At 69.7% G+C, this 115,343-nt stretch carries 99 protein-coding genes, 4 pseudogenes and 1 riboswitch (1 of these 104 only partly in view); of the genes and pseudogenes, 28 read left to right on the top strand and 75 right to left on the bottom strand.

Going from position 1 to position 115,343, the window contains the following annotated elements; all coding sequences use genetic code 11:
- Positions 1 to 958: the 3' portion of an SUKH-4 family immunity protein gene (locus V1460_RS09395; protein WP_338673285.1), read on the top strand. Its footprint begins 1,241 nt before the window's first position; only the last 958 of its 2,199 coding nucleotides appear in the window; the start codon falls outside the window, past its left edge; the stop codon is at positions 956 to 958.
- Positions 959 to 1,632: 674 nt separating this feature from the next.
- On the top strand, positions 1,633 to 1,833 hold the full coding sequence (locus V1460_RS09390; protein ID WP_338673284.1) for a hypothetical protein: 201 nt from the start codon (positions 1,633 to 1,635) through the stop codon (positions 1,831 to 1,833).
- Between the two features lie 340 nt (positions 1,834 to 2,173).
- Here the strand turns inward: V1460_RS09390 and V1460_RS09385 are convergent, their stop codons facing one another.
- The 12 genes from V1460_RS09385 to eccB all read right to left on the bottom strand — a co-directional run bounded on the left by V1460_RS09385 (position 2,174) and on the right by eccB (position 14,390).
- A complete protein-coding gene (locus tag V1460_RS09385; protein ID WP_338673283.1) occupies positions 2,174 to 2,809 on the bottom strand; it encodes a hypothetical protein in 636 nt (211 codons plus the stop codon).
- A 14-nt stretch (positions 2,810 to 2,823) separates the two neighbouring features.
- On the bottom strand, positions 2,824 to 3,513 hold the full coding sequence (locus V1460_RS09380) for a hypothetical protein (protein WP_338673282.1): 690 nt from the start codon (positions 3,511 to 3,513) through the stop codon (positions 2,824 to 2,826).
- Between the two features lie 363 nt (positions 3,514 to 3,876).
- Positions 3,877 to 5,265 (bottom strand): IS1380 family transposase, encoded by a 1,389-nt coding sequence (locus V1460_RS09375; protein WP_338673281.1) that lies wholly within the window; start codon positions 5,263 to 5,265, stop codon positions 3,877 to 3,879.
- A 59-nt stretch (positions 5,266 to 5,324) separates the two neighbouring features.
- On the bottom strand, positions 5,325 to 6,527 hold the full coding sequence (locus tag V1460_RS09370) for a putative T7SS-secreted protein (protein WP_338673280.1): 1,203 nt from the start codon (positions 6,525 to 6,527) through the stop codon (positions 5,325 to 5,327).
- The gene (locus V1460_RS09365; RefSeq protein WP_338673279.1) at positions 6,527 to 6,856 is read right to left on the bottom strand and encodes a hypothetical protein; all 330 of its coding nucleotides are present in this window, start codon (positions 6,854 to 6,856) and stop codon (positions 6,527 to 6,529) included. Before V1460_RS09365 ends, V1460_RS09370 begins: the two co-directional genes overlap by 1 nt.
- An 84-nt stretch (positions 6,857 to 6,940) precedes the next feature.
- A complete protein-coding gene (gene mycP, locus V1460_RS09360) occupies positions 6,941 to 8,176 on the bottom strand; it encodes a type VII secretion-associated serine protease mycosin (protein WP_338673278.1) in 1,236 nt (411 codons plus the stop codon).
- A 206-nt stretch (positions 8,177 to 8,382) separates the two neighbouring features.
- Entirely contained in the window at positions 8,383 to 9,843 is a 1,461-nt protein-coding gene (locus tag V1460_RS09355) for a hypothetical protein (protein WP_338673277.1), read from the bottom strand.
- Between the two features lie 38 nt (positions 9,844 to 9,881).
- Positions 9,882 to 10,232: a hypothetical protein gene (locus tag V1460_RS09350; RefSeq protein WP_338673276.1), complete on the bottom strand. Its 351-nt coding sequence runs from the start codon at positions 10,230 to 10,232 to the stop codon at positions 9,882 to 9,884.
- Between the two features lie 73 nt (positions 10,233 to 10,305).
- A complete protein-coding gene (gene mycP / locus V1460_RS09345; protein ID WP_338673275.1) occupies positions 10,306 to 11,451 on the bottom strand; it encodes a type VII secretion-associated serine protease mycosin in 1,146 nt (381 codons plus the stop codon).
- Positions 11,452 to 11,820: 369 nt separating this feature from the next.
- The gene (locus V1460_RS09340) at positions 11,821 to 12,111 is read right to left on the bottom strand and encodes a WXG100 family type VII secretion target (protein WP_338673274.1); all 291 of its coding nucleotides are present in this window, start codon (positions 12,109 to 12,111) and stop codon (positions 11,821 to 11,823) included.
- Between the two features lie 96 nt (positions 12,112 to 12,207).
- On the bottom strand, positions 12,208 to 12,519 hold the full coding sequence (locus V1460_RS09335) for a WXG100 family type VII secretion target (protein WP_338673273.1): 312 nt from the start codon (positions 12,517 to 12,519) through the stop codon (positions 12,208 to 12,210).
- A 275-nt stretch (positions 12,520 to 12,794) separates the two neighbouring features.
- The gene (eccB, locus tag V1460_RS09330) at positions 12,795 to 14,390 is read right to left on the bottom strand and encodes a type VII secretion protein EccB (RefSeq protein WP_338673272.1); all 1,596 of its coding nucleotides are present in this window, start codon (positions 14,388 to 14,390) and stop codon (positions 12,795 to 12,797) included.
- Positions 14,391 to 14,869: 479 nt separating this feature from the next.
- Here eccB and eccE point away from each other — a divergent pair, with 479 nt between their 5' ends.
- From eccE to V1460_RS09315, 3 genes are all read left to right on the top strand, one after another.
- Complete coding sequence (eccE, locus tag V1460_RS09325; protein WP_338673271.1) at positions 14,870 to 16,192, top strand: type VII secretion protein EccE; 1,323 nt, start codon at positions 14,870 to 14,872, stop codon at positions 16,190 to 16,192.
- Entirely contained in the window at positions 16,192 to 17,037 is an 846-nt protein-coding gene (locus tag V1460_RS09320; RefSeq protein ID WP_338673270.1) for a hypothetical protein, read from the top strand. Before eccE ends, V1460_RS09320 begins: the two co-directional genes overlap by 1 nt.
- Before the next feature lie 209 nt (positions 17,038 to 17,246).
- Entirely contained in the window at positions 17,247 to 20,282 is a 3,036-nt protein-coding gene (locus V1460_RS09315) for an SCO5717 family growth-regulating ATPase (protein ID WP_338673269.1), read from the top strand.
- A 75-nt stretch (positions 20,283 to 20,357) separates the two neighbouring features.
- On the opposite strand, the gene V1460_RS09310 is transcribed toward V1460_RS09315, so the two are convergent.
- From V1460_RS09310 to rimP, 8 genes are all read right to left on the bottom strand, one after another.
- Entirely contained in the window at positions 20,358 to 21,314 is a 957-nt protein-coding gene (locus tag V1460_RS09310; RefSeq protein ID WP_338673268.1) for a bifunctional riboflavin kinase/FAD synthetase, read from the bottom strand.
- A 160-nt stretch (positions 21,315 to 21,474) separates the two neighbouring features.
- Positions 21,475 to 22,377, bottom strand: coding sequence for a tRNA pseudouridine(55) synthase TruB (truB, locus tag V1460_RS09305; protein WP_338673267.1), 903 nt, complete (start codon positions 22,375 to 22,377; stop codon positions 21,475 to 21,477).
- Complete coding sequence (rbfA, locus tag V1460_RS09300; protein ID WP_338673266.1) at positions 22,374 to 22,814, bottom strand: 30S ribosome-binding factor RbfA; 441 nt, start codon at positions 22,812 to 22,814, stop codon at positions 22,374 to 22,376. The genes truB and rbfA overlap by 4 nt, the downstream gene beginning before the upstream one ends.
- A 27-nt stretch (positions 22,815 to 22,841) precedes the next feature.
- Entirely contained in the window at positions 22,842 to 23,135 is a 294-nt protein-coding gene (locus V1460_RS09295) for a DUF503 domain-containing protein (protein WP_338673265.1), read from the bottom strand.
- A 164-nt stretch (positions 23,136 to 23,299) separates the two neighbouring features.
- Complete coding sequence (gene infB / locus V1460_RS09290) at positions 23,300 to 26,410, bottom strand: translation initiation factor IF-2 (RefSeq protein WP_338673264.1); 3,111 nt, start codon at positions 26,408 to 26,410, stop codon at positions 23,300 to 23,302.
- 155 nt (positions 26,411 to 26,565) lie between these two features.
- Positions 26,566 to 26,856, bottom strand: coding sequence for a YlxR family protein (locus V1460_RS09285; RefSeq protein WP_338673263.1), 291 nt, complete (start codon positions 26,854 to 26,856; stop codon positions 26,566 to 26,568).
- Between the two features lie 200 nt (positions 26,857 to 27,056).
- Positions 27,057 to 28,073, bottom strand: a complete 1,017-nt coding sequence (gene nusA, locus V1460_RS09280; protein ID WP_338673262.1) for a transcription termination factor NusA — start codon at positions 28,071 to 28,073, stop codon at positions 27,057 to 27,059.
- Positions 28,074 to 28,075: 2 nt separating this feature from the next.
- Entirely contained in the window at positions 28,076 to 28,612 is a 537-nt protein-coding gene (gene rimP / locus V1460_RS09275) for a ribosome maturation factor RimP (protein ID WP_338673261.1), read from the bottom strand.
- A 175-nt stretch (positions 28,613 to 28,787) separates the two neighbouring features.
- On the opposite strand from rimP, the gene V1460_RS09270 reads away from it, so the two are divergent.
- The 3 genes from V1460_RS09270 to V1460_RS09260 are packed head-to-tail and all read left to right on the top strand — an operon-like array spanning position 28,788 to position 30,681.
- Entirely contained in the window at positions 28,788 to 29,360 is a 573-nt protein-coding gene (locus V1460_RS09270; RefSeq protein WP_338673260.1) for a hypothetical protein, read from the top strand.
- Positions 29,360 to 29,788: a ferritin-like domain-containing protein gene (locus tag V1460_RS09265; RefSeq protein ID WP_338673259.1), complete on the top strand. Its 429-nt coding sequence runs from the start codon at positions 29,360 to 29,362 to the stop codon at positions 29,786 to 29,788. Before V1460_RS09270 ends, V1460_RS09265 begins: the two co-directional genes overlap by 1 nt.
- A gap of 17 nt (positions 29,789 to 29,805) precedes the next feature.
- Entirely contained in the window at positions 29,806 to 30,681 is an 876-nt protein-coding gene (locus V1460_RS09260; RefSeq protein WP_338673258.1) for an aminoglycoside phosphotransferase family protein, read from the top strand.
- Between the two features lie 138 nt (positions 30,682 to 30,819).
- Here the strand turns inward: V1460_RS09260 and V1460_RS09255 are convergent, their stop codons facing one another.
- From V1460_RS09255 to V1460_RS09205, 11 genes are all read right to left on the bottom strand, one after another.
- Entirely contained in the window at positions 30,820 to 32,517 is a 1,698-nt protein-coding gene (locus V1460_RS09255) for a proline--tRNA ligase (RefSeq protein ID WP_338673257.1), read from the bottom strand.
- Positions 32,518 to 32,606: 89 nt separating this feature from the next.
- Positions 32,607 to 33,149 carry a GNAT family N-acetyltransferase gene (locus V1460_RS09250; protein ID WP_338673256.1) on the bottom strand — a complete coding sequence of 181 codons (543 nt, stop codon included), beginning with the start codon at positions 33,147 to 33,149 and terminating at the stop codon, positions 32,607 to 32,609.
- 70 nt (positions 33,150 to 33,219) lie between these two features.
- On the bottom strand, positions 33,220 to 34,068 hold the full coding sequence (locus tag V1460_RS09245; RefSeq protein WP_338673255.1) for a GNAT family N-acetyltransferase: 849 nt from the start codon (positions 34,066 to 34,068) through the stop codon (positions 33,220 to 33,222).
- 270 nt (positions 34,069 to 34,338) lie between these two features.
- Positions 34,339 to 35,493 (bottom strand): flavodoxin-dependent (E)-4-hydroxy-3-methylbut-2-enyl-diphosphate synthase, encoded by a 1,155-nt coding sequence (ispG, locus tag V1460_RS09240; RefSeq protein ID WP_338673254.1) that lies wholly within the window; start codon positions 35,491 to 35,493, stop codon positions 34,339 to 34,341.
- Positions 35,494 to 35,724: 231 nt separating this feature from the next.
- A complete protein-coding gene (locus tag V1460_RS09235) occupies positions 35,725 to 37,026 on the bottom strand; it encodes a site-2 protease family protein (protein WP_338673253.1) in 1,302 nt (433 codons plus the stop codon).
- A complete protein-coding gene (gene dxr / locus V1460_RS09230) occupies positions 37,023 to 38,333 on the bottom strand; it encodes a 1-deoxy-D-xylulose-5-phosphate reductoisomerase (protein WP_338673252.1) in 1,311 nt (436 codons plus the stop codon). The genes V1460_RS09235 and dxr overlap by 4 nt, the downstream gene beginning before the upstream one ends.
- A 206-nt stretch (positions 38,334 to 38,539) precedes the next feature.
- The gene (locus tag V1460_RS09225) at positions 38,540 to 40,486 is read right to left on the bottom strand and encodes an acyl-CoA dehydrogenase family protein (protein ID WP_338673251.1); all 1,947 of its coding nucleotides are present in this window, start codon (positions 40,484 to 40,486) and stop codon (positions 38,540 to 38,542) included.
- Between the two features lie 319 nt (positions 40,487 to 40,805).
- Positions 40,806 to 42,251: an aldehyde dehydrogenase family protein gene (locus V1460_RS09220; RefSeq protein WP_338673250.1), complete on the bottom strand. Its 1,446-nt coding sequence runs from the start codon at positions 42,249 to 42,251 to the stop codon at positions 40,806 to 40,808.
- 195 nt (positions 42,252 to 42,446) lie between these two features.
- The gene (locus V1460_RS09215; RefSeq protein WP_338677983.1) at positions 42,447 to 43,349 is read right to left on the bottom strand and encodes an EamA family transporter; all 903 of its coding nucleotides are present in this window, start codon (positions 43,347 to 43,349) and stop codon (positions 42,447 to 42,449) included.
- Positions 43,350 to 43,541: 192 nt separating this feature from the next.
- Positions 43,542 to 45,122 carry a PucR family transcriptional regulator ligand-binding domain-containing protein gene (locus V1460_RS09210; protein WP_338673249.1) on the bottom strand — a complete coding sequence of 527 codons (1,581 nt, stop codon included), beginning with the start codon at positions 45,120 to 45,122 and terminating at the stop codon, positions 43,542 to 43,544.
- 172 nt (positions 45,123 to 45,294) lie between these two features.
- On the bottom strand, positions 45,295 to 47,439 hold the full coding sequence (locus V1460_RS09205) for an ATP-binding protein (RefSeq protein WP_338673247.1): 2,145 nt from the start codon (positions 47,437 to 47,439) through the stop codon (positions 45,295 to 45,297).
- 369 nt (positions 47,440 to 47,808) lie between these two features.
- Here V1460_RS09205 and gabT point away from each other — a divergent pair, with 369 nt between their 5' ends.
- Both gabT and V1460_RS09195 read left to right on the top strand, forming a co-directional pair.
- A complete protein-coding gene (gabT, locus tag V1460_RS09200) occupies positions 47,809 to 49,143 on the top strand; it encodes a 4-aminobutyrate--2-oxoglutarate transaminase (protein ID WP_338673246.1) in 1,335 nt (444 codons plus the stop codon).
- A 363-nt stretch (positions 49,144 to 49,506) separates the two neighbouring features.
- On the top strand, positions 49,507 to 50,127 hold the full coding sequence (locus V1460_RS09195) for a phosphatase PAP2 family protein (protein WP_338673244.1): 621 nt from the start codon (positions 49,507 to 49,509) through the stop codon (positions 50,125 to 50,127).
- Here the strand turns inward: V1460_RS09195 and V1460_RS09190 are convergent.
- The 6 genes from V1460_RS09190 to V1460_RS09165 form a co-directional block, all read right to left on the bottom strand.
- Entirely contained in the window at positions 50,124 to 51,539 is a 1,416-nt protein-coding gene (locus V1460_RS09190; protein ID WP_338673243.1) for an FAD-dependent oxidoreductase, read from the bottom strand. The genes V1460_RS09195 and V1460_RS09190 overlap by 4 nt on opposite strands.
- A gap of 63 nt (positions 51,540 to 51,602) precedes the next feature.
- The gene (locus V1460_RS09185) at positions 51,603 to 52,409 is read right to left on the bottom strand and encodes an ABC transporter permease (RefSeq protein WP_338673241.1); all 807 of its coding nucleotides are present in this window, start codon (positions 52,407 to 52,409) and stop codon (positions 51,603 to 51,605) included.
- Positions 52,409 to 53,350 carry an ABC transporter permease gene (locus V1460_RS09180; RefSeq protein ID WP_338673239.1) on the bottom strand — a complete coding sequence of 314 codons (942 nt, stop codon included), beginning with the start codon at positions 53,348 to 53,350 and terminating at the stop codon, positions 52,409 to 52,411. The genes V1460_RS09185 and V1460_RS09180 overlap by 1 nt, the downstream gene beginning before the upstream one ends.
- The gene (locus V1460_RS09175; RefSeq protein WP_338673238.1) at positions 53,347 to 54,498 is read right to left on the bottom strand and encodes an ABC transporter ATP-binding protein; all 1,152 of its coding nucleotides are present in this window, start codon (positions 54,496 to 54,498) and stop codon (positions 53,347 to 53,349) included. Before V1460_RS09175 ends, V1460_RS09180 begins: the two co-directional genes overlap by 4 nt.
- Positions 54,499 to 54,564: 66 nt before the next feature.
- Positions 54,565 to 55,815 (bottom strand): spermidine/putrescine ABC transporter substrate-binding protein, encoded by a 1,251-nt coding sequence (locus tag V1460_RS09170; protein WP_338673237.1) that lies wholly within the window; start codon positions 55,813 to 55,815, stop codon positions 54,565 to 54,567.
- 157 nt (positions 55,816 to 55,972) lie between these two features.
- Entirely contained in the window at positions 55,973 to 57,487 is a 1,515-nt protein-coding gene (locus tag V1460_RS09165) for a gamma-aminobutyraldehyde dehydrogenase (protein WP_338673235.1), read from the bottom strand.
- Between the two features lie 174 nt (positions 57,488 to 57,661).
- On the opposite strand from V1460_RS09165, the gene V1460_RS09160 reads away from it, so the two are divergent.
- On the top strand, positions 57,662 to 58,258 hold the full coding sequence (locus V1460_RS09160) for an NADAR family protein (RefSeq protein WP_338673234.1): 597 nt from the start codon (positions 57,662 to 57,664) through the stop codon (positions 58,256 to 58,258).
- A 113-nt stretch (positions 58,259 to 58,371) separates the two neighbouring features.
- On the opposite strand, the gene V1460_RS09155 is transcribed toward V1460_RS09160, so the two are convergent.
- Complete coding sequence (locus V1460_RS09155) at positions 58,372 to 59,154, bottom strand: DUF4190 domain-containing protein (RefSeq protein WP_338673233.1); 783 nt, start codon at positions 59,152 to 59,154, stop codon at positions 58,372 to 58,374.
- Between the two features lie 113 nt (positions 59,155 to 59,267).
- Between V1460_RS09155 and V1460_RS09150 the strand changes: the two genes are divergently transcribed.
- The 5 genes and pseudogenes from V1460_RS09150 to V1460_RS09130 all read left to right on the top strand — a co-directional run bounded on the left by V1460_RS09150 (position 59,268) and on the right by V1460_RS09130 (position 64,213).
- Complete coding sequence (locus V1460_RS09150) at positions 59,268 to 60,293, top strand: adenosine deaminase (protein ID WP_338673232.1); 1,026 nt, start codon at positions 59,268 to 59,270, stop codon at positions 60,291 to 60,293.
- Positions 60,294 to 60,303: 10 nt separating this feature from the next.
- A pseudogene (locus tag V1460_RS09145) lies at positions 60,304 to 60,991 on the top strand (glycerophosphodiester phosphodiesterase).
- 94 nt (positions 60,992 to 61,085) lie between these two features.
- Positions 61,086 to 62,213, top strand: a complete 1,128-nt coding sequence (locus V1460_RS09140) for a sensor histidine kinase (protein WP_407077599.1) — start codon at positions 61,086 to 61,088, stop codon at positions 62,211 to 62,213.
- Positions 62,210 to 62,923 (top strand): response regulator transcription factor, encoded by a 714-nt coding sequence (locus V1460_RS09135; protein WP_338673230.1) that lies wholly within the window; start codon positions 62,210 to 62,212, stop codon positions 62,921 to 62,923. The genes V1460_RS09140 and V1460_RS09135 overlap by 4 nt, the downstream gene beginning before the upstream one ends.
- 96 nt (positions 62,924 to 63,019) lie before the next feature.
- Positions 63,020 to 64,213: a serine hydrolase domain-containing protein gene (locus tag V1460_RS09130; protein WP_338673229.1), complete on the top strand. Its 1,194-nt coding sequence runs from the start codon at positions 63,020 to 63,022 to the stop codon at positions 64,211 to 64,213.
- Between the two features lie 60 nt (positions 64,214 to 64,273).
- Here V1460_RS09130 and V1460_RS09125 read toward each other — a convergent pair.
- Positions 64,274 to 64,540 (bottom strand): annotated as a pseudogene (locus tag V1460_RS09125) (hypothetical protein); the annotation flags it as partial.
- 205 nt (positions 64,541 to 64,745) lie between these two features.
- On the opposite strand from V1460_RS09125, the gene V1460_RS09120 reads away from it, so the two are divergent.
- Positions 64,746 to 65,108: a DUF1304 domain-containing protein gene (locus tag V1460_RS09120; RefSeq protein ID WP_338673227.1), complete on the top strand. Its 363-nt coding sequence runs from the start codon at positions 64,746 to 64,748 to the stop codon at positions 65,106 to 65,108.
- Positions 65,105 to 65,662, top strand: coding sequence for a TetR/AcrR family transcriptional regulator (locus V1460_RS09115; RefSeq protein WP_338673226.1), 558 nt, complete (start codon positions 65,105 to 65,107; stop codon positions 65,660 to 65,662). Before V1460_RS09120 ends, V1460_RS09115 begins: the two co-directional genes overlap by 4 nt.
- A gap of 141 nt (positions 65,663 to 65,803) precedes the next feature.
- Here the strand turns inward: V1460_RS09115 and V1460_RS09110 are convergent, their stop codons facing one another.
- Complete coding sequence (locus V1460_RS09110) at positions 65,804 to 67,243, bottom strand: gamma-aminobutyraldehyde dehydrogenase (protein ID WP_338673225.1); 1,440 nt, start codon at positions 67,241 to 67,243, stop codon at positions 65,804 to 65,806.
- A gap of 218 nt (positions 67,244 to 67,461) precedes the next feature.
- Between V1460_RS09110 and V1460_RS09105 the strand changes: the two genes are divergently transcribed.
- The 6 genes from V1460_RS09105 (at position 67,462) to V1460_RS09080 (ending at position 73,582) form a co-directional block, all read left to right on the top strand.
- On the top strand, positions 67,462 to 67,953 hold the full coding sequence (locus V1460_RS09105; RefSeq protein WP_338673224.1) for an Lrp/AsnC family transcriptional regulator: 492 nt from the start codon (positions 67,462 to 67,464) through the stop codon (positions 67,951 to 67,953).
- A complete protein-coding gene (locus tag V1460_RS09100; RefSeq protein ID WP_407077426.1) occupies positions 67,938 to 69,326 on the top strand; it encodes an aspartate aminotransferase family protein in 1,389 nt (462 codons plus the stop codon). Before V1460_RS09105 ends, V1460_RS09100 begins: the two co-directional genes overlap by 16 nt.
- 181 nt (positions 69,327 to 69,507) lie before the next feature.
- Positions 69,508 to 70,248: an ATP-binding cassette domain-containing protein gene (locus tag V1460_RS09095; protein ID WP_338673221.1), complete on the top strand. Its 741-nt coding sequence runs from the start codon at positions 69,508 to 69,510 to the stop codon at positions 70,246 to 70,248.
- On the top strand, positions 70,230 to 71,384 hold the full coding sequence (locus V1460_RS09090) for a hypothetical protein (protein WP_338673220.1): 1,155 nt from the start codon (positions 70,230 to 70,232) through the stop codon (positions 71,382 to 71,384). The genes V1460_RS09095 and V1460_RS09090 overlap by 19 nt, the downstream gene beginning before the upstream one ends.
- 43 nt (positions 71,385 to 71,427) lie before the next feature.
- On the top strand, positions 71,428 to 72,573 hold the full coding sequence (locus V1460_RS09085) for an LOG family protein (RefSeq protein ID WP_338673219.1): 1,146 nt from the start codon (positions 71,428 to 71,430) through the stop codon (positions 72,571 to 72,573).
- 94 nt (positions 72,574 to 72,667) lie between these two features.
- On the top strand, positions 72,668 to 73,582 hold the full coding sequence (locus V1460_RS09080) for a hypothetical protein (RefSeq protein WP_338673218.1): 915 nt from the start codon (positions 72,668 to 72,670) through the stop codon (positions 73,580 to 73,582).
- 24 nt (positions 73,583 to 73,606) lie between these two features.
- On the opposite strand, the gene V1460_RS09075 is transcribed toward V1460_RS09080, so the two are convergent.
- The 4 genes from V1460_RS09075 to rlmN form a co-directional block, all read right to left on the bottom strand.
- Complete coding sequence (locus V1460_RS09075; protein WP_338673217.1) at positions 73,607 to 74,644, bottom strand: ABC transporter ATP-binding protein; 1,038 nt, start codon at positions 74,642 to 74,644, stop codon at positions 73,607 to 73,609.
- Positions 74,644 to 76,260 (bottom strand): iron ABC transporter permease, encoded by a 1,617-nt coding sequence (locus tag V1460_RS09070; protein WP_338673215.1) that lies wholly within the window; start codon positions 76,258 to 76,260, stop codon positions 74,644 to 74,646. The genes V1460_RS09075 and V1460_RS09070 overlap by 1 nt, the downstream gene beginning before the upstream one ends.
- A 92-nt stretch (positions 76,261 to 76,352) precedes the next feature.
- Positions 76,353 to 77,441, bottom strand: a complete 1,089-nt coding sequence (locus tag V1460_RS09065; protein WP_338673214.1) for a thiamine ABC transporter substrate-binding protein — start codon at positions 77,439 to 77,441, stop codon at positions 76,353 to 76,355.
- Between the two features lie 87 nt (positions 77,442 to 77,528).
- Positions 77,529 to 77,639: riboswitch (TPP riboswitch) on the bottom strand.
- 67 nt (positions 77,640 to 77,706) lie between these two features.
- Positions 77,707 to 78,813 (bottom strand): 23S rRNA (adenine(2503)-C(2))-methyltransferase RlmN, encoded by a 1,107-nt coding sequence (gene rlmN, locus V1460_RS09060; protein ID WP_338673213.1) that lies wholly within the window; start codon positions 78,811 to 78,813, stop codon positions 77,707 to 77,709.
- A 396-nt stretch (positions 78,814 to 79,209) separates the two neighbouring features.
- On the opposite strand from rlmN, the gene V1460_RS09055 reads away from it, so the two are divergent.
- Positions 79,210 to 80,019 carry a hypothetical protein gene (locus V1460_RS09055; protein WP_338673211.1) on the top strand — a complete coding sequence of 270 codons (810 nt, stop codon included), beginning with the start codon at positions 79,210 to 79,212 and terminating at the stop codon, positions 80,017 to 80,019.
- Positions 80,020 to 80,107: 88 nt separating this feature from the next.
- On the opposite strand, the gene V1460_RS09050 is transcribed toward V1460_RS09055, so the two are convergent.
- From V1460_RS09050 to V1460_RS36255, 6 genes are all read right to left on the bottom strand, one after another.
- Positions 80,108 to 81,235 carry a phosphatidate cytidylyltransferase gene (locus V1460_RS09050; RefSeq protein ID WP_338673210.1) on the bottom strand — a complete coding sequence of 376 codons (1,128 nt, stop codon included), beginning with the start codon at positions 81,233 to 81,235 and terminating at the stop codon, positions 80,108 to 80,110.
- Positions 81,235 to 81,792 (bottom strand): ribosome recycling factor, encoded by a 558-nt coding sequence (gene frr / locus V1460_RS09045; protein WP_338673209.1) that lies wholly within the window; start codon positions 81,790 to 81,792, stop codon positions 81,235 to 81,237. Before frr ends, V1460_RS09050 begins: the two co-directional genes overlap by 1 nt.
- Positions 81,793 to 82,003: 211 nt before the next feature.
- A complete protein-coding gene (gene pyrH, locus V1460_RS09040) occupies positions 82,004 to 82,783 on the bottom strand; it encodes a UMP kinase (RefSeq protein ID WP_338673207.1) in 780 nt (259 codons plus the stop codon).
- A gap of 162 nt (positions 82,784 to 82,945) precedes the next feature.
- On the bottom strand, positions 82,946 to 83,782 hold the full coding sequence (gene tsf / locus V1460_RS09035; RefSeq protein WP_338673206.1) for a translation elongation factor Ts: 837 nt from the start codon (positions 83,780 to 83,782) through the stop codon (positions 82,946 to 82,948).
- 102 nt (positions 83,783 to 83,884) lie between these two features.
- Positions 83,885 to 84,769, bottom strand: coding sequence for a 30S ribosomal protein S2 (gene rpsB / locus V1460_RS09030; protein WP_338673205.1), 885 nt, complete (start codon positions 84,767 to 84,769; stop codon positions 83,885 to 83,887).
- Positions 84,770 to 85,019: 250 nt separating this feature from the next.
- Positions 85,020 to 85,355 carry a hypothetical protein gene (locus V1460_RS36255; protein ID WP_407077425.1) on the bottom strand — a complete coding sequence of 112 codons (336 nt, stop codon included), beginning with the start codon at positions 85,353 to 85,355 and terminating at the stop codon, positions 85,020 to 85,022.
- On the opposite strand from V1460_RS36255, the pseudogene V1460_RS36250 reads away from it, so the two are divergent.
- Positions 85,270 to 85,464 (top strand): annotated as a pseudogene (locus tag V1460_RS36250) (hypothetical protein); the annotation flags it as partial. The gene V1460_RS36255 and the pseudogene V1460_RS36250 overlap by 86 nt on opposite strands.
- A 289-nt stretch (positions 85,465 to 85,753) precedes the next feature.
- Here the strand turns inward: V1460_RS36250 and V1460_RS09020 are convergent.
- From V1460_RS09020 to proS, 18 genes and pseudogenes are all read right to left on the bottom strand, one after another.
- Complete coding sequence (locus V1460_RS09020; RefSeq protein WP_338677980.1) at positions 85,754 to 86,314, bottom strand: helix-turn-helix domain-containing protein; 561 nt, start codon at positions 86,312 to 86,314, stop codon at positions 85,754 to 85,756.
- Positions 86,315 to 86,421: 107 nt separating this feature from the next.
- Positions 86,422 to 87,258 (bottom strand): RNA polymerase sigma factor WhiG, encoded by an 837-nt coding sequence (gene whiG / locus V1460_RS09015; protein ID WP_338673204.1) that lies wholly within the window; start codon positions 87,256 to 87,258, stop codon positions 86,422 to 86,424.
- 251 nt (positions 87,259 to 87,509) lie between these two features.
- A complete protein-coding gene (gene dprA, locus V1460_RS09010; protein ID WP_338673202.1) occupies positions 87,510 to 88,688 on the bottom strand; it encodes a DNA-processing protein DprA in 1,179 nt (392 codons plus the stop codon).
- Positions 88,685 to 90,319 (bottom strand): ATP-binding protein, encoded by a 1,635-nt coding sequence (locus V1460_RS09005; protein ID WP_338673201.1) that lies wholly within the window; start codon positions 90,317 to 90,319, stop codon positions 88,685 to 88,687. The genes dprA and V1460_RS09005 overlap by 4 nt, the downstream gene beginning before the upstream one ends.
- Positions 90,319 to 90,753, bottom strand: coding sequence for a YraN family protein (locus tag V1460_RS09000; protein WP_338673200.1), 435 nt, complete (start codon positions 90,751 to 90,753; stop codon positions 90,319 to 90,321). The genes V1460_RS09005 and V1460_RS09000 overlap by 1 nt, the downstream gene beginning before the upstream one ends.
- Positions 90,754 to 90,871: 118 nt before the next feature.
- Positions 90,872 to 91,180: a DUF2469 domain-containing protein gene (locus tag V1460_RS08995; protein WP_003993268.1), complete on the bottom strand. Its 309-nt coding sequence runs from the start codon at positions 91,178 to 91,180 to the stop codon at positions 90,872 to 90,874.
- Between the two features lie 73 nt (positions 91,181 to 91,253).
- Positions 91,254 to 92,006, bottom strand: coding sequence for a signal peptidase I (gene lepB / locus V1460_RS08990; protein WP_338673199.1), 753 nt, complete (start codon positions 92,004 to 92,006; stop codon positions 91,254 to 91,256).
- Between the two features lie 49 nt (positions 92,007 to 92,055).
- Positions 92,056 to 92,949, bottom strand: coding sequence for a signal peptidase I (lepB, locus tag V1460_RS08985; protein ID WP_338677979.1), 894 nt, complete (start codon positions 92,947 to 92,949; stop codon positions 92,056 to 92,058).
- A 407-nt stretch (positions 92,950 to 93,356) separates the two neighbouring features.
- Positions 93,357 to 94,121 (bottom strand): annotated as a pseudogene (gene lepB / locus V1460_RS08980) (signal peptidase I); the annotation flags it as partial.
- Complete coding sequence (gene lepB / locus V1460_RS08975; RefSeq protein ID WP_338673197.1) at positions 94,033 to 95,097, bottom strand: signal peptidase I; 1,065 nt, start codon at positions 95,095 to 95,097, stop codon at positions 94,033 to 94,035. The gene lepB (V1460_RS08975) and the pseudogene lepB (V1460_RS08980), both read right to left, overlap by 89 nt.
- Positions 95,090 to 95,881, bottom strand: a complete 792-nt coding sequence (lepB, locus tag V1460_RS08970) for a signal peptidase I (protein WP_338673196.1) — start codon at positions 95,879 to 95,881, stop codon at positions 95,090 to 95,092. The genes lepB (V1460_RS08975) and lepB (V1460_RS08970) overlap by 8 nt, the downstream gene beginning before the upstream one ends.
- A gap of 71 nt (positions 95,882 to 95,952) precedes the next feature.
- Complete coding sequence (gene rplS, locus V1460_RS08965; RefSeq protein ID WP_338673195.1) at positions 95,953 to 96,303, bottom strand: 50S ribosomal protein L19; 351 nt, start codon at positions 96,301 to 96,303, stop codon at positions 95,953 to 95,955.
- Positions 96,304 to 96,434: 131 nt separating this feature from the next.
- Positions 96,435 to 97,256 (bottom strand): tRNA (guanosine(37)-N1)-methyltransferase TrmD, encoded by an 822-nt coding sequence (gene trmD, locus V1460_RS08960; protein ID WP_338673193.1) that lies wholly within the window; start codon positions 97,254 to 97,256, stop codon positions 96,435 to 96,437.
- Entirely contained in the window at positions 97,256 to 97,852 is a 597-nt protein-coding gene (gene rimM / locus V1460_RS08955; protein WP_338673191.1) for a ribosome maturation factor RimM, read from the bottom strand. The genes trmD and rimM overlap by 1 nt, the downstream gene beginning before the upstream one ends.
- Positions 97,853 to 97,929: 77 nt before the next feature.
- A complete protein-coding gene (locus V1460_RS08950) occupies positions 97,930 to 98,169 on the bottom strand; it encodes an RNA-binding protein (RefSeq protein WP_014176063.1) in 240 nt (79 codons plus the stop codon).
- A gap of 2 nt (positions 98,170 to 98,171) precedes the next feature.
- Positions 98,172 to 98,612 (bottom strand): 30S ribosomal protein S16, encoded by a 441-nt coding sequence (gene rpsP, locus V1460_RS08945; RefSeq protein WP_338673189.1) that lies wholly within the window; start codon positions 98,610 to 98,612, stop codon positions 98,172 to 98,174.
- 219 nt (positions 98,613 to 98,831) lie between these two features.
- Positions 98,832 to 99,425: a hypothetical protein gene (locus tag V1460_RS08940; RefSeq protein WP_338673188.1), complete on the bottom strand. Its 594-nt coding sequence runs from the start codon at positions 99,423 to 99,425 to the stop codon at positions 98,832 to 98,834.
- A 215-nt stretch (positions 99,426 to 99,640) separates the two neighbouring features.
- Complete coding sequence (proS, locus tag V1460_RS08935; protein WP_338673187.1) at positions 99,641 to 101,056, bottom strand: proline--tRNA ligase; 1,416 nt, start codon at positions 101,054 to 101,056, stop codon at positions 99,641 to 99,643.
- Between the two features lie 213 nt (positions 101,057 to 101,269).
- On the opposite strand from proS, the gene V1460_RS08930 reads away from it, so the two are divergent.
- Positions 101,270 to 102,154: a class I SAM-dependent methyltransferase gene (locus tag V1460_RS08930; RefSeq protein WP_338673186.1), complete on the top strand. Its 885-nt coding sequence runs from the start codon at positions 101,270 to 101,272 to the stop codon at positions 102,152 to 102,154.
- 79 nt (positions 102,155 to 102,233) lie between these two features.
- Here V1460_RS08930 and ftsH read toward each other — a convergent pair whose 3' ends face one another.
- The 6 genes from ftsH to V1460_RS08900 form a co-directional block, all read right to left on the bottom strand.
- A complete protein-coding gene (gene ftsH / locus V1460_RS08925; RefSeq protein WP_338673185.1) occupies positions 102,234 to 104,144 on the bottom strand; it encodes an ATP-dependent zinc metalloprotease FtsH in 1,911 nt (636 codons plus the stop codon).
- 135 nt (positions 104,145 to 104,279) lie between these two features.
- Positions 104,280 to 105,830 carry a signal recognition particle protein gene (ffh, locus tag V1460_RS08920; protein ID WP_338673184.1) on the bottom strand — a complete coding sequence of 517 codons (1,551 nt, stop codon included), beginning with the start codon at positions 105,828 to 105,830 and terminating at the stop codon, positions 104,280 to 104,282.
- Positions 105,831 to 105,950: 120 nt separating this feature from the next.
- Positions 105,951 to 108,455 (bottom strand): [protein-PII] uridylyltransferase, encoded by a 2,505-nt coding sequence (locus V1460_RS08915; protein ID WP_338673183.1) that lies wholly within the window; start codon positions 108,453 to 108,455, stop codon positions 105,951 to 105,953.
- Between the two features lie 54 nt (positions 108,456 to 108,509).
- Complete coding sequence (locus V1460_RS08910) at positions 108,510 to 108,848, bottom strand: P-II family nitrogen regulator (protein ID WP_338673182.1); 339 nt, start codon at positions 108,846 to 108,848, stop codon at positions 108,510 to 108,512.
- Positions 108,845 to 110,212 carry an ammonium transporter gene (locus V1460_RS08905; RefSeq protein ID WP_338673181.1) on the bottom strand — a complete coding sequence of 456 codons (1,368 nt, stop codon included), beginning with the start codon at positions 110,210 to 110,212 and terminating at the stop codon, positions 108,845 to 108,847. The genes V1460_RS08910 and V1460_RS08905 overlap by 4 nt, the downstream gene beginning before the upstream one ends.
- Positions 110,213 to 110,652: 440 nt before the next feature.
- Complete coding sequence (locus tag V1460_RS08900; protein ID WP_338673180.1) at positions 110,653 to 112,137, bottom strand: hypothetical protein; 1,485 nt, start codon at positions 112,135 to 112,137, stop codon at positions 110,653 to 110,655.
- Positions 112,138 to 112,702: 565 nt separating this feature from the next.
- On the opposite strand from V1460_RS08900, the gene V1460_RS08895 reads away from it, so the two are divergent.
- Complete coding sequence (locus V1460_RS08895) at positions 112,703 to 113,401, top strand: bifunctional DNA primase/polymerase (protein ID WP_338673179.1); 699 nt, start codon at positions 112,703 to 112,705, stop codon at positions 113,399 to 113,401.
- 591 nt (positions 113,402 to 113,992) lie between these two features.
- On the opposite strand, the gene ftsY is transcribed toward V1460_RS08895, so the two are convergent.
- Complete coding sequence (gene ftsY, locus V1460_RS08890; RefSeq protein WP_338673178.1) at positions 113,993 to 115,213, bottom strand: signal recognition particle-docking protein FtsY; 1,221 nt, start codon at positions 115,211 to 115,213, stop codon at positions 113,993 to 113,995.
- Positions 115,214 to 115,343 lie beyond the last annotated feature (130 nt).

Below are 115,343 nucleotides of genomic sequence, written 5' to 3'. Positions count from 1 at the left end.
GCAGGGGCGTCCGGCTGTGGCGGCTTGTACGGCCGACCGCAGCGTGCTCATTTGGGACCTCGCGACCTCCGAGCTCGTGGCCGGCCCCTGGAGCGAGGAACAGTTCCCTCGCGACCAACTGCACCACCTGTCCTGGGACACTGAAATTCGAACGCACGACACACAGGACACCCCTCAGGCCTTCGGGCCGACGACACGCACCGAACTCAGCGCACATGGCCAGTGCGCCGAAGGCCCGGTCGAGGACGACGACTTCCTGTCGATCTCCCTTGATATGGGCACCGTCACCGTCGTCGCGGGGCTTGGCGGCGTATTCGCGGTCGAGTCGACCAAGCCAGGCGAGCCGGCTGTGATCACACACTTCTCTGACAACGCCTCACTGCTCGGCAACAACACTGCGGCTGGACCTGCACGGCCCTCTCGAGCGCAGCTTGAGCCTTCAGCGCTTTGCGCGTCGCTCCCGGATGTCCGCCTCCGTCGCACCGACACAGAGCGCATTCCAGCCGGTCTTACGGACCAAGTCGCCCGTCGCATCCTCGTCGATACAGGTCTCCCGGCTCTCGAAGCGAAGGGCATCAGGCTGCATCCGGAACGTCCTGAGTTTCTGTGTGAACGGCAATGGCCGAGCGACGTCGAGCAGGCACAGGAGTCCGGCCCCTTCTATGAGATCGGACTCTGGATGGGCGGTGAGGTCGTTGTCGACGGATCATCGGGACATGTGTTCCGCATCCCATCCGAGCCTGACGAGAGCGGCCTCGAAGGTGCCCTCGTCGCCGCTGACTTGGATCGCTTCCTGAAGATGCTCATCGAATGGCTCACAGGTCGCTTCATCCTTGAGGATCTGGACAACCGGGATGAGGCTTTTCTGCTGCGTCAGCATATCGAAGACGCCATCTGGCTGATCGATGACACGGGCTCCGCTGCTGGAGCCTGGCAGTACCCCTTGCACAATGAATGACCGACCCCGGCACCAAGCCGTTTCATGCCCTGAGTGCGGCGGCGCACCTCTGCAACACCCTTCAAGCAACGCCGAACAGGAGCGCACCGGCGAAATCAGGGCCACGAGACATGTGACGAGAAACCCTGAAAGACAACCGCGCCAAATCTGAATTGAGATACCCGGCCCTGCACCTGTGTCGCCTGAGCAGGCCCTGGCCGGGCTCGAAGGGTGGCAAGGCAGCGAGCATCGTGGAGTGGCGGAGCTTGGCCGGCGCGTCGAAGTCCGGGCGGCCCCGGACACTGCTTCGCCTGCATGAGACGGTCCCCGGCTCGACCTACGTTGACGCCACCGGGCTCACGTGCGATGTCGTTTTCACTCGTCACACCAACCACGATCATCACCTGCTGAAAGGGTGCCCTCATGCCAGAGGCTCTCGATGAGAATTGGGCACGCATCGAGGCCTGGCGAAGCCTGCCCGCCCGGAAACGGCAGGTCTTCACCGTGACCGGCGCCGCAGCCGTCGGCAAGACGGACTTCCTGGCCCGGGTGTACCGACGCGCTACTCATTCGGCGTGGATCGACTGTCGGGGCTTGACGGCGGACTCTGTGGCTTCGCATATGCGCGAAGCGTGCCGGTCCGGCTCCGCCCATGACGACCTCTGGCGAGCGGCAGCCTTCCCCAGTTCTTCGCCATGGTCCGGCTCTTCGACGAGTTCCGCAGAACGCACTATCCCTACAGCCCAGACCACAAGGACGCACGGGTCAGCCTCCAGGCATGGTGCTCCCTCATCGACCCTGCAGCCCACGGTGAGGTCTGGACGAACATCCTTGAAGGCTATGAGTTCGAAGACAGCACCTGGGACTTCGCGTCATACGGCCATGAGCATCTGTGACGGAACCCCGCCCGTGACGTCTGAGCGCGGGACGACAAGGCGACCAGGCCCCCGACCGGATCTCCTTCACCCGCTCACTGCGCGTCGTGCACCGCCAGGTCACCGACCTGGCGGCATTTTCCCCCGGCAGACTCACCCGCGCCATCAAAGCCACCCACACTGAACTCCTCGAACGCCCCCGGCCTCCCCGACGGCGCCAGGCCCACCCCCGTGCCATCAAACGGAAAGTCGCCGACTGGCCCCTCAAACGCGCCACCCCCCACCGCCATCAGACTCATTGGCGCCACCAAACCCAAACGGGCCAAACGCACACTAAAGCACTAAGTTACCGGTATTGAGGCTAAAGGCCATACACAGCGCCAAGACCGGGTTCCTTCTCCAACAGCCGAGTCAGGCCTGCCCGTTGTGCCAGTCTGCTTCGGACCGGATCGGCTTCACTTCGCTCGCGGGCGAACTCCTGCCAGTCCGCCGGCTGCATGAACAACATGTCATTGGTGCCGGGGAGGATCACGACACCGCCGAAGGGCAGATCACCGGCGACCCAGGCGCCACCGCCCTCTGCGCCTTTGGGCCAACGACGGACAGTTGACGCGTTGATCGCACGCATCAGTGGCGCACCGTGCTGTCCACGAGTGGATACCCGAATGGTGAACACCGTGCCGAGCAACTGCCACTGCTCACTCTTCTTGGCCACTCGTGTGCGGTATTCGAGCGGATAGGTGCGCAGCACCTTCTCGCACGCGGCGATGCGTCGGCCGTGCCTGGTCCGAATGAGCAGGAACAGCAGTACGTAGACCCCGGGGAGGATGGGAAGCATCGTGAACAGGGAATCGGGGACTCCCGCGACATGCAACAGGAACGGCACCGCGAGCCAGCCGAGGCCGAGAGCAATGCGCCCGACGACATGCCTTGCCCATGTTCTCCTGTTGTGCTCAAGCACCTGATCGATGTCGGGTGCCTCGGTTGAGCCTGCCATGCTGTTCGCCGTCCTCACCCAAAGTCGTTACGTATCGTGGCGGCCGCAGTGCCGGGCTCGGGTAGCTCGTGTCCCCCTGCCGCAGGAAGCGAGGGATCGGTGAACGCCACCGTGTGAGCGACGCCGAGCAGGATGTCCCGGTAGTCATCTGCGAGCTCGACAGCGGCCGTCACCATTTGGATCATGATGATGTCGCTGGTTCCTGAGCCCGTGACAGCGACAGTACCTTGCCACACCCGCCCCTCCAGGGGAGTGTCGCTGCCCTCTGCAGACCTGCCGGGTGCCGTGGTGACGACCTTCTTCTCCGCGAGGAAGCCTGTGCCGCACGGCAGCTCCAAGGGACGCATTCCCTCGTCGGCACTGTCCGCGGCCGTGCCTGCGAGACTGGCGATCACCAGCTTGGCGTTGCCTCCGGACGCTGGGACCGTCGAGACGGTGAGCACGGAGAACGCGATCCCACCGGCGTCGTCCGGGTGAGAACCGATCAGACAGGCCTGGACACGACGCGCGTTGAGCGAGATGACGACGCCGGCGTAGAAGCGCAGGACTTCCTCTGCGCGGAGCCGCATCTCCTCCGGCAAGCTCAGCACCTGCCGAACCAACGCCTCGATCCGCTCTACCGGGGGGTCGAGATCCATCTGCAGATAGCCGTGCGGAATCGCGTACCAGAACGCCGGCTCCCTTTCGCCCACGGGTTCTGTCATGAGCTCGGTCACTCGCTGATCCACCGTTCCCGGTCAGTTGCCGTGTTCGTCACACGAGACCCACCAGTCCCGCGAGGCCGTAGAACCCGGCTCCGGCTTTGGTGAGCTCAGCGGCGTTGTGGCCGCTGCCCTCCTCCGGTATCACGCCCTCTGCCTCGAGAGAGGACAGAGTGTTGGCCGCGACGTTGAGGCCGTTGGCACTGAGCCTGGATCCACAGGGCCGTATTCGATGAGTGCGGCTCTGTGATTTTCGGAGCGGATTCGGGGGCGTTCCTGCTGGCGGGCAGGAGTGGTCGCCGGGTGGCCGTCCCGGTGGCGGGGTCTCCGAGGTCCTTGGTCGTGGGCGGGCAGGCGTCCGGGTGGTCAGGTTCGCAGGCGGTGGCCGACGGCCGTCCACAGGTCGCTGAAGGCCTCTCGCCAGGGCCAGTGCTGCGGCAGGTGCCAGGTCAGGGTGCGTGCTCCGGCTGCCAATCGGGCTGGAACCGCGATGAGTTGGCGGCGGATGGTGCCGGTGCGGGCCCGGGCGTGGAAGGCCGAGGCGAGCGCGCCCAGCGCCCGGGTGAGGTTGTGGGCGAGGGCTGCCAGGGTCAGCCAGGCCGCGTTCGCGGTGAACTTCCCCGAGGGCAGGTGCCCCAGGGCCGAGTCCTCAAGATCGGCGAAGACCTGCTCGACGATCGCGTGGCGGCGGTGATCGGCTTCTGCCTCGACCAGCGGCAGCACCTGGTCGGTGAACACCGCATGGAACCGCCAGACAGTGAACAACTCACCCTGACCGTCCAGGACGTGGGCGTCGTTCAGGCGCTTGACCCGGCGGACCAGCAGCCGGGCGGTGGCGTGGTAGCGCTTGGCCTTGCCGGTGAACGCGGTGTACTCGACCTCGGCGACCTCCGCGTCCGAGATCCACCGCTGCTCGTCCTTGTCCCAGATCGCCTTCGGGTACTTGATCGCCGTCCAGGCGTCCTCGGGAACGGTGGCGATCAGCTCCCGGATCTTCTTGCGCTGCGCGACGGCGAAGGAGAACCGCGCGCCTGCGCGGCGGCAGGCGGCGACGACCTTGTGGGAGAAGAACGCCGAGTCGCCGCGGACCACGATCGTGCCGGTGGCGCCCATCGCCCGCACCGCCTTGATCGCCTCGGCGATCAGCGAGGCCGCGCCCTTGGCGGAGCCGGCCGAGCCCTTGCGCAGGCGGGTGGCCACGATTACCGGCGCGGCCAGCGGAGTGGAGGCGGTGACGATCTGGAAGTGCAGGCCCCTCACCTTGGTGTAGCCGTGCTCGGCGCCCTGCTTGGCCGCCCCGTAGACCTGCTTGACCTTGGAGTCGATGTCCAGGTGCACCACCTGGTCGCCGCCGGGCAGCAGATTGCAGTGTCCGGCGAGGTTGCAGGTGAACGCCCGTGCCGCCGACTCCAGTTGACGCACGTGACCCCAGGAGAACGCCCGCAGAAACGTGCCCAGCGTCGACGGGGCGCGAACTCCGTCGAATGCCCTGGCCACCGCCCCGTGCCGCAGCACATCCGTGTCGTCGATGCTGTCCGCTCCGGCGAGCATCCCCGCCACCAGCGACATCACCTTCGCGCCGACCGCTGCCCCGGCCCCGTTCGCAACACCCTTGAGCCGCACCTTCGTGACAGCCAGGTCCGGCAGGCCGCACCGCTCGGCCAGTCGGACCGCCGGAGCCAGCCCACCGTACGCGAGGAGATTCGGGTCATCGAACGCCGCGAAGGTCGCTGCGACGGTATGGGAAGATTTCACTTACGACGTGCCTTGTCTTGCTGCGGGCTGGAAGCGTAGAGAACTCCCATCCTCGCAGGTCACAGGGCACGTCTTCTTCGTTGGGCTGGCACCGCGCAGGCACCGCTCGGTGGATCCAGGCTGAGGTTTCCCAGCAACTTGGCCGACCCGGTGGCACTTTCCGCCGCAGCTGCCCAAGCGTCGTCGGCTCCGGCCTTGGCGCTGGTCTTGAAGACATGGCCGAACTCGCGCGCGAACTCGGTTGCCTTTTCGGTGTTCTTCACCGCCACGCCCATGCCGTCCGCCATGCGGAGACCGTCTGTGATCTCCCGGCCTGCCATCCCTAGTGCCTTTCCACCAGGAACCATGCCGAGCACGTCACAACCGAAGGAGGCGTAGGCGGAGAAGGTATCCCCGTTCCAGCCGAATTTGTCCCCCCAAGGCAGGAAGGCATCCCGGAATTCGGGATCGGCGAAGTTCTTGGCCATCGAAGCTGCGCTCGCGACCAGGGCGATCCCGGCGAACAGCGGCGCGAGCGGTGTGGGGAACAGAGCGAGCAGGCCGGCGATGGCGCCGATGGTCCCGGCATGTTCCAGCAGGAACTCGCCGGTCGCCTTGATGCCCTCCCAGATGGCGTCGACGGCCTTGCTCAGCCAGCCGGGCTCCTTCGGTGCCAGTTTCTCCGTGGCGTCATCGAGGGACTTGGCGACCGTCTCGGCGTTGTCCGCGTGAGTGGTCTCCAGCTCCTGGGCCTTGGTGATGATGTTGTCGTACTCACCGTTGGCCTTGTTCAGCGCGATGGTCGCCTCGTTGAGGCTACGCTCGGCCGCCCTGAGCCGCGCAGTCGCGGCGTCGGCCTCTTCCTGCGTGGAGAACTGCCGACCGGCAAGGCCCAGATCGGGGTGCTGCTCGGCCTGGGCGTGGCGATCCTTGGCCGACGAGATCGCGGCCTTCTTCTCGGCCGCGACATCGTCGTACTTCTGCGCCAGGTCCCGGTGGGCCGTCAGATACCCGTCCCAGCTGCCCAGCTGGGCCGCTGCCTTCTCCAAGGACCGAGCGGCGTTCTTGATGTACGTTGGCAGCTCGCCGTCGATGGCGTCCCTGAACGCCGTCGCGGCCTCGCCTTCCCAGTAGCTGCTTTCACCGATCAGCTTGTCGAGCTGAGTGTGGCAAGTGCGCAGTGCTGTAGCAGCGGAACTGACCTTCTGCTTGAGGGCAATGACTTCGCCGGGTATCCCGGGCACTGGGTTCCAGCCAAGATTGGGGTAGGGGTTGGCTGCCATTACTTCGCACCTCCGCCACCACCGGAGGTGGACTGCTTCGCCATGTCCGCGAATGCCTTCTCCAGGGCTTCCTCGACCTCTTCGTAGCCCTTCTTGTTGGACTTCACGCCCTCGCTGACACCCTCGATCATCTTCTGTGTCTGCTCGGATCCGTACTTCCAACGCCCCTGGAAGCCGTCACACGCCTCGTCAAGACGCTTGGTCCCGATCTGGTCAGCACGGACGTGTGCGAGAGCAGCTCGCGCCTCGTTCAGATCGCTGACACACCCCTCAAGGGTTCTGAGGAATTGCGCCAACTGATCTGTATCCGTCTTGAAGTACTCCCCCATGAAGCATTGCTCCTTGACCGATGTATCGAGACGAGGACGAGCTCGTGGTATGAACGCGGACGCTGTATCAGGCGCGCGAACGCCTTACTGCCCTTGGTACGGGGGCTGCTGACTGTAGGGGTTGGGGTGCTGCGGTGACTGTCCGGGCGACGTCGGGTACCCCTGGTTGGGGACGGCGTTGGGGTAGGGCTGATAGCCCGTCGGGGGCTGGGGCGGGTAGCCCGCTCCGTGAGGAGGGTTACCGCCGCCGTCACCGGGGCCGCCGCTACCGCCGTTGCGGCGGCTGCGGATGACCGCGAACACGATCGCGCCGACGACCACAGCGGCTGCGATGCCGCCCAGGACGAGGAGGCTGCCGGAAGACTTCTTCTTTTTCTTGGCCTGGATCGAGTCATCCGTGTCCGCGGCTGCGCCGCCGGGGTTCAAGGCGGAGGAGGACATCTGGCCCAGCGGGTTCGTCTTCGGGCCCGCGGGGATGTCCATCGTCAGCGCCGAGTAGGGGCGGACGATTCCGTAGCCGTACTCCTCGTCGGGCGCCTTCAGATCCTTGTGATGAGCGAAAGTAGCCGACTTGATCAGGCGGTTGATTACCTGACCTGCCGTGAGGTCGGGGAACTTGGAGCGCACCAGGGCTGCGGCGGCGGAGACGAAAGCTGTGGCATCCGATGTTCCGCTTGACAAGCTGTAATTTTCCGGGAGTGTCGGATCCGCGCCGAGAACTTCAACACCAGGCCCCATCAAGACAAGGCCTTTTCCAGAATTTGATTCATCCCAGCGATTGGCCTTTTCATCAATGGCGCCAACCGAAACAACGCCAGGTAGTGCTGCTGGCTCAGCGACTGCATCAAACCCGTCGTTACCTGCCCCCGCCACGACAACAACATCGTGAGCTTGCGCATACGCGATCGCCGCACGGCCGTCGCTCAGGGTCTTGCCACCGTCGTTGCCAAAGGAGAGATTGATGACCTTGGCTCCCTGATCCACCGCGTATCGAACCGCCGCAGCCCAGGTCTCATCACTATTCCTGTCCTTCTCCGTTCGGAGGGTACGCAATGGAAGGATTTTCGCCTTAGGTGCGAGACCTACCATGCCGGACGCATTTCCAGCGCCGTGGCCGTGTCCAGCGATCAGGCTGGCCATAATCGTCCCGTGCCCAAATTGGTCCTGTTGAGCGTCACCTCCGCCAGTGAAGTCCTTGCCCTCAAGAACCTGACCAGTCAGGTCGGGGTGACCGGCATCGACTCCGGAGTCGACAACCGCAACAGTCACGCCCTGCCCTTGCGATTCAGCCCAAACGTCCTTTACTGCGAAGGCGTTCAAGACCCACTGTTGGTCTCTGACGTAGTCCGCCGATGCGGTTGGGGCGGCGGTGAGGAGCAACGCTCCTGTCAGTACCACGACTCCCGCCGTGGCCCGGACTCGACTGAAATTCACTGCTTGCTCCTCACTCAACCATGACTGGTTTTTACCAGCCTGCACACGGGGGCGAGCCGCAGACGTTCATTGTGCGGCTCGCCCCCGTGTGCCTACTCGATGGTCCGCGGCACGTTCCGGTTGCGGTCTTCTTCCGAGATCCAGGTCTCTTCGTCCTCGACCAGGTAGTCGGGACGCTCGCCCCGACTGTTCTCGTCGCCAGGCCGCCGACCGTTGCGACCGCCCATGCCTCCGCCCATGCCACCAGCCATGGCTCCACGCTGAGTGCCGCCACGGCTGCCGTGCAGGCCTGCGCCACCACCGGCGCCCTTGCCGGAGACTCCCTTGGCCGCGCCGACGACACCGCCACGAGCCTTGGCGAGGGCTCCACGGCCGCCAGCGGCGGCACCGCCGCGGCCGGCCCCACCGGCTCCAGCGCCGCCACCCATACCGCCAATGCCAGCTCGGCCCCCGGAGCCGCGACCTGCCGTGCCGCCTCCCGTCAGTCCTCCACGGCCACCTGTCCCGGTGCCGCCCCGTCCGGCTGTGCCGCCACGGCCAAGACCGGGTCCTCCACCGGTTGTCAGGATGCCCGGACCTTGGGTGCCACCGAGGCCAAGACCGCCACCACCGCCACCACCGCCAATGTTGGGGTTCGTGACGGGACCACGCCCCGTCAGACCAGGATTGATGCTGTCCACGTTGGTCCTGGCCGACGGCGGTAGCGTCGGGCCTCCTGTGATGCCCGGGGTTCCGGACACCCCGGGAGCCGGTTTGACACTAGCGGTCGGGCCTGCGCTCCACGGCTTGGGAGTCGCACCGGATGCTCCTGGCCGCGAAGCCCCTCCTGTGCCGCCGGGCACGACAGGCGGCGGGTACTCCACGTCACGGTTGGGATCCTTGATGTGACCCTTGTCGCCTACAACGGGAGGGTTTTGCTGCAGGTTCTTCGTGACCCGCATGTACTGGGCGGCGAGGTTCTCCATGACGGCAACACCGTTGAGCTGAGCTTCCCGGCTTGCCCCGATCTTGCCTTCGTTGATTTTCGCCACTTCGTCGGCGGTCAACTTACGGTCCTTGAGATCACTGGCTACGGCTTCACCGTTGTCCCAGCTCCAGTCGCTGAGAGCGTCACCGACCTTGGCCCAACCACTCGGCTCTTCGATATTGTCCAGCTGAGCCTTGAACCTGCGTAGCTGCGAACCGGCGTCAGCCATCTGTGAGCTGTTGAGGTCGGCGTGCCAGGCGGTGTTCCTGATGCTTTGTGAGATTTTTCGAGCCTCCTGCTCGAAGCTTCTGGCCGCGTCCCCTTCCCAGTGCCCCAGGGCATCGCTGACCGCCTTGTCGAGCAGGCCGGCGATACCTCCTGCTTCGCCGCCGGCAAGAAGCTCTTCGACCTTACCCCAGTGGCGCCCGACCTCCTCGATCGCTCCGGGATTGGTGAGCTCAAGCATCTGCTTGAGCTCTTTGAGGGGGTAGTTTATGAACTGAGTCTTAGTCTGAGGTCGATCTGGATCCGCGACACAGATATCGTTCTCGATCTTGGGCTGGGGCAGGTCTTTGTCACCGGCCATTTTGAACTCCTCCCGCTAGTAGGTGATTCTCGAACGTTCTACTTTCCGAACGAGCCGTTCGAGTCCCCCGTACCGCCACCCATCTGGGTTTTGTTCGCGTACTCCTGCTCCGTGTACTTGTCCTTCACCTTGGAGGTGCTCGTGCTGAACTTTTCGATCAGGCCGTGAAGCCCCTCGATCACCTTCTCAAGATCGGCCTTCGCAGTCTTGTGGGCGGCTTGCAGATCTCCTGCCTCCAGGAACAAGCACGAGTTCCCGAAAGCGTCCATCGGGATCTCCGTGTTGTACTTCGACGTCTGCCCGGCCTTGTCCATGTCGTCGAGCAGGGTCCAGAGCTTCCGGATGACCTCATCCAGCGCGCTCAGATCGACCCGCATCCCGTTACTCATACCCCGTTGTCCTCTCGCCTGTCTTTCACGTCACCGGTATCCGCCCGGTGCCCGGGTCGTCACCCGGACCCGGTTACCCGGACCGTCCGGCTCGGCTTGTCCTCTTGTTGCGCCAGTCCCTCACGGCGACCCCGCTGCCCGCGGCCACGAGGGCGAGCGCGATTCCCATCCCCAACACGTAGACGGCCACCCGGCGTTCCCGCTCCGCCTCGCTCTCACCCATCGTCACCGCGACGGGGACGACTCCGCCAGACCCTGCCCTCATGGGCGGATCCGGGGTCGGGGAGGCTTTCGGTGCGGTGTCGTCCGTCAGGGCGGCGACCGGGTCGACCACGCCCCACCCGATGTAGGGGTTCGGGCCGCGTCCTGGGCGCTGGGCCGTCTCCTGGATGCGGGTCGCGATCTGCGACGCCGACCAGGTCCGGTGCCTCTCCTTCATCAGCGCCGCGACGCCCGCGACGTACGGGGCCGCGAAGCTCGTGCCGTCGGCCGTGCACTGGCCGCCCTTGGGGACCGTGGACACCATGCCCACGCCTGGCGCCGCGACATCGACGAAGTCACCCGCCTGCGAGAAGAAGGCACGTTCGTCGTTGCGGTCTGAGGCGGCCACCGCCAGAACGCCCGGATAGGCCGCGGGATACGTATCCGCCGGCTTGCCGTCCGCTCCGTCGTTGCCGGCCGCGGCCACGATGAGGGTCCCTGCCTTCACCGCGTCCGCTACCGCCGCGCGCAGTGTCGCGTCGTCCTGGTTGTCCGCGGTGTCCGAGGAGATGTTGATGATCCGAATGCCCTTGGCGACGGCGTCCCGGATCGCCTTGGACATGGTGCCCGCGTCGCCCTGCTTCTCCGCACCGCCCGTGTAGCGGTAGGAGACGATCTTCGCGTCGGGAGCGATACCCACGAATCCCGTGCCCTTGACGGGACGGGCCGCGATGATTCCCGCGACCCGGGTGCCATGGCCCTCCAGGTCCTGGGTTCCGGAGCCGCCCACGTAGGTCTCGCCACCGGCCACCGCACCGCTCAGCTGGAGGTTGGCCTTGTCGACGCCGGTGTCGATCACGGCGACGGTGACGCCCTTGCCCGTGGCTCGCTCCCACAGCTGGTCCAGGAGGACGCGCTGCAGGGACCACGGTGTGGACTTGATGAGGTCACCTCCGAACACGCACTCGGAGCTGTTCGACAGACCGAAGTCCGGGCCGCCGGAACCGCTCCCGTTCACACCGGAGGTGTCTGCGGCAGCCGGATGGGTAGGCGCGTTTGTGCTGGGCGGCGCCGAGGCGAGACAGGCCCCGGTCACGGCGAGCACGCCGACGAATCGCCGCAGCACGTGAGTCCCGCCGCTGCGGCTACGCGAGCGAGCCGTACGGCCCTGCACGTTCAAGCCCCTCATGTTCCGGCCCCCAGAGCTTCCGTGCTTCCTTCGAAGCTCAGTCATGTTTGTGTCACCGGCATGGCGACGGATGTGAATGTTCTCCGGAGTTTCCGCGTTCCGCGTATGGAAGGTCCGGAAGCGGAGGTCGGCCCAGCGGACGCCGTGGCGCCCGCTGGGCCGATTCCCTCATGTCACACCCTCGGGTCGCCGTCAGGCTCAGCCCCAGGTCGAGGCGTTGCTCTTCTCAGTGGCCTGGTAGCTCTCGGCCGCGCTCTGCAGCGCCGTGGCGATCTTCAGCAGGGTGGCGTGCAGGTCCGCGGCGGTCTGGTCCCACTCGCGCTGCTTGCGCTGGTAACCCTCCTGCGCCTCACCCTCCCAGGTGTTGGCGACGCGCTTGACGGCAGCCTCGAGGTCATCCAGCTGCTGCTTGATGCGACCGGCGGTCGACTTCACGTCGGTGGACGCGTTGGTGATGGTTGCGTAATTGACGAGGATTGACATCGTCATTCCCTTTCAGGAAGAAATCGAAGGAAGTCTGTGGAGATCAGGAGGACCTGAAGCGCTTCGGGTGGAACCGAAGGGCTTCGGCCCGAATCGGCTCGATCAGCCGAAGTCGGACATGATCTTGCTGATCTCGGAGTTCTGCTGCTCTTCCGATGCGGAGTAGTTGCTCCGCGTGGAGTCCACGGCTTCCTTGATGTCGTTGAGGATGTCGCTCATCCTCTTCGCGTCCGCGTTCCAGCGGTCCTGGAGCTGACGGTAGGACTGGGCGGCCTGGCCCTGCCATCCGCCGGCGATCTGGTCGATCACTCCGTTGAGCCGGCGGATCTCGCCCTGCAGCTGACCGTTCGCCGTGTTGATGTCACCCGAGAGCTTGGTGAGTTCGTCCTCTGTTACCCGGAACTGGCCGGCCATGATGAACCTTCCCCCATGTTGTCGTTGATCCGGGAAACCCGTTCAGGCGCCCGGAGAAGCCTCGCGCTCTTGAGCGCTTCGAACACTCTATCGTCAGCCTGTCACGCCGCTTACAGACTCAGCGAATTGCTTACACGGCTCGCACACTTGAGCAATCATCCTGTGACTTACCCCCTGGTTCGTCGATCAAGTAGGCGTCGGTGCGGCCCAGTTGGGAACAGATGGCATCAGGACCTGCAGGGCCGACCCCGAACTTCCTGTTCACCTGCTCTCCGTCACTGACCCTGCGGCTGCGCAGCGCTCCCGGTGTCCAGGGTCGGCCCCTTGGAGATGAACGCGGCCCAGGACTGCGGAACGATCACGGGGGTGGTGAGGTCCTCGTACCCCAGCCGCGTACGCGCCTTGTCGGTCTCGTTCGCCTCGCCCGTCGGCGCGTCACCGGCCCGGGAAGGGGAGTTCACCGTCTTGTCCGCCTCGCTGTCGTTGTTCGACGGCAGCGAGTACCGCAGACCCGTGTCGGTGAGGAGGTAGAACCCGCCGCCGCCTTCCGCCGTACCGCTGACCTCCTGGAAGAGGAGGCCCGAGCCCGATGAGACGAACGCGCTCTGTGAGTCGGCGACGGCACTCCTGGGGTAGCTCTTCCCTGCCCAGGAGGCGAGCCGCGGCTTGCGGTCCGACCCGATGGTGCCCTTGTAGACACTGCACGAGGTCATGCGGTCCCCACCGGTTGCCGCCGCACCCGCGTTGGCCTGGCTGGGGACGATCTGGGGCCATCCCTTGTCCGCGTAGAAGGCCTCAGCCTGGCCGTTGTTGGCAGCGATGATCTGCTGCCCGTTGACCGGGACGGGAGCGATCGGGCGGGCGGAGCCATAGGCCTGCTGAGCGGCGGGCGACCGCATCAGCAGTGCGGCCACGAAGCTGGTGACGTCGGCGACCTTGTCCTCGAGTACGACGTAGTACTGGGTACCCTGCGCGTCCTCGGCCTCGAGTACCCGGCCCACCGTGCTCGCTTCCTCGGGGAGCCCCTTGACGGAGGTCGGCCGGCCGTTGGACGGGACCTTCGGGAAGAGGATCGCCTCACCCGGGTTGAGTGTGAGCAGCCATTCCTTGCTCACCGGCTGCGGCTCGGCCCTGCTGCCGATGACGGCGGAGCGGAGCTGCGCCATGGTGGTCTTGTCGAGGCGCGACACGTCACCGAGCTGGAAGAGGCCACCGGCGCCGTCGACCAGGAACTCCTGCCCGGTCGTGCGGTCCTCGACGTACAGGACCTCGCCGGCGCCGACCTTGCCCGTCCCGTCGAGGGACTTGGCGTCGGCGTCGTTGAGGACGAACACGGCGCGGTCGATGGCGTCGACCGACCCCGGCGCCGGGCGCTCGCACACCGCCCAGCTCTTCGGTTTCTGCGCGTCGTCCTTGGACGGCAGCCGGTCCGGGGCGTAGGGGATGCCGATCGTGGCGCCGTGCCGGATCCCGCTCTTGTCGATCTCCTTGCCCGGCACCTCGATGACCTTGCCCTTGCCCTTGTCGAGAAGCAGCTTCGCGGAGGCGTAGTTGAGGACCGGATGGAGGACCTTCTCCACCTCGCCGTCCTTCGGGTCCGGGTCGAGGACCACGTACCGGGTCGTGGAGTCGCTGTCGACGATGACGTACTCGCCCGGGGTGTCCCAGCCCTTGGGCGCTGCGGGCTTGATCACACCCCATGCGATGAAACCGATCACCAGCACCACACCCAGCGCGAGGCTGGGCATCACCGTGCGGATGGGGCGCGGCGCGCCTTCCTCCGAGCCCCCCGGTGACGGCGCCAAGAACGCCGCGACGGTGCGCTTTCGAGCGAACGTGTAGGCGGCGAGCTCGTCCTGACGCTTTGCCATGATCCCCGTTTCTCCCGTTTGTGCTGCTCGATCGTGAAATGTGATGGCCGATCGTGCGCGAAAGCCCAGCTCCGCCCGGCAGAAGGCAGTCGCGCCGGAACCTGGGTCCGGCCAAACCGCGCGAACCGCTTCAAGTCACTGGAGTCACTCGGCTCCGGAGTACTTGACATGCACCTTCATGCCGTGCGGGGACCTACTATGCCTTGCATCCCGGAGCGACGAGTCATCAGGTGGGTGGGCAGCCCAGCATCTTCACAGAGCTTCACCACTGCGCTCCCCCAAGCGGGAGACAGCCGTGACAGGGTGACCACCGGGGGTTTGGGTGTCCCGTGTGTCGCCCCGGGTTCCGCAGCGGGTACCGTGAGCCACTCGCATGGATGTTGTGGGCCGACGGTGCCCCTGGCCCGTCGCAGGGATTCCCGGACGGATGATCCCGCCCGACGAACGGCCACTACTTCGCGAAAGGGATGTCCCGGGGGATGACCAGCGCTACGAGCACCCGGCGCGGACGCCGCGCACAGCAGCAACAGGGAGGGCCGGGAGGCACGGGCACACCGGTGGTTCCGGACGCCCCCGTCGCCGCGTCGCCGCGTACGCTGCCCCGTCCTGGCGGTCTGGGCCCGGTGCGGCTGCAGCAGCTCGTTCTGGTGGAGGTCGCGGCGGCCGTCATGGTGGCCTCCTGGGCCGTCGGTGCGCCATGGCTGATGGCACCCGCGGGTGCCATCGCGGCACTGCTGCTGCTTCTCGCGGCACTGCGCCGAGGCAGTCGCCCGCTGCCGGAGTGGTACGAGACGACGCGTGCTCTGGTCCGGCGCCGGCGCGACGCCAAACTGCCCGTGCCGCCCGGGACGGACCCACTGCTCGCCCCGGTCGTCGAGTGCGACCCCGCTCTGCGGACGTATTCCTTCGTGTCCCGTGACGACCGTTCCGTCGGCATGATCGGGGACGGGACCTTCCTCACCGCGGTGCTCTTCGTCCAGCCCGGTGACCAGCCGTTGCGTCCCGGTATCGGCAAGCGGCAGCTTCCCCTGCGGCTGCTACAGGACGCCCTGGAGGTCGACGGCATTCGGCTCGCCTCCGTACAGGTGGTACAGCACACGCAGCCGGCGCCCGCTCCGCATCTGCCGCAGCAGTCGCTCGCCGCGCGGTCATACGGGCCCTTGCAGGCCCAGGCCGGTTCTCCCGCGCTCCGGCTCACCTGGGTGGCCCTCAAGCTCGATCCGGAGCTTTGCCCCGAGGCTGTGCAGGCGCGCGGGGACGGCGTCCCCGGTGCGCAGCGTGCGCTGCTGCGGGTGGCGGACCAGCTGGCGAGTCGGCTGGCGGGGGCCGGATTCAGCGCAACCATCCTGGACGAGACCGAGCTGGTTCAGGCCCTGGCGACGTCGAGCTGCCTCAATCCGCGTGCCAACGCTCAGCACGGCCAGGACGGCCGCGCCCCCCAGCGCCGCACGGTCGAGGCGGTACGGACCTGGCGGGTCGACGACCGATGGCACACGACGTACTGGGTGTCCCGCTGGCCGCAGTTGGGCGATGGCGGTGCGGCGCTGCCCGAGTTGGTCACACGGTTCACCTCGCTGCCCGTGCTCGCCACGACGTTCAGTACGACCCTGAGCAAAGCCGGCAACCGGGGTGTCGCCCTCACCGGGCACATACGTGTCACCGCACGTGGCGACGATGAAATAGGCCAGATGGGACGGGAGTTGGAGCGGGCAGCCGGCGCCGCGAAAGTCGGTCTGGTCCGTCTCGACCGGGAGCAGGTCCCGGGGGCCCTCGCCACTCTGCCGCTCGGAGGTACCTACTGATGTCGCACCCTGTCCCCACTCTGCCTCCGGAACAGCAGGGCCGGGCCGCGTCCGGACGAACGCCCGCGCACGTGGCCTCGCCGACCGACACGGGTGTGCTCCCCGTCATCGGGCAATCCCCGGAACCGCAGCAGCAGCGACGCGTCTTCAGCCCGGGTTTCGGACTGCGCGGCCCCCGCCGGAACCACCATGTCGTCACCGTCGACGAGCTCGCCGCGATCAGCATGCCGATCGGCGACGACGGTGTGATCATCGGCACCGACTCGGAATCACAACCGGCCGTGCTCGGCCTGTCCCGCCCGACCGCCTTCGAGGTCGTGCTGGTGGGCGGCCTGTGGCTCGCCCAGGTACTGGTGTTGCGGGCGGCCGCGACCGGAGCCCGCGTGGGAGTCGAGACCGGCCGTCCGCAGGCCTGGCAGCAGCTGGCCCAGGCGGCCGGCGGCGGCCAGCAGTGCGTGACGGTGTATCCGGTGGGGCGGGTGCCCGCGCAGGGCCCATCCGTGTCGAGTCCGGTCGTACTCATCCGGGACTGCGGGATCCGCCCGCCGCGAGGGCGGATGACCTCCGTGCCATGGCAGTCGGTGGTGACGGTGTTGCCCTTCGCCAGCGAGCACGCGCCGCGCTGGCTGGCCCAGGCCCACCTGGTCGGGATTCAGCGCATTTCGCCCTACGAGACCGAGGTCGTCCGTGACACCCTGGGCATCCCGGAGGAGCATCTCGGGTACTTGCCGACCCTGCACGACAGTGCGGCCCTCTGGTGCACACGAAAGCATCACAAATTCGTCATGACCGAACCCACTGAGGCGGAAAGCGGCCTGCTCGGCGCACCGCGCCGGATGGACTGACGCATCGTCACCCGCGTGACCCGGTCGCGGACCTTACGCGACCCTGAAAGGCTTGCCGGTCCGCTCTCACGGGGACTTGTCCGTCCCGTCGGGAGAGTGATTAGGCTGCTGTGGTGCGGTGACGATCGCAGTCGCGGGGACTCGCCACTCGGTCCGCCCGGCCGCGACGACGAAGAGCTCATTAGCAGTGGCTGACCAGGAGGCAAGCAGTGAACAGGGATCGGTCCGGGTACAACGGCGGCCCTTCCTCAGAGGGCGACGATCACGAGGCGGACCTCACCGGAGAGTTCGAGATCGTCTACACGCCTCCCGCCTGGTACGCCCAGAGCACCCAGGGCGGTTCCACGCCCGGTACGGAGCAGAACGCCGGGCAGTCTGGGCCACCGCAGGCCGGCCCGCCGGTCGGCCCGCCGGTCGGCCCGCCGACCGGTCCCGCGGCGCAGGGACCGCCGGGGCAGGCTCCCCCGCCGGGGCGGCAGCCGGCCCAGCCCGCGCCGCCGATTCCCAGCCAGAGCACATCCGGTGCGAACCAGCAGAGCCCTGCCACAGGTGACCACGGGCCTCCGCAACAGCAGTCCGTGCCCGACGCCGCGCCCTCCGCCGGCTCGGGTGCGCCGGGCGGATTCGGCTTCCCGCAGCAGCAGGGGGGACCGGGCGGATACGGCTTCCCGCGGCAGCCCGCACCGGCAATGACGCCCGCGCCGCCGACCCCGCCCTCGGCCCCGGACGCGACCGGCGGATACGGCTTCCCGCCGCAGCAGGCTTCGCCTTCGGCACCGGATGCCCCTGGCCACCCGCAGCAGCCCGCCCAACCCGCGCCCCCGGCGTCCGCACCGGCTGCGCCCGGCGGACACGGGTTCCCGCCGCAGCAGCCCGCGCCTGCCACAGCACCCGCGGCTCCGACACCGGCTCCAGGCCCCGGCTTTCCCGTGCTGCGCCCCGTCGCCACGGACGCCCAGCACGACTCCTCGGGGGAGCCCGCTCCCGTACAGCCTGTCCCCGTACGCCAGGAGACGGACCGGCCGCAGGCGGAGCAGCCGGAGACTGATCAGCCGGAGGCCGAACTCAACCATGCCGCAGCGGATGCCGAAGCGGCGCTGCTGTTCGGCGGCGGGGACGACGGCACAGAGCCGGAGGAAGCGCGGAACCCCCAGGCGGAGCCCGGTGATGCCGCCGCAGTCGTGACCGGAGCGGAGGGCGACGAGTCGGCTGACACGGCCTCATCGGGCACGGCTTCGACCGAACAGCCGCTTTCTGCTTCCGCGCCCGCGGCTGCGCACGCAGACCCGGCTCCCGGGCCCCTCGCCCAACCGCCTTTGGCCCAGGGGCTGCAGGAGCCGGCTCCGCCGGCCGCACCGGCCGTGGTGACGCCCCCGCACAACGAGGGGCTCCCCCCACTGCCACCGGGGTACGCCCCTGCGGCTCCCGCGCAGCGAACAGCGCAGCCCTACCAGCAGGGTGTGCAGGGCGGATACGGCTCGCCTCAGACCCCGGCCCCGGCCCCAGCCCCAGCCCCAGCCCCAGCCCCAGCCCCAGCCCAGGCTCAGGACACGCCCTCAGCTCCGGCACCGGTGCCGGTCCCACCCCAGGCCGATGTGACGGGACAGCCGCAGCAGCAGCCGCCCGTGCAGGGGGCGTTCGGTCCTGCCCAACCGCTTCCTGGGTACCCCGCCCAGGGACAACCTGCCCCCGCCGACCCGCGGCAGGGCCACCAGAGCGGACAGTTCGCCGCGCACCAATCGCCCGGCGCTGGATACGGCTACCCCCAGCAGCCGGTGCAGCCGACCCAGCCGCACCCGGGTTACGGTCACCCGCACCCCCAGGCCCAACCCCAGGCACAGCCTGGATACGGCTATCCGCCCGAGGCCGCCGGGCACGGCCACGCCCAGCCCGCACAGCACCATCAGGCACCGATCCAGCCTCAGACCGCGGCCCAGCCGCAGCAACCGATCCAGCCCCAGCCCCAGCAGCCCAATGCCTACGGCAACCAGGGCTGGACTGCCCCGCCCGGCCCGCAGCCGAGCGGACCCGGTGTCCACCAGCAGCAGGCCGCTCCCGGTACCCCGCTCGGCTACAACGCAGCCGTGGAGCTCTCCTCCGACCGGCTCCTGCGCGGCCAACCCAAGGCCCGCAAGAACAACCCCGGTCCGTCGCGCTTCAAGTTCGGTGCGAAAAAGGAAGAGGCCGAGCGGCAGCGGCTGCTCGGGCTGATTCGAACGCCGGTGATGTCGTGCTACCGGATCGCGGTCATCAGCCTCAAGGGCGGAGTCGGCAAGACCACGACGACCATCGCGCTCGGTGCCACGCTCGCCTCCGAGCGCCAGGACAAGATCCTTGCGATCGACGCCAACCCGGACGCCGGCACCCTCGGTCGACGGGTTCGCCGCGAGACGGGCGCCACCATTCGTGATCTGGTGCAGGCGATCCCGCAGCTGAACAGCTACATGGACATCCGGCGCTTCACCTCGCAGGCGCCATCGGGGCTCGAGATCATCGCCAACGACGTGGACCCGGCGGTCTCCACCACGTTCAATGACCAGGACTACCGCGCCGCGCTCGACGTGCTGGGCAGGCAGTACCCGATCATCCTCACCGACTCGGGCACAGGTCTGCTCTACAGCGCGATGCGCGGAGTCCTCGATCTCGCCGACCAGTTGATCATCATCTCCACCCCGTCGGTGGACGGTGCGAGCAGCGCCTCGACCACTCTCGACTGGCTGTCGGCGAACGGCTTCGCGGATCTCGTCCAGCGTTCGGTCACCGTGATCTCCGGTGTCCGCGAGACGGGCAAGACGATCAAGGTGCAGGACATCGTCGCGCACTTCGAGACCCGCTGCCGCGGGGTCATCGTCGTTCCCTTCGACGAGCACCTCGCAGCGGGTGCGGAAGTCGACCTCGACATGATGCGTCCCAAGACGCGCGAGGCCTACTTCCACCTCGCCGCCCTCATCGCCGAGGACCTCACGCGTACGCAGCAGGGCTTCGGAAACCCGAACACGCAGTACCAGCAGCCTCAGCAGGGTTACGCAGCCCCGCAGCAGGCGGCGCCCCAGCAGCCCTACGCCCAGCCCGGCGGTGTGCCCCAGGCGGGCCAGGGCTGGCAGCAGCCAGGGCCGGGGCAAGGGCAGCAGCCTGGCTATCAGCAGCCGGGACCCGGCCAGGGCTGGCAGCAGCAGACGCCACCGCCGTCCCAGGACCCGCGGCAGTCGGGCCAGGTACCGCCCCCCGGCTGGATGCAGCAGTAGCGGCCTCCGGATCATGCCGATGGGCCGGCACCTTCACGGTGTCGGCCCATCGGCAGTTCTGTCGGTACAGCCGGTTCAGGCGAGGCCTTCCGCTGCCGCGATCAGCTCGCGGCAGCGCTTCACGTCCACGGCCATCTGCTCCAGCAGGGCTTCCAGCGAGGCGAACTTCTCCTGGCCCCGCACATACGCGAGGAAGTCCACCGCCACGTGCAACCCGTACAGATCGAGGCCGAGGCGGTCGATCGCGTATGCCTCGACCGTGCGCTCGGTACCGTCGAACTGCGGGTTCGTGCCCACGGAGATTGCGGCCGGCATACGCTCCGCGTCCGCCGTGAGCCAGCCCGCGTACACCCCGTCCGCGGGGATCGCGGTGTGCGGGAGGGTCTCGACGTTCGCCGTCGGGAAGCCGAGCTCCCGGCCGCGCTGGGCACCGCGGACGACGATACCCTCGACGCGGTGCGGGCGGCCCAGGATCTCGGCCGCGCCCTCGACGTCGCCTTCGCCGACCAGGCGCCGGGTGAGGGTGGAGGAGAAGGGTTCTCCGCCGCCCGCCGTTCCGCTGACGAACAGGTCGACCACCTCGACCTCGTAGTCGTAGGTGAGTCCCAGTTCGGCCAGGTAGGCGACGTTCCCGGCCGCCTTGTGGCCGAAGCGGAAGTTCGGGCCCTCGATCACGGTGCGTGCGTGCAGCTTGTCGACCAGGACCTTCACGATGAAGTCGGCGGGCGACAGCTTCGAGAACTCGGCGGTGAAGGGGAGGATCAGCACCGCGTCGACCCCGAACTCCGCCATCAGCTCCGCGCGCCGGTGGTGCGGGGCGAGCAGCGGCGGGTGGCTGCCGGGGCGGACGACCTCGCTCGGGTGCGGGTCGAAGGTCACGACGACGGATCGTGCGCCGAGCTCACGGGCGCGCTCCACGGTGCGCCCGACGATCAACTGGTGCCCGCGGTGCACTCCGTCGTAGGAGCCGATGGTGACGACGCTGCGCCCCCAGTCCTGGGGGATGTCCTCCAAGCCACGCCAGCGCTGCACTGTGACCGCTCCTCGCCCGAACCCGTGTACGTCATTCCTGCGTACGTGATGACTGATTGCGCAGCTCTAAGACTGCCATGCCGGTGGTCCTGGGCCGGCATCGGCACCTGGCCGACGCCTTGCGGGACGGGAGGCCCGTCCCGCAAGGGGCGACAGGGCGTCAGGCGAATACCGCGAGGCTCTTCGCCTTGCCCCGCTGCTGCTCGACGAGCGCCAGGAACCGGCCTTCGGGCCCGAAGACCGCAACCGGGCCTGCCGTGTCGTAGTCCGGCATGTCCAGCCGTACTCCGTTGACCAGCAACCGGGCCCGCTTCTCGTCGACATCCCAGCGAGGGAAAGCCGCGGCCGCCGCCTCGCTGATCGGCATGACCGTCAGCTCCTCCTGGAGCTGGTCGAGCGTCTTCGCCGAGTCCAGCTTGTACGGGCCGACGCGAGTGCGGCGCAGAGCCGTGAGGTGCCCGCCCACACCGAGCCCGGCGCCCAGGTCGCGGGCGAGGGCGCGGATGTACGTACCGGATGAGCAGACCACGGAGACCACCAGGTCGAGCACCGGGGTCCCGTCGTCGGCGACGGCCTCGCGCACGTCGTACACGGTGAACTGGGAGACGGTCACCGGCCGGGCCGGGATGTCGAACTCCTCGCCGCCGCGCACCCGGGCGTAGGACCGCTTGCCGTCGATCTTGATGGCGCTGACCTTGGACGGGACCTGCATGATGTCGCCGCTCAGTTCGGCGACACCGGCGTCGATACCTTCCCCGGTCACCTTGGATGCGTCCATGGACGCGGTGATCTCGCCCTCGGCGTCATCCGTGACGGTGGTCTGACCCAGCCGGATGGTGCCGAGGTACTCCTTCTCGGTGAGTGCGAGGTGCCCGAGGAGCTTGGTGGCCTTCTCGACCCCGAGCACGAGCACTCCGGTGGCCATCGGGTCCAAGGTGCCCGCGTGTCCCACACGGCGGGTGCGGGCGATGCCGCGCATCTTGGCGACCACGTCGTGCGAAGTGAAACCCGACGGCTTGTCGACGATGACAAGCCCGTCGGGCGTTGTGCTGTGCCGGCTCATTCGGAGGCTTCGTCCTCGTCCTCCGGCTTGCGGTACGGGTCCGCCTCGCCTGCGTAGTTCTTGCCGGTGGAGGCCTCGCGGACCTCGGCGTCACTGGCCCGCGCCCGGTCGAGCAGATCGTCGATCGTGCGCGCGTTGTCGGGAAGGGCGTCCGGGACGAAGGTCAGGCTCGGCGTGTAGCGGACCCCGGTCTGCCTGCCGACCTCCGAGCGGAGGATGCCCTTGGCGGACTCCAGCGCCGCGGCGGACGCGGCACGCTCCTCGTCGTCCCCGTAGACCGTGTAGAAGACCGTGGCCTCCCGCAGGTCGCCGGTGACCCGGGCGTCCGTGATCGTGACGAAGCCCAGCCGCGGATCCTTGATTCGCCGGTCCAGGGTCTCCGCGACCACGACCTGGATGCGATCGGCCAGCTTGCGGGCCCGCGCGTTGTCGGCCACCGGTCCTTCTCCTCTTCCTGCTTACGTTCAGTCATCGTCGCCGTGCAACCGCCGGTGTACCGACAGCAGCTCGACCTCGGGCCGGGCGGCGACCAACCGCTCGCACCGGTCCAGTACGTCTGTGATGTGCCCCGGGTCCCCGGAGACCACCGCGAGGCCGATCTGGGCCCTGCGGTGGAGGTCCTGCCCGCCCACCTCGGCCGCGCTCACCGCGTACTTGCGCTGGAGTTCGGCCACGATCGGGCGGACGACGGAGCGTTTCTCCTTCAGCGAGCGAACGTCGCCGAGGAGGAGATCGAAGGACAGCGTCCCCACGTACATGCATGTCCGGATGTCCCGCCGGTACGGGTTCGGGAAGTGCCCTGCCCGCTCATGGCAGGGACATCAAGAACCGTACACGCAACGGCCGGGGCCGATCGACGGGATTACGTCCCGCCGACCGGCCCCGAACCGGCTGCCGTACGTCAGCCGCGCTGTCAGCGCGATCAGCCGCGGGGCTTCTCGCGCATCTCGTACGTCGCGATGACGTCGTCGATCTTGATGTCGTTGAAGTTTCCGAGGTTGATACCACCCTCGAAGCCTTCGCGGATCTCGGTGACGTCGTCCTTGAAGCGACGCAGGCCCTCGATGTTGAGGTTCTCCGCGATGACCTTGCCGTCGCGGATGAGGCGCGCCTTGGTGTTCCGCTTGACCTCGCCGGAGCGGATGAGGACACCCGCGATGTTGCCCAGCTTGGACGAGCGGAAGACCTCGCGGATCTCCGCCGTACCGAGCTCGACCTCTTCGTACTCCGGCTTGAGCATGCCCTTGAGGGCCGCCTCGATCTCCTCGATCGCCTGGTAGATGACCGAGTAGTAGCGGACGTCCACACCCTCGCGCTCGGCCATCTGCGTGGCACGCCCGGCGGCGCGCACATTGAAGCCGATCACGATGGCGTCGGAGCCGGTCGCCAGGTCGATGTCCGACTCGGTGACCGCACCGACACCGCGGTGCAGCACGCGGATGTCGACCTCTTCGCCGACGTCCAGCTGGAGCAGCGAGGACTCGAGGGCCTCGACCGAACCGGACGCGTCGCCCTTGATGATGAGGTTGAGCTGCTGGACCTCGCCCGCCTTGAGTACCTTGTCGAGGTCCTCGAGGGACACCCGGCGGGTGCGCTTGGCGAACGCGGCGTTGCGCTCACGGGCGGCGCGCTTCTCGGCGATCTGGCGGGCCGTACGGTCCTCGTCGACGACCAGGAAGTTGTCGCCGGCGCCCGGGACGTTGGTGAGACCCAGGACCAGGACGGGGGTCGACGGACCCGCTTCCTCGACGTTGTTGCCCTTGTCGTCGAGCATCGCGCGGACACGGCCGTACGCGTCGCCGACGACCATGGTGTCGCCGATGCGCAGGGTGCCTCGCTGGACCAGGACGGTCGAAACGGCACCGCGGCCGCGGTCGAGGTGGGACTCGATCGCGATGCCCTGCGCGTCCTGGGACGGGTTTGCCCGCAGGTCCAGGGCGGCGTCCGCGGTGAGGACCACGGCCTCCAGCAGGCTGTCGATGTTCAGGCCCTGCTTGGCGGAGATGTCGACGAACATGGTGTCGCCGCCGTACTCCTCGGCCACCAGGCCGTACTCGGTCAGCTGACCGCGCACCTTCGTCGGGTCCGCGCCCTCGACGTCGATCTTGTTGACCGCGACGACGATCGGGACTTCCGCGGCCTTGGCGTGGTTGAGCGCCTCGACCGTCTGCGGCATGACACCGTCGTTGGCCGCGACCACCAGGATCGCGATGTCGGTGGACTTGGCACCACGGGCACGCATGGCGGTGAACGCCTCGTGACCCGGGGTGTCGATGAAGGTGATCCGACGCTCTTCGGCGTTGACCTCGGTGGAGACCTGGTACGCACCGATGTGCTGGGTGATACCGCCGGCCTCGCCCGCGACGACGTTGGTCTTGCGGATCGCGTCGAGCAGCCTGGTCTTACCGTGGTCGACGTGACCCATGACGGTCACCACCGGCGGACGCGCGACCAGGAACTCCTCGCCGCCCTCGTCCTCACCGAACTCGATGTCGAAGGACTCGAGCAGCTCGCGGTCCTCCTCCTCCGGGCTGACGATCTGAACCGTGTAGTTCATCTCGCCGGCGAGGATCTGCAGGGTCGCGTCGGAGACGGACTGCGTGGCCGTGACCATCTCGCCGAGGTTCATCATCACGGCGACGAGCGACGCCGGGTTGGCGTTGATCTTCTCCGCGAAGTCGGTGAGGGAGGCACCACGCGACAGACGGACGGTCTCGCCGTTGCCGCGAGGCAGCATCACGCCGCCGACCGACGGGGCCTGCATGGCCTCGTACTCCTGGCGCCGCTGCCGCTTCGACTTGCGTCCACGACGCGCCGGACCACCGGGACGACCGAAGGCGCCCTGCGTGCCACCACGGCCGCCGGGACCACCCGGACGTCCGCCGAAGCCGGGACGGCCACCGCCGCCACCGCCGCCGAAACCGCCACCGCCGCCACCACCGGGGCGCGGGCCGCCGAAGCCGCCGCCACCACCGGGACGACCGCCGCCGCCACCACCGCCGGGACGACCGGCGAAGCCGCCACCGCCACCGGGACGACCGGCACCGGCACCGGCGGGACGACCGCCGGGACCACCGGGACCACGGCCGCCGGGACCGGGACGCGGGCCGGCCGCGGGACGCTGCGGCATCATGCCGGGGTTCGGACGGTTACCACCAGGTCCCGCGGGGCGCGGTGCCTGGGGACGGGGCATACCGCCCGGAGTCGGACGGGGACCGCCGGGACCGGCCTGCGGACGCGGACCGCCCTGACCGGCTTGCGGGCGCGGACCGCCCTGACCGGGTGTCTGCGGACGCGGGCCGCCGGGGGCACCCGGGGCACCGGGACGCGGGGCGCCGCCCGGACGGGGCGCCTGGGGGCGTGCCATGCCGGTGGAGCCACCGGAGGTGAAGGGGTTGTTGCCCGGACGCGGGCCCGCGGGACGGGCACCGGGACGCGAGGCCTGGCGGTCGCCACCGGGACGCGGAGCGCCCGGACGCGCGGCGCCACCCTGAGCACCGCCCTGGCCCGGACGCGCGGCCGGACGCGGACCCGGAGCGGCACCGGGCCGGGGACCGGCTGCCGGAGCGGCCGGGGGCGCGGTGAACTCGGGTGCTGCCGGAGCGGCCGGAGCCGGCTTCGGGGCAGCCGCGGGCTTGGGGCCCGGAGTCGGACGCGGGCCCGGTGTCGGGGCGGCGGACGGCATCTTGGGTGCCTCGGCTGCGACCGGCCTGGGGGCCGGGGCGCCGGGCTTGGGGGCAGCGGGACGCGCCGTCTGCGCCGGAGTGGGCGCGGCGGCGTCGCCTGCACCCGCCTCGGGGGCGGGCTTCGCAGGGGTCGCCTTGCGCGGTGCTGCGGGCTTTCCGGCAGCGCGCTTGGCCGGGGATGCCCCGGAGCCCTGCTGGAAAGCATCAGTAAGTTTGCGTACAACCGGCGCCTCGATCGTCGAGGACGCCGAACGGACGAATTCACCGAGTTCTTGGAGCTTGGCCATGACGACCTTGCTCTCCACACCGAACTCCTTGGCGAGTTCGTATACCCGGACCTTAGCCACTTCGCTCCTTTTAGGTCCGGGTTACCGCCGGACCGTCGCTACTTCATGGGCGTACTCATCGCGTACTCATCGAGTGCTCATCGCAATCTCGACCTACTTCCAACTCGCGAGGTACCTGACCGCATGGGGATCCGTGCGGTACTGCTTCCTTCTTCTTACGGTGCTGCCTGCGCGTCCGTCCTCTCGACAACCTGGCGCACATCCGCGGTTTCGAGCGGTCCCTGGACCCTGAAGGCCCTCGGGAACGCCCTGCGGCGGACCGCCAGGTCAAGACAGACCGAGGCCGGGTGCAGGTACGCACCCCGGCCGGGCAGCGTACCGCGATGATCGGGGACACATACGCCCTCGATCGCCACGATACGCAGCAGCTCGCTCTTGGCCGCTCGCTCCCGGCACCCCACACACGTGCGCTCAGGGCATGCGCGGGCATGCGTCCGGCCAGACACGACTAAGTCTACCTCCCCGTACCGACCTCACCCCTTTGAGGTAAGAATCGAACAGTTGATGGCTCAAAACTCCCTGCGGCTGCCACACTCCGGCATCGACTGACGACTACGCACCGTGAGGCATTCCGCAACGCTCAAACCCTGGAACCGAGGGTGATCCGATCACCCGGATCGCCCCGGACTCAGCTCCCGTCCCGGACTCAGCTGCGGTCGCCGGGGCGACTCTGCTCGGGTGACGGCTGCTCAGTGTCCGGACGGATGTCGATACGCCACCCGGTGAGACGAGCCGCGAGGCGGGCGTTCTGGCCCTCCTTGCCGATCGCCAGCGACAGCTGGTAATCGGGCACCGTCACCCGTGCGGAGCGGGCGCCGAGGTCGACGATCTCGACCTTGGAGACCCTGGCCGGCGAGAGCGCGTTGGCCACCATCTCGGCGGGGTCGTCCGACCAGTCCACGATGTCGATCTTCTCTCCGAGAAGCTCGGCCATCACATTGCGCACCCGCCCGCCCATCGGGCCGATGCAGGCGCCCTTGGCGTTGAGCCCGCTGCGGGTGGAGCGTACGGCGATCTTGGTGCGGTGGCCTGCCTCGCGCGCGATGGCGGCGATCTCGACCGAACCGTCGGCGATCTCGGGCACCTCAAGGGCGAAGAGCTTCTTCACCAGGTTGGGGTGCGTCCTGGACAGGGTGACGGACGGACCGCGCACACCCTTGGCCACCCGTACGACGTACGTACGCAGGCGCAGCCCGTGGGTGTACTCCTCACCGGGCACCTGCTCCTGCACCGGCAGGATGGCTTCGAGCTTGTCGTCCAGCCGGACCAGGACGTTCTTCGGGTCCTTGCCCTGCTGCACCTGGCCGGCGACCACATCGCCCTCACGGCGGGCGTACTCGCCGAAGGTCACGTCGTTCTCCGCGTCCCGCAGCCGCTGCTGGATGACCTGACGCGCCGTCGACGCGGCGATCCGGCCGAAGTCGTGCGGAGTGTCGTCGAACTCGCGGGGCTCCTGACCCTCCTCGAGCTCGGACGGGTCCTCCTTCGCCCACACGGTCACATGCCCGTTCTCACGGTTGAGCACGACACGAGCGTGGCGGCGGCTGTCCGGTGTCCGGTGGTAGGCGATGAGGAGGGCCGACTCGATCGCCTCGACCAACAGGTCGAACGCGATCTCCTTCTCCTGTGCCAAGCCCCTCAGGAGCTTCACGTCGATGTCCACGGCTACGCCTCCTCCTCTTTCTGCACAGCGTCGCTGTCCTTGCTGTCCTTGCGGTTGAACTCGATCTCCACCCGGGCCTTGGCGATCTCGGCGAAGGCGATCCGGCGGGTGGTGGGCTTGCGGCCCTTCACACCCGGAACCTCCAGGTCGAGTCCCTCGTCGTCCACATCGAGGATCCGCGCGACCAGTTCACCCGCCGCACCGCCGCCCTCGGGGGCGGTCAGCTGGAACCGGGCGAGCCTGCCCTTGGCACGAACGAAGTGGCGGTGCTCCCTGAGCGGACGCTCGGCCCCCGGCGAGGTCACCTCGAGCTGGTACTCGCCCTCGCCCATCGCATCGGTCTCGTCGAGCTTGTCGGAGATCTCACGACTCAGCTCGGCGCAGGCGTCGAGGTCGACGCCGTTCTCGGAATCCACGACGACCCGAAGCACGCGGCGGCGGCCGGCCCGGGACAGTTCGATCTCTTCCAGATCCAGATCCGCGGCGCTGACCAGCGGTTCGAGCAGTCCGCGCAGCCTCTCGCTCTGGGTGGTGCTCATCCGGGTGACTCCTCGGCCGCGTGTGCTGTTGTGGGTTTCGTCGTGTGTCAGCACAAAGGGTATCCGGTCGGGAGGGGTGTTGCCGTCCACCCGCGACTGACCCGCAGGTACGCTCGCCTGCGGTGATCACATCAAGGACCCGGCAGGTGCGGGTCCGGGGCCCGAGGAGAGACGCGTGGAGCGCACGGCTACGACGCGCAGACAGGCGCTCATGGCCACGGGCGCGGCGACGGCCGCCGCGCTGACGGGATGCACGTCGGAGGCCGGAGGAGCGCGACCGCACACAGCACCCGACGGCGTCCCGGCCGAGACCGTGCTGCGCCGACGCAGTGCGGCGCGCAGCGGTGCGCTGCTCGGGCACTACGACACGGCGCTGACCGCCCATCCGGAACTCGCGGCGCGGCTGGCACCGCTGCGGGCCGCAGTGGCCCTGCATGCCGAGGCGCTGGCCCCGACGCCGCCCGCGGCCGGGCCTTCCGCTGCGGCTTCGGCTTCACCATCGGCTTCGTCTTCGGTATCGGCATCGCCGCGCACGACGGGTCGCGGCGCCCCGGCAACCGCACCGCCCGGGACCGCCGACGCCGATCCGGACACCACCCTGCGGGAGCTGGCCGCGGCCGAACGGAACACAGCGGACGTGCACACCGCCGCTCTCGCCGACGCACCTCCCGAATACGCGCGGCTGCTGGCCTCGGTAGCCGCAGCCGGAGCGGTACACGCCTATCTGCTGACCAATGGAGACCGCTGATGAGCGCCGCACTCGACGCGCTGCAGTCGGCGCTCGCCGCCGAGCATGCCGCCGTGTACGGCTACGGGGTCGTCGGAGGCCGGGTGGGCAAGTCCCGGCAGGCCGAGGCGACGGAGGCGTACTCGGCTCACCGGGCCCGCCGCGACGGCCTGGAGCGGGCCGTACGGGACCAGGGCGCGGAGCCCGTCGTCGCGGACGCCGCATACGTGCTGCCGTTCCCGGTGCCGGACGCGCCCGCGGCCGTACGCCTCGCCGCGGTGCTGGAGGACCGGATCGCGGGCGTCTACTCGGATCTGGTCAGGGCCGCCGAAGGCGCACTGCGTCGGGAGGCCGCGGGTGCGTTGCGCGAGGCGGCCGTACGGGCGGTCCGCTGGCGAGGCAGCGGCGTAGCCTTTCCGGGGCTCGCCGAGCGGGCGACGAGGCAGTGAAGGAGAACAGCACACGTATGGGTTTTGAACCGCCCCAGCGGCTGACGGGGGCGCTCGGCGACAGCGACTGGCTGCGAGAGCTGCCGAGGCTCCTTGAAGAGGCGGTCGCCCGCCACGGACTCGCCGTCGAGCGAGTGGCCGTGCCCGGCGGGCGGAGCGGCCTGGTGGTCCTTGTGCGCGGGCAGGGCGGGTCACCGGCGGCTCTGAAGCTGGTGCCTCCCACGGCCGGTCCCGCACACGAGCGTGCGGCGCTGGAGCACTGGAACGGATTCGGGGCCGTGCGGCTGCTGGCCGCGTCCGAAGGAGCGCTGCTGCTGGAGCGGCTGCACCCGGAGGTGTCGGTGCGTTCGCTCCCGGGGGCGAAGGCCCTGCTGGAAGCGGCGGGAACCGTGCGCAGGCTGTGGACCGCTCCCCCGGGCGCCCATTCCTTCGAGTCGGTGGCGGAGCGCACGGCCAGTCAGGCCGCTGCGCTGGCGGAGCGCACCGGTGCGGCGCCGCCCGAGCTGGTGGCCGCGGCCCTCGACGCGCGCGAGGAACTGGTCGCGAGCGCGCCCGCCGAAGTGCGGCTGCTGCACGGCAACTTCCGCCAGAGCAAGGTGCTCGGCGGTGACCGGTCGCCGTGGCTGGCGGTCGGCCCCGAACCGGTCGTCGGCGAGCCCGCGTACGACCTGGCCCGGTTGGTCCGCGACCGTGTGGAGGATCTGGTCGCCTCCACGTCGGGCGCTTCCGCGGCCCGCCGCCGTGTCAACCGACTGGCGGACTCCCTGGACGTGGACCCCGACCGGCTGCGCGGCTGGACGCTGTTCCGCGCGGTGGAGTCCGGTACGCGCGCGCTGGAGTCGGGCCGCGTGCGCGAGGCTGAGGTGTCCCTCGAATTCGCCGAGTGGCTCTGAAGCCCACTCGCGAGCCCCAGCGGCGTCCGCACCCGGCATCAACGGAGTGCGGACACCTCCACGGCACCGCTCGCCACGCGGACGGGACGCCCTCGAAGTGCGGCCACCCCGAGAGCCCCCGGACCGCGGGCGCTGCGCCTACGCGAGGACGCGCGCGATCGCCTCGTCCACCGTGAGTTCCTCACGCTCACCCGTGCGGCGGTCCTTCAGCTCCACGACGCCTTCCCCTGACCTGCGGCCCGCGACCAGGATGGTCGGTACGCCGATCAGCTCCGCGTCGGTGAACTTCACACCCGGGGACACTCCGGCACGGTCGTCCACCAGGACCCGGGCGCCGGCCGCGCCCAGCCGCTCCGCGATGTCGAGCGCCAGCTCGGTCTGGAGCGCCTTGCCCGCGGCGACGACATGCACGTCCGCCGGGGCGACCTCGCGCGGCCAGCACAGGCCCTGCTCGTCGGCGTGCTGCTCCGCCAGGGCCGCGACAGCGCGGGACACCCCGATGCCGTACGAGCCCATGGTCACGCGGACCGGCTTGCCGTTCTGCCCCAGCACGTCGAGCTGGAAGGCGTCGGTGTACTTGCGGCCCAGCTGGAAGATGTGCCCGATCTCGATCGCGCGGTCCAGCTTGAGGCCGGTGCCGCAACTCGGGCACGGGTCGCCGTCCTCGACCACGACGACGTCGAGGTAGTCGTCGACCTCGAAGTCGCGGCCGCATACGACGTTCCTGGCGTGCTTGTCGGCCTTGTTCGCGCCGGTGATCCACGCGGTGCCTGTGGCGATACGCGGGTCGGCGATGTAGCGGACCTTGTCGAGACCCTGGGGGCCGACATAGCCGCGCACCAGGTCGGGTCGGCCCTCGAAGTCCTCTGCCGTGACCAGCTCGACCACGGCGGGCGCCAGGTGGTCGGTGAGCTTGCCGAGGTCGACCTCGCGGTCGCCGGGCACACCGACGGCCACGATCTCGCCGTCCACCTTGACCAGGAGGTTCTTCAGGGTGGCGGAGGCCGGGACGCCGAGGTGCGCGGCGAGGCTCTCGATGGTCGGGGTGTCGGGGGTGTCGAGCTCCTCGACCGGGCCGTGCTCCGCGGCTTCCACCACCGGGACGTTGAAGGTGACGGCCTCCGTGTTGGCGGCGTAGTCGCACGAGGGGCAGTACACGAAGGTGTCCTCACCCGCGGGCGCCGGGGCGAGGAACTCCTCGGACGCCGAGCCGCCCATCGCGCCCGAGATGGCGGAGACGATGCGGTGCTCGAGACCGAGCCGCTGGAAGATCTTGATGTAGGCCTCGCGGTGCAGCCGGTAGGACTCGGCGAGGCCCTCGTCGGTGGTGTCGAAGGAGTACGAGTCCTTCATGTGGAACTCACGGCCGCGCAGGATGCCCGAACGAGGACGGGCCTCGTCGCGGAACTTCGTCTGGATCTGGTACAGGATGACCGGCAGGTCCTTGTACGAGGAGCACTGGTCTTTCACCAGTTGGGTGAAGATCTCCTCGTGCGTGGGGCCGAGCAGGTAGTCCGCGCCCTTGCGGTCCTGGAGGCGGAAGAGCTCGGCGCCGTACTCGTTCCAGCGTCCGGTCGCCTCGTAGGGCTCCTTGGGCAGCAGCGCGGGCAGCAGCACCTCCTGCGCGCCCATCGCGTCCATCTCCTCGCGAACCACGCGGGCGACGTTCTCCAGTACGCGCATGCCGAGCGGCAGCCAGCTCCAGATACCGGCGGCGTTGCGGCGGACGTAGCCCGCGCGGACGAGGAGTTTGTGGCTGAGGGTCTCCGCGTCGGCCGGGTCGTCGCGCAGTGTCTTGACCATCAGACGGGACATGCGCTGGACCTGGGCTGCCATGGGTTTTCTCCTGCGTACAAGAAAGGGTGATGTGCAGGAGGTTAGCCGGGTGGTCCCGGACGGCGGAAATCAGTTCCCTCGTGGGGGAATCACCTCGCGCGCCTGAGCGGTAGCGGTGCGCCCATCACGGCGTACGGCTTGGGTGCGCTGGGGAAGTGGACCTGGCGTGCCAGGTCCACGTAGCCCAGGGTCCGGTACAGCCTGCGGGCCGGGCTCTCGGTGTCGATCGCGGAGAGGATCGAGCGGGGCTGCTCGGCGGTGTCCGTGATGGTGGTGATCAGAGCGCGGCCGATACCCCGGCCCTGGTGGGCGGGGTGCACATGGAGCTCGGTGATCACGAACGAGTCGTCGAGCCACTGGTCGTGGCCGCCCCTGCGCAGATAGGGCTCGACAACGGTCGACCACCAGTGGGTGCGGTCGTTGGGCATGCCGTACACGAAGCCGACCAGCCGGCCTTCGGAGTTGGTGGCGCCGAAGGCCCGGGCGCCCGGGTAGAGCAGATGCCGCAGCACGATGTGGCGGCGGATGGCGACCTCGTCCTCACTGAGTCCGAAGGCGATGGCCTGCACGGCGAGCGCGTCGTCCACGCGGGCGGCGAGGTCGATGGGGCCGACCACGGCATCGTGTTCCATGCCGGGAACCCTACTTGTCCACGATCTACTCGGAACAGTTCCCGATCAGCACAGGACAGTTCAGAACGATTCAGAACAGAACGCTCATAAACGCGCCCACTTCACGGAAGCCGACGCGCCGATACGCGGCCCTTGCAGCGGTGTTGAAGTCGTTCACGTACAGGCTGACGATCGGGGCGACATCCTGGAGGGCGAAACGCAGGACGGCGGCCATACCGGTTTCGGACAGCCCGCGGCCACGGTATTCGGGGGCGACCCAGACGCCTTGGATCTGGCAGGCCTGGGGGGTGGCGGCACCGATCTCCGCCTTGAAGACGACCTTGCCCTCACCGTCGATCCGGGCGAAGGAGCGCCCCGTGCCGACGAGCTCGGCCACCCGCGCCTGGTAGAGCAGTCCGCCGTCGCCGGCGAGCGGGGACACCCCGACCTCCTCGGTGAACATGGCCACACAAGCGGGCATGATCACCTCCATCTCGTCCTTGCGGATTCGGCGGACGTACGGGTCGGGGGCGACGTCGTCCGGCATCGCCTCGGTGACCATCAGCGGCTGGTGGGAGCGCACCTCACGGGCCGGGCCCCAACTGGGTTCGAGCAGCCGCCAGAGTTCGGCGGTGGCCTCGGCCGGGCCGACGATGGAGGAACAGCGGCGCCCGGCCCTGCGGGCCCGGTCGGCGAAGGCACGCACGGCTTCAGGGGTGGCGCAGATGGGGACGAGATTGGCACCCGAGTAGCAGAGCGAGCGCAGCCGCCCGTCCTCGTACCAGCCCCACATCTCGCCGCCGAGGCGCCAGGGGTCGAGCCCGGCGATCTGCACGCGGGAGGTGACGAAGGCGTTGTGGACGGGCTCGCTCTCCAGTACGGCGAGCGCGGCGCCGAGATCGTCGGGGTCGAGCACCCGGGTGGTCATCTGCGTCAGCACGAGGGCCGCTCCAACACTCCTTCGGGGCAATGCTTGATTCCGCCCGCGTGGCCGCATGCCGGTTCGGGCACAGGTAACGGCCTGGTCAGCCGGTCTCCGCACTGTACCCGGAGTTGCTGTTCGGCACCGCACGGGCGAGGGCCCCCGGGCAGCGGCACGGGATACGGCAGGATCGGCACCGGTACCCGAAGGGTTCGGCACCGTATACGAAGGGACCGGGCCCCTTCCGGGGCCCGGTCCCTTCGCGCTGCGAGTCGCCGACGCGCGACGTCAGCCCACCGAGACCTCGGGCTCGCCGGAGGCGATGCCGTCCTTCTCCATCTGCTCCGCGATCTTCAGAGCCTCTTCGATGAGGGTCTCCACGATCTTCGACTCGGGGACGGTCTTGATGACTTCGCCCTTGACGAAGATCTGGCCCTTGCCGTTGCCCGACGCCACTCCGAGGTCGGCCTCGCGGGCCTCACCGGGGCCGTTGACGACACAGCCCATGACAGCGACGCGCAGCGGGACCTCCATGCCCTCCAGGCCGGCCGAGACCTGGTCGGCCAGCTTGTAGACATCCACCTGGGCACGGCCGCAGGACGGGCAGGAGACGATCTCGAGACGGCGCTGGCGCAGGTTCAGCGACTCCAGGATCTGGATGCCGACCTTGACCTCTTCTACCGGGGGCGCCGAGAGCGAGACCCGGATCGTGTCACCGATGCCCTCGCTGAGCAGCGCACCGAAGGCGACCGCGGACTTGATGGTGCCCTGGAAGGCGGGACCGGCTTCGGTCACGCCGAGGTGAAGCGGGTAGTCGCACTGGGCTGACAGCTGCCGGTAGGCGTTGACCATGACGACCGGGTCGTTGTGCTTGACCGAGATCTTGATGTCGCGGAAGTCGTGCTCCTCGAAGAGCGAGGCTTCCCAGAGTGCCGACTCCACGAGCGCCTCGGGCGTGGCCTTGCCGTACTTCTGGAGCAGCCGGCGGTCCAGCGAGCCCGCGTTCACCCCGATCCGGATCGGGGTGCCGGCGTCCTTGGCCGCCTTGGCGATCTCCCGGACCTTGTCGTCGAACTGCTTGATGTTGCCCGGGTTGACCCGGACCGCCGCGCAGCCGGCGTCGATGGCGGCGAAGACGTACTTCGGCTGGAAGTGGATGTCGGCGATCACGGGGATCTGCGACTTCTTGGCGATCGTCGCGAGCGCGTCGGCGTCGTCCTGGGTAGGACAGGCGACCCGGACGATCTGGCAGCCCGAGGCGGTCAGCTCGGCGATCTGCTGGAGCGTGGCACCGATGTCGGACGTCCGCGTGGTCGTCATCGACTGTACGGAGACAGGGGCGTCTCCACCGACGGCCACCGAACCGACCTGGATCTTGCGCGTGACCCTCCGGTCGGCAAGCTTGGTCGGAACGGACGGCATTCCGAGAGAAATCGCGGTCATCTGCTGTGCAACCCCAAGGTGTGGATCGAGGTCCCGAGTCGGTGTCAGCGGGCTCCGGCCTTTGAGGTTACGCCACGCCCCGGTGGCCGGGCACATCGCGCCACGTACGGCTTCGGAAGAGCGAGCGGCCGGGCATTCGGCATGCCCGGCCGCTCCGCACTCCTCGGACTCCTTCGTCCCGGATGCCCCGGCCCCTTCGAACCGTCGAACCGTGCCGGAGCGTTCCGGCGCCTAGGAGATCTTCACCGGGTTCACGATGTCGGCGACCAGCACCAGCAGGGTGAAACAGACGAAGATTCCCGCCACCACATAGGCGACCGGCATGAGTTTCGCTACGTCGAAGGGCCCAGGGTCCGGACGGCGGAAGAGCCAGGCGATGTTCCGCCGCACGGACTCCCACAGGGCGCCGGCGATGTGCCCACCGTCCAGCGGCAGCAGCGGGAGCATGTTGAACAGGAACAGCGACAGGTTGAAGCCCGCGAGCAGCATCAGGAACGTGGCGATGATGTTCGGCGTCGGCGCGTCGAGATTCAGCACCTCTCCGCTGATGCGGGCTGCGCCGACCACCCCGACCGGTGAGTCGTCCTTGCGCTCGCCGTCGCCGAAGGCCGCGGTCCACAGGTCGGGGACCTTGGTGGGCAGCGAGAGGATCGACTCGACGCCGTTCTCCATCATGTCGCCCATACGGTCGACGGACTGCCCGAAGGTCTGCGGCACGATCTCGCTCTGTGCGGCGAAGCCCAGATATCCGGCGCGGACGTACTCGTCGCGGACGACCTGTCCGTCGGCGTCCTTCTTGGCGACCAGGTTCTCGCGCAGGGTGGCGTGGAGGACCTTCTCCTGACCGTCGCGGTCCACGGTGATGGTGGCGGGGCCGACGGTGCTCCTGATGCGGTTGGACAGGTCGGCCCAGTCCTTCACCGGAGTGCCGTCGAAGGCCGTGATGCGGTCGCCCTTCAGCAGACCGGCCGCGGCACCCGGCGACTGCGGGTCGGTCTTCTCGCAGGTGTCGCGTTCCTCGCTCTGCGGGATGACGCACTGCTGGACCCCGGCGACCGTGGTGGTCTGGGTCTGGAAGCCGAACGACATCGAGACACCCAGGAAGATCGCCACCGCGAGCACCAGGTTCATGAACGGGCCCGCGAACATCACGATGACGCGCTTCCACGGCTTGCGGGTGTAGAAGAGCCGGTCTTCGTCACCCGGCTTCAGTTCCTCGAAGGCGGCCGTACGCGCATCCTCGATCATTCCGCGCCAGGGCGAAGTGGAGCGGGCCTCGATACGGCCGTCCTGGCCCGGCGGGAACATCCCGATCATGCGGATGTAGCCGCCGGCCGGGATGGCCTTGATGCCGTACTCCGTCTCGCCCTTGTGTCGCGACCAGATCGTGGGGCCGAAACCCACCATGTACTGGGGCACGCGGATGCCGAACAGCTTGGCGGTCGACAGATGGCCGAGCTCGTGCCAGGCGATGGAGAAGAGCAGCCCGACCGCGAACAGCGCTATCCCGAGGACCGTCAACAGAATCGTCATGCGCGAGCCTCCGCTGTCGCCTTCGCTGTCGTCGCCTTGGCCTTCTGCCCGGTGGGCAGGCCGACCGTCTGTCCGGCCCGGGCGGCCAGTTCCCGGGCCCGGGCGCGTGCCCAGGTCTCCGCTTCCAGGACGTCCGGCACCGTCAGCGAGGTTCCCCTGGCCGGGGTCCCGTGTTCGCCGACGATTGCCGTGACCGTATCCATGATTCCGTTGAACGGCAGCCGTCCCGCGAGAAACGCGTCCACACATTCCTCGTTCGCGGCATTGAACACCGCCGGGGCCGTACCGCCCAGTTCCCCCACCTGCCGGGCGAGCCCGACGGAGGGGAAGGCCTCGGTGTCCAGCGGGAAGAACTCCCAGCTGGAGGCCGTGGTCCAGTCGAAGGCGGGCGCCGCGTCGAGCACCCGCTCCGGCCAGCCGATGCCGATCGCGATCGGTCCGCGCATATCCGGAGGCGTGGCCTGGGCCAGCGTCGAGCCATCCGTGAATTCCACCATCGAGTGGACATACGACTGGGGATGCACGACCACCTCAATGCAGTCGAACGAAATGTCGTAGAGCAGGTGCGCCTCGATGACCTCAAGGCCCTTGTTGACGAGGGTCGCGCTGTTGACGGTGATCACCGGGCCCATGGCCCAGGTGGGGTGCGCGAGGGCGTCCCGCGGGGTGACATCCGCCAGCTCGGCCCTGGTACGCCCCCGGAAGGGGCCTCCGGACGCGGTGACGACCAGCTTGCGGACGTCGGCGCGGGTGCCGGCGGCCAGTGCCTGGAAGAGCGCGGCGTGCTCGGAGTCCACGGGGATGATCTGACCGGGCTTGGCCAGCGCCTTCACCAGGGGGCCACCGACGATCAGCGACTCCTTGTTGGCGAGGGCGAGGGTGCGGCCCGCTCCGAGTGCGGCGAGGGTGGGCGCGAGTCCGATGGAGCCGGTGATGCCGTTGAGCACGGTGTGGCAGTCGGACGCGGCCAGATCCGTGGCCGCCTCGGGTCCGGCGAGGATCTCGGGGAGCGGCTCGCCCGTCCCGTACCGCTCGCGCAGCGCCTCCCTGAGCGCGGGGACGGCTTCCTCGCGTGCGACAGCGACCGTACGCACCCTCAGCCGGTACGCCTGCTCCGCCAGCAGCTCGACCCGGCCGCCGGCTGCCGAGAGGGCCGTGGCACGGAACCGGTCGGGGTTGCGCAGGACCAGGTCGATGGCCTGGGTGCCGATGGAGCCGGTGGAGCCGAGTACGACGATGTCCCGCCGGCCTGCGGCCGGGTCGAAGACGATATGCGGGTCGGCGAGGGGGGATGGGCTGTCGGTCATGCCCCCCATTGTGGCCGCACCGGTAGCCGACCCGGACAGGGTGCCCCCCGATGGCCGGTGTCCCCCGGCTGCCGGGTGTCCCCCGTCGGTCTGGTGTCCGCCGTCATTCGGGTGTCGCCGGAAACGCGCCGCGCCCGTCCCGCGCTGCCGATCGAGTCGTGGACTCGGGCAGGACGCGGGACGGGGACGGCGCCGAACGTCAAGGATCAGCGGATTTGGCGGTGCACGTTCTCCCGCCTCGCGGGGCCGGGGCTGGCGTCGGCGATCCACGGTCCGTCGCCGCTCGGGTCGATGACGCCTTCCTCGAGCCAGGTGTAGCTGCCGGCGAGTACGCCGTTGACCATCTTCCGGTCGAGGTCGTCCGTGTTGGCCCACAGCCGACCGAAGAGCTCTTCGACCCTAAGACGGGACTGGCGGCAGAACGCGTCAGCGAGCTGGTACGCCTCACGGCCGTGCGAACCGGTAAGCCTCAGGTGCTCGGCGCGCACACAGGCGGCGCTCATGGCGAAGAGTTCGGCGCCGATGTCCACGACCCGCCCGAGGAAGCCCTGCTTGGTCTCCATGCGGCCCTGCCAGCGGGACATCCCGTAGAACGTGGAGCGAGCCAGCTTGCGTGCCGAGCGCTCCACGTACCGCAGATGAGCCGACAGGTCGGCATGGCCGGTCCGCTTGAACTCGGCGTACGAGCCCGGCAGCTGACCGGGACCGGCGACGAGCTTCGGCAGCCAGCGGGCGTAGAAGGCGGTCGCCTGGGCGCCGGCCTTCGCCTTGTCGCCGAGTGACTTGTCCGGGTCGATGATGTCCCCGGCCACCGAGAGGTGCGCGTCGACCGCCTCGCGGGCGATCAGCAGGTGCATGATCTCGGTCGAGCCCTCGAAGATCCGGTTGATCCGCATATCGCGCAGCATCTGCTCGGCCGGCACCGCCCGTTCGCCGCGCGCGGCCAGCGACTCCGCGGTCTCGAAGCCGCGTCCGCCGCGGATCTGGATCAGTTCGTCCGCCATCAGCCAGGACATCTCGGAGCCGTACAGCTTCGCGAGCGCGGCCTCGATGCGGATGTCGTTGCGGTCCTCGTCGGCCATCTGGGACGACAGGTCCACGATCGCCTCGAGGGCGAAGGTGGTGGCCGCCATGAACGAGATCTTCGCTCCGACGGCCTCGTGCTTGGCGACGGGCTTGCCCCACTGCTCGCGCACGGACGCCCATTCACGGGCGATCTTCAGACACCACTTGCCCGCCCCCACGCACATAGCGGGCAGTGACAGGCGCCCGGTGTTGAGGGTGGTCAGCGCGATCTTCAGCCCGGATCCCTCCGGACCGATGCGGTTCGCCGCGGGGACCCGGACCTGGTGGAAGCGGGTGACGCCGTTCTCGATACCGCGCAGCCCCATGAAGGCGTTGCGGTTCTCGACCGTGATGCCGGGTGAGGTCGCCTCGACCACGAAGGCGGTGATACCGCCCTTGTGGCCCTCGGACTGCGGCACCCGGGCCATCACGACGAGCAGGTCGGCGACTACACCGTTGGTGGTCCACAGTTTGACGCCGTCGAGTACGTAGTCGTCGCCGTCCGGCACGGCCATCGTGGCCAGGCGCGCCGGGTCGGAACCGACGTCGGGCTCCGTGAGCAGGAACGCGGAGATGTCGGTGCGGGCGCAGCGCGGCAGGAAGGAGTCCTTCTGCTCCTGGGTGCCGAAGAGTTTCAGCGGCTGCGGCACACCGATGGACTGGTGGGCGGAGAGCAGCGCGCCGACGGCCGGGCTGGCGGAGCCGATCAGGGCCAGCGCCTTGTTGTAGTAGACCTGGGTGAGCCCGAGACCGCCGTATTTCGGGTCGATCTTCATGCCCAGCGCGCCGAGCTCCTTGAGTCCGGCGACGACCTCGTCGGGGATCCGCGCCTCACGCTCGATCAGGGCGCCGTCGATCCGCGTCTCGCAGAAGTCCCGCAGTTTGGCGAGGAACTGCTCGCCGCGCTGGACTTCCTCGGGCGAGGGCATCGGGTGGGGATGGATGAGATCGAGCCGGAAGCGGCCCAGGAAGAGTTCCTTGGCGAAGCTGGGCTTGCGCCAACCCTGCTCCCGTGCGGCCTCGGCGACCTGCCGGGCTTCGCGTTCGGAGACCTTGGGTGCGGTTTTCGGTGTGGATGGGGCGGACATGAGGGACTCACCTCGCCGCTTCGTCGGGGGCGGCCGTGCGGAGCTACCACACGGAGCTACTCGTCCGTATCTACCCGATCCCGGACCACCTCACCAGTCTTGCGGGGCACCCGGGTGTATCGGATGCAATAGTGACCATCCGACCGTGAAACGGGGTACTCGCAGGTATACGGAGACGGCCGGAGCCCCCGCACATCGGGCTCCGGCCATCCGAGGCCTGGCCTGTTCCCAGGCCGGTCCCCCGAGGACCGGGCCCCGCCCGGGACCGGTCCTCGATTCCTCGCTCTGCAGTCCGCGGTCCGCGGTCCGCAGCGCCGTTCTACAGCGCCAGTCCGGTGAGGACGAGCACCCGCTCGTAGGTGTAGTCGTCCATCGCGTACTTGACGCCCTCGCGGCCGACGCCGGACTGCTTGACGCCGCCGTACGGCATCTGGTCGGCGCGGTAGGACGGGACGTCACCGATGATCACACCGCCGACCTCAAGGGCGCGGTGGGCGCGGAAGGCGGCCTGGAGGTCGCGGGTGAACACACCGGCCTGGAGACCGAACTTGGAGTTGTTGACCTCGGCGAAGGCCTCCACCTCGCCTTCGACCCGGTGCAGCGTGAGCACGGGACCGAACACCTCCTCGCAGGCAAGGGTCACATCCGCGGGCAGGTCGCCGAGCACCGTGGGGGCGTAGGCCACACCGTCGCGCGTGCCGCCGGTGAGCAGCTTGGCGCCGCCGGAGACGGCCTCGTCGACCCAGGACTCGACCCGCTTGGCCGCGTCCTCGCTGACGAGCGGGCCGACATCGGTGGCATCGTCGGACGGGTCGCCGGTGCCCTGCTGCTCGACGGCGGCGACGATCCTCGGGACGAGCCGGTCGTAGACCGACGCGTCGGCGATGACGCGCTGCACGGAGATGCAGGACTGGCCGCCCTGGTAGTTGGCGAACGTGGCGATACGGGTCGCCGCCCAGTCCAGGTCCTCATCGGACGACCAGTCGCCGAGTACGACGGCCGCGGCGTTGCCCCCGAGCTCCAGGGTGCAGTGCTTGTGGGGCACGGACTCCGCGATGGCGTAGCCGACCTTGTCCGAACCGGTGAACGAGATCACCGGCAGCCGCTCGTCCTGGACCAGGACGGGCATGGACTCGTTCGGCACCGGCAGGACGGACCAGGAGCCGGCGGGCAGCTCGGTCTCCGCCAGCAGCTCACCGATGATCAGGCCGGACATCGGGGTCGCGGGCGCCGGCTTGAGGATGATCGGAGCGCCGACGGCGATGGCGGGGGCGATCTTGTGCGCGCACAGGTTCAGCGGGAAGTTGAACGGCGCGATACCGAGGACGGCGCCCTTCGGGAAGCGGCGGGTGAGCCCGAGTCGGCCCTGGCCGCCCGCGTCGGTGTCGAGACGCTGGGCCTCGCCGCCGTTGAAGCGACGGGCCTCCTCGGCAGCGAAGCGGAAGACGGATACGGCGCGGCCGACCTCGCCGCGGGCCCACTTGACGGGCTTGCCGTTCTCGGCGGAGATCAGGTGGGCGATCTCCTCGGAGCGCTCGGCGAGCCGCTTCGAAACGTGGTCGAGGGCCGCGGCGCGTACATGGGCGGGGGTCGCCGAGAACTCGTCCACAACGGCGTGCGCGGCGGCGACGGCCTCCTCGACCTGGGCCGCGGTCGGCACGGAGACCGTGCCGACGACCCGTCCGTCCCAGGGGGACGTGACATCGAAGGTCGTCTCACCGGTGGCCTGGCGGCCGGCGAGCCAGAAGGCGTGGGTGGAAGTCATGTGTCCCGGCCCTTCGGAAGTAGTGCGGAAGCGGTTCTGGGCTGTGCAGGGTCCTTCACTTCCAACGATAGAGGGGCCATGCCACGGATGGCGTTTGTCCGGGGTGGAGTGGTCGGCGTGGCAGTCCTGCCGCTTTGGCACGTCGGCTGTGAGTGGTGACGGCGGCGGTGGCCGTGCCGGTGGTGGCGGGAGGGGTCAGCGGCGGCGCTCCGTGCTGACGATGAGACCGACACCCGCCACGACGACCGCGCCGCCGACCGCGATCGGCCAGGTGAGCGCCTCGTCGAGGATCAGCGCGCCGAGGAGTACGGCGACGACGGGGTTGACGTACGCGTAGGTGGCGACCAGCGACAGCGGAGCCGACTGGAGCAGCCAGGCGTACGCCGTGAAAGCGATCAGCGACCCGAACACCACCAGGTAGGCGAGCGCCGTCCAGGAGCGGGCGGACGCCTCGGTGAGCACGAAGCCGTGCTGCTCACCCCGGAGCAGACCGATCAGCAGGCAGCCGAAGCCCGCGGCCGTCATCTCGTAGGCACTCGCCGCGAAGGGGTTGGCGGGCATGGGGATGCGGGACGAGGAGAACGAGCCGACCGACCACATCAGGGTCCCCGCCACGACGGTCAGTACGCCCCAGAGGCGTACGTCGCCGCTCAGTCCGGGAAGGGTGAGCACCGCGAGCCCGGCGAGCCCTAGTGCGACACCGGCGTAGGCACCGGGGCCCGGCCGTTCGCCGGAGAGCCGACGCAGGACCACGACCCAGGCCGGGACGACGGCGACGAGGAGGGCGGCGAGCCCGGAGGGCACGGACGTCTCGGCGAGGACCACCAGGGAGTTGCCGCCGACCAGGAGCAGCAGACCGACCAGCACGGCGGAGCCGAGCTGGTGCGGAGTGGCTTTCAGGGCGGACGGCCCCTGCCGCCAGGCGATGAACGCGGCGAGTATGAGCCCCGCGGTGAGGAAGCGGGCGCCGGTGGACAGGAACGGCGGCATCGTCTCGACGACGACGCGTATGGCTAGGTACGTCGAACCCCAGACGACGTACACGATGGCGAGCGCGCCCCAGACCGCCCCGGATCCGCGACGGGGCGCGTCCTGGATCTGCGGGGTGGCGGCCGGTGCGGCGGGGGTGCTGGTGCGGAAAGCGCGTGATGTCACGAGGCAGGACGGTAGAGATCAGAACTCTCAGGCGCCAGAAATCTGCCCGGATTCGGGCAGGATCCCCGCAGAATCGAGCGCGGGGCGCCGTCGGGCCGCTCTGGGTGTTCCGCCGGACCGTATGAACCCACCGGCTTACGGTGCGGTGCGGGGTTCGGTGTGCGACGGCGTGTCCCCGGTGGCCTTGAGCGCCAGCCACAGCTCCATCCGGACGTCCGGGTCGTCCAGCGAGCGGCCGAGGATCTCCTCGACCCGGCGCATCCGGTAGCGCAGGGTGTGCCGATGTACACCCAGGTCAGCCGCTGCCGCATCCCATTGGCCGTGGCGGGAGAGCCAGGCCCGCAGAGAGGCCACGAGATCTCCGCGGCCGGTCGCGTCGTGCTCGTACAGTGCGCGCAGCATCCCGTCGGCGAATGCCCGCACGGCGTCGTCGGCGAGGAGCGGGAGGACGGATCCGGCGGCCAGCTCCTCGTGCTCCACGAGGGCGCGGCCACGGCGACGGGCGACCGAGAGCGCCTGTTCGGCCTGCTTGTACGCCCCCGCGGCCGCGATCGGTCCGGACGGCCCCGACAGGCCGATGACGACTCCGGACTCCTCGGCCTTCCGCTCGGCATAGGCCTCGCAGCCGCTGAGCACCTCTCCCCCGTCGGCGGCGAGCACGACGAGCCGGCCGTCGCCCTCGGGCACGGTGAGCACGGTCTCGCCTGACCGTGCCGCGGCGGACTCCACGGATTCGGCGAGCGCGGACAGAGCGGGCGCGTCGGCGGGGTCCGGTTCCCCCACCCGCTCGGCGATCAGCAGCCGGAACGGCGCGTCGAGCAGTGTTCCGTACAGGTCCCCCGCGACCGCGCGGGCGTGGTCGGGCTGCCCTGCGAGCATCAGCTGGAGCACCGCGGCGCCGAGGCGCTGCTCGGCGGCCTGGAGCGAACGCGAACGCTCGGTGGTCAGGGTGAGCAGGGCTACCGCGGAGTGCACCGCGTATCGCTCCGCTGTGCCCAGCGGGGCGCCGGTGCCCACGGCGAGTACGCCCCGCACCCGCCGCCCGGTACCCAGTGACTGGAGCTCCACCCGGTCGTCCGTTTCGCCGACCACCGCGCTCGCGGGCGCGGACCGCTCACTCAGCCGGGACACATCACCGGTGAGTCTCGCCGCGCGCCGGGTGGCCCACTCCGGTGCGGCGGCCACGACCGACCCCGAGGCGTCGTAGAGGGCGGCCCAGCCGTCGACATGGGCGGCCAGCCTGGTCAGCAGCGCGGCCGGGCCGTCCGCGAGCGCGGCACGGGTGAGCTCGCGCTGGACCTCGAAACCCGCGGTCACGGCGCGGTACTGGTCGGCGGCGATGGCGGCCGACACGGCCTTGCTGATCGCGAGGAACGGCGTGCGGCGGGGCACTTCGAGCAGCGGGAAGCCGGCCTCCCCGGCCGCGCGCAGCAGGGCCTCGGGGATGTCGTCGTAGTTGACGCCTACGGCGAACCCGAGCCCGACCACACCGGCGCCGTCCAGCCGCCGCACATAGCGCCGCATCGCCTCGTCGTCGGCCGCGTCCAGGGTCATCGCTGTGACGAGGAGCAGCTCGCCACCCTCCATGTAGGGCACGGGGTCGGCGAGCTCGCTGACGTGCGCCCATCGCACGGGCGTTTCGAGTCTGCCCTCCCCGGCGCGCACGGTCAGCTTCAGCGCGGAGTGCTGGACGAGCGAGGCAAGGGTGACCGGCATGGGACCGCGGGCTTTCGACGAAAGGAGTTTTTCGCCGTCCCGTATGAACGGCAAGCTCAATTCTGCCAGGGCGTATGAGTGGGTGGGACGCCGCCCGGGGATTCCGGCCTCCGAGTCATACGCGGAGATCGGCCTTACGCGGGGAGGCCGATCCCGTGCGCGGAGATCGACCTCATGTACGGAGATCGACCAGCACCGGCGGCGCATGCTCACCCCGTACCGAGGTGAGCGACAACACCGCGTGCCCGGCGGGCAGGGAGTGCGCGAGTTCGGATGCGGGCCAGCGCTGTCGCTCGACCTCGCGGACCGTGACGGCCTCGGCGGTGGCGCTCTTCCCGGTCACCATCCGCCGCATGAAGTGCAGCGCCTTGGTGAGCGGCTCGTCCGAGACGATCTGCCGGTTGGTGACGTCCCGGGTCTGCACCCATTCCGTGCCCCAGGCCTCGGCGAAACGCCCCCCGTCCCATGGCCCGAGCCCTGCGAAGGCCATCCGGCAGCCGACGGCGCCGAGCAGCGGGCCACGAAGCACATCGGGCACGTCCTCCAGCGTCCGTAGTGCGAGCACCACCCCGGCGTTGGCCGAACGCAGCCGCTGGACCGCCCGGACAGCGTCGGCCGTGAGCGTATGGGTGGCGTCGTCCATGACCAGGCAAGCGAAGAGGGAGCGGTCCGCGCGCCCCAGCGCTGCCTCGGTGAACTGGGCCAGGACCAGCCGGGCGATGATCCGGGACGCCTCCGAGTGTCCCCGCTCGGGCAGGTCGACGCGGACCCGCAGCGGGAGCTCGATGGCCCGCAGCGAGAACTGACGATCCGCCTCGCGGGTACGGAAGAACCGCGCGAAGGCGGGACGGTCGAGGAACGCGATGCGCTCGGCGAGCAGCACACCGATGTCGTCCGAGCGCTCCGACTGCCGCTCGCGTGCGTCCAGCTCCCGCAGTTGGGAGAACTCCCCGGCTGCTTCCAGGGTTTCGCGCAGGACGCGGACGGCCTCGGGCACCCCGCCGACGAGATCGCGCAGGTCGGATACGGCGGGGAAATGGCCGTGGACACTGCGGTAGGGCCCGATGAGCTGCGCGAGCGCGGTGGCTGCCCGTCGGCTGTCGGCGGTCAGATCCCCGACCAGGGCCTCAGCGAGCACTCGGGCGGCCTCGTCGGGATCGTCGGCGCCGCCATAGAGGTCGAGGTCGTGCGTGGAGTCGGGCCGCCCGGGCGCGATGACCAGGTCGAAGGCCTCGTCAGGGCCGAGCGGCGTGCCCTGCGCGGCGACGGCCACCACTGCGGCCCGGTTGGCGAGCGCCTGAAGGCACATCGCCTCGACCACGGGGCGGATCAGCCGGACGGTCTTCCCGGACCCCGAGGGTCCGACCGCGAGCAGCGAGGTGCCGAGGACGGCCGGTTCGAGGGCGACACCGGTGGTGCGCCGGGCGTAGGGGTTGCGGGGGTGGTCGGCGGCGGTGCCGATGCGCACCTGGTGTGCCAGCAGGTCGTGCCGCACGGTACGCACGGGCAGGTCCCGATCACCGGAAGGATGCGTGAAGGCGGCCGAGCCGCGTCGCAACGCGGACTCCGTGAAAGCCTCGAGGCGCGACGGGTCGGCCTGCACGGAATGCCAGGCTCGGCGGATCCGGGCGAAATCGATGTCGTTCATCCGCCCGTCTCTGACCTCCCCCGCGAGGCGGTCCGCGACCGCCGGCTGGCCCGCGCCGCGCAGTTCGAGCCAATCGCCGGGGTCGTCCTGCCTGGTGGTGACAGCACTGGATTCCAGACCGAGCCGACGTGGCGGGCGCGGTACGCCGAGCAGCGGAAGCAGCAAACGGCGGCCCAGCTCGGGCCAGTGCCCGAGGCGACCGAAGAAAACAATCATTCCGATGAGCAGCAGGATGTCGATCGCCCCGCCGATGATGCCCTTCACCACCGCATCATCGGACAGTTTGACCAAGGCCCCTGTCCAGTAGTGGGGGTCCAGCCAATACGGGATGTAGTAGTTGTCGTAGAGCGACCAGAGGAGCAGCGCGGACAGCAGTGAGATCAATGCGCCGGTGAGTAGCCTCGGAATCGGGATCGACTCCGGCTCCTGTTCCGGCCGTGGCCGGTGCCCCAGTCGCCACACCCCTGGCCCGGCCTGCGGGCGGGGTGTGCGCAGCCAGTCGCCGAGGGAGCCGCCGATCGCCGGGGCCGGAGCGTGGGCGGGAGCCGGGGGCACGGCCGGGGGCTCCGGCGGCACGTTCGGCATGGGCGGTGGCCCGGCCGGGCGCGGGACGGAGTGCGAGCCGCCCGTGCGTGTGCCGTGAGCGTCGTAGGTGCCGTCGGTGTCCATGAACCCTGCCCCCTGACCAGCCAGGACCTCGTCTGTGCCACCGTCAATCTAGTGGTAGGCGGCGGGTGGTTCACCGATCTGCGGCAGGATCCGTGCGTGCGCGGGCAGGCCGTGTGTGCGCTGCGGTGCGTTCTGGAGGCACTGCGGCACCAGCGTCCGCTCCGGCGCCTACGGCGCCCGTACGCCCCAGCCAGGGTCCGGCGGGACGGGCCCGTACCGCGCAGCGCGGCCCGCACCCGCCCGGTTTCTATGTCCGTGGCGGACAACGACACGCCCCCACCACTCCCGAACGGAGCATGCCGGACCCCCTGGACCGGCCCTAGCCTGCGAAGAAAGAAGCAGTGCGTCCGAAAGACACCAGGAGCCCCCATGACCGACATCCCGCAGGAGCGCCGCGTCGTCACCGCCATCCCCGGCCCGAAGTCGCAGGAGCTGCAGACCCGTCGCCTCGCCGCGGTCGCGGGTGGCGTGGGTTCCGTGCTGCCTGTGTTCACCAGCCGCGTCGGCGGCGGCATCATCGAGGACGTCGACGGCAACCGCCTGATCGACTTCGGCTCCGGTATCGCCGTGACCTCTGTGGGCGCCTCTGCCGAAGCCGTCGTACGCCGGGCCTCGGCCCAGCTCCAGGCCTTCACCCACACCTGCTTCATGGTCACTCCCTACGAGGGCTATGTGGAGGTCTGCGAGGCCCTCGCCGAACTCACCCCTGGCAACCACGCGAAGAAGTCCGCGCTGTTCAACTCGGGCGCCGAGGCCGTCGAGAACGCCGTCAAGATCGCCCGCGCGTACACCAAGCGCCAGGCGGTCGTGGTCTTCGACCACGGCTACCACGGCCGCACCAACCTCACGATGGCCCTGACGGCCAAGAACATGCCGTACAAGCACGGCTTCGGCCCGTTCGCGCCCGAGGTCCACCGCGTCCCGGTCGCCTACGGCTACCGCTGGCCGACCGGTCCGGAGAACTGCGGACCGGAGGCCGCCGCCCAGGCCATCGACCAGATCAACAAGCAGATCGGCGCCGAGAACGTCGCCGCGATCATCATCGAGCCGCTGCTCGGCGAGGGGGGCTTCATCGAGCCGGCCAAGGGTTTCCTCCCGGCGCTCGTGAAGTTCGCCAACGACAACGGGATCGTCTTCGTCGCCGACGAGATCCAGTCCGGCTTCTGCCGCACCGGCCAGTGGTTCGCCTGTGAGGACGAGGGCGTCGTTCCCGACCTGATCACCACAGCGAAGGGCATCGCCGGCGGTCTGCCACTGGCCGCCGTCACCGGCCGCGCCGAGATCATGGACGCCGCTCACGCGGGCGGCCTGGGCGGCACCTACGGCGGAAACCCGGTGGCCTGCGCTGGTGCGCTCGGAGCCATCGAGACCATGCGCGAGCAGGACCTCAACGGCAAGGCCAAGCGCATCGAGGAGCTCATGAAGGGCCGCCTCGCCGCCATGCAGGAGAAGTACGAGATCATCGGCGACATCCGCGGTCGCGGCGCGATGATCGCCATCGAGCTGGTGAAGGACCCGGCCACCAAGGAGCCCAACCCGGAGGCCGCGGGCGCGCTCGCCAAGGCCTGCCATGCCGAGGGCGTCGTGGTACTCACCTGCGGCACGTACGGCAACGTGCTCCGCTTCCTGCCGCCGCTGGTGATCGGCGAGGATCTGCTCAACGAGGGCCTGGACATCATCGAGGCGGCGTTCGCCGGGATCTGAGAACTCCACTTCGGGGTGACCGCGAGTAATCGCGTGCTCTCTGTGAAGAAGGTGTGGGGGGGCGATGGCGGGATGGCGTTCCGGCTGTCGGTCCCCCTCCCTGCTGCCGTACGGTCTGCGCAGATGAGAGAAACACCCCGCTCGCAGGGGACTGCGGGCGGTTCCAGGCCGGAGCCCCCCCAGCCCCGTTCTGGCCGTGCCCTCGCGCACACCACTGGAGCCAGCGGCTCCGGAACTCCTCACCGATCGGACAGCCGCCCGCCCCAGACCCCCCGGGGCGCGCGGTGCACCGGTCAGCACGACCGCCTCGGAGCCAACCCCCCTGTTCCGGGGCGGTCGGCTGTTTCTCCCGCGACACTCGGCGTGCTCCTGGCGGTCGCCGTCTGGGCGCTCACGACCTGGCAGGTCGCCGCCCACGGCTCCCTCCGCACCCTCGACGAGCGGGTCGAACGAGCGGTTGTGGGTACCGGCCCGGTCCGGCTCGCCGAGTTCCTCGCCGATCTCGGAAACATGACGGTCGCACTGCCGGTCCTGGCCGCGGCCGCGGCATGGTCCGCATGGCGCCGCCGACGGGCCGAGGCACTGGCCGCGGTGCTCGCGATGGCCCTCGTCCCTGCCCTGGTCGCTCCGCTCAAGGCGCTGATCGGCCGACCGGGGCCGCTCACCGAAGAAATCGGGTACTACCCCTCCGGCCATGCGGCTACCGCGATGGTGGCGTACGGCGCCGCGGCCCTGCTGCTGTCCGGAACCACGCGCAACAGGGCCATGGCCCTGACGTCGGGCGTCGTGGCGGCCTTCGTCACGCTCGGCGCAGGCGCCGGGCTTGTCCTGCGGGGATACCACTGGCCCCTGGACGTGCTCGGGAGCTGGTGCCTGGGGGCCATCCTGCTGATCGGCGCGAGGGCCACGGCACGGGCATGGACGGCACGCGCGGGCCGACGTCCCGGTCCGCGCGCCCATGAGCCCCCGGTGGACGGGCACTAACTGTCGAAGCCGAGCCCCAGCCGGTCCAGCGTCCGCAGCCACAGATTGCGCTTGCCGCCCCGCTCGTCCGCACGGGCCAGTGACCACTTGGTGAGGCCGATGCCCGCCCAGGCGACCGGTTCCGGCGGAAACGGCACGGGCTTGCGGCGGACCATTTCCAGTTCGACCCGCTCGGTACGCTCCCCGGCGAGCAGGTCGAGCATCACATCGGCGCCGAAGCGGGTCGCACCCACGCCGAGCCCGGTGTAACCGGTGGCGTACGCGACCTTCCCGCCGTGCGCCGTGCCGAAGAACGCCGAGAAGCGGGAGCAGGTGTCGATCGCGCCGCCCCACGCGTGGGTGAAGCGCAATCCCTCCAGCTGTGGGAAGCAGGTGAAGAACTGCCCGGCCAGTTTCAGATAGGTCTGCGGACGGTGGTCCCGGTCGGCGGTGACCCGGCCTCCGAAGGGATAGATGGCGTCGTAGCCGCCCCACAGGATGCGGTGGTCAGTGGTGATCCGGAAGTAGTGGAACTGGTTGGCGCTGTCGCCGAGGCCCTGGCGCCTCTTCCAGCCGATGGCGTCCAGTCGGGCGGCCGACAGCGGTTCGGTCATCAGGGCGTAGTCGTAGACCGGGACGATGTACGGGCGCAGGCGCCTGACCAGCGACGGGAAGACATTCGTACCCAGCGCCGCCTGCCGGGCGAAGACCCTGCCGTACGGGGTGCGGACGGCCACCTCCGTGCCGGACGAGGAGAGCTGGAGCGCACGGGTGTTCTCGTAGATGCGCACACCGAGGTCCTGGCAGGCCTGCTTGAGGCCCCAGGCGAGCTTCGCCGGGTGCAGCATGGCGACTCCGGTGCGGTCCCACAGCCCGCCGAGGAAGGTCGGCGAGTCGACCTCGGCGCGTACCGCGTCGCGGTCGAGCAGCTCCATTCCGCCTGCCAGACCCACGCTGTCCGCCTCCTCGTACAGCTGCCGGAGTTCCTCGACCTGGTGCGGTTCGGTGGCGACGTCGATCTCGCCGGTGCGCTCGAACTCGCAGTCGATGCCGTAGGTGGCGACCGCCTGCTCGATGGCGTCGAGGTTGCGCGCGCCCATGTCCTCCAGCCGCGCCATGTCGTCCGGCCAACGGGCGAGGCCGTTGCTGAGGCCGTGGGTGAGGGACGCGGCGCAGAAGCCGCCGTTGCGGCCCGAGGCGGCCCAGCCCACCTCGCGGCCCTCGATCAGTACGACGTCCCGACTCGGGTCGCGTTCCTTGGCGATGAGGGCCGTCCACAGTCCGCTGTAGCCGCCGCCGATGACGAGCAGATCGGTCCGCTCGTCGCGGGTGAGCGCCGGCAGGGCGGCCGGCTTGCCGGGGTCTTCCAGCCAGAAGGGGACGGGCTGGGCGTCGGAGAGCGATGAGGCAAAGGTCATGGCTGCTGGGGCCATGGTTTCCACTCCTTCGGAGCTCGCCCGGGGCCGGTCGGGGCCCCGGGCCTTGCGCTGCGTGTCCTACTTGGGCAGTGCGGTCTTCTTCCGCCGGTTGGTGATGACCTGGGCGGTGACCACGACGACGACGGCGATGGCGAACATGGCCGTACCGATGACGTTGATCTGGACGGGCGTACCGCGCTGGGCCGAGCCCCAGACGAACATGGGGAACGTGACGGTGTTGCCCGAGTTGAAGTTGGTGATGATGAAGTCGTCGAACGACAGCGCGAAGGACAGCATCGCGCCCGCGGCGATACCGGGCGCCGCGATCGGCAGGGTGACTCTGAGGAAGGTCTGGACGGGCCCCGCGTAGAGGTCCTTGGCGGCTTCTTCGAGCCTCGGGTCCATCGACAGCACGCGTGCCTTGACGGCCACCACCACGAAGCTGAGGCAGAACATGGTGTGCGCGATGAGGATGGTCGTCGGGCCGAGCTCCGCGCCCAGGTTGAGGAAGAGGGTCAGCAGCGAGGCGGCCATGACGACCTCGGGCATCGCCATCGGCAGGAAGATCAGCGAGTTGATCGCGCCGCGCGCCCGGAAGCGGTAGCGCACCAGTGCGAAGGCGATCATCGTGCCGAGTACGGTGGCGCCGATGGTGGCCCAGAGGGCGATCCAGAGCGACAGACTGAGCGAGTCGCACATGTCGGCGACACCGCACGGGTCCTTCCAGGCGTCGGTGGAGAACTCCTGCCAGGAGTAGTTGAAGCGCCCCGCCGGTTTGTTGAAGGAGAACACCATCACGATGATGTTCGGAATGATCAGGTAGGCCAGCGTCAGCAGGCCCACGAGCACGACGAGATTCCGCCGTATCCAGCGCACCAGACTCATCAGACCAGGTCCTCCGTCCCTGCCCGGCGGATGTAGACGGTCACCATGATCAGCACGACCGCCATGAGGATGAACGACAGCGCTGCCGCGGTCGGGTAGTCGAGCACCCGTAGGAACTGCGACTGGATGACGTTTCCGACCATCCGGGTGTCGGTGGAGCCGAGCAGTTCGGCGTTGACGTAGTCACCGCTGGCCGGGATGAAGGTCAGCAGCGTTCCGGAGACGACACCCGGCATCGACAGCGGGAAGGTCACCTTCCTGAAGACCGTCGACGGTCTTGCGTACAGATCTCCCGCGGCCTCATGGAGCCTGGGGTCGATCCGCTCGAGCGAGGTGTACAGCGGGAGGATCATGAACGGCAGGAAGTTGTACGTCAGACCCGTGACGACCGCGAGCGGGGTGGCCAGTACCCGGTTGCCCTCGGTCATCCCCAGCCAGCTGGTGACGTCCAGGAAGCCGATGGTGTTGAGCACGTCCACCACCGGGCCGCCGTCGGCGAGGATCGTCTTCCAGGCGAGCGTGCGGATCAGGAAGCTGGTGAAGAACGGGGCGATGACCAGCACCAGCAGCAGATTGCGCCAACGGCCCGCCCGGAACGCGATCAGATACGCCAGCGGATAGCCGAGCAGCAGGCACAGGAACGTGGCCGTGCCCGCGTAGAGCAGCGACTTCAGAAACTGCGGGTAGTAGTCGGTCAGCGCGTCCCAGTAGGTCTGGAAGTGCCAGGTGACCTTGAAGCCCTGCTCCAGTGAGCCGGTCTGCACCGAGGTCGACGCCTGGTAGACCAGCGGCAGGGCGAAGAAGACGATCAGCCACAGAATGCCCGGCAGCAGCAGCCAGTACGGCACCAGCGCCCGGCGCAGCGATGGCTTGCGGGTGACCGGGCCCGGCTCCAGCCCTGGCTCAGGCGGTGCCACGGCTGTCTCGGAGGCGGTCGTCATGCTGCCTCCTCCACGGTCTCGACACCAGCATCGATGTCCTGGGCCGCGTCCAGTCCGAAGGTGTGCTCCGGGTTCCAGTGCAGCACGACCTCCGCGCCGGGGGTGAGTCGTGCGTCCCGTTCCACGTTCTGCACGTACACCTCGAGCTCCGGGCAGACCGGGCTGTCGATGACGAACTGGGTGGAGACTCCGATGAAGCTGGAGTCCGCGATCTTTCCGGTGAAGCGGTTGCGGCCGTCGGGAATGCCGTCCATGTCGTCGGCGTGCACGAGCGAGATCTTCTCCGGCCGTACGCCGACGAGCAGCTTGCCGCCGGCGCGGGGCTGGGTGGCGGTGCGTGCGGCGGGCAGCCTCAGCTTGGCATCGGAGGCGCTGACCAGGATGTCGCCGCCGCTGATCTCGGCCACCTCGGCCTCGATGAGGTTGGAGGTGCCGAGGAAGTTGGCCACGAAGGTGGTCTGCGGGTTCTCGTAGAGCTCGGCGGGGGCGCCGAGCTGCTCGACCCGGCCGCCGTTCATCACCGCGACCGTGTCGGCCATGGTCATGGCCTCCTCCTGGTCGTGGGTGACATGGACGAAGGTGATGCCGACCTCGGTCTGGATGCGCTTGAGCTCAAGCTGCATCTGGCGGCGCAGCTTGAGGTCGAGCGCGCCGAGCGGCTCGTCGAGCAGCAGCACCTGCGGGTGGTTGATCAGGGCCCTGGCGACGGCGACACGCTGCTGCTGGCCGCCGGAGAGCTGGTGCGGCTTGTGCTTGGCCTTGTCGCCGAGCTGGACGAGTTCGAGCATCTCGTCGACCTGCTTCCGCACGGACTTGACGCCGCGGCGGCGCAGTCCGAAGGCGACGTTCTCGTGCACGCTCAGATGCGGGAAGAGGGCGTAGCTCTGGAAGACGGTGTTCACGGGGCGCTTGTACGGGGGCAGGTCCGTGACGTCCCGGTCGCCGAGGAAGACGGTGCCGGTGGTGGGGTCCTCCAGTCCGGCGATCATCCGCAGGGTGGTGGTCTTACCGCAGCCGGAGGCGCCGAGCAGGGCGAAGAAGGAGCCCTGGGGCACCGTGAGGTCGAGTGGGTGTACGGCGGTGAAGGAGCCGTAGGTCTTGCTGATCCCGGAGAGTCGGACGTCGCCGCCGGCGTTCTTGTCTGTCATGGGTCGCGGTCCCGGAGGTCTAGGGCGAGCAGGAGCAAGGGGGTGCGAACAGGGGCGCAGAATCGATTAGGCGCCGATGAGCTTGGCGAACTTCTCCTCGTAAGCCGTCTCTTCCTTGCTGCTCAGCGAGCGGAAGGAGTGAGACTTGGCCGCCATGGCCTTGTCCGGGAGGATCAGCGTGTTCTCGGCGAGTTCCGGGTCGATCTTGGCGAGCTCGGGGCCCACGCCCTCGACCGGGCACACGTAGTTGATGTAGGCGGCGAGCTGGGCCGCCACCGGGAGCTCGTAGTAGTAGTCGATGAGCTTCTCGGCGTTGGTCTTGTGCCGCGCCTTGGCCGGGACCAGCAGATTGTCGCTGGAGGTCATATAGCCGGCGTCGGGGATCACGAACTTGATGTCGGGGTTGTCGACCCGCAGTTGGACGAGGTCGCCGGCCCAGGCCAGACAGGCGGCGATGTCGCCCTTGTCGAGGTCCGATGTGTAGTCGTTGCCGGTGAAGCGGCGGATCTGCTTCTTGTCGACGGCCTGCTGCACCCGGGCGATCGCCGCGTCGTAGTCGTCGTCGGTGACCTTGGCGGGGTCCTTGCCCATGTCGAGCAGGGTCATGCCGATGGTGTCGCGCATCTCGGACAGGCAGGCAACCCTGCCCTTGAGTGCCGGGTCGTCGAACAGCTGCGACACGCTCTCGATCTTGCGGCCACCCGTCGCCTTGGCGTTGTAGGCGATGACGGTCGAGATACCGGTCCAAGGGTAGGAGTAGGCCCGCCCCGGATCCCAGTCGGGGCTGCGGAACTGCGGCGAGAGATGCGCGTAGGCGTTCGGGAGGTTGGAGGGGTCGAGCTTCTGCGCCCAGCCGAGCCGGATGAACCGCGCGGCGAGCCAGTCGGTGACGCAGATCAGATCCCGCCCGGTGTCCTGGCCGGCCGCGAGCTGGGGCCTGATCTTTCCGAAGAACTCGACGTTGTCGTTGATGTCCTCGGTGTACTTGACCTGGATCCCGGTGCGCCTGGAGAACGCGTTCAGGCTGGGGCGGCTCTTCTCGTCGTCGCTGATGTCGATGTACTGGGTCCAGTTGGAGAAGGCGATCTGCTTCTCCTGCTTCGAGTGGTCGTCGGACGCGGCGGGCGCGTCGCCCTCCCGCTTGGCCGGCGGGATCCCGCAGGCGCTCAGTGCGCCCACGCCGCCGACGGTGAGCGCGCCGACACCGGACGCACGCAGCAGGGAGCGGCGGGAGAGGGCGCCCCTGCCGCCGGCCATGCTGCGCCGTATCGCTGCCTGCTGGGTCGCCGAGAGCTGCTCGGGCTGGTACTGCTTCATGCGCTGTGCCCTTCCGGGGGAATCGTGTGCCCTATAGGGGGTGCTTTCGCCGCTGAAGCTGCGGCTGGGCCACGCGGCGGGAGCCGCTCGTCGATCACCGCTCTCCGATGGCGGATCGCGGATCACCGGTCACCGGTCACCGGTCACCGGTCACCGGTCACCGGTCACCGAAGATCGTGCGGTGCCAGTCCTTCCTGACCACTGCGGTGTTGTCGTACATCACATGCTTGACCTGCGTGTACTCCTCGAAGGAGTACACCGACATGTCCTTGCCGAAGCCGCTGGCCTTGTAGCCGCCGTGCGGCATCTCGCTGATGATCGGGATGTGGTCGTTGATCCAGACACAGCCCGCCTTGATCTCGCGGGTGGCCCGGCCCGTGCGGTACACGTCCCGACTCCAGGCGGACGCGGCCAGGCCGTACGGGGTGTCGTTGGCGAGCCTGATCCCCTCGTCGTCCGAGTCGTAGGGGAGGACGACCAGCACCGGGCCGAAGATCTCGGACTGGACGACCTCGCTGTCCTGGGCCGCCCCTGCGATCAGGGTCGGCAGGTAGTACGCGCCCCTCTCCAGGTCCCCGCCGGGCACCTGGCCGCCGGTGACGACGGTGGCGTACGCACGGGCCCTGTCCACGAACCCGGCGACACGGTCGCGCTGGACATGGGAGACCAGCGGCCCGAGGTCGGTGGCGGGGTCGAAGGGGTCGCCGAGCCGCACGGTCGCCATCAGGTCGGCGACTCCGGCGACGAAAGCGTCGTAGAGCGGCCGCTGCACATAGGCGCGGGTGGCGGCGGTGCAGTCCTGGCCGGTGTTGATCAGCGCGCCCGCGACGGCGCCGTGCACGGCGGCCTCCAGGTCGGCGTCGTCGAACACCACGAAGGGGGCCTTGCCGCCGAGCTCCAGGTGGAGCCGCTTGACGGTGGCCGTGGCGACCTCGGCGACCCGCTTGCCGACGGGCGTGGAGCCGGTGAACGAGGTCATGGCCACGTCGGGGTGCCCGACGAGGTGCTCTCCGGCTTCCCTTCCGCTGCCGCTGAGGACGTTGACCACACCGTCGGGGATACCTGCCTCGGTGGCGGCCTGGGCGAACATCAGCGAGGTGAGGGGGGTGATCTCGGCGGGCTTGAGCACGATGGTGTTGCCTGCGGCAATGGCCGGGAGGATCTTCCAGGCGGCCATCTGGAGCGGGTAGTTCCAGGGCGCGATGGACCCGACGACACCGATCGGCTCCCGGCGTACGTACGAGGTGTGGTCACCGCTGTACTCACCGGCGGACTGGCCCTGGAGGTGGCGCGCAGCCCCGGCGAAGAACGCCGTGTTGTCCACCGTGCCGGGCACGTCGAACTCGCGGCTCAGCTTGATCGGCTTTCCGCACTGCAGGGACTCGGCCTGGGCGAGATCCTCCGCCTGCTCGGTCAGCACGGAGGCGAAGCGGTGCAAGGCGTCGGAGCGCTCGCCCGGGGTGGCGCCCGCCCAGCCGGGGAACGCCTCGCGGGCGGCTGCGACGGCGTCGTCGACGTCCGCCGTGCCTGCCAGCTCGTATGCGAGGACCTGCTCTCCGGTGGCGGGATCGACGACGGCGTGGTGTCGTCCTGATGTGCCCGGACGCAGCCGGCCGCCGATGTACTGCGCCCCGTCCGCGAAGCGGTCCTGTGCCTGGAAGCGGTTGCCCATGACGCTCTCCGTTGTTCCAGCTCGATTTGAGTGCCGATCCTGACAGAGGGATAGCTCTCCAACAAGTGATTCCGTAGTTGCCTTTTGGTTACGCGACGGATTCGGTTGACCATGTGTCGCGTCCCAGCGTCGATCCCGTACGGAGTGTCAGTGGCGAATGCCACACTCGCGTGCATGGGGAGCACTGAGTTGACCACCGAGTCCCTGGTAAAGCGGATCAGGGGCGGTGAGCGCTTGAAGTTTCTTTACTTCTGGGGTCACACAGCACGCCGCGAAGGCGAGATCGGGCCCGCCTGCCTGAGCCAGTGGTGGCCGTCGCGGTTCACCGCGGATGGGGTCGAGTATGCGACCGCCGAGCACTGGATGATGGCCGAGAAGGCACGGATCTTCGGCGACGAGGAGGCGGAGCGGCAGGCCGTGGAAGCGCCTCATCCGGCGCTGGCGAAGAAGGCGGGCCGGCTGGTGCGCGGCTTCAGCGAGGAGATATGGGCCCGTGAGCGCTTCGCGATCGTGGTGGCGGGCAGCGTGCACAAGTTCTCGCAGGACCCGCGACTGCGCTCCTACCTGCTGTCCACCGGTGACCGGGTACTGGTGGAGGCGAGTCCCATGGACCGGATCTGGGGAATCGGGCTCGCCGCGGACGACGCGCGGGTCAGCGATCCGGCGCGCTGGCGCGGGCGGAATCTGCTGGGGTTCGCACTGATGGAGGCACGCGAGCGGCTGCGGGCCGCGGTGCCGTCGTCCGCTCCCGGTGGCGATGTGGGGGCGTGACCCGGAGAGCTGTCGACCGGCGACAGGAACGGGGCGAGGGCGGCACCGAGGCGGGCCTGGCGCCGAGGGCGGGCCACCGGGCGGTGCGGGTGCCCGCCCGGTGGCCCGTCCGGTCAGCGGCGGGGGTCGGACACGACCAGGGTCGTCGCCCAGGGGTCGTCGTCCACCCCGCTGTCGTACCTCTCCTCGTCCCATCCCTCGTGGTTCGCGAACAGCCACACCATGAACGCGAAGAAAGCGGCCCCCAGCACGATCCCGACGGAGCCGAGGATGATCCCCGCGAGGGCCTGCCCCTTGTTGGTCGCCTGGCCTCGCACGTAGCGCTTGCGCCCCAGGATGCCGAAGATCAGCGCCAGCACGCCCAGGACCAAGCCGGGGATGCCGTAGCAGAAGAAGCCGCAGACCGAGATGATCCCGAGCACCATCGCGGTGGTGCCGAAACCGTTCTGCGGCTGTGCCGTGACTCCCCAGGAGCCGGTGTGACCCGGATATCCGGGATGCCCGGAGGAAACCGGGTAGCCGGGGTATCCGTACGCGGAGGTCACGGGTCCTTGCGCCGCCGGGTAGCCGTACGCACCGGGAGCGGCCTGCGCCGGCCCGCCGGGGGCCACGGGTGGCGGCGGCACTGCACCGGTGCCTGCAGGGGGCGGGTCCGCCGGACCTGTGCCTGTCTCCGTGTCGGGCACCGAGGTCAGGGTCGGCTGGTCATGGACACCGCGTCCGGCCGGCGGGGTGTCCTGGACATCCGGAACGGTCGGACTCGCGGGCGCGGTGGACTTGCCGAGCTCCACCCCACCGGACTGCCCTCGTCCCCCTTGCGAGGCGCTGTGCTCGGGTGGCGCCCAGGGATCGCTCGGGGTGTGGCCGGCCGGCGGCCGGTCACTCTGCTCTTGCATGTGTCGTCCTCCCCCATCGTGAACTGGTCATGCTACGGGCGCCGCGCAAGGCCGCGGACAGCCCGCCTACGATGATCCCTGACCGGGACGGCCCAGCATCCACGGAGGACCCGATGACCGATCTGCACCCCTTCATCGCCGGGCTGCCCAAGGCGGAGCTGCATGTCCACCACGTGGGGTCGGCTTCCCCGCGCATCGTGTCCGAGCTGGCCGCCCGGCACCCGGACTCCAAGGTACCCACTGACCCGGCCGCGCTCGCCGAATACTTCACCTTCACGGACTTCGCGCACTTCATCGAGGTCTATCTGTCCGTCGTGGACCTGGTCCGCACCCCCGAGGACGTGCGCCTGCTGACCTTCGAGGTCGCCCGTGACATGGCCCGGCAGAACATCCGCTACGCGGAACTGACCATCACGCCCTTCAGCTCGACCCGCCGGGGCATCCCCGAGCAGGGCTTCATGGAGGCCATCGAGGACGCCCGCAAGGCAGCCGAGGCAGAGCTCGGAGTGGTGCTGCGGTGGTGCTTCGACATCCCGGGCGAGGCGGGGCTCGACGCGGCGGAGGAGACCGCCCGGCTCGCGGTCGATCTGCGCCCGGACGGGCTGGTCTCGTTCGGCCTCGGCGGCCCCGAGATCGGGGTGCCACGGCCCCAGTTCAAGCCGTACTTCGACCGTGCGATCGCCGCCGGGCTGCACTCCGTCCCGCACGCGGGTGAGACCACCGGCCCCGGCACCGTCTGGGACGCGCTGAACGACCTGGGCGCCGAGCGCATCGGCCACGGCACCAGTGCCACTCAGGACCACGAGCTGCTGGCCCACCTGGCCGAGCAGCGCATCGCGCTGGAGGTCTGCCCGACCTCCAACATCGCCACTCGCGCCGTCGCGACCCTCGATGAGCACCCCATCAAGGAGATGGTGGCAGCCGGTGTGCTGGTGACCGTCAACAGCGACGACCCACCGATGTTCGGCACCGATCTCAACAACGAGTACGCGGTCGCAGCCCGGCTGCTCGACCTGGACGAGCGCGGCATCGCAGCGCTCGCGAAGAACGCCGTCGAAGCGTCCTTCCTGGACAGCGCGGGCAAGGCCCGGATCGCTTCGGAGATCGACACCTACACCGAGCAGTGGCTGGTGAAGTGAGGCCGGCGCCATGCGCACCGTGACCCTGGTGGGCCACCGCGGGGACCCGTATCTGGCCCGAGAGAACACCCTGCCGTCGCTGGTCGCCGCCGTCGAGCAGGGCGCGGACGCCGTCGAGGTCGATGTACGGCTGACCCGAGACCGGGTGCCCGTGCTGCTGCACGACGACACCCTCAGGCGATTGTGGTGTCATGACCGCCCGCTCGCCCGGCTGTCGCACGCCGAGCTGACCGAGCTGACGCGGGGTGGCGTCCCCACACTGCATGAAGCGCTTGCCGTGGTCGGCGGCCATCGGCTGATGCTCGATCTTCCCGGTGCCGACGAGTCCGCCGTGCGCGCCATCGTGGGCGCGGTCCGCGATGGCGGCGCAGCTGATCGGGTCTACTACTGCGGGGGCCTCACCGCCATGGTCGCGGTCCGCGCCGCCGACCCGGACGCGGAGATCGCCCTGACCTGGACGACGCTGGCCCCGCCGCGCCCGGTGCTGCTGGACGTGGTCAGGCCCCGCTGGCTCAACTACAGCTTCGGTCTGGTGAGCCGGGAGCTCGCGGACCGCGTCCATGCGGACGGCTGCCTGCTCTCCGCGTGGACCGCGGACACCCGCCGCACGATGCGCCGACTCCATCACCACCAACCGAGTCGCAACGCTGGCCGCCGTGCTGCGCAACATGCGTGCCACGAAGCGCCAGGAGAGATAGGGCGGACGAGTTGGGCCCGCGGGGAGCCTGGGAGCGCTGGCGAAGACACTGGGGTGCGAACCCTCGGCGGGCGGACCTCGGCCTCGCCCTGCTGGTGCAGGCCGCACTGACCATGCCGTTCGTGGTGCCGCGCGCGCCCGAACTGCCGGACGCCACCTGGGCGGCGTATGCCCTGACGACCCTGACTGCGGTGCCGCTGGTGTGGCGGCGCAGCGCGCCCGTCGCCGTGTACTTCGCCGTGGTGGCCGCAGGGGCGCTCTACCGCTTCTCTGTCGACGGTCCGGGCCAGCCCCTGCCGTACCCGGGTCTGGTCGCCGTCTACACGGTGGCTGCCCTCTCTCCGCCACGGCAGCGGCTCGGCATCGCCGCCCTGACGTTCGTGCTCGTGTTCCCCTCGGTCGCCACCAACTCCGGCGCCGCCAAGGAACTGCTGTTCTCGCTGTTCGTCTTCGGCGCCGCGTACGTCTTCGGCCGGCTCACCGACACACGCCAGGCGTACGTCCGGGCCGTTGAGGACCGCGCCGCGCAGTCGGAGCGAGCCAACCGGATCGAGGCGGAGCAGGCGGCGGCGCGGGAGCGAGCCCGTATCGCCCGGGAGATGCACGACATCCTCTCGCATGCGGTGAGCCTGATGGTCGTCCAGGCGGAGGCGGGCCCACTGGCGGTCCGCACCGCTCCGGAACGTGCGGAGGCCATGTTCGACGGGATCTCGGAGACCGGCAGGGACGCCATGGCACAGCTGCGCCGGATGCTGGGCGTGCTGCGCGACGACGCCGCGCTCCAGGGTCGCTCCCCGCGCGAGCCGCAGCCGGGGCCCGCGGCGCTGCCGCTGCTGGTGGAACGGGTACGTGCCAGCGGCCTGGACGTCGTGTACGAGACGGCGGGTGAGCCGCGCCCGCTGCCGGGGGACACCGGCACGACGGCATACCGGGTGGTCCAGGAGGCCCTGACGAATGTGGTCAGGCACGCGGACGCCACGGTGGCCCTGGTGCGCCTCGGATATCGGCCGGACCTGCTGGAGATCACCGTCACCGATGACGGCCGGGGGCCGGAGCGGTCCGCGGACGACGTCCTCGGGCACGGGCTGATCGGGGTACGCGAGCGCGCCGCGGCGCACGGCGGCACCGCTCGCACCGGACCTCGCCCCGACGACCGGGGCTTCGAACTGGTCGTCACGCTCCCCATCCCGTCCGTAGGATCCGGGGCGGAGGTGGGGAGTTGACGATCCGTGTGGTGGTGGCCGATGACCAGGAGTTGGTGCGCAGCGGCCTCGTGATGATCCTGGAGGCCCAGCAGGACATCGAGGTCGTGGCCGAGGCCGAGGACGGGGTGGCAGCCGTGGACGCGGTACGCCGCCACTCCCCTGATGTGGCACTGCTCGACGTCCGGATGCCCGGTGCGGACGGGATCGAGGCCTGCCGCACCATCAGCGCCCTATCCACCTGCCGCACCGTGATGCTGACGACGTTCGACACCGACGAGTACGTCTTCGAGGCGCTGCAGGCGGGCGCCAGTGGCTTCCTGCTGAAGGACGTACGCCGCGACGACCTCGTGCACGCGGTGCGGGTCGCGGCACGGGGCGACTCGCTTCTCGCGCCTTCGGTGGCCCGCCGGTTGGTGGAGGAGTTCACCCAGCGCGCCGCACGTCCCCGGGCGGCGCTGGACTGCGGACGGCTGGACGCGCTGACGGCACGGGAACGGGAGACGCTGCTCCTGCTGGGGCACGGGCTGTCCAACGCGGAGATCGCGGCAAGACTCGTGGTCAGTGAGCACACCGTCAAGACGCATGTGGGCAACGTGCTGTCGAAGCTCGGCCTGCGGGACCGTGTCCAGGCGGTCATCTGCGCCTACGAGACGGGGTTGATCGCCGCAGGGCATCCCCCGCACGGGGGAGCAGGACTCGCTGCCTCCCCCGTACCGGCGAGGAACTGAGCGGACCGATACCGCTCTCGTCGGCGATCCGCGCCGACCGACCGGTCGACAGGATGGACGCGTACGGAACAGCCGTTCGCGTCCCAGGAGACGACCATGAACCCCCGAACCTTCGGTATCCGCGGCTTCCTCGCCGCCGCGCTCGTCCTCGGCGTCAGTGCCGGTCCGGGCATCTTCCCGGCCGTCGCGGACGCTCCGGCGACCGCCTGTCAGGACCGGGCCGGCGCCCCGGACGCGAAGGCCCTGCGCGAGGCGATCACCGGACTGCCCCATGCCCGTGCGACGGCAGCGCTGGTGCGGGTGGGCGGCGACGAGGGCAGTTGGCACGGGAGTTCCGGCGTTCGTGATCTGGACTCGGGTCGTCCGGCCGACCCTGACGCGCGCTTCCGCGCCGGCTCGGTGACAAAGGTCTTCACCGCGGCGGTGGTGCTCCAGCTGGCGGCCGAGGGGAAGGTCGGCCTGGACCGCCCCGTGCGCTCGTATCTGCCCGATCTGGTCCCCGCGGCGTACGGGCGGGTCACCGTGCGCCAATTGCTGAACCACACGCATGGCATCCCGAGCGCCGATGTGCCGGGAGGCACGGTCGAGGAGTGGTACGAGAACCGCTTCGCGGTGCATGACCCGCGGGCGATGGTGCGCTCCGCCACGGCCAAGACAAAGGAGTTCGAGCCGGGTACCGAGCAGCACTACCTCAACATCGGCTACACCGTCGCCGGACTGCTGGTCGAGCGGGTGACGGGCGAGCGGTACGCGGACGCCGTCGGGCGCCGCGTCCTGAAGCCGCTCGGCCTGCGCGGCACCTACTTCCCCGGCACCGACCCGCGCATCAGGGGCCCGCACAACCGCGGTTACCAGACGATGACGCTGGACGACGGCGTCGAAGGCCTGCTCGATGTGACGGTGTGGGGTGTGACGGATGCCTGGGCGGCGGGCGACCTGATCTCCACGACCGCTGATCTGGAGCGGTTCACCAAGGCCCTCTTCCAAGGCCGGATCGTTCGCGGACCACTACTGGAAGAGATGTTCACCCTCCCGGGTGAGAGGGTGCGCGACCATGTGTCAGGAGACCCTGCCGTGTACTCGGCCGGCCTGTCCGTGTCGAAGCAGGGCGGGCGTGAGATATGGGGCAAGACGGGTGCCCGCTGGGGCTACAGCACGGGGATCGGCGCCACCCGCGACCTGTGCCGCACGTTGGTGTACAACGTCAACTCCACGGACGCCAAGGGTCAGGGCACCAACTCTGTGGCAGCGGCCGTCATCGGCGCGGTGTTCAGCAGGCCCGGGCACTGACCTCGCGTACCTCCCCGGCGGAAGCCCGCCGGGGGACGGCGCTCCTTGCCGTAGCGGGAGCTACGCGGCAACGGGTACGCGCACGGGGACGCTCAGCGCCTCCAAGCGCTTGATCAGTCGCCGCACCAGCAGCAGCGGGAGCACCCCGAACAGCCCGAAGGACATGTCGATGACGGTCCACCAGAAGGGAATGCCCCGGATCGGTCCGCAGATCAGGGCCAGCGGGATGATCCCGGCGCACGCGATCATGCCGAACTCGATGACCCAGATGTTGCGCACCGGGTCGCGGTAGGGGCCGTAGAAGGCGACGGCGATGACCCACCGCGCCGGCTCCGGCGCCCCCGAGGGTGCGCAGCACGGACCGACGTGACACGAGTGGACTCTGAGGCTTCACCTGCACACGTCCAGCATGCCGAGCGGTCGGTGTGCGCGGCAGTCGACGCTGCGTCGAGCGGGAGACGTCCAACCCGACACCCGCCGATCATGGACAGCTGTCTATAATTCCTGGACACTTGTCCAGAAAGGGCCTCCAATGACTGCGCTCTCCTATGTTCTGACCGGCCTGGTCGCCGCGCTGCACGCCTACATCCTGGTGCTCGAGATGTTCCTCTGGGAGCGTGCCCCGGGCCGTCGGCTTTCGGGATTCGACGCTCCGACCGCCGAGTTGACCGCACGCCTCGCAGCCAACCAGGGCCTCTACAACGGGTTCCTGGCCGCCGGGCTGGTCTGGGGCCTGATAGCGGACGACCCGACCGGGTTCCAGGTGCGGGTGTTCTTCCTGAGCTGCGTACTGGTGGCCGGGCTGTACGGCGGCGCCACCGCGAACCGGCGCATCTACGCAGCCCAGGCCCTGCCGGGCGGGCTGGCGCTGGCAGCGGTACTGGTGGCCGGATGAGCGGTGACCCCCGCGCGGAGCGCACCCGCCGACGGCTGCGCCGCGCGCTGCTGGAGGAGTGCGGTGAGCGGCCGCTGGCAGAGCTCACCGTCGCAACCCTGGTCCGGCGCGCGAGCGTCGGCCGCGCCACGTTCTATCTGCACTACCCGGACCTGGAAGCACTCGCGGTGGACGCCTGCGCGGAGATCGTCCGCGAAGCCGTGGACGCCCTGCACGCGTGGCGTGGCGTGCCGAGCCCGGAAACACCGCCGGAGGCGCTCACGGCGTTCTTCACCGGCATCGAGCCCCATGCGGGCCTCTACCGGGTCCTGCTTCGGGAGGGTGGCGGGGGCCCGCTGGGCGAGTTGCTCCACCACGAACTACGGGAACGCAGCCGCAGCGAACGCGAGCTCGCCGGGGCGCCGTACGCCGATCTGGTCGCATCGGCGGTCGCGGCCACCTTCACCGGCCTGCTGGCCGACTGGCTCCACGCCCGGGTGGCGGCGTCGCCGCCTGAGATCGCCCGCTACGCCTGGCGACTGCTGTTCGCCCTCCACACGACCCGGCTGGGCTGAGGCCTCGCTCCCGGCACGAGGCCTGCGGCGATGGCGATGGCGATCGGCACCGAGCAGAGGCCCGGCCGTCCTTGACGACCGGGCCTCTGCAGGGGGCGGGGGAAGGCCCGAGAGCCCGCCCCGCACCACCCGGCGTGAGTGCTACGCGTCGAGGGACGTCATCACGTGCTTGATGCGCGTGTAGTCGTCGAACCCGTACGCCGACAGGTCCTTTCCGTACCCCGACTTCTTGAACCCGCCGTGCGGCATCTCCGCCACCAGGGGGATGTGCGTGTTGATCCACACGCAGCCGAAGTCCAGCACCTTGGACATCCGCATCGCCCGGGCGTGGTCCTTCGTCCAGACCGACGACGCGAGCGCGTACTCCACGCCGTTCGCGTACTCGACCGCCTGCTCCTCGTCGCGGAACGACTGGACGGTGATGACCGGCCCGAAGACCTCGTTCTGGACGATCTCGTCGTCCTGCTTCAGCCCGGAGACCACGGTCGGCGCGTAGAAGTAGCCCTTGTCCCCGACCCGGTTGCCGCCCGCCTCGACCTTGGCGTGCGCCGGGAGGCGGTCGATGAAGCCGGAGACCTGCTTCAGCTGGTTGGCGTTGTTGAGGGGGCCGTACAGCACGTCCTCGTCGTCCGGCATGCCGGTCTTCGTGTCCTTCGCCGCCTTCGCGAGCGCGGCCACGAACTCGTCGTGGATCGACTCGTGCACCAGCACGCGGGTGGCCGCCGTGCAGTCCTGGCCCGCGTTGAAGAAGCCGGCGACCGAGATGTCCTCGACGGCCTTGGCGATGTCGGTGTCCTCGAAGACCACGACCGGCGCCTTGCCGCCCAGCTCCAGGTGGACGCGCTTGACGTCCTTGGCCGCGGACTCGGCGACCTGCATACCGGCTCGTACCGACCCGGTGATGGACGCCATGGCCGGGGTCCGGTGCTCGACCATCATGCGGCCGGTGTCGCGGTCGCCGCACAGGACGTTGAAGACACCCTTGGGCACGATCGAGCCGATGATCTCGGCGATCAGCACGGTGGACGCCGGGGTGGTGTCCGAGGGCTTGAGGACGACCGTGTTGCCCGCGGCGAGCGCCGGGGCGAACTTCCAGACGGCCATCATCATCGGGTAGTTCCACGGCGCGACCTGCGCGCAGACGCCGACCGGCTCGCGACGCACGATGGAGGTCATGCCCTCCATGTACTCACCGGCCGAGCGGCCCTCCAGCATCCGCGCTGCGCCCGCGAAGAAGCGGATCTGGTCGATCATCGGCGGGATCTCTTCGGTGCGGGTGAGCTCCAGCGGCTTGCCGGTGTTCTCCGACTCTGCCGCGATCAGCTCCTCCGCGCGCTCCTCGAAGGCGTCCGCGATCTTCAGCAGGACTTTCTGGCGCTCCGCCGGAGTGCTGTCGCGCCAGGCCGGGAAGGCGGCGGCAGCGGCGGCCATGGCGGCGTCCACATCCGCCTGGCCGGACAGCGGCGAGGTCGCGTAGGCCTCACCCGTGGCCGGGTTGACCACCTCGATGGTCCGCCCGTCCGCGGCGTCCCGGAACTCTCCGTCGATGTAGTTGCGCAGACGACGCAGTTCGGTGGTCACAGCCACTCCTCCTGTCAGATGTCCAACGGGTGGGATGTCCACTGGGTGAGACACCCCAACTCACCCCAACCATACGTCCTTGAGGCTAGTCCGCCAGGCGACGTTTTCGACAGACCCAGACCCTCCGAGTTGCGAAATCAGTGACATTCAGAGCAGTGAACAACGAATTTCATCGCAGATGGGTTGCGGGATGCTCGACTCCAGTGCACAGTGTGCTCGTGGTCAGTCGAAGCGCAGAGTCCAAGACCGGTAGCAGTTCGTCTCCGACGATCGATGCCGTCTCCTTGGCGATCATCGAGCAATTGCAGGAGGACGGGCGCCGCCCGTACGCCGCGATAGGCAAGGCCGTCGGCCTCTCGGAGGCGGCCGTCCGGCAGCGTGTCCAGAAACTGCTCGACCAGGGCGTCATGCAGATCGTCGCCGTCACCGACCCACTCACCGTGGGACTGCGCCGCCAGGCGATGGTCGGGATCAACGTCGAGGGCGATCTGGATCCGGTGGCCGACGCGCTGACCGCCATGTCCGAAGTCGAGTACGTCGTCATGACGGCGGGCTCGTTCGACCTCATCGTGGAGATCGTCTGCGAGGACGACGACCACCTGCTTGAGGTGATCAACCGGCGCATCCGCACCCTGCCCGGTGTGCGCTCCACCCAGAGCTTCGTCTACCTCAAGCTGAAGAAGCAGACCTATATGTGGGGAACCCGATAGCCGTGAGCAAGGACCGCAGCGACCTCTCCCAGTCCGCCTACGACCACCTGTGGATGCACTTCACCCGCATGTCGTCGTACGAGACCGCACCCGTCCCCACCATCGTGCGCGGTGAGGGCACCTACATCTACGACGACAAGGGCAAGCGCTACATCGACGGCCTCGCGGGGCTCTTCGTGGTCCAGGCGGGCCACGGCCGCAAGGAGCTCGCCGAGGTCGCCGCGAAGCAGGCGCAGGAGCTGGCCTTCTTCCCCGTGTGGTCGTACGCCCACCCCAAGGCCGTCGAGCTGGCCGAGCGCCTCGCGAACGAGGCCCCCGGCGACCTGAACAAGGTCTTCTTCACCACCGGCGGCGGCGAGGCGGTCGAGACCGCCTGGAAGCTCGCCAAGCAGTACTTCAAGCTCGTCGGCAAGCCCACCAAGTACAAGGTCATCTCACGTGCGGTCGCCTACCACGGCACCCCGCAGGGCGCTCTTTCCATCACCGGGCTGCCCGGCCTGAAGGCTCCCTTCGAGCCGCTGGTGCCCGGCGCGCACAAGGTGCCCAACACCAACATCTACCGCGCCCCGCTGTACGGCGACGACCCGGAGGCCTTCGGCCGCTGGGCCGCCGACCAGATCGAGCAGCAGATCCTGTTCGAGGGCCCGGACACGGTCGCCGCGGTCTTCCTGGAGCCGGTGCAGAACGCGGGCGGCTGCTTCCCGCCCCCGCCCGGCTACTTCCGGCGGGTTCGCGAGATCTGCGACCAGTACGACGTGCTGCTGGTATCGGACGAGGTCATCTGCGCCTTCGGCCGACTGGGCAAGACATTCGCGTGTGACAAGTTCGGCTACGTACCGGACATGATCACCTGTGCCAAGGGCATGACCTCGGGCTACTCCCCGATCGGCGCCTGCATCGTCTCCGACCGGCTGGCCGAGCCGTTCTACAAGGGAGACAACACCTTCCTGCACGGCTACACCTTCGGCGGCCACCCGGTCTCCGCCGCCGTCGCGCTCGCCAACCTCGACCTGTTCGAGCGCGAGAAGCTGAACCAGCACGTGCTCGACCAGGAAGGTGCCTTCCTGAGCACGCTCCAGAAGCTGCACGATCTGCCGATCGTCGGCGACGTGCGCGGAAACGGCTTCTTCTACGGGATCGAGCTGGTGAAGGACAAGCACTCCAAGGAGTCCTTCAACGAGGAGGAGACGGAGCGCGTGCTCTACGGCTTCCTCTCCAAGGCGCTGTTCGACGCGGGTCTGTACTGCCGCGCCGACGACCGCGGCGATCCGGTCATCCAGCTCGCGCCGCCGCTGATCTCGGACCAGTCGACCTTCGACGAGATCGAGCAGGTGCTGCGGTCGGTGCTCACGGAGGCCTGGACCAAGCTTTAATCCCCGAAATCCCACTATTCGCGGCCCGGATGCGCCTGTTCGAGTGAGAACAGGGGCAACCGGGCCGCGTGCCGTCCGCCCACCCGGCTGCCAGTGCCTACGGTGCTGTGACGTATCGGCTTCGACGTCGTTCCCCCGGACGGGGGAACGGACCGACGTTTCTGAACCGAGGTGTACGCCAATGGTGGCTCCGCCGGACAACGATGTGCTCTGGGCGCGCTCCCTGCACCACTCCCTCGGCGGCTCGCCCGCGCTGCGCGGAGTCTCGCTCGGCGTGCGCGACTGCGAGATCCTCGCCGTGAGCGGCCCGCGCGGCAGCGGTAAGACCACTCTCCTGCGCTGTCTTTCGGGCCAGCTCGTCCCGAAAGAGGGCGAGGTCTGGTTCAACAGCACCCCCGTCCACACGATGAGCGCGCTCGCCCGTGAGCGGCTGCGCCGGGACCGCTTCAGCTGGCTCGGCGCGGAGCCCCAACTCGTCCCCGAGCTCAACGTCTGGGAGAACGCCGCCCTGCCTCTGATGCTGCGCGGCATCGCACACCGCAAGGCCAAGAGCGCCGCCCTGGACTGGCTGGAGCGCCTCGACCTCGCCCCGCTCGCCCGCAAGCGGCCCCGCTCGCTGCCGCACGCCCAGCGCCAGCGCGTCGCCCTGGCCCGTTCCCTGGTCGCCGGCCCGACGGTGCTGTTCGCCGACGAACCCACAGCCACCCTGCATCTCACCGACCGGGCCCAGGTGCTGCGTACGCTCACCACGGCCGCACGCTCGCACCGGATCACCCTGGTGCTCGCCACACACGACTCGGAAGTGGCGACGCTGGCCGACCGTATGGTGTCGCTGGTCGACGGCCGACGGGTCGCTCCCGCCGACGGCACCGGCAGCGGCACCGGCACGGAAGGCCGGGCGGCGTGCTCTCTCTCCGTCTAGCCCGAGGCGCCCACGCCCTGGTGCAACTGCGGCGGCTGCTGGTCGCCGCCGCCTCGGGCGGGGTGGGCTTCCTGCTGCTGTGCACCTTGGCGGACGCGGCTTCCCGAGCGGAACCGTCCCCGGAGCCGCTGGCGCGCCTGCTGTGGTGTCTGCTGCCGCTCGCGGCGACCGTTCAGTTCGCCGTGGCCGTGGCCCGCACGGACCCCACCACCCGGCCCAGACCCGGACTGTCCGCGGTCGGGCTCGGGCCCGTACGGCTCACCGTCATCGCGGCGGTGTCGACCGCGGTGTCGTGCACGCTCGGCAGCTCCCTGGCGCTGCTGCTGTTCCTGCATCTGCGCGGGGATCTGACGGGTCTTCCGTTCGACGGTGCGGCCGGGTCCCTGCTGTTCGCCGGGCAGCCCCTGCCCATGGGAGCCGCGCTCACCCTGCTCGCCCTGGTACCGGTCACCGCCTCGGCGGCGGCTGCTTTCGCGCTGCGCCCGCGCGGGGCGAAACGCGAGGAGAGCTTCGAACTCGAAGGCAGCGAGCCCCGTTCGGAGGCGATGCCCGCCGGACTGCCCTGGGGTATCGCACTCGCTGCCGCAGGGCTCACCCTGCGGTCCTACACGGGCCCCGTCGCGACCGTCGACGCGGGCTCCCACGCCCCGGCCGGAGTGCTGGCGGGCTGGGCGCTGACCGTGCTGGGGCTCGCCGTGGCAGGGCCGGGCATCGTCTATGTGTGCGGCATCGCGGTCCAGTCGCTGCGTCCCGGCGCGGTGCGGTTGCTCGCCGGGCGAGCCCTGATGGCGGACGCGGTCCGGATCGGCCGGCCGCTCGGGCTGCTCTGCGCGGTGTCATCCGCCGTCATCGCCGTGACCGTACTGGCCCGCGGCGCGGACTGGCCCCGGCCGTTCGGCGAGCTGACCGGGCTCGGCGCCACGCTCGTCCTGGCCTGCACGGTGGCGACGCTGCTCACATCGGCCCTGGAGGCCAGGCACGCCCGCGCGCTCGTCAGGTCCGGTCTGCGGGGCATCGGGGCCCGGCCGTCGACGCTGCGCGCCTCGGCGCTGCTGCGGATGCTGGTGCTGCTCGCGGTGTTCGCACCGCTCACCCTGGCGGTGGCACAGCTCGCGACGATGCCGCTGCGGCCCTGACCCCGGCCGGGGAGGCGTCCACTCGGCCCCCTATCGTGTCCGGATGGCGCAGGGACAGAAGCAGCAGCGGCACAGGCTGGGGTCGTCCTACGACGACGACCACGAGATAGAGACCATCGAGGAGTTCGACGAGGTGGCCGGGCGCGGCGGCCTCGCGGGGCGGCGCTACCAGTCCGTCGACCTGACCCAGCGCACCTTCGCACTGCTGTCCAGCGACACCGCCGGTGCCGTGTTCCTCGGCTGCGCCATGGAGCCGGACGCCTGCGCCAAGGTGCGCGGCGACGGAGCGCTGGTCTTCCCGCCGATCCTCGATCTGCCCTTCGACCCCTACCGGGGGCTGCTCTACACCCCCGACGAGCTGTTCGCCGGCCTCGCCGGAGAAGCCGGATACGAGGGCACCCCCGACGCACTCGCGTACGAGTGGTTCCAGCAGACCAAGGACGACCGCGACATCCATGCCTCGATGCTCCGGGCGATCCACGACGACGCCATGTCCGACGCGCTGGACGAGCTCATCGCCGATGTCCCGGTCGTGGGGGTGATGGGCGGGCACGCCATGCGCCGCGGTACGGACGCGTACGCGGGCGCCGCACGGCTCGGCCGCGCCCTGTCCCGCAGCGGTCTGATGATCGCCACCGGTGGCGGACCGGGCGCGATGGAGGGCGCCAACCTCGGCGGATACGCGGCCCCGTTCGCCGACGAGATGTTGGAGGAGTCCCTGGAACTGCTCGGCAAGGCACCTTCGTTCACTCCGTCCGTCTCGGACTGGGCGTCGGCTGCCTTCGAAGTACGCTCGCGCTGGCCGTGGGGCGGTGACTCGATCGGCATCCCAACCTGGTTCTACGGCCACGAGCCGCCGAACGCCTTCGCGGGCCACATCGCCAAGTTCTTCGCCAACGCCACCCGCGAGGACGGTCTGCTGGCCCGTTCCACCGCGGGCGTGGTGTTCCTGCCGGGCGCCGCGGGCACGCTCCAGGAGATCTTCGACAACGCGACCCCGAACTACTACGAGTCCCGCGGCGAGCCCACCCCCATGGTCCTGGTGGACCGCGCCCATTGGACTGAGCGGCTCCCCGCCTGGCCGCTGCTGCGCTCGCTGGCGGCCGGCCGTTCGATGGAGTCCCGTATCGCCCTCGTCGACTCGGTGGACGAGGTGCCGGAGGCCCTGGCCGCGATGCGGGCCGGATAGGCCCGGAAGCAACTTCCGACCCCTGGTTCACGTCTGGCAATCGGACCACGGGGCCGCACCGCCGACCCCGCCGATCAGGGTGAGGGGGCCTTCGGTGCTCATAGGGCTGCTGACCGCCGTGGCAGCGTCGATCTGCTACGGAACAGGGTCGGTGCTGCAAGCCGTGGGCTCCCGCAAGTCCGCCCGTCGGGAGGCCGCCGACGCCGGTGTCACCCAGCACGGTGGGCCGAGCCTGTCATCGACCGCGAAGGCCGCGATGACCTGGGAGTTCATCGTGGGCACCATTCTGGACTTCGTCGGCTTCGGACTGGGCGCGCTGGCGGCGCGGCTGCTCCCGCTGTTCCTGTCGCAGACGATCATCAGCGCCAATCTGGTGGTCACCGCGGTGCTCGGTATCCGACTGCTCGGGATCCGGCTGACACGCGCCGAGTGGACGTCGATCGCCGTGGTCTGCTCCGCCCTCATCCTGCTGGCCGCGGCGGCCGGGCCGGAGGGCAGCGGGCGCACCCCTATGGCCACCCACTGGTGGCTGCTGGCGATCTCGCTGCTGCTGATGGTCGGCGGCACCGTCGTGGTGCGGCTGCTCGGGGCCCGGGCCGCGATCCTCGCGGGCCTGCTGTCGGGACTGGGTTTCGGCGCGCTCGGGGTCGGCGTGCGGGTGCTCGACGGGATCGACCCGTTCGACCCGGACGCCCTCGTCTGCGACCCGGCGCTCTACACGATCCTGGTCGCGGGCACGGGCGGGATGTACCTGCACACGGTGGCCCTGCAGATCGGCTCGGTCAACGGGGCCACCGCCGCTCTGGTCGTCGGCGAGACCGTGCTGCCGGGCGCGATAGGCGTGCTCTGGCTGGGCGACTCGTCCCGTGCGGGATTCGGCTGGCCGGCGGTCGCAGGTTTCGTGCTGGCCGTGGCGGGAGCGGTGGCGGTGGCCTGGTTCGGGCGCTCGGAGTCCGATGCGCCCGCTCCCGCACCGCTCCCCGAACGGGAACCCGCCGGAGTGCGATGAGGACGTCGGATCCGGTGGACTGTCTCAGGGAGCGTCCGGATCGGGGACCGGAAGCAACACCACCTCGTCCGCCGCGAACACGACGCCGACCCGGGACCCGGGCTCCGGGGCGTCGCCGAGACGGCATTCGGCCTCCAGCTCGGGCCCGTTCTCCGGCCGCAGCCGTACGGCGACATGCGTACCCCGGAAGGTGCGGGAGAGCACCGCGCAGGGCAGGCCGTCCCCGGCAGCGACCAGGCTGACGCCCGCCGGGCGGACCAGCAGGCCGCAGGGGCCGTCAGGGGGGCCGCCCGGGACCGGGATGTCGCCCCAGGGGGTACTTGCCGCCCGGCCGCTGACCTCCGCGGGCACGATGTTGTCGAAGCCGAGGAAGCGGGCGACGAACGCGGATGCCGGGCGCTGCCACACCTCGCGCGGGGTGCCGCTCTGGGCGATGGCTCCGTCCCGCATGACGACGACCCGGTCGGCGAGCGCGAAAGCCTCGCCCTGGTCGTGCGTCACGGCGAGCACGGTGGTGCCCAGCCGCTGGAAGAGGCCGCGCAGTTCGGCCACGAGACGCTCCCTGAGCGTACGGTCGAGCTGGCCGAGGGGTTCGTCCAGCATCAGCAGCCTGGGACGTGGGGCGAGTGCCCGGGCGAGGGCGACGCGCTGCTGCTCACCACCGGACAGGGAGGCAACGGCCCGCCGCCCGGCGCCCGGGAGCCCGACGAGGTCGAGCAGCTCAGCCACCCGCCGCTGCTGCTCCGCACGGGGCATTCCGTGCATGCGCAGGCCGAAGGCGACGTTCCCCGCCACATCGCGCTGCGGGAACAGCTGATGGTCCTGGAACATCAGGCCCACCTCGCGCCGGTGCACTGGCACGTGCGTCTGGTCCGCTCCGCCGAGCAGCACCCGGCCGCCGGACAGCGGCTGGAGTCCGGCGACGGCGCGCAGCAGCGTGGACTTGCCACTGCCGCTCGGGCCGAGCACGCAGACGATCTCATGGTCGGCGACCGCGAATTCCACCGCATCGAGTACCGCACGCTGCCCGAACCGTACGGTCGCGGCCTCCAGCGTCAGCATCAGAACTCCCCTGCGGATCGGTCGGGCCGGATGCGTTCGAGCAGCAGCAGGGCCGCCGCGCAGACCAGCATGAGGATGGTGGACAGCGCCATCGCCTGCCCGTAGTTGAGCTCTCCCGGGCGGCCGAGCAACCGTGCCACAGCGACCGGAAGGGTGGGGTTGTCCGGGCGGGCGATGAACACGGTCGCCCCGAACTCACCGAGCGAGACGGCGAAGGCGAAGCCCGCGGCCACCAGCAGCGCCCGGCGGACCAGCGGCAGATCGACCTCCCGCCAGGCACGCAGCGGCGAGGCGCCGAGCACCGCCGCCGCCTCGCGCAGCCGCACGTCCACGGCGCGCAGCACCGGCAGCATGGTGCGCACCACGAACGGCACCCCGACCAGGGCCTGGGCGAGGGGCACCAGGATCCAGGTGGCGCGCAGATCGAGCGGAGGCTCGTCAAGGGTGATCAGGAAGCCGAAGCCCACGGTGACGGCGGAGACCCCGAGCGGCAGCATGAGCAGCGCGTCGAAGCCGCGGACCAGCCGCCCGGCCCTGCGGGTCAGGGCGGCGGCCGCCAGTCCGCCGATCAGCAGGGCGATGGCGGTTGCGGCGAGCGCGTACCGCAGGGAGCTCCAAACCGCCTCGATGGGGGGCACCAGGAAGGTGCCTCCGCTGGCCTCCGCCGACTTGAGCGCCTCGTAGAAGGCGAATCCGTGACCGCCGGGGCCGTCGAGGGATCGTTCGACCAATACGGCGAGCGGTGCCAGGATCAGCAGGCCGATGGTGGAGAGCACACCCGCGAACAGGGCCCACTGGCCCGCGCCGCGCGGCGGGTGCGCGGTCAGCGCCGGGTCGACCAGCTTCAAGGCCGACTCCCGGCGCCGTACGGTCCAGGCGTGTACGGCGAGGATGGCGCCGACTGCGGCGAACTGGATCAACGTCAGCACGGCGGCGGTGGGGAGGTCGAGCCGGTCGGCGGTCTGCCGGTAGATCTCCACCTCGACCGTCGAGTAGGCGGGGCCGCCCAGGATCTGGACGATGCCGAAGGAGGTGAAGGTGAACAGGAACACCATCAGCGCCGCCGCTGCCACCGCCGGGGTCAGCGCGGGCAGGGTCACGCTCCGCCAGGCGGCGAACCGCCCGGCGCCGAGCACCCGGGCTGCTTCCTCCTGGCGCGGGTCGAGCTGGGACCACAGTCCGCCGACCGTCCTTACGACGACGGCGTAGTTGAAGAAGACATGGGCGAGGAGGATCGCCCACACGGTCGTGTCGAGGCGTATGCCCCACAGCTCGTCGAGCAGCCCGCCACGGCCGAGCAGCGCCAGGAAGGCGGTGCCGACGACCACGGTCGGCAGTACGAACGGCACGGTGACGACCGCGCGCAGCAGTTGCTTTCCCGGGAAGGCGAAGCGGGCGAAGACATAGGCGGCGGGCAGCGCGAGCAGCAGGGTGAGTGCAGTGGAGGCCAGCGCCTGCCACAACGTGAACCAGAGGATGTCCAGAATGTCCGGCCTGCTCAGCACCTCGCCGATGTGGCCGAACCGCCAGGAACCGTCCGGTCTGAGCCCGCGTCCCACGATCCCGGCCACGGGGTAGGCGAAGAAGACGGCGAAGAACGCGACGGGCACGGCCATCAGGGCGAGCCGCGCCGCGTTCCCCCGGCGGCTCCGCTGGGTCCCGGGCGTTTCGGGGATCCCCGGGCGCCCTGGTGTCCGCGGGTGTTCGCCTACTTCAGGACGAGAGAGGACCACGACTGGATCCACTGGTCGCGGTTGTCGGCGATCTTCTTCGGCTCCATGGTCTCGGGCTTGTCGACTACCGCGCCGAAGCGCGTGAACAGCGGAGGCAGCTCGGCGTCGTCCACGACCGGGTTGACGAACATGTTGAGCGGCATGTCCTCCTGGAACTTCTTGCTGATCAGGAAGTCCAGCAGGGCCTTGCCGCCGGCCTCGTTCTTCGCACCCTTGAGCAGGCCAGCGGCTTCGATCTGGCGGAAGCAGGTACCTGTGGCGACTCCGGTCGGCGCCTCCTCGGGCTGTGGCTCGGAGTAGAGCACCTCGACCGGCGGGCTGGAGGCGTAGGAGACGACCAGCGGCCGGTCGCCCTTGGCCTTCCTGCCCCCGGCGGAACCGGAGAACTCCTGGTTGTAGGCGAGTTCCCAGCTGTCCACCACCTTGACGCCGTTGGCCTTGAGCTTGGCCCAGTAGTCCTTCCAGCCCTCGTCGCCGTACTTCGCGGCGGTACCGAGGAGGAAGCCGAGGCCCGGCGATGAGCGTTCGGCGTTCTCGACCACGAGGAGGTTCCTGTACGCGGGCCTCGCCAGGTCCTCGAAGCTCTGCGGCGGGGCCAGCTTCTTGTCGGTGAAGTACTTCTTGTCGTAGTTGACGCAGATGTCGCCGGTGTCGATCGGCGTGACCCGGTGCCCGTCCTTGTCCAGCCGACGGTCATCGGGGACGCGGTCCAGGCCCTTGGCCTCGTACGGGGTGAAGATTCCGTTGTCCAGGGCCCTGGAGAGCGTGGTGTTGTCGACGCCGTAGAACACATCGCCCTGGGGGGAGCCCTTCGTGAGGATCTCCTTGTTGAGGGCCGCGACGGCGTCACCGCTCTTGAGCACCTTGACCGTGTAACCCGTCTGCCGGGTGAACTCCTTCAGCACCGCCGGGGTGGCGGCGAAGGAATCATGGCTGACGAGCGTGACGGTCTTGGACCCGGTCCCGGAGTTGTTGTCCCCGGACTCCCCACCGCAGCCCGCGAGCGTGCCGGCGCCGAGGGTCGCGGCCAGCGCCGCGAACGTGATCTTCTTGGTGGTGCTCACTGAGCTTCCTCCTGGGGTGACCAGGAAGAGACGCGGCCCTGCCCGGCGGCGGATCCAAGGAGTCCGCTGCCGGGCAGGGTGCAACAGCTTGAGTCTCGTCCGAACTTCCTACCCGGAATGACCCGGGCGAGGTTCAGAGGGTCTGCGGTCCGGAAATCACCGCACTCTCAGCGCTGTGGCGCTCCCCTGTCGGAATATGTGAATGTTCGAGGCCAGAGTACATGGGCCTCCGGCGGCACCGCCGGAGGCCCACACCGCCGCAGGCTCAGCGCTCGGACGCGGCGAGCTGCCCGCAGGCCCCGTCGATCTCCTGACCCCGGGTGTCGCGCACGGTGACCGGCACCCCATGAGCGGCGATCGCCTCGACGAACGCCTTCTCGTCCTCGGGACGGGAGGCGGTCCACTTGGAACCCGGGGTGGGATTCAGCGGGATCAGGTTGACATGCACCCGCTTGCCCTTGAGCAGCCGTCCCAGCAGGTCTCCGCGCCACGCCTGGTCGTTGATGTCCCGGATGAGGGCGTACTCGATGGAGATCCGGCGGCCGGACTTCTCCGCGTACTCCCAGGCGGCGTCCAGCACCTCCCGCACCTTCCAGCGGGTGTTCACCGGCACGAGGGTGTCGCGCAGCTCGTCGTCGGGTGCGTGCAGTGACACGGCGAGCCGGCACTTGAAGCCCTCGTCGGCGAACCGCAGCATCGCCGGGACCAGACCGACGGTGGAGACGGTGATGCCGCGCTGCGAGAGCCCGAGGCCGTCCGGCTCGGGATCGGTCAGCCGGCGGATGGCTCCGACGACCCGGTTGTAGTTGGCGAGCGGCTCACCCATGCCCATGAAGACGATGTTGCTGAGCCGCGCGGGTCCGCCGGGGACCTCCCCGTCGCGCAGCGCCCGCATACCGTCCACGATCTGGTGCACGATCTCGGCGGTCGACAGGTTGCGGTCCAGGCCCGCCTGACCGGTCGCGCAGAACGGACAGTTCATCCCGCAGCCGGCCTGCGAGGAGATACACATGGTGACCCGGTCCGGGTAGCGCATCAGCACAGACTCGACCAGCGTGCCGTCGTGCAACCGCCACAGTGTCTTGCGGGTGGTGTCGTCGTCGCATGAGATATGCCGGACGACCGACATCAGATCGGGCAGCAGCTCTGCGGCGAGGCGCTCCCGGGACGCCACCGGGATGTCGGTCCACTGGACGGGGTCGTGCGCGTACCGCGCGAAGTAGTGCTGGGACAGCTGCTTCGCGCGAAACGGCTTCTCTCCGATCGCGGCCACCGCGTCCTTGCGCTCGGCGGGCGAGAGGTCGGCGAGGTGCCGCGGGGGCTTCTTGGCTCCGCGAGGCGCGACGAAAGTGAGTTCTCCGGGCTTAGGCATGGCCGTACCAGTGTCGCAGATCGAATTTCATGACCTGCGCCCGAAGCCTCGGACGAGCGTGACATCGGGCCTCGCGGGCCGCCGAATCGCCTTGGACAGCCACCGGACGGCCCGGCGATCAGGAGATCAGGAGATCAGGAGATCCTGACATCGGCCGGGTCGCCGCCTGGTCGTAGTCATCGCCTGCCACGCGCGAGAGTCCTGCGACGCCGCGGGCTCCATGCAGGAGTGGAGCCGGTCCCCACCGCCATGGAACCGGTCCCCACCGCTATGGAACCGGTCCCCACCGCCGTGGAACAGGGCGCCGCCTCCCGGCGACGATCCGCTATCGCGGGATCGCCCCTTCGGGGTCAGGCTGGAATTCCACACGTCGTCGTAGTCCCGAGGGGCGCGCCCATGGCAGCCGTGGCCGATTCCGCAGTGGGCAGGTGGCTCGCGGGCTTCCTGGAGCAGCCGGTCGTGGGGATGGCGCCGTGGATCCTCTTCGCCGTCCTCTCCGGCCCTGGGCGCTTCGAGATCGCGGTGCTGATCTCCCTCGGGATCTCGATCGTCTTCGTCGTGCTCGGCAGGCTGCTGCACCCGGGCACCTCGTTCAAGATCCTCGAAGTCGCGGACGTGGTCTTCTTCGCGGTGCTGGCGATCATCGGCGCGACCGCGAGCGAGGGCACGCACCAGTGGCTGGAGACGTACGCCGACGAGGTGGCCAATGTCGCCCTCGCGGTCATCGCCTTCGGCTCCATGGCGGCCCGGGTGCCCTTCACGGTGCAGTACGCACGCGAGCAGGTGGACCGCCAGTACTGGGACACCCCGGCCTTCATGCGGACCAATTACCTGATCACGGCAGTCTGGGGGCTCATATTCCTGACGGCCGCCGTGTCGGGCGGTGTCGGCGATCTCGTCATCCGCGAGCCGGACAACATCTGGACCTCGTGGATCGTCCCCATCCTGGCGATCATCATCGCGATCCGCTTCACCGAGTGGTACCCGGACCGCGTGCGTGCCAGGGCACGCGGCAGCGATGACCTACCGACGGCGAGCGGGTTCCTCTTCCCCTTGGTCGGACTGCTGATTCCGGTGGGCATCGTCGTCCTGATCGTGGAGGACACGATGTGGCTGGGCATCGCCTTGATCGTCATCGGCGTACTGGGAGCCCGGGTGCTCAAGCCCGACTCCGATGAGGAGGGCGCCAAGCGTCCCGTCGGCTGAACGTCGGACTGCGAGGTCAGGACAGATGACGAAGTGGGCCCACCCCGGCGATGCCGGGGTGGGCCCACTTCGTCGTATGACGTGTTCGTCAGCCTGCGCCGACGAACAGCACGAACAGCAGCCACGCGACCGGTGCGGTCGGCAGCAGCGAGTCAAGGCGGTCCATGATGCCTCCGTGCCCCGGCAGTAGCGTGCCCATGTCCTTGATGCCGAGGTCGCGCTTGATCATCGACTCGCCGAGGTCGCCCAGGGTGGCGCTCGCGGCGATCGCCAGACCCAGCAGCACTCCCTGCCACCAGGTGCCGCCGTCGATCAGCAGCGGCACGCAGAGCGCACCGGCGCCCATCCCGAAGGCCACGGCGCCGAACAGGCCCTCGCGGGTCTTCCCGGGGCTGATGCGGGGCGCCAGCTTGTGCTTGCCGAAACGCCAGCCGATCGCATATGCCCCGGTGTCACTGACCACGGTCAGCAGCAGGAAGGTGAACACCCGCTGGGGCCCGTCGCCGGCGGTGAGCATCATCGACACGAACGTGGCCAGGAACGGCACGTAGAACGTGGCGAAGAGCCCAGCCGTCACATCCTTGAGATAACCGTCCGGGGATTCGGTCATCCGCCAGACCAGCACGGCCAACGCGGTGAACGCCGTGGCCACCCACGCGCCCTCCGCGCCGCGCGCGTAGCCGGCCACGACCATCCAGGCACCGCCCACCGCGAGCGGCACCAGGGGCGCGTTGATCCCCTTGCGCTCCTTGAGGCGCGAGGTCAGCTCCCACAGACCGACGACCACGGCAGCCGCGATCACCGCCACGAAAACAGCCTTGACGATGAACAGCGACGCGATGATCACCGCGCCGAGCCCGACACCGACGCCTATGGCCGCCCGCAGATCCCGGCCGGCCCGCTTCTTCTGCGGCGGCTGTGAAGGCTGCGGCGGCTCGGAAGCCGCAGACGGCGGGGGGATGGGCATGGGCTCCTGCGGCATCTCTTCGCGGACCGGGGAGCCACTCCATCGAGCGGCCCCCCGGATGCGGTCGTCGCGGTCTTCTGCGTCTCTACCTGTTTCGGGAACGTCCGGCACGACAGGCATGGGCCGCGTCTGCCGGGCGTCATGCACATCGTAAGCGGGACCCGCCGAGGCGGCCCGCTGGTCGGGCGGCCCCCAGTAGTCGGGGCTGTAGCCCGCACTCGGCGGGGCTCCCCAGGAGGAGTCGTTCATCAGACCTCGAGCAGCTCGGATTCCTTGTGCTTGAGCAGCTCGTCCACCTGTGCCACGTACTTCGCGGTGGTGTCGTCCAGCTCCTTCTCGGCCCGGCGGCCCTCGTCCTCGCCGACCTCGCCGTCCTTGATCAGCTTGTCGATGGTTTCCTTGGCCTTGCGGCGCACGGAGCGGATCGAGATCCGGGAGTCCTCGGCCTTGCCCTTGGCGACCTTGATGTAGTCGCGGCGGCGCTCCTCGGTGAGCTCGGGGAACACCACCCGGATGATGTTGCCGTCGTTGCTGGGGTTGACGCCCAGGTCGGAGTCCCGGATCGCCTGCTCGATGTTGCGCAGCGCGCTCTTGTCGAACGGGGTCACCACGGCCATCCGCGGCTCGGGCACCGAGAACGAGGCCAGCTGGTTGATCGGCGTCAGCGCACCGTAGTAGTCGGCCACGATCTTGTTGAACATCGCCGGGTGCGCACGCCCGGTGCGGATCGCGGCGAAGTCCTCCTTGGCGACCACGACGGCCTTCTCCATCTTCTCCTCGGCTTCGAGGAGGGTCTCTTCGATCACCACTTGCTCCTGCGTGTCTTGAGTAGGCCCGGCGTGTACATGTGACGGTTCACTCTACGAATCCGCGTGACGACTGCGCTCACGAGTCCGGTTTTCGAGTGCGCGCGTTACGCGTACGAAGCCGGTGAAACCTGGCGTCGTGTTCCCCTGCGCGGTGTCCGACCGGCAGGGCTTCGTCCGTCCCGCCCCTCACGGGGGAGGACGGACCGGGTCAGCCCCGGGTGCCCTGGTCGCTCACCAGCGTGCCGATCTTCTCACCCCGGACGGCCCGCGCGATATTGCCCGCGGCGAGCAGTTCGAAGACGAGGATCGGCAGCGAGTTGTCGCGGCAGAGGGTGACGGCGGTGGCGTCGGCCACCTTCAGGTCGCGGGCGATCACCTCGCCGTACTCCAGCGCGTCGAACTTCACCGCGTCCGGGTTGGCCTTCGGGTCGGAGTCATAGACCCCGTCGACACCGTTCTTGCCCATGAGGAGCGCCTCGGCGTCGATCTCCAGGGCACGCTGGGCGGCGGTGGTGTCGGTGGAGAAGTACGGCATGCCCATACCGGCGCCGAAGATCACGACGCGGCCCTTCTCCAGGTGTCGCACGGCTCGGAGCGGGATGTACGGTTCCGCGACCTGGCCCATGGTGATGGCGGTCTGGACCCGGGAGTCGATGCCCTCCTTCTCCAGGAAGTCCTGGAGGGCGAGGCAGTTCATCACGGTGCCGAGCATGCCCATGTAGTCGGAGCGGGCCCGGTCCATACCGCGCTGCTGGAGCTCGGCTCCACGGAAGAAGTTGCCGCCGCCGATGACGACCGCGATCTGCGCTCCGTCACGGACGACCGCGGCGATCTCCCGCGCGATGGCGTGTACGACGTCGGGATCGACGCCCAGACCGGTGCCGCCCGAGAAGGCTTCACCGGACAGCTTCAGCATGAAGCGGCCGGCCTTCGTGCCGGTGTGGTCGCTCTTGTCGGCAGCCTGGTTGGCGTCCGCGCCCTTGTTCATGGAGATCTCCTCGTGCACATACGAAGAAGGCCACTGCCGGTGGGTCCTGGTGTCCCTGCGGCAATGGCCTCCTCGTCAGATCTGCGGTCGTCGTCCGGCGTCCAAGCGGCCTACGACTGCTGGGAAAACCCTATCGGGCTCCCGTGTAGCTCGCGTACCGGCTCAGATGCCGACCTTGATGCGCGAGAAGCGCTTCAGGGTGACACCGGCCTCGTCCAGGATCTGCTGGACGGACTTCTTGTTGTCGAGCGCGTACGGCTGACCCAGCAGGGTCGCGTCCTTGAAGAAGCCGTTGATACGACCCTCGACGATCTTCGGGAGGGCGGCCTCGGGCTTGCCCTCGGCGCGAGTGGTCTCCTCGGCGACACGGCGCTCGGTCTCGACGACCTCGGCCGGGACGTCCTCACGGGAGAGGTACTTCGGCGCGAAGGCGGCGATGTGCTGCGCGACGCCCTTGGCGATCTCGGCGTTCGGCTTGTCGAGCTCGACCAGCACACCGATCTGCGGGGGCAGGTCGGGCATGGTGCGGTGCATGTAAGCGGTGACGTAGGCACCGGAGTACTGGGCGAAGCGATCCAGGACGATCTTCTCGCCGAGGTTGGCGTTGGCCTCGTCCACGTACGCCTGGACGGTCTTGCCGGACTCGATCTCGGACGCGAGAAGCGCCTCGATGTCGGCGGGCTTGGTGGCGGCGACGTGGGCGGCCAGCGCGTTGGCGACGGCGAGGAACTTGTCGCCCTTGGCGACGAAGTCCGTCTCACACTTCAGCTCGACGATGACACCGGAGGCGTTGTCGTCGGCGATCAGGGAGACCACGGCGCCGTTCTCGGCGGAGCGGCCCTCACGCTTGGCGACGCCCTTCTGGCCCTTGATGCGCAGCGCCTCGACGGCCTTGTCGACGTTGCCGTCGGCCTCGTCCAGGGCCTTCTTGCAGTCCATCATGCCCGCGCCGGTGAGCTCGCGGAGCTTCTTTACGTCAGCGGCGGTGTAGTTCGCCATGTCTGTGAATCTCTCTGAAGTCGAAGAGTCGAACGATCTACGGGTCGACGGCGGGGGCTTCTCGGGCCCCCGCCGTCAACTTCCGAACCTGAGGCTGAGGTGTCAGGCCTGCTCGGCGTCCGCGGCCGGAGCCTCGGCAGCGGCCTCGGCCGGCTTCTCGGCCTCGGTGGCGACCTCGGCCTCGGCAGCCGGGGTCTCGTCGGCCTTCTTCTCGCCCTCGAGCAGGTCGCGCTCCCACTCGGCCAGCGGCTCGCCCGCGGCCTTGTCGCCCGGCTTCGAGTCACCGGCGGCAACGCCGGAGCGGGCGATGAGGCCCTCGGCGACGGCGTCGGCGATCACACGGGTGAGCAGGGTGACGGAGCGGATCGCGTCGTCGTTGCCCGGGATCTTGTAGTCGACCTCGTCGGGGTCGCAGTTGGTGTCGAGGATCGCGACGACCGGGATGTTGAGCTTGCGCGCCTCACCGACGGCAATGTGCTCCTTCTTGGTGTCGACGATCCAGACGGCGCTCGGCACCTTCTGCATCTCGCGGATACCACCAAGGGTCTTCTCCAGCTTGGCCTTCTCGCGGGAGAGGACCAGGAGCTCCTTCTTGGTGAGGCCGGAGGCGGCCACATCCTCGAAGTCGATCGCCTCAAGCTCCTTCAGACGCTGGAGGCGCTTGTAGACGGTGGAGAAGTTGGTGAGCATGCCGCCCAGCCAGCGCTGGTTGACGTACGGCATCCCGACGCGGGTCGCCTGCTCGGCGATGGCCTCCTGGGCCTGCTTCTTGGTGCCGACGAACATGATGGAACCGCCGTGGGCGACGGTCTCCTTGACGAACTCGTAGGCGCGGTCGATGTACGACAGCGACTGGAGCAGGTCGATGATGTAGATGCCGTTGCGCTCGGTGAAGATGAAGCGCTTCATCTTCGGGTTCCAGCGACGGGTCTGGTGACCGAAGTGGACGCCGCTCTCCAGCAGCTCCCGCATCGTGACGACGGCCATGGCCGTATCTCCTTGAGTTTCTCGGTTGTGTCCTGACGCCCCGGCGCGCCGTGCCGCGAGGACCGAGGGGCGCGACCACCGACCGAATGAAAGGGGTGGTGGCGGGGCGTGCGAAGTCGACCCGGTGGCCCGGATCGCCAGAAGAAGTGTACGGGACCCGCGCAGTGCCGGGTGACGGCACTGTCCACAACCGGGCGGTTGTCCACAGATCCCGGCCATGATCAGCGAGATCGGCGCGGGTCCGGCACCGTCAGGGCATGAGATGCGTAGCGCAGAACACGAGGGCCGCGCCGGTCGCCCGGGCGCTCGCCGCAGCGGTGTTCGGGTGGGCGGGCTGGGTGAGCACGGGGGCCGTGGCCTGGGCCGGGGAACCGGTCGGGACCTGGCCGGTTCGGCAGGCGGGACAGCAGCGGCCGGTGATCGTCCGGGGCTTCGAGCCGCCGGCCGGGCCGTACGGACCCGGGCATCGCGGGGTCGATCTGGCCGCACCACCCGGCGCGGTGGTGCGGGCGGTGGTGGCGGGACGGGTGTCGTTCGCGGGGCCGGTGGCGGCGCGCGGGGTGCTCTCGATCATCCTGCCGGGCACCGGGGTGCCTCCGCTGCGCACCACCTACGAACCGGTGCGCCCGCTGGTGGCCGCGGGCACCGAGGTGGTCGGGGGCGAGGTGGTGGCGGTCCGTGCGGCGGGGCCTTCGCATTGCGCGCAGGGGTGTCTGCACTGGGGGCTGCGACGCGGGGACGGGTATCTCGATCCGCTGTCCCTGCTGCCGCCGTCCGAGCTGCGGCGTGGTCCATCCCGGCTGCTTCCGGTGTTCGGGATGCCGCTGACCGGCGCGGGGAGCGGCGTCCGACCGAGCGCTGCCGTGCGTCCGGTGCCCGCCGGGGGCGGGGTGCCGCAGGCGGTCGCCCTTGCCCTGCCGGCGGTTCGGCCGCCCGGGGCCCCGCGCGGACCGGCCCGCCCGGAGGGGCGCGTGCCGTGGTCGGTCAGTGTCCGCGGACACCGCGCAGCGCCATGGACACGGCGGCTTCGGAGATCTCGGTCGGATCCTCGGCGGCACCGAGCTCGATGCGGCGGACCGCCGCGTCCACGATGCCCTGGAGCAGCATCGCGGCAAGGCGGGGCTGCTGATGGCCGAGTGCGTCAAGGGCCTGGACGATCATCGCGACCAGACCGCCGTGCGCGGCGCGGATCTTCTCGCGCGCCCCGTCGTCCAGCTCGCTCGCGGAGATGGCGACCACGGCCCTGTGACGCCGGTCTCCGACCAGAGTGAGTTGCCGCCGGACATAGGCCTCGACCTTTCCCTCGGGGGTCGCGGCCCGCTCCATGGCGGCTTCGACCTCGGCGGCCCAGACGGGGAAGTCGACGGCGCACAGTTCCTCGACCACTGCGGCCCGTGACCGGAAGTACTCGTAGACGGAGGACCTGGCGAGCCCGGTGCGTTCGGCGAGAGCGGGGAAGGTCAGCGCCTCCGTACCGCCTTCGGACAACAGGGATCGCGCGGCATCCAGCAGGGCGCCGCGCTGCATGGTCCGGTGCTCGGCCACGGAGGCCGCTCGAATCCTTGGCACCCGACCACTGTACGGGTGGCGTGGGCCCGACGGATACGGACGACCGAATCGGCCCGGCTGCCGTGAATGCGCGCGGGCACGCGTCAGCGGCCGACGTCCGCGAGCTTCGCCCGGAGCTGGAGCACCGACTTGGTGTGGATCTGGCTGACCCGGCTCTCGGTGACACCGAGGACGTTGCCGATCTCGGCGAGGGTGAGGCCCTCGTAGTAGTACAGCGTGACGACGGTCTTCTCACGGTCCGGGAGGGTGTTGATCGCGCGTGCGAGGAGCCGTCTCAGCTCCCGGTCCTCCGCGACCTCGACCGGGTTGTCGGCCGCCGTGTCCTCCAGGGTGTCCATCAGACTGAGCCGCTCACCGCCCTCGCCCCCGACATGCAGCAACTCCTCCAGGGCCACCACGTTGGCGAGGGACAACTGGCTGAAGACGGCATGCAGTTCCTCGAGCCCGATGCCCATCTCCTCGGCGACTTCACTCTCGGACGGCGTGCGCCGCAGCTGTGCCTCCAACGTGGCGTAGGCGCGCTCCACGGCTCGGGCCTTCTGCCGGACGGAGCGCGGGATCCAGTCCAGCGCCCGCAACTCGTCGATCATGGCACCCCGGATGCGGGTGATCGCGTATGTCTCGAACTTGATCGACCGCTCGATGTCGAACTTCTCGATGGCGTCGATGAGACCGAAGACGCCGGAGGAGACGAAGTCGGCCTGCTCCACGTTCGACGGCAGTCCGACGCTCACCCGTCCCGCGACGTACTTGACCAGGGGTGAGTAGTGCAGGATCAGCTGCTCCCGGAGCCGCCCGTCGCCGGTGGCCTTGTACGACCGCCACAACTCGTCGAGAGACGAGGGCGCGGGCGGGCGCACAGGGCCACGGGCGGCGGGCGGCACTGCCGCGCGGTCAGACCCGGAGGTGTGCTGGGGCATGCGTTGCCTTGAGCCGTTCTGCTGTGGGGTGTGAAGGGATCGTCGATAGGGGTCGGCTGACGGGGGGACCTGGAGCGTAGCGTGACTGTACGGTTGCGGTGCGCGAAGGGCGGCGGATCGCGCTGCGCGGGGTAGGGGGCATCGGGCAGGCCTTCGAACGGCGGCCCATCGCCGTCCGCATCGCTGTCCAGGGGAGCCTCGGGGGCGCGGCGCGGGCCGTCGGCATCACCCTTTCACCCGAATGCCCCAGGTCAAGCACCGCCTCGCCGGGAGTTCGACGGCTGCCGCCCGCCCTTCGTCAACTCCCAGCCGGAGCCCTGCCGTTCCACGAATCCGAGCGACTGGAGTTCGTACAGCCTGCCGAGGGCTTCATCCGGAGCGGTCCCGGACCTGAGGGCGATCTCCCGCCCGTCCAGGCGACCCTGTGCCGGGAAGACTTCCAGGATTCCGCTCGCCACGGGCCCCAGGAGGTCCCGCGCGAGCACCGGACCGCGTCGTACAGGCGCGAGCTCGCCGATGTCCCCGACCACCTCGACCACCTCGTCGGCGTCGGTCACCAGCACCGCGTCCGCCCGCAGAAGCTCATGCACTCCCGCGGAGAGCCCACTGGTCACCGGGCCCGGTACGCCCATGGTGCAGCGGCCGAGCCGCTCGGCGGCGCGGGCGGTGACCAGTGAGCCGCTGCGGAGTTCGGCCTCCACGACGACCGTGCCCCGGGTAAGGGCGGCGATCACCCGGTTCCGCAGCACGAACCTGCCGCGCGTGGGGTGGGCACCCGGGGGCAACTCCGCGACCACAAGACCCTGTTCGGCGATACGGCCGATCAGCCCCGTATGCGCCCGGGGATAGGCCACATCGACCCCGCAGGCGAGCACGGCAACGGTCGCTCCCCCGGACGCAAGAGCACCACGGTGTGCCGCACCGTCGACCCCATGGGCCGCTCCGGAGACAACGACCCAGCCGCGCTCGGCGAGCCCGGAGCCGAGGCTCCCCGCGACATGGGCGCCATAAGGGGTGCAGGCCCGCGCACCCACCACCGCGACCGAACGCAAGGCCCATATCCGCAGATCGGCGCCGCCCCTCAGCCACAGACCCACAGGCCTGCGGTCACCGAGGTCATCCAGCTGGGTGGGCCATTCCGGATCGCCGGGGCAGACGAAGCGGCCGCCGAGCACCGTCATCGCATCGAGATCCCGCTCGGGATGCGCGGCCCGGGCTCGGGTCCGGTACCCCTCGATCCGCCGCTTCCCCGGCCCGGCCGGCGGGGCATCGAGGCGCTCACCGGCGCGCAGCCGCTCCATCAGCTCCACCGGGCCGTGTTCCCGCAGCCACCGCCCGGAGTGTTCATCACCCGGTTCGACGACCCTGGTCAACGCGGCACGCGCCAACCGCTCCTCGGCGCCGGACCCGGCTGCCGCCGGTGCCTTCACAGCCGGACCCCGCCGACGGTCGGAACACCCCGGGCGATGCCCGTACGCAGTTGCAGCGACAGTTGGACGTCCTCGGCGGCGGGGCGGTCGTGGCCCCGGAGGTCGGCAACGGTCCAGGCCACCCGGAGCACCCGGTCCATCCCCCGGGCGGTGAGCAGCCCCCGCTCCATGTCCCGCTCCGCCGCGGCCAGTGCGCCGGGTGCCACCTGCCAGCGGATGCGGAGTTCATGCCCCGGCACCTCGCTGTTGACGCTCCACGGCGTGCCGTCCAGCCGTGCCGCCGCCCTCGCCCTGGCCTCCTGGATGCGGGCGGCGACCGCCGCACTTGACTCGCCCCTCCCTTCGTGCCCTCGGTGCCCCAGCAGATCGGAGCGGCTCACCGGCTCCACCTCGACGCGCAGATCGACCCGGTCCAGCAGCGGCCCCGACAACCGCGCCTGGTAGCGGCGGATCACCGCGGGCGGGCATTCACAGCCGGTGCCCAGCAGGGTGTGCCGCCCGCATGGGCATGGGTTGGCAGCCAGGGCCATCAGGAACCGGGCGGGGAGCCGCACCACACCGGCGCTGCGGGCCACGACCACGTACCCGGACTCGAGCGGCTGGCGGAGTGCGTCGAGGACCTTGGTGGAGAATTCGGGAGCCTCGTCCAGGAAGAGCACACCCCGGTGCGCCAGGGACACGGCCCCGGGTCGGGGCAGGCCCTGCCCGCCGCCCACGAGGGACTGCGTGGTCGCGGAGTGGTGGGGCGCGCAATACGGTGCCGCGCGCACCAGAGGTTCACCCGGTGGGAGGATGCCCGCGACCGAGTGGACGGCCGTGACCTCCAGCGACTCCCGTCTCGTCAGCGGAGGGAGCAGCCCGGGAAGCCTCTCCGCCAGCATGGTCTTGCCCGCACCGGGCGGTCCCTGGAGCAGCAGGTGGTGGGCTCCCGCCGCGGCGACCTCCAGAGCCGCGCGCGCGGCGTGCTGCCCCACCACCTCCGCCAGGTCGGGCGGGTGGCCTTCGCCGGGAGACCCGCCACCGGCCAGCCCGGTGCCGACCCCGGCTCCGGGCAGCAGCAGCCCGGCGAGCATCGCATCCGGTCGCCCCTCCTCGTCGGGCTCTTCCTGCGGCACCGGTTCGTCGCACAGCAGGGCGATCAGCTGACGCAGACTGCGTACCCCCAGCACGGACACCCCTGGCACGAGGGCCGCCTCACCCGCCGTCTGTTCGGGGACGACCACCTGCCGGTAACCGGCCTCGGCCGCGGCGAGCACCGCCGGCAGCACTCCGCGCACCGGACGGGCCCTTCCGTCCAGGCCCAGCTCGCCGATGAGCACCAGGTCGGCGATCGCCGATGGGTCGATGCGCTCAGCGGCACCGAGCACGGCGCATGCCACGGCCAGGTCGAAACCGCTGCCGCTCTTGGGCACGGAAGCCGGACTGAGGCCCACGGTGAGCTTCTTCTGCGGCCACTCGGCTTCGGAGTTGACGATGGCCGCCCTGACCCGGTCGCGGCTTTCCACAAGGCTCTTGTCGGGCAGGCCGACCAGGGCGAAGGCCGCGACACCCGGTTCCAGATCTGCCTGGACCTCGACGACCACGCCCTCCACACCGACCAGTGCGACCGAGCAGGTGCGCGCGAATCCCATCAGGCCACCCCTCGCACATGCTCGACCTGCGCCGCACCGCACCGAGGCAGCAGCACCCCGACGAGATCGATACGCACCCCGCCCGGTGGCGGGGGCTCCGCGCTTCTGTGCAGCCAGCATTCGGCCAGCCGTCTGAGCCGGTCCGCCTTGGTCGTGGTGATCGAGGCCATCGGATGCTGGAAGGCGTCTCCCCCTGAAGGGCCGGTCCGGCGCGCGCGGGGTGGGCCACCCGAGCCGTCGCAACGGCGCGATTGCCCTCCCCTGCGGGTCTTCACCTCGCAGATGACGACCGTGTCGCCGTCGCGGGCGACGATGTCGATCTCACCGATCCGCCCGCAACGCCAGTTCCTCGCCAGCACCACCATGCCGGTGTCGACCAGCCGACGCGCCGCCAGTTCTTCGCCATAGCGTCCCAGTGCCCGTTTCGCGTTCATCTCGGCACCACCTCCGGCACCGACTCTGACGCGTCACTCCCCCGCTTGTGGATCTTGGTGTATTCCGGTGGACAACCGGCTCATTGTGGATATCTCGCTCACCCGGGAGGGTGCGGTCTCAGCCGCTCGGGAGTTCGAGGTCGCTCTTGTTGAGCTCCTCGATGTTCACGTCCTTGAAGGTGAGCACGCGGACCTGCTTCACGAATCGCGCCGGCCGGTACATGTCCCAGACCCACGCGTCCGCCATCGAGACCTCGAAGAACACCTCGCCCTGCACCGAGTGCACCTGCATCTCGTAGTCGTTGGTGAGGTAGAAGCGCCGCTCCGTCTCGATCACGTATTTGAACAGTCCGACGACATCGCGGTACTCCCGGTAGAGCTTCAGCTCCATCTCGGTCTCGTACTTCTCGAGGTCCTCGGCGCTCATGGCATGTTCCCCTTCAGCCGTGCGTTCCCCTATTGTGCGCCAGGCTCACACGGCCTCAGGCGTTTTCCGGACCTCAAGCGTGCGTCGTCACCCGGTCACGCGCCGTGGAAGCCTTCCGCCGGCCGAAGCGCCGGGCCAGCGGCCCGTAGGCCGCACCCCCCAGGATCAGCAGCGCACCGCTCACGATCGCAGCGAAGATCAGCTTCACCGGCCCCGGCTGGGACACTCCGCCCGGCAGGGCCACGAAACCCTGCGGACGTTCGACGAATCCGCCGGGCAGAGGCCAGACCACCGCGTCGACCCGGGCACTGACGTCGTCGCGGGACACAGCGCCGTGTCCCGCTTCCTGGAGGTGCTCCCGGGAGTCGAGGGAGCCCATGCGCTCGTCTCCGAGCAGGAAGAGCTTCCCCTCCGGGATCTCGGCGCTGAAGTCCGTGGGTGAGGCCTTGTCCTGGTTGCGCAGGTAGGGTTCTTCGACCGGCTCGCCGTTGACGGTGAGCCTGCCCTGCGCGTCACAGCAGGCGACGGTGTCACCGCCCACGGCGACGACCCGCTTGAGCATGGTCGCCTCGCCCCAGGTCTTGTCGGCGAAGACCACGACGTCCCCGCGCCGCACCTTTGAGCCGTCGATGCGCTCGGCGAGCACCCGGTCGCCCGGAAGGATGGAGGGCGACATGGATTCGCTCGGCACGGTGTAGGGCTGGTAGGCCACGGCCCCCCACCCGAATCCGCCGAGAAAGAGCACACAGCCGACGATCACGGCCAGCCCCGACAGCACACTGCCGACGCGACCGTGACCGCCCGCTATCACACCTGTTCCGCTCATCCCGGCGCCTCCGCTCAGGAGTCGACAATCGCTGATCCGAGTCGGCACCCTACCCGGCGGTACGGCGATCGGTCAGCCTCCGCCTGCGGCGGATCACCAGCGGCAGGGCACCGGCGACCGCCACGGCCCCGGGTGCCGCGGCCGCCGCGGCCGCGCCAAGACCCTTCTGGTCGAACGTTTCCGGTACCGGCAGGGTCGACCAGCGGTCGATCGGCCAGGCCACCACCACGGCACGCCCCACGACCTCGTCGACCGGGACGAAGCCCTTGTTGGCGTCCTCCATGTGGTAGCGGGAGTCCCGAGAGTTCTGCCGGTGGTCGCCCATCACCCAGATCTTGCCCTCGGGCACCTTCAACGGCCCGAACGGCGCATCATCACACGGCGTGTTCCCCGGATAGATGTACGGCTCGTCCAGCGCCTTCCCGTTCACCTTCACGGGACCACCGGCCTTGCACTCCACCGTGTCACCACCGACCGCGATCGTCCGCTTGATCAGATCCTTCTCCTCGGACGACGGCATCAGACCGATGAAACTCAGGAACTGCTGCATCACATTCGGCTCAGGAGTCGGCTCCCCGTCCAACCAACCGCCCGGATCGTGGAACACCACCACCTCACCCCGCTCCGGCTCGCCACCGAACCACGGAGTCAGCTTGTCCACCAGCACCCGGTCACCACGCTGAAGCGTGTTTTGCATCGAATCCGACGGAATCGAGAACGCCTGCACCAGAAACGTCTTGATCAACAACGCCAGCAACAACGCGATACCGACCAGCAGCGGCAACTCCTTCCAGAACGACCGCTGCTTCCTCGCCCCAGCGCCCTGACCGTCCCCGGAGTCCTGGCCGCCACCCTCAACGGACCCTTCCCCGGAAGCAGCCTCGGAAGGCTGCTCGGGCCTCTGCTCGGGGTCTCCATGTCCAGACTGTGCACCGACGGCCACGTCGCTCACATCCACTCCTCATATCTGCTGCCTGCTGCGCCAACGCCTGCCCCTCTGGGCACCGCCGATCACTGGCCCAGTACCCCGAACAACGAGCGGGAGTTCCACACGGCTACTGCCATGCCCCGATCGCCTTGCCGTTCGACGGCTCTCGGAACGGCTCCTGGGACAGCGAGCCTGCCCTGCGCGACACAGTGCGCCCCCTGAGTCACCCAGCGTGCTCACCAAGCGGCCGGGAACGCTGCGTCAGCGTGTCGCTTCTGCCGTCGACCAGCTCCGCGGAGCGTCTCTCCGGCACCCGCGAGCGGGACCGTTCTCCATCATCGCGCAACCGGGCGGACCGGGCCGCTCGGCGCTTCCCACGAGTCAACGCCCGCCGGCGGCGATCAGTGCCCGGATCCGGCGATGTCCGGCGCCGGCAGGGCCGACCAGCGGTCGATCGGCCAGGCCACCACCACGGCACGCCCCACGACCTCGTCGACCGGGACGAAGCCCTTGTTGGCGTCCTCCATGTGGTAGCGGGAGTCCAGCGAGCTCTGCCGGTGGTCGCCCATCACCCAGATCTTGCCCTCGGGCACCTTCAACGGCCCGAACGGCGCATCATCACACGGCGTGTTCCCCGGATAGATGTACGGCTCGTCCAGCGCCTTCCCGTTCACCTTCACGGGACCACCGGCCTTGCACTCCACCGTGTCACCACCGACCGCGATCGTCCGCTTGATCAGATCCTTCTCCTCGGACGACGGCATCAGACCGATGAAACTCAGGAACTGCTGCATCACATTCGGCTCAGGAGTCGGCTCCCCGTCCAACCAACCGCCCGGATCGTGGAACACCACCACCTCACCCCGCTCCGGCTCGCCACCGAACCACGGAGTCAGCTTGTCCACCAGCACCCGGTCACCACGCTGAAGCGTGTCCTGCATCGAATCCGACGGAATCGAGAACGCCTGCACCAGAAACGTCTTGATCAACAACGCCAGCAACAACGCGATACCGACCAGCAGCGGCAACTCCTTCCAGAACGACCGCTGCTTCCTCGCCCCAGCGCCCTGACCGTCCCCGGAGTCCTGGCCGCCACCCTCAACGGACCCTTCCCCGGAAGCAGCCTCGGAAGGCTGCTCGGGCCTCTGCTCGTCTCGCTCGGGTCCGGATCGTGCCTCGACCGCCACGTCCCCCACATCCACTCCTCGCTCCGCGCCACGCCCCGTAGCGGAGCCGGTGCAGCCCCACCACCCCCATCGCCGGCGGAAGTTCCGCGGCACCCGGGAGGCTGAGCATTGCGTTCAGATTCTGAGTGGACACACTAGGCGACTGTCCCGCGGCCGTTGTCGCGGCACCCCTGGCATCGGGCACCGAGGCATACGTCCCGCGCTGTTCGAGTCCCTTCCAGTGGTCGAAGGGCCAGGCGATCACGACGGCCCGGCCGATGACCCCGTCCATGGAGACCGTGCCGTCGAAGGCCTCGTCCAGATGGGCCCTCGAATCAGCCGAGTTGGACCGGTGGTCGCCCATCACGAAGAGCCGCCCGTCGGGGACCCGCACCTGGAACCTCAGCGTCGAAGGGCCGCTGTCGGGATGGAGGTAGGGCTCGTTCAAGGGGACGTCGTTGACGGTGACACGACCGTTCGTATCGCAGCATTTGACGGTGTCCCCACCGACGCCCACGACCCGCTTGATCAGGTCCTGCTCGTCCTCGGACGGAAGCAGCCCGATGAAGGTCAGCACCTGTTTGACCTGCTTGACCACGACCGGGTCCTCCTTGACGGGCGTACGCTCCTGCTGGAGCCAGCCGCCCGGGTCCCGGAACACCACGACATCGCCGCGCTGCGGCTTCTTGCCGAACCACGGGGTCAGCTTGTCCACCAGGACCCGGTCGTCGATCTGGATCGTCTGCTCCATCGAGCCCGACGGGATCACGAACGCCTGCACGAGGAACGTCTTGAGCCCGAGCGCGATCAGCAGCGCCACCATGATCAGGATCGGTATCTCCTTCACGGCCGAACGCCGGCGCCGCCGCTTCACCTTGCGGGCCAGCCGCCGCCGTTCCGCACGCCCCGGCAGGGTCCGGGTCCCGTTGGTGGGGCGCGTGCCGGTGGGCAGGCGGGTGTCGGCACGGTGGCTAGGCCGCCGTCCGCGGTTACCCATGGGCACCGCCGGGTTCCGGCACGGAGTGGAAGGTCATGGTCGCCGGCTCCACCGTCGACCAGCGTCCGGCCGGCCAGCTGATCCAGTCCGCCCGGCCGATGACCTTGTCCAGCGGCACCATGCCGCCGCCGGGGTCCCCGAGGTGGTCACGGGAGTCACGGGACTTGTCCCGGTGGTCCCCCAGCACGAACAGCGCGCCCTCGGGCACGACGACGTCGAAGGACACACGGGAAGGAGCGTCGTCGGGGTGGACGTAGTACTCGTCGACGGCCACACCGTTCACCTCGAGCCTCCCCCCTCTGCCGCAGCACTTGACGCGGTCGCCGCCCACGCCGATCACGCGCTTCACGAAATCGGTCTCGGCCGGTTCGGCGAGCCCGAGCGCCGCCGCGGTGCCCCGCGCCAACCCGGCGAACGCACCGCGGTCGGCCGTCTCCTGGACGAACGACCCGGTGCCGTCGAACACGACGACGTCCCCGCGCTGAGGCCGGGAACCGAAGCGGTACGCCAGCTTGTTCACCACCACCCGGTCGCCGACCTGCAGTCCGGGCTCCATCGAGGTACTGGGGATCATGAAGGGCTGGGCGACGAAGTGGCTCAGCAGCAGAAGGAGGGCACCGATGACCACACCGAGCCCGGCCGCACGGCGCAGGGTGAGCCGCCGCAGCAGTCCGGCGGCACGGGTGGGTACGCGCGCGGAGCGCGACCGCGCCTCCGGCGGGGAATCAGCGGTCCCCAGGGCGGAGGAGCGGTCGCGCTCCGTGTGCTGTACGTCGGTGTCCATCGCTGCCAGATGCTATCCGGCCGCGATAAAAACCGTATGAGGCCTCAGCTTGGCGCGGTGTGAGCCTGAGCTCAGTTGTCGCGCTTCTCCTTGATCTTCGCGGCCTTGCCGCGCAGCTCACGCAGGTAGTACAGCTTGGCGCGGCGGACGTCACCACGGGTGACGAGCTCGATCTTCTCGAAGATCGGGCTGTGCACCGGGAAGGTGCGCTCGACGCCGACGGAGAAGGAGACCTTGCGGACCGTGAAGGTCTCGCTGACGCCGGAGCCCTGGCGGCGGATGACAACGCCCTTGAACTGCTGGATACGGGAGCGGTTGCCCTCGATGACGCGAACGTGGACGTTCACGGTGTCACCGGGACGGAAGGCCGGAACGTCGGTCCGCAGCGAGGCGGCGTTGACGACGTCGAGCACGTGCGACATGTTCGTCTGCTTTCTTCGCCGATGCCACAGGTCATCAGCGGTACGAAGAAGATGGGATGGAATCCGTCACGTCGGAGCGGGCGCCGTGTCCCCCTGTGGCAGGGGACGCACGCCGGACGTACGGCAGCGGCCTATTCTTCCACGGCCGGTGGCCTGCGCCAAAATCGGCCATCGGGCGAGGGCGCCCAGCCCAGGATGGAGAGGATCTCCCGGTCCTTCTTGTCGAACAGCGACGGATCGCAGCGTTCCAAGAGGTCGGGCCGGTTGGCGGCCGTCCGCCGGAACGCCTCGTCGCGTCGCCAGCGTGCGATCTTCCCGTGGTGGCCGCTGAGCAGCACGTCCGGGATCCCGCGGCCGCGCCACTCGGGGGGCTTGGTGTAGACGGGGCCTTCCAGCAGATTGGCCATGGCGCCGGGCGCGAAGGAGTCGTCCTGGTGGGACTCGGCGTTGCCGAGCACTCCCGGCAGCAGGCGGGCCACCGCTTCCGTGATGACGAGGACGGCCGCTTCGCCGCCCGCGAGGACGTAGTCGCCGATGGAGACTTCGAGGACCGGAACGCGCGTGGCGTACTCCTCCGTCACCCGCCGGTCGATGCCCTCGTACCGGGCGGGGGTGAAGATCAGCCAAGGCCGCCGGGACAACTCAACGGCGAGTTCCTGGGTGAACGGACGCCCGCTGGGGGTGGGTACGACGATGACAGGACCGTGCGCCCCGGCCTCGTACCCGTCGGCGATGGCCTGGTCGAGTGCGTCTCCCCAGGGCTCGGTCTTCATGACCATGCCCGGACCGCCGCCGTACGGGGTGTCGTCAACGGTGTTGTGCCGGTCGTAGGTCCAGTGCCGCAGATCGTGGACGTGGACGTCGAGCCGTCCTCGGGCCCTTGCCTTTCCGACCAGCGAGACGTTCAGCGGTTCCAGGTACTCCGGGAAGATCGTGACGACGTCGAGCCGCATCAGACCCCGCCCTCGCCCTCGGTGTCCCCCTCGCCGGCGCCCTCGATCGGGTCCTCGTCCCGGTCCCGGCCAGAAGCGATCTCGGCACGGTCGTCGATCAGCCCGGGAGGCGGGGAGATGACGGCCTTCTGCTCGCCGAGATCGATCTCGGTGACGATCTCCTCCACGAAGGGGATCATCACCTCGCTGCCGTCGGGGCGCTCCACGATGAAGAGGTCCTGCGACGGCAGATGCGAGATCTCGGTGATCCGCCCCACCTCGGTGCCGTCGGCGAGCACCACGTCCAGATCGATGAGCTGGTGGTCGTAGAACTCATCGGGCTCGTCGGGGCGCTCGTCAGGGTCGACATCGGCGATGAGCAGGGTGTTGCGCAGGGCCTCGGCGCCGTTTCGGTCCCGTACGCCCGCGAAACGCAGCAGCAGCCGGCCGCTGTGCACCCGCCCCGTCTCGATCGTCAGCGGTCCGGCCGACGACGGGTCGGTTCGGAGGACGGCTCCGGGCGCCAGCCTCAGCTCCGGCTCGTCGGTGCGGACTTCGACGGTGACCTCGCCCTTGATGCCGTGGGCACGGCCGATCCGTGCGACTACCAGCTGCACGCTCAATGCTCCTGTCATACGACGACGGGCCGGGGAGGACAGTAAGCCCTCCCCGGCCCGTGCCGGTGATCAACTGATCAGCGGACCTGGTCCACGTCAACGAGGTCGACACGGACACCCCGGCCACCGATGGCGCCCACGACGGTGCGCAGGGCGCGGGCGGTGCGGCCATTGCGACCGATCACCTTGCCGAGGTCATCGGGGTGCACCCGAACCTCCAGCACGCGCCCACGACGCAGGTTGCGCGAGGCGACCTGCACATCGTCGGGGTTGTCGACGATGCCCTTCACGAGGTGCTCGAGAGCCTCCTCGAGCATGCTCAGGCCTCGGTCGACTCGGCGGGGGCCTCAGCCTCGTCCGCCTTCTTCTCGGACTTCTTGGCCTTCTGCGTGATGGCCTCGCCCTTGGTGTCGTCGCCCTCGAGGGCCTTGGCGAACTCGTCGAAGGAGCGACGCTTGTCTTCCTTCGTCGCCGGGACGAGCAGCGGCTTCTCCGGGGCGGGCAGGCCCTTGTGCTTCTGCCAGTCGCCGGTCAGCTTGAGGATCGCGAGGACCGGCTCGGTCGGCTGGGCGCCGACGGACAGCCAGTACTGGGCACGCTCCGAGTCGACCTCGATGCGCGACGGGTTGTACGTCGGGTGGTACAGACCGATCTCCTCGATGGCCCGGCCGTCACGGCGGGTACGGGAGTCGGCGACGACGATGCGGTAGTGAGGCGAACGGATCTTGCCCAGACGCTTCAGCTTGATCTTGACTGCCACGGGAGTGGGTTCTCCTGATTTTGACGTGGTTGGGCACAACGAGATGCCGCGTGGGGTTGCGGTACCCGATCGGCCCGATGGACGCGTCAGCCGGAGGAGAGAGGGGTCCTATGCGACTGTCGAGTACAGCTGGCTATTCTGCCACACGCATGACACGGGGGCGGACCATGGGCCGGTCCGCTCGCGAGAAGGGCTCACGCATGCGATCGCCGAGGCGGCTCAGCTCGCCGCGGCCACCGCTTCGGGGATGCGGAACGGCTTGCCGCAGCCGCCGCAGACGATCGGAGCCTGGGCGAGCACCGATGGCACCACTCTGACATTGCGCCCGCAGTCGCATACGGCCTTGACCCGTACACCACCGCCCGACGAGCCGTGCCGCGCGGCCGGCCCGCGGAAGGTGCGCTTGGTATCGGAGGCCGTGGCGACCGTGTGCGCGGCGAGGGCGCGCTGGAGCCGCTCGCTGGTCGGCCGGTAGCGGCGTTTGGCCTCCGCGTTGAGCGTGACCAGCGAGAATCCGCTGCTCGGGTGCGGCTCCTCGGGATGGTCCAGGCCCATCTCCTCGGCGATCGCCAGGAAACGGCGGTTGTGATAGCGACCGGCACGGGAGGTGTCGCGGACCCCTCGGGCGGCAGCGATTCCGTGGACTGCCTCATGGAGCAGTCGCTCGAAGGAGAGCTCGTGGCCGCACGCCGACGACGACTCTCCGATCAGGGACTCGGGCGCGGCGAGATCCGGCAGCTCGGGGTGGTACCGCTGAATGTCGGCCCACGCCTGCGCCAGCTCTGCGGCGAGAACAGGTGGTGTCGTGCTCACGTCGTGAACAACGAGCCGGAGTGCCCTCGGGTTCCATTCCGGGGCATCCCAAATAATTTGCACTTACCCGTCAGTTGGCATTGATGCGACCTGACGAGGGCGGGTGCGCTGAACTGCGGAGGAGCCACGCAGCTCGCAACAAGCCGGTACGTAGTGGAGCGTCGGCGAAATACGGGCCGAAGTCCCACGTCCCGCACTCGCGGCGTGGGACGCACTCAGTAGGCGCGCGCGACGATCGCGAGCGTACCCGGGGCGTCGTCGGCGTCCGGCACCGACCCGTCCTCGCCGACCAGGCACCGCACGGACACGGACCGCTCGGCGAGCGAGGCTTCCCCGTCCGTCCCAAGATCCGCCCAGGGAATACGTGCCCAGCCGCCCGCGAGTGCCACATCGGTGGCCTCATCGATCGCCACCACGTCGGTGGTACGGGCCTCGCGGCGCTCACGCGACTGGCGCAGCAGCAGCGCCTGGTCCTCTTCGAGCACCTTGGGCAGCAGCCCGGCCAGCGCGTCGACCGCCACGGGCTCCTTGCCGCCCGGGATGCGCCTGGCGAGCATCGCCGTACCGCTCTCCAGGTCGCGCGGGCCGACCTCGACACGCACCGGCACCCCCTTGAGCTCCCAGTCCACGGCCCGCCGCCCGAAGGGGACGTCGGCGCGGTCGTCGACCTGGACCCGGATCCCGGCGGCCTTCAGCCTGTCGCCGAGCCCCCGCACCGCGGCGAGCACCGCCTCGTCGTCCTTGATGGCGAGCACCACGACCTGCACGGGCGCCAGCCGGGGCGGCACCCGCAGCCCGTTGTCGTCGCCGTGCGACATGATCAGGCCGCCGACCATCCGGGTGGAGGTGCCCCAGGAGGTCTGCCAGACGAGTTCCCGCTTGCCGTCCTTCGACAGATACGTGGTGTTGAAGGCCTGGGAGAAGTTGGTGCCCAGCTCATGGCTGGTCCCCATCTGCAGGGCCTTCCCGTCGCCCATCATGCCTTCGAGCGTCAGGGTGTTGACGGCTCCCGCGAAGCGCTCCGCCGGCGTCTTGCGCCCGAGCACCACATCGATGGCGAGGACGTTCACCATGAAGTCGGCGTAGACGTCCCGGTGGATACGGGCGGCGTAGTCCCGCGCCTCCTCGAAGGTGGCGTGGGCGGTGTGGCCCTCCTGCCAGAGGAACTCCGTCGTACGCAGGAAGACCCGGGGCCGCATCTCCCAGCGGACCACGTTCGCCCACTGGTTGATGAGCAGCGGAAGGTCCCGGTAGCTCTGCACCCACTTGGAGAAGTAGTCGTTGACGATCGTCTCCGATGTGGGGCGGACGACGACCGGCTCCTCCAGTTCCTTGCCTCCGCCGTGGGTGACGACGGCGAGCTCGGGAGCGAAGCCCTCGACGTGCTCGGCTTCCTTCGTCAGATACGACTGGGGGATGAACAGCGGGAAGTACGCGTTGGAGGCGCCGGCGTCCTTGATGCGCAGGTCCATCTCCCGCTGCATGCGCTCCCAGAGCCCGTAGCCGTACGGCCGGATCACCATCGTGCCCCGCACCGGGCCGTTGTCGGCGAGCTCGGCCTTGTTGATCAGGTCCTGGTACCAGCGGGGGAAGTCCTCGGCCTGCGGCGTGAGGACGGGAGCCTTTGCCATGGCGGGAATCGTACGGCGGCCGCACTCTGATTGGGGAATCGCTCAGGACGGGCGCGGGGGCGCACGACCGGAGTGCGCCGAGGCTTTGTGGCGCGACCCCTGGACGTACGGACGGATGCGGAGTTCCCTGGCATACGGGGGCGCAGGAGCGCACACACGGGGGACTGGCAATCAGGGCACGGCTGACCTCTCGGTGGATTGGGGCGCTTTTCGATGGGACATACGCTCGTCCGGCACCACCCCCGCACCCGTACGGCCTCCGCACGCCCGGCCGGTGACCAGGCCCGGTCGAGGGCCCGCGACTGGGCCGAGATCCAGGAACGGATGCTGGTGCCCCTCTATGAGGCGGCGTACGAGCATCTGGAGGTCGGCGCGCGCTCCCGGGTGCTGGGAATCGGCTGCGGTTCGGGGCTCGCCCTGCTGATGGCGATAGCGCGAGGCGCGCGGGTCACCGGGGTGGACACGGACGGAGCGCGTCTGGCGCTGGCCCGTACGCGGCTCACGCCGGAGCCCGGCGGCACGCCCGGCTCCGGCGGGGACGGGTCCGATGACTCGCGGGTCCGTCTGGTGGAGGGCGGGCCCGAAGATGCCTGGGACCCCGCCCGGCCACGCTTCGACGTGATCACCGCTTTTCAGCCGATCGGGTGCACGGCAGGCGACTCGGAGAGGCTTGTTCCCGCCCTGGAAGCGTCCGTCCCGCTCGCCGAACGGGGCAGTGCGGTCGTACTGGCGGGCTGGGGACCGCCCGAGCGGTGCGCCACCGCGGCGGTGCTGCGGGTCGCGAGCAGGCTGACCGAACGGCTGCGGACGGCCGGTGGCTGGCGGCAGACCAGGCGGGACGACCTGGAGGATGTGGCGAGCAGGGCCGGTCTCCACCCGGACGGCTCGGGACGGGTCGCCTGCCCCTTCGGCTACGCGGACGCGGACAGCGCGGTGCGGGGGTTGCTGTCGACCGGGCTGTTCGACGCGGCGATCCGGGCGACGGACCGGAAGCAGGTCGAGAAGGAGATCACGGAGGCGCTGCACCCGCATGTGCAGTCCGACGGGACGGTGTGGATGCCCAATGTGTTCCGGTATCTGATCGCCCGGACGTCCTGAGGTCGTTCGCCCGGACGCGCTGAGGCCGCCGCCACCGAGGGCGCCTCACCCGGACGGCCTACGCAGCCCCGTCGCGGTGCTACTCCGCCCCGTTGCTCTTGGTGAGCCGGGGGATGCCGGCCGCCCGGTACGCCTCGTCCTCCTCCAGGGTCTCATCGGCCAGCAGGGCGGCGGCGAGGGCGTCCAGCCGGTACCGGTTGTCCCGGAGCTGCCGGCAGGCACTCTCGTAGCACTCGTCGGCGATCCGCCGCATCTCGTGGTCCACCGCGTCCAGCGTCGCCGGGGCGGCGGCGAGCCCGTACGGCTCCTGTCCGTCCCCGGGGATCGCGGTGAAGCGGCCCACGCGCTCGCTCATGCCCCAGCGGCCGACCATGCCCCGCACCAGCCGGGTGACCTGATCCAGATCGCTCTCGGATCCGGTCGTGACCACCCCGAAGACCACATGCTCGGCGGCCATTCCGCCCAGAGCGCCGATGATCCGACCGCGCAGATACTCCTCCGTGTAGGCATAGCGGTCGGCGTCGGGAGTCGACAGGGTGACGCCCAGCGCACGCCCGCGCGGCACGATCGTGATCTTGCGTACCGGGTCGGCTCCGGGCTGGAGCATGCCGAGCAGTGCATGGCCGCTCTCGTGGTACGCGGTCCTGCGACGCTCGTCCTCGGGCATCACCAGGGGCCGTTCTGCGCCGAGCTGCACCTTCTCCAGAGCCGCGGACAGATCCCCCTGGGTGACCGCAGTCTGTCTGCGCTTGACTGCGAGCAACGCGGCCTCGTTGGCGAGATTGGCGAGTTCGGCGCCCGTCATGCCCGGCGTCGTACGGGCCACCTGGACCAGGTCGACCCCCTCCGCGAGGGGGATATCCCGGGTGTGGATCCGCAGGATCGCCTCACGACCGCGCCTGTCGGGCGGGCTCACCTGCACGATCCGGTCGAAACGGCCCGGACGGGTGAGCGCGGGGTCAAGCACATCGGCGCGGTTGGTGGCGGCGAGTACGACCACGCCCTCGGAGCCGCTGAAGCCGTCCATCTCGGTCAGGATCTGATTGAGCGTCTGCTCCCGCTCGTCGTGGCCGCCGATCCCGGCCCCACCGGAGCGCACTCGGCCGATGGTGTCGATCTCGTCGATGAACACGATGGCCGGGGCGACCTTGCGGGCCTCGGCGAAGAGCTCTCGCACCCGGGACGCACCCACGCCCACGATCATCTCGATGAACTCGGAAGCGGACGCGGAGAAGAACGGCACCCCGGCTTCCCCCGCCACGGCCCGCGCCAGAAGGGTCTTGCCCGTGCCGGGCGGGCCTGCCAGCAGCACGCCACCCGGCATCCGGGCACCCATGTCGCGGTATGCCTGGGGGTTCTTCAGGAAGTCCACGACATCGTTGAGCTCCCCCGCGACCTCGTCGATCCCGGCCACGTCGTCGAAGGTGGTGCGTCTTGCCGCGGTCAGCTCGACGGGCCGGGGCGGCGCCTTGCGGCCGAACGGCCCGGAGCCCCCGGTACTCATCCGCCGCGCCACAAGGACCCAGATGAGGACCAGCACCAGGATCGGGGCGAGTGAGATCAGCAGGTTGACGAGGAAGCCGCGCTGGGCGACGACCGGTTCCGCAGTCACGGTGACACCCTTGCGGGTGAGTTCCTGCCAGAGGTCGTCATCGGCGAACGAGGGCCGCTGGGTGGTGAACTCGGTGTAGTCGCCCTCTCCGTCCGGCAGCTGCCGGGACTTCTTCAACTCGCCCTGGATGGCGTCGCCCTTGGCGTAGATCTTCGCGACGTTGCCCGCGGTGACCTGCTTGCCGAACTCGGTGTAGGAGAGGGTGGGCTGCTCCTCCTCCCCGATGAGCGTCAGCGCGACGAACGCGGCGGCGAACACGATGAACGCGGCCAGCGCCAGCCCGATCCAGCCCCCGGGCGGACGGCGCTTCGGCGGCGGAGCGCCCTCCGACCGCCAGGGCTGGTCGGTGCGGTCTCGCGGGGGTACGGAATTCGCCACAAGGCCATGACCCCACAGCTCAACCGGTACTGCCACCCGAGCGGGCACATGGCCGAGGGCCCCGCGGTCGCTTCACCGACGGCGTCGTCGGTACGGCCTCGGGGCCCTCGGGTACCACTTCCGTGGGGCCGTTCGTCAACCCATGAACTTCTTGAACTCGTCCGGCAGCTCGAAGTCCTTGCCCGCGCCGCCGGCCGGAAGGCCGAACGCACCGCCCTGAGCGGCCTGCTCACGACGCGCCGCTGCGGCCTCCTCCTCGGCCTTGCGCTTCATCGGGTTGCCGCTCTTGCGCTTGCCCTTGGCCTGCTTCTGCTGCTTCTTCTGGCGGCCGGGGCCACCACCCATACCGGGGATACCCGGCATTCCGGGCATCCCGCCGCCCTGTGCCATCCGCGACATCATCTTGCGGGCCTCGAAGAACCGCTCGACCAGGCCCTTGACCGCGCTGACGTCGACGCCCGAACCCTTGGCGATACGGGCACGGCGCGAGCCGTTGATGATCGTCGGGTCCTGGCGCTCACCGGGGGTCATCGACTTGATGATCGCGGCCGTGCGGTCCACGTCCCGCTCGTCGATGTTGTTGATCTGGTCCTTGATCTGCCCCATTCCGGGCAGCATCCCGAGCAGTTTGGAGATGGAGCCCATCTTCCTGACCTGCTCCATCTGGGCCAGGAAGTCGTCGAGCGTGAAGTCCTTGCCCTTGCTGCTCGCCAGCTTGGAGGCCATCTTGGCGGCCTCTTCCTGGCTGAAGGTCTGCTCGGCCTTCTCGATGAGCGAGAGCACATCGCCCATGCCGAGGATGCGGGACGCCATACGGTCCGGGTGGAACGCGTCGAAGTCGTCCAGCTTCTCGCCGTTGGAGGCGAACATGATCTGCTTGCCGGTGACATGGGCGATCGAGAGCGCGGCACCACCGCGTGCGTCGCCGTCCAGCTTGGAGAGCACCACGCCGTCGAAGCCGACACCGTCGCGGAACGCCTCCGCGGTGTTGACCGCGTCCTGACCGATCATGGCGTCGACGACGAACAGGACCTCGTCGGGGCTGACCGCGTCCCGGATGTCTGCGGCCTGCCGCATCATCTCCTGGTCGATGCCCAGGCGGCCGGCGGTGTCGACGACCACGATGTCGTGGACCTTCGACTTCGCGTACTCGATCGACTCCTTGGCGACCTGGACCGGGTCGCCCACACCGTTGCCCGGCTGCGGTGCGAACACCGCGACCCCGGCTCGCTCCGCGACCACCGAGAGCTGGTTGACGGCGTTGGGGCGCTGGAGGTCGCAGGCAACGAGCAGCGGCGAGTGGCCCTGGCTCTTGAGCCAGAGGCCGAGCTTTCCGGCGAGGGTGGTCTTACCGGCACCCTGGAGGCCCGCGAGCATGATCACGGTGGGCGGCTGCTTGGCGAACCTCAGGCGCCGGGTCTCACCGCCGAGGATGCCGATGAGCTCCTCGTTGACGATCTTGATGACCTGTTGGGCCGGGTTCAGTGCCTGAGACACCTCGGAACCCAGCGCGCGCTCCTTGATGTCCTTGATGAAGGAGCGGACGACGGGCAGTGCGACATCGGCTTCGAGCAGCGCGATACGGATCTCGCGTGCTGTGGCGTCGATGTCCGCCTCGGACAACCGCCCCTTGCCCCGGAGGTTCTTGAATGTCGCGGCAAGGCGGTCGGAGAGAGTATCGAACACGGCGGTCGCGGATCCTCGGGTCTCGGGGGCGGGTGGGCAGATGTCCCCCAAGGGTATCCGCACGCGCGAGTGGGGTCTGCCCCCTGCCCCGGCATCGCGTGGGCCCCCGAGGGGGCTCGGTCAGGCGCGCAACGCCGCCTCCAGCCTCCTCGCCACATCCGCGGCCTCGGCCGCCGGCAGCGGGGCGCCCTCGGGCCCGGTGACGTAGAAGGCGTCCACCGCGTTCGCGCCCAGTGTCGACACATGCGCGCTGCGCACCCGGACCTCCGCCGACTCCAGGGCGTGGCCGATGCGGTGCAGCAGACCCGGCATGTCCTGGGCTCGAACTTCGATCACGGTGGCGAAGCGCGAGGCCGCCGCGGCCAAGGTGACCCGGGGCGGAGGCGCGGTTGCGCCGCGCCTGCGCGGGTACGCAGCCTCGCGCTCGGCCAGCCTGGAGAGGATGTTCAGCGAGCCGTCCAGAGCGCGTACGAGGTCGGCGCGCAGCCGGGCCGCCTGCGGCAGGGAGCCGTAGGCGGCGGCGACCCTCCAGTCGAGCACGAGGACGGAACCAGGACCGACTTCGCTCGGCAGTTCGATCGCCCTGAGGTCGGCGGCGCGCACGGTGAGCCGGTGCAGGGCGAGCACGCCCGCGACGGCGGGCAGCACACCAGGCTGGTCGGGGACGGCGATCAGCAGTTCGACCCCGACCGGTTCCGGCTCACCCTCGTGCTGGGCCGCCTCGGCCTGGGCGCGCAGAGCCAGTACGGGACCACCCGTGCGCAGTGCCTCCACGGCAAGCCGCTCCTGCTCGGCCGAGGGCGCGGCGGGCTCCGGCTCCTCGGGAGCCTCGCCGGCGAGCACCCCGCCGACCCGCTTCACCAGGTCGGCGACGAGTGAGCCGCGCCAGGTGGACCAGGCCGCGGGACCCGTGGCAAGGGCGTCCGCCTCGGTGAGTGCGTGCAGCAGCTCCAGCGTGCCGGGGGAGCCGACGGCGTCCGCGACCGCCCGCAGGGTCGCGGGGTCGTCCAGGTCCCGCCGGGTGGCGGTCTCCACCAGCAGCAGATGGTGGCGTACGAGTGCGGCGATCACGCCCACGTCGTGCTTGTCGAAGCCGATCCGCGCCGCCATGTCGCGGGCGATGGTCTCGCCGACCACCGAGTGGTCGCCGGGCCAGCCTTTGCCGATGTCGTGCAGCAGCGCGGCGACCAGCAGCAGGTCGGGGCGGCCGACCCGGCGGGTGAGGGCCGAGGCCCGTACCGCGGTCTCGACCAGATGGCGGTCGACGGTCCAGGTGTGCACGGCGTTGCGCTGGGGGCGGCAGCGGACCCGCTCCCAGTCCGGCAGCAGCCGGGTGATCAGCCCTTCCGCCTCCAGGGCCTCCCACACGGCGACGGTGGACCCGCCGGCGCCGAGCAGCGTGACGAGTTCCTCGCGTGCGGTGGCGGGCCAGGGCACCGGCAGCGGCGCGGCGGCCGCTGCGAGGTGGCGTACGGCGTGCCGGGACAACGGCAGCCCTGACTGGGCCGCCGCTGCGGCGGCCCGCAGGGGCAGCACGGGATCGCGCTCGGGCTTGGCGGTACGGGCGAGCACGGCCTCGCCGTCCATCTCGACCACGCCTTCGGCGAGCGGGGTGCGCTCGGGCTCGGGCCGCCGCCCGCCGAACGCCCGCCCGTCGCCCGCCACCACCCTTCTGAGGAACTCGCTGCGCTCCCTTGCCCTCTCCTTCAGACGGGGTCGCGCGGAGCGGGCCTTGAGGACCCGGTTCACCTCGCGCCAGGTGACGTCCGAGGCGTACGAGACGGTCCGCGCGGCCTCGTACACCTGCCGCAGCAGGGCGTCGCCGTCCAGCAGCCCGAGCTCTTCCGCGACCTGGTCCTGCTCCTGGAGGGCGAGCCTGTCGGTGGCACGCCCGGTGGCGAGGTGGAGGGCGTCCCTGGTGTCGAGGAGGACCCGGCGCGCGTCGGCGAGCCCCTCACGGGGCGCGTCGGCGAGCCAGGAGGCCGCGACGGCGCGCAGGGCGGTGGCGTCCCGCAGCCCACCGCGGGCCTCCTTGAGGTCCGGTTCCAGCAGGTACTGGAGCTCGCCTTGGCGGGCGGCCCGCTCGCGGCAGAGCTCGTCGAGCTCGGGCAGCCGCTTCGCAGCCTGGTTGCGCCAGTCGGCGAGCACGGCGGTGCGCAGCGCCGCGACCAGACCGAGGTCTCCCGCGACGCCCCGGGCGTCGAGCAGTCCGAGCTGCACCTTGAGGTCGTCGCCCGCTGTCGCGCGGGCCTCGCCTGCGGTGCGCACGGAGTGGTCGAGTGCGATTCCGAGGTCCCAGACCGGATACCAGATCCGGTCGGCGAGGGAGGCGATCGCCCCGGCGTCGGCGCTGCCGTCGTGCAGCAGCAGCAAGTCGAGGTCGCTGCGCGGGGACAGCTCGCCGCGCCCGTAGCCGCCGACGGCGACCAGCGCGGCGCCGCGTACGCCGATACTCAGCGCCGCCTCGGCGAACAGCGCGGAGAGCCAGTCGTCGGTCAGCCGGGCCAGGGCCGTACGGCGCGGCGGCCCGGACTGCGCCGCCTCCTGGAGGAGGCGCAGCCGGGCCGCCGCGTAGCCGCTGGGTCCCGAGTCTTCCGTTTCCGTGGTCACTTCGGGGCTCGTCACCCGGCTACTCCCGTCTCAGAGCGGTCAGAGCTGTCCAGAGCGCTTCAGCACTGTTCAGAGCGCGTCCGGTCCGCGTTCGCCGGTCCGGACGCGGACCGCCGTCTCGACCGGGACACTCCACACCTTGCCGTCCCCGATCTTGCCCGTCCTGGCCGCCTTGACCACCACGTCGATCAGCTGCTCGGCGTCGTCGTCCTCGGCCAGCACCTCGATACGAATCTTGGGCACGAGGTCCACGGTGTACTCGGCACCACGGTAGACCTCGGTGTGGCCGCGCTGCCGTCCGTAGCCGCTGGCCTCGGTGACGGTGAGCCCCTGGACTCCGAAGGCCTGGAGGGCCTCCTTGATCTCGTCCAGCCGGTGCGGCTTCACGACTGCGGTGATGAGCTTCATGCGTCCACCTTCTTGGTCTGCTTCGTCTGCGCTGCGGCTGCCACGGTGTCGGCGGTCGCGGGGGCGGCGCTCCTGCGTGGCGCGGCTCCACCGCCCGCTCCGCTGAAGTCGTACGCGGTCTCGGCGTGCTCGACCTGGTCGATGCCGGAGACCTCGTCGTCCTCGGTGACCCGCATGCCGATCGTCTTGTCGAGGACGAAGGCGAGGATCGCGGAGACGATCAGAGAGTAGGCCAGGACCGAGAAGACACCGATGGCCTGCTTGCCGAGCTGCTCGAAGCCGCCACCGTAGAAGAGGCCCTTGGCGTCGGACTGGACACCGCCGGTGGCGAAGAAGCCGACCAGGAGGGAGCCGATGACACCGCCGACCAGGTGCACGCCGACCACGTCGAGCGAGTCGTCGTAGCCGAACTTGTACTTGAGGCCGACGGCCATCGCGCACAGCAGACCTGCGACGGCGCCGATGCCGATCGCGCCGAGCGGGGAGCAGGAGCCACCGGACGGGGTGATGGCGACCAGGCCCGCGACAGCGCCGGAGGCGGCGCCGAGCGTGGTGAAGGAGCCGTGGCGGATCTTCTCGTAGCCGAGCCAGGCGAGCATCGCGGCGGCGGTGGCGACCTGGGTGTTGACGAACATCACCGCGCCGACGCCGTCGTCGTTGCCGAGCCAGGAGCCCGCGTTGAAGCCGAACCAGCCGAACCACAGCAGCCCTGCGCCGAGCATCACCAGCGGAAGGCTGTGCGGGCGCATCGGGTCCTTCTTGAAGCCGACCCGCTTGCCGATCACGAAGATCACACCGAGCGCCGCGGCGCCCGCGTTGATGTGGACGGCCGTGCCGCCGGCGAAGTCGATCACACCCATCTCGAACAGCCAGCCGCCCGCGCCCCAGACCCAGTGCGCGACCGGGAAGTAGACGACGGTGGCCCACAGCACGATGAACAGGGCCCAGGCGCTGAACTTCACCCGGTCCGCGAGCGCACCGCTGATCAGGGCCGGTGTGATGATCGCGAACATCAGCTGGAAGACGGCGAAGACGTACACCGGGATGGTGTAGCCGTCCCACAGCTCGTTGAGACCGATGCCGCTCAGTCCGACGTAGTCGGACGACCAGCCGATCAGGGAGCCTGAGTCGGTGCCGAAGGCCAGGCTGAAGCCGTACAGCACCCACAGGATCGTGACGATCCCGAGACTGATGAAGCTCATCATCAGCATGTTGAGGGTGCTCTTGACCCGGACCATGCCTCCGTAGAAGAAGGCCAGGCCCGGCGTCATGAGCATCACCATCGCGGAGCAGATGAGCATGAAGCCGGTGTTGGCGGCAGACAGCTCGGGGGCGTCTGCGGCAAGCGTGATGCCTGGGGGCATCGGCGTCTCCTCGTCGTCGTACGGCCTGTGCGGGCGGAGCCGGGGCTGGCTGGACAACCGGTGGGGTGAGTGTCCTGAGCGGCTGCCGGGGAGTCGGCCGGTTATGCGCCATGAGGTTGGCGCGCCGCGGTTTCCGCCGATGCAGCCCGATGTTTCGCGGCAGTGACGAAGCGGTCGGACGTGTTACGCGCCGATGAACTGGGGGGTCACACGAATGTCACGCGCGTACCATCCCCGGCGGAGGAGAAGCCGCCGGGGACGGCTCCGGGACACCCCGGGGAGGGTTCCAGGGCGCGTTCCGGGATGGGTCCGGATGCGCCCGGGGAAGCCGCCCGGCGCATGCGACCGGCCGCGACGCACCCGGTTGACCTGGCGTGGGGGGCCGAGTCGGGCTGTTATGGGTGGCGTCGCGGCCGGAGTCCTGTGGATGACGTGCCGGGTCAGACCGCCTCGGCGGTCTCGGGCAGCTGGGCGGTGAGCACCTCGGTGAAATGGGCGACCTGCGGAACGTCACCGAAGTCCCTGGCCGCGGTGTCGACGGTCCTGCGCAGCCGGGTGTTGACCCGCTCCGAGCGGATCTTTCTGGCGACCGTCAGGGCCTGCCCGGCGAGCTGGGTGGACTGCTCGGGTTCCCGCTTCAGCAGATGCACCGTGGCCATGCCGATGAGGTTCAGTGCATACGAGCGCTGGTACTCGTGCTCCTCGGCGAAGAGCTCGACCGCGCGCCGCATAGCGGGCTCGGCGAGCGAGACATAGGTCGGGCTGCGGCCCGCCACATAAGCGAGGTCGCGGTAGGAGTGGGCGTTCTCGCCGTTGAGCTCGGCCTCGGTGAAGAAGCGGATCCAGTCGGGCTCGGGCTCGTTCGCCTCCAGTGCGTCCGCGAAGGTGTCCTCCGCCATACGGACGGCGCGCTTGGTCTTGCTCGGCTGGCCCATGTTGGCGTAGGCGCGGGCCTCCATCGCATACAGCATCGCCTGGGTGCGCGGGGTGGCGCAGTCACGGCTGCCGTACTGGGCGAGGTGGATCAGCTCCAGCGCGTCGTCGGCCCTGCCGAGGTGGATCATCTGCCGGCTCATGGAGGAGAGGATGAAGGAGCCGAGCGGCTTGTCCCCGGCCTCCTTGGCGGCATGGAGGGCCAGTACGAAGTACTTCTGGGCGGTGGGCTGGAGACCGATGTCGTAGCTCATCCAGCCGGCGAGCTCCGCCAGTTCGGCGGCGCAGCGGAACAGGCGCTTCGCGGTCGGCTCGGGGTGGGACTCCTGGAGCAGGTCGGTCACTTCGTGGAGCTGGCCCACGACCGCCTTGCGCCGCAGGCCACCGCCGCACTGGGCGTCCCACTGACGGAACATCGCGGTGGTGGACTCCAGCAGTTGGAGCTCGGGCACGGAGAGCGGGGAGAGGCGCTGGGCGGCTGCCGCCGCCGACGGTCGCGGCGGCCCGGGCTCGGCAGGCGGGCCCGGCACCAGCCAGCGCTGCATGGGCTCGATGAGCGCGGGCCCCGCCGAGAGGGCGAGCGAGGTTCCGAGGAAGCCGCGGCGGGCCAGCATCAGGTCACTGCGTGAGAACTCGTTGAGCATGGAGACGGTCTGGTGACCGGTCCAGGGCAGGTCGACGCCGGACGCGGAGGGCGACTGGTGGGCAGCGCGCAGCCCGAGGTCCTCGATGGCGACGACGCTGCCGAAGCGCTCGGAGAAGAGCTCCGAGAGAATGCGCGGGATCGGCTCGCGCGGCTGCTCGCCGTCCAGCCAGCGGCGTACCCGTGAGGTGTCCGTGCTGATGTGGGGGGCGCCCATCTGGCGCGCCCTGCGGTTCACCTGCCGCGCGAGCTCGCCCTTGGACCAGCCACTGCGCACAAACCACGAGCCGAGCTGCTCGTTCGGGCGCTTGCCGGTGGACGTGCCGTCTGCGCCGCTGTCGCCGCTCACTGGAACGCCGCCCCCTATCTGTTGCCGTGTGTCGCTCTGTTGCCTTGGTGCCGCGGTGCCTTGCGCCGTACTGCCTTGATGTCGAACCGTCTTGGCCCGCCGGGCCCCTGTGTCGCCGTGTCACCGCTTTCACGCGAACCCGTATCAGGCCGCGGTGGGTTCCTGCCCCCGCTTCCGGGGGTTGCACCCCTTCGAACGCGAATCCGGGGCAGAAAACCGACGTGCCTCCGGCATACCCACACGGAAGGCGCCACCCCTCGGGTCCGTGCACTGAAAGTAATCCTACGATCACTGGTGCGGCCATGGCGTTTCCAGAAACGCCACCATTCGCCACCCCTGCGAATGAACCCGCCTGCGGCCAGGCGCGATTCACTTGACATGCGACAACATGCGACAACGGAGCAGTGGGCGGAGCGTTGCACGCCGGGGCGCACGAAAAGGGACGCACTACCCCTGATGCCACGAGGCGCCTTCGGATCCGACCCGGAAGACCGGCATCGCGACTCTGCGTCACTACGGCGCTCCACGTCGTAACCACCGACGCGTTCGACCCGTTGGAGGGGGCATGGGCTTCACGATCGGCGGCAGCCGGGTGGTCAGGGAGATCCGGCCTTGGGGTCCCCCCGGCCGAAGGCCAGGGGGCGCGCGACGCCGCGGGCGCACGGCCACGACCGAGTGCACGGCAGTGGCCGAGTTCACGGGCCTGTGGGGCTGGGACGTCGTCCCGGGTGCACGGGCGTCGGAGGGGCGCTGCTCCTGCGGTGAGGCGTCGTGCGCGGCCCCGGGGGCGCACCCTCTCGAGTTCGCCCCTGAGGTCCCCGCGGGCGCGACCCTGGACGACGCCACCAGGGCGTGGGCCGAGGTGCCCGGAGCGACGGTGCTACTGCCGGTGGGGCGGACCTTCGACGTGCTGGACGTCGCGCTCACCGCGGGACAGCACGCGCTGGCGCGCCTTGAGCGGATGGGCCTCCCACTCGGGCCTGTGTGCGCGACGCCGACCGGTCGTGCCCAGTTCTTCGTGGCCCCGGGCGCGGCGCCCGAGCTGCCCGGTCTGCTCTACCGAATGGGCTGGGATGACGCCGCCCTCGATCTGCGCTGCCTGAGCGTCGGCAGCTTCGTCACCGCCCCGCCATCGGACCACGGCGGCCGCGGACCGGTGCGCTGGCTCCGCCCGCCGTCGCTGGACACCACGGCGACCCCGCCCCAGGTACGGCTCCTGCTGGGCACGCTGGCGTATGTCTGCCACCGCTCCGCCCCGGTGTAGAGCCGACCTTCACACGGCACGGCCCCGTGCCCATGGCATTGACCTGAGGGCGCGGGGCCGCGATGCCCAGACGGTCCCGCGTCAGGCGACGTTCGCAGGTGAAGGAGCGGCGTCCGGTGCATGGGGTCTCCCCAGGCCCACCCGGGCCGAGGGGACGGGGTCTCCCCAGGCCCACCCGGGCCGAGGGGACGGGGTCTCCCCAGGCCCACCCGGGCCGAGGGGACGGGGTCTCCCCAGGCCCACCCGGGCCGAGGGGACGGGGTCTCCCCAGGCCCACCCGGGCCGAGGGGACGGGGTCTCCCCAGGCCCACCCGGGCCGAGGGGACGGGGTCTCCCCAGGCCCACCCGGGCCGAGGGGACGGGGTCTCCCCAGGCCCACCCGGGCCGAGGGGACGGGGTCTCCCCAGGCCCTCCCGGGCCGAGGGGGTGGGGTCTCCCCAGGCCGAGGGGACGATGTCTCCCGGCGCCGGATCGACCTCGTAGTGGGCCTACCCGGTTGATTCGGCAACACCGCGAGCCGCCGTCCTGGGGTCGCCTCTCAGGCGAGCTCTCGGGGCGTCGCGACGGGGCGAACCTCGCCTGACCCGGCCCTCAGTCGCCGATCAGCGCGTCGACGAACGCCTCCGGCTCGAACGGGGCCAGGTCGTCGGGACCTTCACCCAGTCCGATCAGCTTGACCGGCACGCCCAGGTCCCGCTGGACCGCGACGACGATGCCGCCCTTGGCCGTACCGTCCAGTTTGGTGAGCACGATGCCGGTGATGTCGACCACCTCGGCGAAGACCCGCGCCTGCACCAGCCCGTTCTGCCCGGTGGTCGCGTCGAGCACGAGCAGCACCTCGTCCAGCGGGGCGTGCTTCTCCACCACTCGCTTGACCTTGCCGAGCTCGTCCATGAGGCCGGCCTTGGTGTGCAGGCGGCCCGCCGTGTCGATCAGCACGACGTCCGCGCCCTCGGCGATGCCCTCCTTGACGGCGTCGTAGGCGATGGACGCCGGGTCGCCACCCTCCGGCCCGCGTACCGTGCGGGCACCGACCCGCTCACCCCAGGTCTGGAGCTGGTCGGCCGCGGCGGCACGGAAGGTGTCGGCGGCGCCGAGCACGACGGACCGGCCGTCGGCCACCAGGACGCGGGCGAGCTTGCCCGTCGTGGTGGTCTTGCCGGTGCCGTTGACGCCGACGACCATCACGATGCCAGGAGTCTCGAGACCGCTCTCCGTCTTCACCGAGCGGTCGGCGTCCGTGCCCACCAGGCGCAGCAGTTCCTCACGGAGCAGCGTCCGCAGCTCGTCCGGGGTACGTGTGCCGAGGACCTTCACCCGCTCGCGCAGGTGCTCGACGAGTTCCTGCGTGGGAGCGACACCGACATCCGCCCGCAGGAGGGTGTCCTCGATCTCCTCCCAGGTCTCCTCGTCGAGGTGCTCGCGCGACAACAGGGTCAGCAGACCCTTGCCGAGCGCGTTCTGCGAGCGGGCCAGCCTGGCCCGCAGCCGCACGAGCCGTCCCGCGGTCGGCTCGGGGACCTCGACTTCCAGGACGGCCGGCGCTTCCGGCTCCGCCTCTTCGACCGGGGCTTCGGCCGCGGGGGCCTGGGCGTCGGGGAGTACGACCTCCTCGACGGTACGGCGGGGTTCCTCCCGCGGCGTCTCCGCCTCCTCGCCGACGTGCGGCTCGGCTGGCGGAGCGGTGATGGTCGGCGTTTGCGAGGGCGCCGATGGCGGCAGCTGCCTCTTCCGGCGGCTGCTGACCACGAGCCCGCTGATCAGGCCGACCGCGACCAGAGCGATGACTACAGCAAGGATGACGATTTCCATAACCTGTCCAGTATCGGCCACAGTCCGGACGATCGGTGCCCTCGGAGGATCACACGAGACTCGCGTCGTACCGGAAAGTCGCATTCGTCGGGTGACACCCGCGGGTGTTCTCATCTGACGTCACGTCAGC

The sequence above is a fragment of the Streptomyces sp. SCSIO 30461 genome (assembly GCF_037023745.1).
In the GTDB taxonomy this organism is placed as follows: Bacteria; Actinomycetota; Actinomycetes; order Streptomycetales; family Streptomycetaceae; genus Streptomyces.
Note: the sequence above shows the minus strand (reverse complement) of the source record. Positions and strands in the feature narration are given on the sequence as shown.

What these genes read in the sequence shown, in the direction of transcription:
- V1460_RS09390 (WP_338673284.1), top strand. Translation starts at nt 1,633, where the DNA reads ATGGTCCGGCTCTTCGACGAGTTCCGCAGAACGCACTATCCCTACAGC.
- V1460_RS09385 (WP_338673283.1), bottom strand. Translation starts at nt 2,809, where the DNA reads ATGGCAGGCTCAACCGAGGCACCCGACATCGATCAGGTGCTTGAGCAC.
- V1460_RS09380 (WP_338673282.1), bottom strand. Translation starts at nt 3,513, where the DNA reads ATGACAGAACCCGTGGGCGAAAGGGAGCCGGCGTTCTGGTACGCGATT.
- V1460_RS09370 (WP_338673280.1), bottom strand. Translation starts at nt 6,527, where the DNA reads ATGGCAGCCAACCCCTACCCCAATCTTGGCTGGAACCCAGTGCCCGGG.
- V1460_RS09365 (WP_338673279.1), bottom strand. Translation starts at nt 6,856, where the DNA reads ATGGGGGAGTACTTCAAGACGGATACAGATCAGTTGGCGCAATTCCTC.
- V1460_RS09355 (WP_338673277.1), bottom strand. Translation starts at nt 9,843, where the DNA reads ATGGCCGGTGACAAAGACCTGCCCCAGCCCAAGATCGAGAACGATATC.
- V1460_RS09350 (WP_338673276.1), bottom strand. Translation starts at nt 10,232, where the DNA reads ATGAGTAACGGGATGCGGGTCGATCTGAGCGCGCTGGATGAGGTCATC.
- V1460_RS09340 (WP_338673274.1), bottom strand. Translation starts at nt 12,111, where the DNA reads ATGACGATGTCAATCCTCGTCAATTACGCAACCATCACCAACGCGTCC.
- V1460_RS09335 (WP_338673273.1), bottom strand. Translation starts at nt 12,519, where the DNA reads ATGGCCGGCCAGTTCCGGGTAACAGAGGACGAACTCACCAAGCTCTCG.
- eccB (WP_338673272.1), bottom strand. Translation starts at nt 14,390, where the DNA reads ATGGCAAAGCGTCAGGACGAGCTCGCCGCCTACACGTTCGCTCGAAAG.
- eccE (WP_338673271.1), top strand. Translation starts at nt 14,870, where the DNA reads ATGACCAGCGCTACGAGCACCCGGCGCGGACGCCGCGCACAGCAGCAA.
- V1460_RS09320 (WP_338673270.1), top strand. Translation starts at nt 16,192, where the DNA reads ATGTCGCACCCTGTCCCCACTCTGCCTCCGGAACAGCAGGGCCGGGCC.
- truB (WP_338673267.1), bottom strand. Translation starts at nt 22,377, where the DNA reads ATGAGCCGGCACAGCACAACGCCCGACGGGCTTGTCATCGTCGACAAG.
- V1460_RS09295 (WP_338673265.1), bottom strand. Translation starts at nt 23,135, where the DNA reads ATGTACGTGGGGACGCTGTCCTTCGATCTCCTCCTCGGCGACGTTCGC.
- rimP (WP_338673261.1), bottom strand. Translation starts at nt 28,612, where the DNA reads ATGAGCACCACCCAGAGCGAGAGGCTGCGCGGACTGCTCGAACCGCTG.
- V1460_RS09265 (WP_338673259.1), top strand. Translation starts at nt 29,360, where the DNA reads ATGAGCGCCGCACTCGACGCGCTGCAGTCGGCGCTCGCCGCCGAGCAT.
- V1460_RS09260 (WP_338673258.1), top strand. Translation starts at nt 29,806, where the DNA reads ATGGGTTTTGAACCGCCCCAGCGGCTGACGGGGGCGCTCGGCGACAGC.
- V1460_RS09255 (WP_338673257.1), bottom strand. Translation starts at nt 32,517, where the DNA reads ATGGCAGCCCAGGTCCAGCGCATGTCCCGTCTGATGGTCAAGACACTG.
- V1460_RS09250 (WP_338673256.1), bottom strand. Translation starts at nt 33,149, where the DNA reads ATGGAACACGATGCCGTGGTCGGCCCCATCGACCTCGCCGCCCGCGTG.
- ispG (WP_338673254.1), bottom strand. Translation starts at nt 35,493, where the DNA reads ATGACCGCGATTTCTCTCGGAATGCCGTCCGTTCCGACCAAGCTTGCC.
- V1460_RS09235 (WP_338673253.1), bottom strand. Translation starts at nt 37,026, where the DNA reads ATGACGATTCTGTTGACGGTCCTCGGGATAGCGCTGTTCGCGGTCGGG.
- dxr (WP_338673252.1), bottom strand. Translation starts at nt 38,333, where the DNA reads ATGACCGACAGCCCATCCCCCCTCGCCGACCCGCATATCGTCTTCGAC.
- V1460_RS09225 (WP_338673251.1), bottom strand. Translation starts at nt 40,486, where the DNA reads ATGTCCGCCCCATCCACACCGAAAACCGCACCCAAGGTCTCCGAACGC.
- V1460_RS09220 (WP_338673250.1), bottom strand. Translation starts at nt 42,251, where the DNA reads ATGACTTCCACCCACGCCTTCTGGCTCGCCGGCCGCCAGGCCACCGGT.
- V1460_RS09210 (WP_338673249.1), bottom strand. Translation starts at nt 45,122, where the DNA reads ATGCCGGTCACCCTTGCCTCGCTCGTCCAGCACTCCGCGCTGAAGCTG.
- V1460_RS09205 (WP_338673247.1), bottom strand. Translation starts at nt 47,439, where the DNA reads ATGGACACCGACGGCACCTACGACGCTCACGGCACACGCACGGGCGGC.
- gabT (WP_338673246.1), top strand. Translation starts at nt 47,809, where the DNA reads ATGACCGACATCCCGCAGGAGCGCCGCGTCGTCACCGCCATCCCCGGC.
- V1460_RS09190 (WP_338673243.1), bottom strand. Translation starts at nt 51,539, where the DNA reads ATGGCCCCAGCAGCCATGACCTTTGCCTCATCGCTCTCCGACGCCCAG.
- V1460_RS09185 (WP_338673241.1), bottom strand. Translation starts at nt 52,409, where the DNA reads ATGAGTCTGGTGCGCTGGATACGGCGGAATCTCGTCGTGCTCGTGGGC.
- V1460_RS09180 (WP_338673239.1), bottom strand. Translation starts at nt 53,350, where the DNA reads ATGACGACCGCCTCCGAGACAGCCGTGGCACCGCCTGAGCCAGGGCTG.
- V1460_RS09175 (WP_338673238.1), bottom strand. Translation starts at nt 54,498, where the DNA reads ATGACAGACAAGAACGCCGGCGGCGACGTCCGACTCTCCGGGATCAGC.
- V1460_RS09170 (WP_338673237.1), bottom strand. Translation starts at nt 55,815, where the DNA reads ATGAAGCAGTACCAGCCCGAGCAGCTCTCGGCGACCCAGCAGGCAGCG.
- V1460_RS09165 (WP_338673235.1), bottom strand. Translation starts at nt 57,487, where the DNA reads ATGGGCAACCGCTTCCAGGCACAGGACCGCTTCGCGGACGGGGCGCAG.
- V1460_RS09160 (WP_338673234.1), top strand. Translation starts at nt 57,662, where the DNA reads ATGGGGAGCACTGAGTTGACCACCGAGTCCCTGGTAAAGCGGATCAGG.
- V1460_RS09155 (WP_338673233.1), bottom strand. Translation starts at nt 59,154, where the DNA reads ATGCAAGAGCAGAGTGACCGGCCGCCGGCCGGCCACACCCCGAGCGAT.
- V1460_RS09150 (WP_338673232.1), top strand. Translation starts at nt 59,268, where the DNA reads ATGACCGATCTGCACCCCTTCATCGCCGGGCTGCCCAAGGCGGAGCTG.
- V1460_RS09130 (WP_338673229.1), top strand. Translation starts at nt 63,020, where the DNA reads ATGAACCCCCGAACCTTCGGTATCCGCGGCTTCCTCGCCGCCGCGCTC.
- V1460_RS09120 (WP_338673227.1), top strand. Translation starts at nt 64,746, where the DNA reads ATGACTGCGCTCTCCTATGTTCTGACCGGCCTGGTCGCCGCGCTGCAC.
- V1460_RS09115 (WP_338673226.1), top strand. Translation starts at nt 65,105, where the DNA reads ATGAGCGGTGACCCCCGCGCGGAGCGCACCCGCCGACGGCTGCGCCGC.
- V1460_RS09095 (WP_338673221.1), top strand. Translation starts at nt 69,508, where the DNA reads ATGGTGGCTCCGCCGGACAACGATGTGCTCTGGGCGCGCTCCCTGCAC.
- V1460_RS09085 (WP_338673219.1), top strand. Translation starts at nt 71,428, where the DNA reads ATGGCGCAGGGACAGAAGCAGCAGCGGCACAGGCTGGGGTCGTCCTAC.
- V1460_RS09075 (WP_338673217.1), bottom strand. Translation starts at nt 74,644, where the DNA reads ATGCTGACGCTGGAGGCCGCGACCGTACGGTTCGGGCAGCGTGCGGTA.
- V1460_RS09070 (WP_338673215.1), bottom strand. Translation starts at nt 76,260, where the DNA reads ATGGCCGTGCCCGTCGCGTTCTTCGCCGTCTTCTTCGCCTACCCCGTG.
- rlmN (WP_338673213.1), bottom strand. Translation starts at nt 78,813, where the DNA reads ATGCCTAAGCCCGGAGAACTCACTTTCGTCGCGCCTCGCGGAGCCAAG.
- V1460_RS09055 (WP_338673211.1), top strand. Translation starts at nt 79,210, where the DNA reads ATGGCAGCCGTGGCCGATTCCGCAGTGGGCAGGTGGCTCGCGGGCTTC.
- V1460_RS09050 (WP_338673210.1), bottom strand. Translation starts at nt 81,235, where the DNA reads ATGAACGACTCCTCCTGGGGAGCCCCGCCGAGTGCGGGCTACAGCCCC.
- pyrH (WP_338673207.1), bottom strand. Translation starts at nt 82,783, where the DNA reads ATGAACAAGGGCGCGGACGCCAACCAGGCTGCCGACAAGAGCGACCAC.
- tsf (WP_338673206.1), bottom strand. Translation starts at nt 83,782, where the DNA reads ATGGCGAACTACACCGCCGCTGACGTAAAGAAGCTCCGCGAGCTCACC.
- rpsB (WP_338673205.1), bottom strand. Translation starts at nt 84,769, where the DNA reads ATGGCCGTCGTCACGATGCGGGAGCTGCTGGAGAGCGGCGTCCACTTC.
- whiG (WP_338673204.1), bottom strand. Translation starts at nt 87,258, where the DNA reads ATGCCCCAGCACACCTCCGGGTCTGACCGCGCGGCAGTGCCGCCCGCC.
- V1460_RS09005 (WP_338673201.1), bottom strand. Translation starts at nt 90,319, where the DNA reads ATGGGATTCGCGCGCACCTGCTCGGTCGCACTGGTCGGTGTGGAGGGC.
- V1460_RS09000 (WP_338673200.1), bottom strand. Translation starts at nt 90,753, where the DNA reads ATGAACGCGAAACGGGCACTGGGACGCTATGGCGAAGAACTGGCGGCG.
- V1460_RS08995 (WP_003993268.1), bottom strand. Translation starts at nt 91,180, where the DNA reads ATGAGCGCCGAGGACCTCGAGAAGTACGAGACCGAGATGGAGCTGAAG.
- lepB (WP_338673199.1), bottom strand. Translation starts at nt 92,006, where the DNA reads ATGAGCGGAACAGGTGTGATAGCGGGCGGTCACGGTCGCGTCGGCAGT.
- lepB (WP_338673197.1), bottom strand. Translation starts at nt 95,097, where the DNA reads ATGGGTAACCGCGGACGGCGGCCTAGCCACCGTGCCGACACCCGCCTG.
- lepB (WP_338673196.1), bottom strand. Translation starts at nt 95,881, where the DNA reads ATGGACACCGACGTACAGCACACGGAGCGCGACCGCTCCTCCGCCCTG.
- rplS (WP_338673195.1), bottom strand. Translation starts at nt 96,303, where the DNA reads ATGTCGCACGTGCTCGACGTCGTCAACGCCGCCTCGCTGCGGACCGAC.
- trmD (WP_338673193.1), bottom strand. Translation starts at nt 97,256, where the DNA reads ATGCGGCTCGACGTCGTCACGATCTTCCCGGAGTACCTGGAACCGCTG.
- V1460_RS08950 (WP_014176063.1), bottom strand. Translation starts at nt 98,169, where the DNA reads ATGCTCGAGGAGGCTCTCGAGCACCTCGTGAAGGGCATCGTCGACAAC.
- proS (WP_338673187.1), bottom strand. Translation starts at nt 101,056, where the DNA reads ATGGCAAAGGCTCCCGTCCTCACGCCGCAGGCCGAGGACTTCCCCCGC.
- V1460_RS08930 (WP_338673186.1), top strand. Translation starts at nt 101,270, where the DNA reads ATGGGACATACGCTCGTCCGGCACCACCCCCGCACCCGTACGGCCTCC.
- V1460_RS08910 (WP_338673182.1), bottom strand. Translation starts at nt 108,848, where the DNA reads ATGAAGCTCATCACCGCAGTCGTGAAGCCGCACCGGCTGGACGAGATC.
- V1460_RS08905 (WP_338673181.1), bottom strand. Translation starts at nt 110,212, where the DNA reads ATGCCCCCAGGCATCACGCTTGCCGCAGACGCCCCCGAGCTGTCTGCC.
- V1460_RS08895 (WP_338673179.1), top strand. Translation starts at nt 112,703, where the DNA reads ATGGGCTTCACGATCGGCGGCAGCCGGGTGGTCAGGGAGATCCGGCCT.
- ftsY (WP_338673178.1), bottom strand. Translation starts at nt 115,213, where the DNA reads ATGGAAATCGTCATCCTTGCTGTAGTCATCGCTCTGGTCGCGGTCGGC.